This window comes from Kribbella sp. NPDC051718 (genome assembly GCF_040681515.1).
Taxonomy (GTDB): Bacteria; Actinomycetota; Actinomycetes; order Propionibacteriales; family Kribbellaceae; genus Kribbella.
The window spans coordinates 1-112,494 of sequence record NZ_JBFAYZ010000017.1 but is presented as its reverse complement, the minus strand read 5'-3'; the positions used below and the strand labels follow the sequence as shown (position 1 = coordinate 112,494).

The following is a 112,494-nucleotide window of genomic DNA, read 5'->3' as shown; positions in this document are numbered from 1 at the left end:
GACGCTGGCCGAGGAGGGTTCGCGGGCCATCGACATGGCCGAGCGGGCGGGGATCACCCGGCAGTCGATGGGGGAGGTGGTCCGCGAGATGGTCGGCCTCGGGATTCTCGAGATGCGCCCGGATCCGGCCGATCGGCGGGCCAAGCTGGTGACGTACTCCGAGCACGGGCGGGCGGTGGCGGCCGACGGCTACGGCCATCTGGTCGAACTCGAGCAGCGGTTCGTGGCTGAGTTCGGCGCAGCGGAGTATGAGATCGCTCGTGACGTCCTCGGCCGGATCGCGGGCCTGCTGGACGACTGGGCCGCCGTAGAAGCCGGCGCTGCCGCCTCGGGCGAGTAGCTGACTTGACTGGAATGTAGTCAGTGCCTACAGTCGTGAGCAGAACCTGGATATCAAACGTCCAGAATTAGTCGAGAAGAGGATGGCGATGAGGATCTTTCTGGCGGGCGCTTCGGGGCTGATCGGGCAGCGGCTGATCCCGCTGCTGGTCGAGGACGGAAACGTGGTCGGCGGGATGACCCGGTCGGCGGGCAAGACGGAGCTGCTCGAGCGGCTCGGGGCCGAGCCGATCCTGTGCGACGTCTTCGATCGCGAGGCGCTGATCCAGGCGGTGACGGAGTTCAAGCCCGACCTGATCCTGAACGAGCTGACCGACCTGCCGGACAACCTGGCGCAGATCGGCGCGCACGCCGAGCTGAACGCCCGGATCCGTACCGAGGGCAACCAGAACCTGATCGACGCCGCACGGCAGGCCGGCTCGCCGAAGCTGCTGGTGCAGAGCGTCGCGTGGCAGCTACCGGACGGGCCCGACGCGGTTGCCGTCGCGTCGCTCGAGAAGTCGGTCTTGGCCGAGGGTGGCGTGGTCCTGAGCTACGGACAGTTCTACGGCCCGGGCACCTACGACGAGGAGCAGCTCCCCGCTGAGCCGCGGGTGCAGATCGACCGCGCCGCTTCGTTGACGGTCGCCGCGCTGGACGCGCCGTCGGGCATCGTCGTCATCACGGACTGAGGAGTCCTCGTGTCAACATCTCGGATCCGCACTCTGCCCGCGGGAATCGCGCTGGCGGGGGCTGCGATCACGTTCACCAGCATGTACCTGGCGGCGGGCGCTCTGACGCCGTTGCTGGTTGTTTACAAGGAGCGGTTCGACTTCGCTCCGTCGATGCTCACGTTGGCGTTCGCCGTCTACGCGATCGGGTTTCTCGCGGCCGTACTGACGGTGGGGTCGCTGTCGGACTATGTCGGCCGGCGGCCGGTACTGATCGGGGCGCTGGTCGTGCAGATCGCGTCGAATCTGCTCTTTCTCTTCGCCGCCGATGTCGGGTGGGTGATCGGCGGGCGGATCGTCCAGGGCGTGGCGAGTGGTGCGGCGACAAGTGCTTTCACGGCGATGCTCGTCGAGGTCGCGCCGGCTAATCGGAAACGGCTTGGGACGATTCTCGGCAGCGTCGGGCTGACCGGTGGGCTTGGTGGTGGGTCGCTGCTCGCCGGGTTCGCGATCCAGTTCACGCCGTCGGCCAACACGATTATCTTCGTCGTACTGACGGTCGCGACCGTGCTGGGGATTGTCGTGGTGGCGCTCTCGCCGGAGAGTGTCGTCCGGGCTTCGGGGGCGGCGCGGTCGTTGATTCCGCGGATCTCGTTCCCCGCGGCGACTCGGCGGGAGTTTGTGGCCGCTGCTCCGGTGGTGGCCGCGGTCTGGATGCTTGCGGGGTTGTCCGGTGGGTTGGCGCCGAGCATGGTGCGGAGCGTCTTTCATTCCGACAGCAGTCTGCTGGGTGGCTTCGCGGGGTTCGTCGCACCGGCGGTGTCGGCTGTGATCGGGCTTGCCTTTGCCGGGGTTGCGCCGCGGCGGGCGATGACGATCGGGATCTATGCGTCGATCATCGGGGCTGTCGGCATCATCACCGGCGTGGGGTCGTGGCCGGGATCTACCTGGTCTCGTACCTCGCGCTGGGGGTGCCGATCGTGATCGAGGGGCAGTTGGTGGGTCCGCTTGGGGAGGTACCAGCGGTGTTCTGGTACACCGCGTTCACGATTCTGCTGGCCTTGATCAGCCTCATCGCGCAGCGGCGGATTACCCGGACGACGCTTCGTACTCCCGTTCGGATGCCCTTGCGCGCAAAGGTCGGACAGAGCGGTTGACCGGCATTCTGGCGGAGAGGAGAGTGGCAGCAATCATCACCGAAAGTAGCCGGATGATTGCAAATTGGAACACCCTTGGGGAGGGAATTCGATGTCATCGATCGACGATTTGGCAGAACTTCAGGAATTGATCGGGCGGGCGGCGCCGGGACGGGCGGCGGCCGGGACGGATCAGCAGTCGGAGCGCCGGGCGCAGCTCTACGCCCGGCTGCTCGGCGTCACGGTTCCACGCGACCTGGTGGCCGAGATCAACCAGCGGCCGCGCGCCGCGGTGTCGATCGGGAACCTGCCTGCCGCCGTGGACTGGCGCGATGTCGGCGGCCGCAATCACGTGTCGCCGGTCAAGGATCAGGGGGGATGCGGCTCGTGCGTGTCGTTCTGTACCTGCGCGACGATCGAGTCGACGGTGTCGATCGCGACCGGCGACGTCGTCGACCTTAGCGAGGCGGATCTGCACTTCTGCTCGGCCCACGGACCCAGTTGCGGCGGCTGGTGGCCGAGCAGCGCGCTGGACGAGTGCATCCGGCGCGGCGTGCCGCTGGAGGAGATGTTTCCGTACTCCAGTGCCTTCGACGCGAGCGGAAATCCCAGTTGCAAGCTGAATCCGAACCGCGACGCCCGCCTTTACACCCCGACCGGGTATTCCACCCTGGTGTCGACGGCGGAACGCAAACAATGGCTCGCCAGTCGCGGCCCGGTGTGCGCGGTGTTCCAGGTCTACGACGATTTCTTCAACCACACCGGAGTTTACCGGCACAGCACCGGGAACAGCGCCGGATATCACTGCGTCGAGATCATCGGGTACTCCGATGCCGACCGTTGCTGGATCGCGAAGAACTCGTGGAGCGCATCCTGGGGTGACCACGGATTCTTCCGGATCGGGTACGGCGAGTGCGGGATCGACGACACCAGTAACGACCGCGACGGCAGCGGATCGCTGAACCGGTTCCCGATGTACGGCGTCGAGGGCGTCAAGGTGCCGGGCGGCTGGCGTGGCTTCGAGCTGGCCCAGCCGGGGAGCGCGTCGCAAGGCGGTGGGGTGGCGGCGGTGTCCCGGATCCCGAACAGCATGGAGGTCTGGTGGGTCGGCGCTGACGGCTCCTTGCGCGACTCGTACTGGTACGAAGGCAATCCCTGGCAAGGCTTCGAACTGGCCCCGGCGGGAAGTGCGTCGCAAGGCGGTGGGGTGGCGGCGGTGTCCCGGATCCCCAGCAGCATGGAGGTCTGGTGGGTCGGCACCAATGGGTCCGTGCAGGCCGCCTACTGGTATGAGGGCAACAACTGGGGACGGTACGAGCTGGCCCCCGGCGGCAGCGCTTCACTGAACGGCGGGATCGCGGCCGCATCGCGCATCGCCAACAGCATGGAGCTCTGGTGGGTCGGCGGCGACGGTTCCGTGCAGGGGGCCTATTGGTATGAGGGCGGGAACTGGGGACGGTACGAGCTGGCGCCGGCCGGTAGCGCTTCGCTGGATGGTGGGGTGGCGGCGGTGTCGCGGATCCCGAACAGCATGGAGGTCTGGTGGGTCGGCGCGAACGGTTCGCTGCAAGGCGCCTATTGGTATGAGGGCGGCAACTGGGGACGGTACGAGCTGGCGCCGGCCGGTAGCGCTTCGCTGGGCGGTGGGGTGGCGGCGGTGTCGCGGATCCCGAACAGCATGGAGGTCTGGTGGGTCGGCGCGAACGGCTCGCTGCACGATTCGTACTGGTACGACGGCGGTACCTGGCAGGGCTTCGAGTTGGCCCCGGCGGGGAGTGCCTCGCCGACCGCCGGGATCGCGGCGGTGTCGCGGATCCCGAACAGCATGGAGCTGTGGTGGGTCGGCGCGAACGGTTCACTGCGCGACTCGTACTGGTACGACGGGGCCAACTGGCAAACGTTCGAACTGACACCCGGCGGGGGTGTCTCGCCGAACGGTGGCATCGCGGCCGTCTCCCGGATCCCCAACAGCATGGAGGTCTGGTCGATCGGCTCGGCCGGATCCGTGCAGGACAATTACTGGTACCCGTAACCGACGATCGAGACTGGTCAGGCCGATGAAAGAACGATCACTACTCCGGATCGCCGTCGCTGGTGGACCCGTGGAGATCGCGCTGCCGGAGAGCCCGGCGACGGGCTACCGCTGGCATCTCGACCACGACCCGTCCGAAGCGGTCGTTGTGGGCACGACGTACCAGCCTGATCAGCAAGGCCTGGCCGGCGGAGGAGGTACGAGGATCTTCCAGCTGGAAGTCCTCGCCCGGAGCAGCATCACGCTGGACTTCTACCTCCGCCGGTCACCAGCCTCCGCTCCCCTCGAGCACCAACGTGTCGAGCTAGCGTTTTAGTCGCCAGGGCAGTTCGGGCCGTCGATCGGAGTGAACCCGTGCGCCTCGGCAACCGCGGCCGCCTCGGCGAGACCCGTCGCCAGGGCTTCCGGCAGGTGAGCATCGCTGCCGAAAGCGACGCGCTTGCCGGACTCCTCCGCCCACCATCGAAGGATGGTTGGGTGGAGGGGGACACGGGTGTTGATCTCCAGGGCGCGGCCACCGTCGGCCAGTGACCGCAGCGCCTGCCTCAGCTCGTCCTCGAAGTCTTCCGGGGCGAAGGGCTTGGCGCTCTCCGGCCAGGATCGGACGGGGTAGTCGATGTGGGCGAACACCTCGAAGAGGTCCGAGCCGGCGACCATCCGGGGGATCTCGAGGAGGTACTCACGGAAGACCTCGTCGGCGGGGCGGTGGGGGTAGAACTCCCATGGTTCGGCGTACTCGGTGCCGTCTCGTGGGCAGTGCAAGGAGCCGAGCAGCCGGTCGAAGGTGCCTTGGGCAAGCAGTTTCTTCAGCTCGGTTTCGTGCAGGTGGGGTTGGCCGATCTCCATGCCGGTGAGGATCCGCAGCTCCGGATACTTGGCTCGGCAGCGCTCGATCGATTCGAGGTAGCTCTGGGCGTCGAGTGCGGTGGCGTGCAGGATGCCGTCGGTGACCAGGCCGGGGAACTTGTCCTCGAGGAAGCCCGCCCGGAACGGCGTGAAGTCGACGTGCTCGGTGAAAGCGACCGAGGGGAGACCGAGCTCGACGGCTCTTGCGCAGGTCCCGGCCATCGATCCTTGGTTGGCGTCCCAGGAGTATTCGGTGTGGACGTGGCCGTCGCCCGGTAGCTCCATGTCGCCTCAGTCCAGGAGTTTGGTGAGTAGGGCGCCGAGCTTCTTCTGCTCGGCGGGGGACAGTTTGCTGGTGAGCGGGGTCAGCGCATCGCCGATCTCCGCGGTCAGCGTCGGCGCGAGGCGGTGGCCGGCTGGACTGAGGCTGACGCGGACGGCTCGGGCGTCGTCCTCGCTGGCGGTCCGGAGTACCAGATCGCGTTTGACCGCGCGGTCGATCAGGCCGCTCACCGAGGACCGGTCGAGGCCCAGGTAGGCGGCGAGTTCGGCGATCTTCGGCTCGTGGTCGCGCAGGATCGCGAGCACCCGCAGCTGGGTGAGCGACAGGTCGTGCGCAGCCGCGGCCTGACTCAGCACGGCCATCACGGTGAACGAGGTCTGCACCAGGCGATCGAGTGCTTCAGGGTCGGCGTCCATGGCGGAAGTCTAGCTTGCAATAGGTTGGATTGCCATCTACCTTAGATGGTATTACCACCTATTCTTCGGGATTTGTCATGCGCGCTGCGGTCGTCACTTCGTTCGGTACTCCGCCGTCCTGCCAGGAGTTTCCGGCTCCGGTGCCGGGTGGGCCGGAGGAGGTTGTGGTCGAGGTGGTCGCGGCCGGGCTGCATCCGCGGGTGCGGTCGCAGGCGGCGGGGTCGCACTACACGAGCTCCGCCGAGCTTCCGCTGGTGCCGGGGATCGATGGGGTCGGACGCTTTGCGGACGGGACATTGCGGTACTTCGTGCTGCCCGACACGACGCTGGGTGCGATGGCCGAGCGGACGCTGGTCGACGTACGGCGCAGTGTCGTGCTGCCGGAGGGGACGGATCCGGTGGTGATCGCGGCCGCGATGAATCCGGCGATGTCGTCGTGGGTCGCGTTGCGGCGGCGTGTTGATTTTCAAGCGGGGCAAAGCGTTCTGGTGCTCGGCGCGACCGGCAACGCGGGGCGGCTCGCGGTCGAGATCGCCAATCATCTCGGTGCCGGCCAGGTGATTGCGGCCGGACGCCGGGCCGATCGGCTTGCTGCGCTGTCGGGTGCGGACAGGACGACTTCTTTGGCTGATCTGGGGGAGGTGGCGGCGGACGTAGATGTCGTCATCGACTACCTCTGGGGCGAGCCGACTGCCGACGCGATGCGCGCCATCGTGACGAGCCGCCGCGATCGGGACCGGCCGTTGACCTGGATTGAGGTCGGTTCGATCGCGGGGCCGACCGCAGCCATCCCGTCAGCGGCCGTACGTGCTGCGCGACTGAAGATCGTGGGGAGTGGGCAGGGGTCCGTACCGACGCGAGACATCCTGGCAGAGCTGCCCGCGCTCGCCGAGGTGATCACGACCGGCACTTTGCCGATCGATGCCCGGGCGGTGCCGTTGGCTGAGGTCGAGACTGCTTGGAAGGAGACGGACGCGTCGGAGCGGATCGTCATCACGCCCTAACGTTTGGGGTATGCAGCTCACCGATGATCAGCGTTTGCTCCTCGCACGGTTGGCAGATCTGGCGATTCCGCGAGACGGCTACCCCTCAGCCGCTGATGCGGGTGCTGTCGCCTTCATCGAGGGTGTACTTGCCGAAGATCGGCCCGACTGGCGACCCCGGGTCGATCGCGCGCTGAACGCTTTCGCTGCGGCTCCCGTCCTTGGTGCCGATGATGGGTTGGAGCGGGTGCTCGCCGAGCCCGACGTTGCTTGGCTTGTGCGGCTGGTTGCGCAGGGGTATTACTCGGCGCCGGCGAGCTGGTCGATGGTGGGGTGGCGCTCGGATGCGGGCGGTGGTTGGTCAGCGACGGAGACCGAGCTTGCGGCGACGTCGCGGGCTGCGATTGCTGATCGGTATGACTGTGTGGTCATCGGGTCGGGGGCCGGTGGCGGTACGGCTGCGCAGGTGCTGGCCGAGTCGGGGCGGTCGGTGCTGGTGGTGGAGATGGGTGGCTATCCGTCGACCGCTGCGTTGGCTACCGATCATCTTCGGAATCCGCGGTCGGTGGCGGGGCTTCCGGCGCCGACGGATCCTGACGCGGCGGGGCGGCCACGGGTGTCAGTTGTCGATGGGGTGGCGAGGGTGGTGCTGCCGCCTGATGGTGGGTGGGGGAACAACGCGTTCACGGTCGGTGGTGGTACTCGGGTCTATGGGGCGCAGGCTTGGCGGTTTGTGCCGTTGGACTTCGGGATGGCTAGCGCGTACGGCGTACCGGAGGGAAGTGGGTTGGCCGACTGGCCGATCACGTATGCCGAGCTGGAGCCGTACTACAGCCTGGCCGAGCAGCGATTCGGGGTGAGTGGCGGTGGAGTCGACCCATGGCATGATCCGCGCTCGATCCCGTTGCCGATGCCGCCGCTGGCACGGACGGAGCCGGCGCGCTTGCTGGCGGCTGCGGCGGAGCGGTTGGGGTGGGGGACTCTCGACGTACCGCTGCTGATCAACTCGGTGGAGTATCAGGGGCGGGCCGGATGTGCGCGCTGTGGACAATGCGTGGGCTTTGCTTGCCCGGTCGAGGCCAAGTCGGGTACGCACAACACCGCCCTGCCGGCCGCGTTGGCGACCGGCCTGTGCACGCTCGTCACAGAGACGACCGCCTCGCGCCTGGTGACCGACGATCGTGGGCGGGTCGTCGGCGTCGAGTTGGTTGCCTTCGACAACGGGCGTGTCTGGCGGCGTACCATCGACTGTGCCGAGGTCGTCGTCGCGGCCGGCGCGACCGAGACCCCGCGCCTGCTGCTCAACAGCGGAATCGGCAACGAGCACGACCAAGTCGGCCGCTATCTTCAAGCCCATGTCTATGCGGGCGCCATCGGCCTGTACGACGACGAAGTGTCCGACTTGATCGGCCCCGGCGTCTCGATCGCGACCTGCGACTTCCGCCACGGCAACGACGGCATCATCGGCGGCGGCATGCTCGCCAACGAATTCGTCCCCACGCCCGCGGCGACGTACGACTACCTGACCTCCAGCGGCTTCATCCCGCGCGCCGGTATCGAAAGCAAACAAGCAATGCGCCACGAATCCCGCCGGATGATGCGGGTCGTAGGCCCGATCCAGGAAGTCACCTCACCCGACTCCCGAGTCCAACTCGACCCCTCAGTCACCGACCGCTTCGGTCTCCCCGTCGCCCGGATCAGCGGCTCCGTTCACCCCGAAGACCTCCGCACCCAAACCTTCATGAGTGCCAAAGCCCAAGCCTGGCTCCTCGAGGCCGGCGCCACCCGCACCGCCGTCTCCTCCCTGACCACCCTCACCCAAGCCAGCGTCGGCCAACACCAGGCAGGCACCTGCCGAATGGGCACCGACCCCATCCACTCAGTCACCGATCCCAACGGCCGCCTCTGGACCCATGACAACGTCTACCTCGCCGACGCCTCCCTCCACCCCACCAACGGCGGCGTAAATCCAGTCCTGACCATCCTCGCCAACTCCCTCCGAATCGCTACTCACCTCGTTCGCGGCTAGCGCGAGCCTTGGCGCGGCGTATCGAATTTGATACCTCCGAAGGGTGGAGGTTGCTGACTACGAGCGGGCGCAGATCGCGGACGACATGCGGTCGGCGCTGGCCGATGCTGGGCTGACCCAGGAGGCGTTCGCCCGCCTGCTGGGGACCTCGCGGCCTCGACTGTCCGCCTATCTCAGCGGCAGGACGATTCCGTCAGCCGCTCTGTACCAACGTGCGCTGCGCGCCGGCCGGGCGCTCAAGAGCAGCCGCGCCCATGGCTGGATGACGCCGGACCGCACGATCGACGAGATTGATGCGGCTTTGGCTGACGGCGATGACCAGTGGGCTTTCAAGCTGGTCTTGCAGGCGCGCGACCAGCTGGCCTACCAGCTGCGCAATCGTGAAGCGGGCAGTGACGCGTGGCTCCTCCGGAGTCGCGAGATCGCCGATCCGCGCTTCGAGGCGTTGCTTGCCGCGCTGATCGGACACGAGTTCGCGTCCTACGACGAGCGTCGCATTCCGGAATGGTCCCGGGATATCAGGTTGCAGAAACCATGGCTCCAGCCCAACGCCCGCCGCGGCGCCGAGTGGACCAGGAAGAACACCCCGCCATGGCTCGCCGAGCGCGGAATCTACATCTCCGAACACGACCTGAAGACCGCGTAGACCCTGATGACGGACGACTTCACCTCACACGAGATCCGGCGCCTTCTCGACCTGCTCGAGGCAGAGCTCGCCCGGCGAGGCGTGGCGGCGACGATGTATGTCGTGGGTGGCGCGGCCATCGCCTTGAACTACAGCTCAGGTCGCCGGACGAAGGACGTCGACGCGACATTCGTACCTGAGCAGGTGGTCCTGGATGCGGCGCGGGCAGTCGCCGACGCGGAGGGCCTGCCACTCAACTGGCTGAATGCCGACGCTGCGCCGTGGGTACCACCGCGGGCCGCCGAAGTCGTCAGTGCGCCGATTCATGCCGGGCTGCGTGGGGGGTTTAGGCGTTGGTGAGGGCTGTGTGTTTGCCGGTGGTCAGGGATTGGCCTCGGTCGATCATTTGTTCGGCGAGGCGGTCTACTGCGGTGGAGAAGGCGGGGGCGTTGTCGGGATCCCAGTCTTCGAGGCGGGCGAGGATCCAGACTCGGTAGGCGCCTACGAAGCGTTGGAAGAGCTCTAGGCCGGGTTGGGTGAAGCGGTAGTGGCCCAGGGTTTCGGAGAGGTAGCCGTCGGCAACTAGTTGGGCGGCGAGGGGTTCGAAGACGCCCGGTGGGACTTTGAGGTCGCCGGTGATCTCTTGCAGGGTGGCGGAGCCGCTTTCGGCGCCGCCCCGGAAGACTCGCATGATCATCCAGGCTTGGGCGACCGAGAGCGGGATGCCGGACTCGGCCAGGACCTCGGGGCCGGGGTTGCGTTTGTGGTTCTGGACGACCAGGGCGAAGAGTTTCTGCAGCTCGTGCTCTGAGTCGAAGGACGCGGGTGCGGCGAAGCTGTCGCCGACGCCGGAGTTGCCGCCGGCGGCGACTCGGGCGGTGTCGCGAAGTGGGACCTCCTTCAGGAGCAGGGCAACGAGGAGGCCCACCACGGCAACGGGTACCGCCGCCAGGAACACGACGTGCAGCGCGTCGGCGTACGCCGCGGTGATCGGTTCGCGAGCCACCTCGGGCAACTGCCGCAAACCCTCGACCGATGCCGCGGCCCGCGGATCGACGCCCGCCGGGATCGCGCCGGCCAGCTTGTCGGGCAGCGTCGAGGCGTAGAAGGACCCGAAGACGGCAACCCCGAAGGAGCTACCCATCGTCCGCAGGAAGCTCACCCCGGAGGTCGCGACCCCGAGGTCCGCATAGTCGACGGTGCTCTGGACGACGACGGTCGGCACCGGCATACACAGGCCGACCCCGAGCCCCAGTACGACCATGAAGCCCGCCGTGGTCAGGTACGCCGTGTGGTTGGTCATCAACGACAGCAGGTAGAGCCCGCCCGCGATCAGTACCGTCCCGATGATCGGGAAGATCCGGTACCGCCCGGTCTTGCTGATGATCGTGCCGACCGCGATCGACGCGACCAGCAATCCCATCACCAACGGCAGCATCTGCAGCCCGGACTCGGTCGCCGAGGCGCCGTGCACGTACTGCAGGTACGTCGGCAGGAACGTCACCCCACCCAGCATCGCGAACCCGATGATGAAGCTCAGCAGCGCGCAAACCGAGAACACGCGCGACTTGAACAGCCGCATCGGCAGCAACGGCTCCTCGGCACGCAGCTCGACCAGAATGAAGAGCCCGAGCGCGATCAGCGACCCGACCGTCATCGCGATGATCGTCGGCGAGAGCCAGTCGTACTCGTTCCCGCCCCAAGTCGTGACGAGGGTCAGCCCAGTAGCGGCCAACCCGATCAACAGAATGCCCAGGTAGTCGATCGCCGGTTTCACCGCGGCCTTCACCGACGGCAGCGTGATGGCCGCGACGATCAGCACGATGACGCCCAGCGGCAGGTTGACGTAGAACGCCCACCGCCAGCTCAGCTGGTCGACGAACAGCCCACCCAGCAGCGGCCCGGCCACCGTCGAGACACCGAACACCGAACCGATGAAGCCCTGGTACTTTCCGCGCTCGCTCAACGGCACGACGTCCGCGATCACCGCTGTCGCGGTCACCATCAGCCCACCGGCGCCGAGTCCCTGGATCGCTCGCGACCCGACCAGCCAGAGCATGTCGTTCGCCATCCCGCAGAGCGCGGACCCGGCCAGGAACAGCACGACGCTGATCAGGAACATCCGCTTGCGCCCGTACAGGTCGCCGAACTTGCCGACCAGCGCCGTCATGATGGTCTCGGCCAGCAGGTACGCCGTCACCACCCAGGACAGGTGGTTGGCGCCGCCGAGATCGCTGACGATGGTCGGCAGCGCGGTCGCGACGATCGTCTGATCGAGGGCCGCGAGCAGCATTCCGAGCATGATCGCGACCACCACGGCGTTCTGGGTGGCTTTTCCGACGGGCTGGGCCTCGGTCTCCATGAGCTGAATGTAGCGACCCGGTGACGGAGCGCTACCACAGAATCACCGCGATCGGGTCTCAGAATTTCCGGCCCGTACGATGGGCGGGTGCCATCGACACTGCCCGAGGGGGAGGTTGCGCCCCGGGACGGGTCGCTGCCGGAGCCGGCCGTCCACGAGGCTGCGGGCAGGCCGTTCGGGTTCTACCTGCACGTCCCTTTCTGCGCCGCGCGCTGCGGATACTGCGATTTCAACACCTACACCGCCAAGGAACTCGGCGGCGGTGGTTCGCAGGCGTCGTACGCCGAAACCGCGGTCGCCGAGGTCCGGCTGGCGCGCAAAGTGCTCGGTGACCTCGACCGGCCCGTCGACACGGTCTTCTTCGGCGGCGGTACGCCGACCCTGCTGCCGGCCGACGATCTGGGTCGCATGCTGGCCGCCGTGCGGGACGAGTTCGGGCTGGCCCCCGGCGCCGAAGTGACGACCGAGGCGAATCCCGAGTCCGTCGACCCGGCGTACCTGGCCGCGATCCGCGAAGCGGGCTTCAACCGCGTCTCCTTCGGCATGCAGAGCGCCACGCCGCACGTGCTCCAGATCCTCGACCGCTTGCACACCCCCGGCCGCGCGCTCGAAGCGGCCAAAGAGGCGACCGCGGCCGGGTTCGAGCACGTCAATCTCGACCTGATCTACGGCACGCCAGGCGAATCCCTCGAAGACTGGCGCAGGTCGCTGGAGTCCGCGCTGTCCGCCGAGCCCGACCACGTGAGCGCCTATGCGTTGATCGTCGAGGACGGCACCCAATTGGCCCGCCGGGTACGCCGCGGCGAGCTGCCGATGCCCGACGACGACGATCTCGCCGACAAGTACGTGCTCGCCGACGACCTCCTCGCAAATGCGGGCCTCGGCTGGTACGAGGTCTCCAACTGGGCCCGTACGCCGGAAGCCCGCTGCCGCCACAACGAGCTCTACTGGCGTGGCGACACCTGGTGGGGGATCGGCCCCGGCGCCCACAGCCACGTCGGCGGGGTCCGCTGGTGGAACGTCAAGCACCCCACCGCGTACGCCGAGAGGCTCGCGGCCGGCGACAGTCCGGCCTACGCGCGGGAGACCCTGGACGCCGAGACGCGCCGGGTCGAGCGGGTGCTGCTCGAGATCCGGCTGGCCGACGGACTGCCGCTGGACGTCCTCGACGAGGCCGGCCGGAAGGCCGTGAAGGATGCGCTGGGCAACGACCTGCTGACGGAGCGGAACGGCCGGCTGATGCTCACTCGGCGTGGCCGGCTACTGGCCGACGCCGTCGTTCGTGACTTGTTGCCGTAATCCGGAACTGTCAGGAAAAGGCCAGGAAAAACAGCGATCCGTCACCGGCGTGGTTCGCTCAGTGATATTTGCGGCGGGTATGTACTGACCAATGCCTGGTCATGTCTCAGCGTAACGATGTGGTCCTTGACACACTCAGTTGAAACGCTCGAAACTCAATCCACTTTCCCTCACCGAAAGCGCTCTCAACCCGTCCTCTGTAACAGGGAGCATTTCCCATGCGGCCCAGTGCCCGCCAACGCAGCGCCGTAGTGGCCCTCGCCTGCAGCCTCACCCTGCTCGCGTCCGCCTGCGGCGGCAGTGACCAGCAGTCCTCCTCGGATTCCGGATCCGGCGACGACGGCCCGAAGATCGAACTGACCATCGCGACGTTCAACGAGTTCGGGTACGACGACCTGTACGCCGAGTACGAGGCCGAGCACCCGAACATCAAGATCACCCCGCGCAAGGCCAAGACGGTCGACGAGCACATCAAGAACCTCGACACGAACCTGGCCGCCGGTTCCGGGCTGGCCGACATCGAGGCGATGGAGATCGGCTGGATCTACAACTACCTGGCCAAGGCCGACAAGTTCGTCGACCTGCGCGACTTCGGCGCGAACGACCTGGGCAACCGCTGGCTGGACTGGAAGGTCGCGGGCGCGACCACCACCGACGGCAAGATCATCGGCTACGGCACCGACATCGGCCCGGAGGCGATCTGCTACCGCAAGGACCTGTTCGCCAAAGCCGGCCTGCCGACCGACCGGGCCCAGGTCGCCAAGCTGTTCCCGGACTGGAACTCGTACTTCGCGACCGGCCGCAAGTTCAAGGGCAAGCTGCCGAACTCGGCCTGGTACGACTCCTCGGTACTGGCCTGGGAGGCGATGCGCAACCAGCTGATCGAGGCCTACTACTCCAACAACGACCGGTACCTGGGTGACGAGAACCCGCTGCTGAAGCAGACCTGGGACCAGATCGTCGACGGCTACCAGGACGGCCTGTCGGCGAAACTGCCGGCCTGGAGTGACTCGTGGACCAAGGCCTTCCGCAGCGACGCGTTCGCGACGATGGCCTGCCCGGGCTGGCTGCTCGGCGTGATCCAGGACAACGCCGGCACCTTCGGCAAGGGCAAGTGGGACGTCGCGGACGTGTTCCCCGGCGGCGGCGGCAACTGGGGTGGTTCCTACCTGACCATTCCGAAGCAGTCGACCAACCCGGCCGAGGCGGCCAAGCTGGCCGCCTGGCTGACCGCGCCCGAGCAGCAGATCAAGGTCTTCAAGAAGATCGGCTCGTTCCCCTCCACCCTGGACGCCTACGAGGCGCCGCAGGTGAAGAGCCAGGTGAACGCCTACTTCAACAACGCGCCGACCGGCAAGATCTTCATCGACCGGGCCAAGAGCGTGATCCTCAAACAGCACAAGGGGCCGCGCGAGGGCGAGGTCAACACGGTCTTCACCGACGCGCTGGCCAGGATCGACGCAGGCAAGCAGAAACCCGACGACGCCTGGAAGCAGGCGCTGCGCGACGCTGACAAGGCCGCCAACACCCGCAAGGGCGGATAGCCCGGCTGCGAATACCTGCCCCGGCCGGTACGGCGGTGTTTCCGGCGGCGAGCCCCGATTGGTACTACGGTGGCAAGCGTCAGAATCAGCCGGGGAGGTCCGTAGTCGATGCAGGGTGGTCTGGGCAGTGGATCTCCGACGCTGGAGCAGGTGGCTGCGCTGGCAGGAGTCTCCCGCGCGACCGTCTCGCGGGTGGTGAACGGCTCGCCGAAGGTGCTGCCGGAGACGGTGGCCGCGGTCGAGCGTGCGATCGGTGAGCTCGGCTACGTGCCGAACCGGGCGGCCCGCGCGCTGGTGACGCGCCGGACGGACTCGGTCGCGCTGGTCGTGCCCGAGCCGGACAGCCGGGTGTTCTCGGACCCTTTCTTCGCCGGCATCCTGCGCGGGATCAGCATGACGCTCGCGCCGACCTCGTCGCAGCTGGTCCTGCTGATCGAGCCCGCCGAGGGCGACGACCAGCGGTTGCTCCGGTATCTGCGCGGCGGACACGTGGACGGCGCGATCATCGTCAGCCACCACGGCCGCGACAACGTGCTGCAGGAGCTCGCCCAGTTGCCGCTGCCGATCGTGTTCAGCGCGCGGCCGCTCGGCGTCGAAGTACCGGTCGCGAGTGTCGACGTCGACAACGTCGCCGGCGCCCGGACCGCGGTCGAGTATCTGCTGTCGAAGGGGCGCCGCAAGCTCGGTACGGTCGCCGGCCCGCTCGACATGACGGCCGGCCTCGACCGGCTCACCGGCTATCAGGAAGCCATGAAGGAGGCGGGGATCGAGCAGGCCGTTGCCTATGGCGACTTCACCGCCGACGGTGGCGAGCAGGCCACGTTGCGGCTGCTCGACCAGCACCCGGATCTCGACGGGATCTTCGTCGCCAACGACCTGATGGCCACGGCGACTCTGCGGGTGCTCTCACATCTCGGCAAGCGGGTGCCGGAGGATGTCGCGGTGGTCGGGTTCGACGACTCCGTGGTGGCGACGACGACCACGCCAATGCTGACCACAGTGCGCCAGCCGGTGGAGAAGCTGGGCGCGAGGCTGGCCGAGATGCTGCTGGCCAAGCTCGCCGGCGCCGACCTGACCAGCCCCGAGATCTACGACACCGAGCTGATCATCCGCGGCTCTGCCTAAGCCTCACGGTGGGTCGTTCTGGAACTGGAACTGCACCCGGATGGATCCATCGAGCGGTACGACCAAGGTCGTGTTCGATGCATTCCATTGCTGCGGGACCAGGAACAGCCGGTTCTGCCCGACCACGAGCAGCCGCAACCCGCGGTACCGGTAGTTGAACGTTTGCTCGGTGCCCGCGGTCCGGAGCGTGGTCTCTTCGATCCCGGGTGAGCGCAGTTGCAGGCGTTCCTTGGTGTCGAGGATGACGACGGGGAACTGCTTGAGGTTCTGCGCGTCCGACTTCGCCAGGCCGCGTCCGGAGTACTGCGCTGTCGTGGCCGTCGCCCAGAACGCGCAGGTGGTCGTGACGACGGCGAGCAGTCCGAGCAGCACGTACTGCGGGGTGAGGCCGGCCGCTTTGCGGTCGAAGTACGAGAGGTAGGCGAGGGTGGCCGCGGACAGCCCGATCACGGCCGGGACCACCAGGGCGTAGTACGGGATGTGGCCGAGCAGCGGATAGCCGATCAGGCCCACGACGCCGAGGAGCAGGAGGGCGATCGTGACGATCTTGGCACGCCGGATGGTCGTGGCGGTCGGCTGGATCGCGTTGTGCAGCAGGAGTCCGGCCACAGCGAGCAGAGTGAGGCCGAGCAGGGGGACGAGCAGCGGCTGGGGGCTGCGCATCACGTAGTCCTGGGTGCGCAGGCCGATCGTGTCGACGTCGATCCCGAAGTACTCGTACTGCGCGCGAGCGGACACATAGCCGAAGTAGAAGAGCAACCCGCTGATCAGCGTCACCGGCGCGACGATGCGGGTCGCGAAGGTCACCCAGCGCTCGAGCTGGGACTGTTCGTCAGCCACTCGGCGGACCTGGGGTGAAGGAGATCTGGCTGCCCGGCACCTGGCCCTGCAGGGACTCGCAGTCGGCCTCGGTCGCGCACTCGGCCGACGCCGACAGGATCAGCTGGACGGCGTTGCCGTTGCCGACCTGCCGGACGCCGACGAAACACGGCTTGAAGGTGTTCGACTGCCAGACGAGGTCGGTGGTGCACGGCGGCGACTTGTCACCGCAGCCGGTCTGGTCCAGTTCGAAGACGCCGCCCGGTTCGAGATGCGGCGAGCCGACCTGGATCGTCGTACCGTCCGGGATCGGGTTGCGGCCGAGCCAGTTGACCTCGGCGCACTGGTAACCGTCCTGGATGGTCTCGACGTTGCCGCCGATCGGCGCCGAGGCGATCTCGATCGACGGTTTCTGCTGGCTGGGCTGGCTCGTCTCGGGCCCGGTGGGCTCGGTCGGTGGCTCGCTGGCGGCCGGACTGTCCGTGTCGATGGTGATCGGGTCGCCGCTCGAATCGTTGCCACCGCAGCCGATCAGCAGCGGAAGCAGGCAGAACGTCGCGAGCACACGCGCAAGGGTCATCGCGACCACCCCCATAGTCGGCCCTTGTGGATCAGCATGCGCGTTCGGGCAGCGCGCGACAACAGTTCGGCGTTCTCGCTCTGTCGAAGGGTGTCGCGATCGTGGTAGATCTACGAACAGACAAGGGGGGATCCATGTCCGATCATGAGATCCGGATCGCGCTGGTGCTGAACGGTGGCGTCAGCCTGGCGGTCTGGATGGGTGGAGTGACGCACGAGCTGGACCTGATCCGGCGGGCGTCCGGTGCGGCCGGGGCGCCGAAGGCACAGGAGTACGACGAGGAGCTCGCGACTCGGTGGCGCGAGCTCTGCCGTCGCGGTGGTGAACGCCGAAAAGTCGTAGTCGACGTCATCGCCGGTACCAGCGCGGGCGGGCTGAACGGGTCGTTGCTCGCGACAGCCATCTCGCACGGGTCGACGCTCGATCCGCCGGGCGCCGACGGCGAGCGCGGGCCTTGGCTCCGGCAGCGTTGGGTGGGGCTGGGGTCGCTCGAGGTGGGCAAGCTCGTGCCCGCCTTCGGGGTTGCGTCGACGTCGGTGCTGGACGGGAAGTACTTCCTCAAGGAGCTGAAGAGTCTGCTCGATGGGGTCGCGAAGGCCGGCAAGCCGACTGCGGCCGACCCGGTCACCTTGTTCGTCACGGCGTCCGGGCTCGGGGTGCAGCAGTTCGAGGCGAAGGACGCGGCGGGGCAGGCGTTCGTCGTACCGGATCATCGGTACCTGTTCTGCTTCACCAGCGAGAAGGCCGCTGTGTACGACGGGGCCAAGCGGTCGTTCTCGGTGGATCCGAAGAACGGGTTGCGGGACACGGATCTGCTCGCCCGGGCGGCCCGCGCGTCGGCGTCGTTCCCGGCCGCGTTCGGTCCGGTGCTGGAGACGCCGAAGATGGCTGCGGCGCCACCGCGGGTCCAGCCGACCCAGGCGAAGTCGGGGACCTGGCTGGTCGACGGTGGGGTGCTCGACAACGCGCCGTTCGGGCCCGTGCTGGACGTGGTCGCGCGGCGGCCGGTCACCGGACGAGCGAGCCGGTATGTGCTGTACGTCGTACCGTCGGCCGGCATCGGTACCGCGGCCGAGACCCGGCTCGCCGATGCGAGCGAACCGGGCTGGCGGGTCTCGGCGATGTCGGCGGTGAAGTTCCCGCGGGAGGTGGACTTCCGGTCCGACGTGGAGCAGCTCGAACGGTTGCTGCTGGAGGCGGACGCGTCCTGGTCGGACTCGCAGCGCCTCTTCGATCGTTGCATCGAGCAACAAGCCGAGCGGGACCGGTTGCGGCAGGCGGCCGGGTTGCTGCAGCCGGCGTACGCGCGCGGTCGTGCCGCCGGTGGCGTCTGGGAGGCCGTCACGATCGCGACGCACGACCAGTCGACGGTGCTGGATGCGGCGACTGCGTTGTCGGAGGCGGAGATCGACGAAATCCTGGCCACCGATCATCCCTGGGTGCCGGATCCCGACGGGTCGGTCGCGCCGCTGACGAAGGATTTCGCCGGAAACCCTTCCTGGGCTTGGGGAACCGGCGCGGCCGAGCGGGTCGTCCGGTTGGTACTGCGGTCGTTGCGGACCAAGATCGACCAGGCCGCTCGCGATCAGCGGGCGGACCTCGAGCGGCGGCTGAAGGCGACGAGCGACAGCCTGCAGAAGGTACAGGCCGTCCGGGACGCGTTGTCCGACGAGCTCGCCGAGGCGGATCTGGATCTGCAGCCGGCCGGGGGAGCGGAGGCGGTCGCGGTCGCGCTGAACGACATCTTCGAGACATTGCAGGTGCAGCGGGCGCTGGGGGACGAGTTCGCGGCGCTGATCGAGGTGGTCGGCTCGGATGTGGTCGAGACGGCGCTCGAGGTGGAGATCGTCTCGCGGTGCACGTCGGCACGGACGCCGCAGCAACGGAGTGCGCCGTTCCAGTTCCTGCGGCTCGGGCCGGACATCCCGCTCACGCTGCTCGACTCGTTGCCGGCCGGGTCGATCGCGAACGACCTCAAGGAACGCATCCTGTACGGATCTCAGGTCGGCCATTTCGGCGCGTTCGGGGCTTCCGACTGGCGGCGTTGGGACTGGCTGATGGGCCGGCTGCATTGTGTGGCCCATCTGGGCGCGATGCTCGGTGCCGAGCCGGACTGGATCCGCGAGACGCAGCGGCTGGTGCTGGAGGCCGAGGAGTGGGAGCTGGACGACGTCGCTGAGCGGGTGCAGCGACTGGCTCATGATTTCCCGGTGGACGCCGGCCTGGCTGCGCTCACGACGATGCGGAACGAGCTCAACACCAGCAGGGAGGGCATCGAGACGACCAGGGGATTGGCCGACCGGATGGTCGAGGTGTCGGGTGGGCTGGGGCCGGCGGTCGGGCACTGGGTCAAGTCGATGGCGGGACGGAAGTACAAGCCGGATACCTGGATCCTGCAGGTCGCGCGCTGGTTCACGGAGCCGGCCCGGTTCAGCCTGTGGCATCGGCTGGTCAAGAATCCGGACCTGACGCCGGCCCGACGGCCGCTGATCTTTCAGCGCTGGCTGCCGGCCGCCTTGCTCGGGGCTGCGGTCGTCTTGCTGGTTGCGGCGGGCGTGGTCGATCTCGCGGCGGTGCGGATCGTCGCGGGAGTGCTCGCCGGGGTGTTGCTGACCCTCGGGGTGGCGCTGTTCGTGGGGTCGCTGTTCATCCGGCGGGTGCGACGGCGGATCCGGGGCTGGATCGAGGAACGGGTGCCGGCGATCAGTCCTGGGTCACGAAATCGATGAGCTCCTCGACCCGGCCGAGCAGCTCCGGCTCCAGATCGGCGTAGCTGCGGACCTTGGACTGGATGTGCTTCCAGGCCGCGGCGACGTCGGCCTGGTCGGTGGCCGGCCAGCCGAAGCTCTGCAGCACGCCCTTCTTCCAGTCCTGCCCGCGCGGGATCTTCGGCCAGGCCGCGATCCCGACCGACGACGGTTTGATCGCTTCCCAGATGTCGATGTACGGGTGGCCGACGACCAGCACGTCCCGGTTGTTGATCTCGGCGGCGATCTTGGACTCCTTCGAACCCTCGACCAGATGGTCGACCAGGACGCCGAGCCGCCGCCCGGGCCCGGGCCGGAACCGGTTGACGATGGCCGGCAGATCGTCGATGCCTTCCATGTACTCGACGACGACGCTCTCGATCCGCAGGTCGTCACCCCAGACCCGCTCGACCAGCTCGGCGTCGTGCCGGCCCTCGACGTAGATCCGGCTGGCCCGCGCGACCTTGGCCCGCACGTTCGACACGGCCACCGACCCCGAGGCGGTATGCGTCTTCTTGGCCGGCGCAGCCTTCTTGGGTGCCACCAGGTTCACTGGCTTGCCGTCGACCCAGAAGCCGGGTCCGAGCGGATAGGTCTTGATCTTGCCGTGCCGGTCCTCGAGATCGACCACGCCGTGCTCCCAGCGCACCACGGCCCCGACGTACCCCGAGCTAGGCTCCTCGACCACCAGCCCCTTCTCGATCACCAGATCGACGGTCCGCCCGTTCTTGGGCTTGCGCCAATCGCCTGCCAGCACGTCGCGTCCATACCGATCAGCCACCGTCCAAACCTAACTGGTTCAGGCTTTCAGCAGCGGTACGTCGTACTGATGAATCGCCGCGTCCCGGCTGACGAGGGTGAGCCGCTCGGTGATGGCCTGGGCGATCAGCATCCGGTCGAACGGATCGCGGTGCAGAAACGGGAGCTTGCCGGCCAGGTCGGCGTGGGCGGTCCGGATGGGCAGTTCGGCGACCCCGCTGTCTTTGACCACGTCGAGAAAGGTCGACGGCAGCTCCAGCTTGCCCGCCGACGTCTTGATCGAGATCTCCCAGATGGTGGCCGCGCTGACGTAGACGTCGAGCTCGGTGTCGATCCGGTCTTTCAGATCATCGGCCAGCTCAGGACCGTCCATCAGCCACCAGAGCAGTACATGGGTGTCCAACAGCAGTCTGCCGGTGGAGCCAGAGGTCACGACGACAACCCGAAATCGTCGGCGATCTCCTCGTTGGTCTCAGCGGAGTCCCAGTCGGCGGCCAGGGCAGCCCGCTCGGCCAACAGTCCACGCCCTTTCCGGCAGACGACATGTGGCAAGGGGACGACCTTCGCCACCGGCCGGCCGGCGCGGCTGATGATGACCTCTTCGCCGTGCTCGACCCGGTCGATGATGCGCGACAGTTGGGTCTTCGCCTCGTGCATGTTGTATTGGGCCGCGGTCTCGGTCATCGCCTTCCCCGTTCACTTAGTCCGGTTAGCTAACTCTATCCCCGGCCCCGATTCCGAACAAGGGTGATCAGGTCTGCCGAGGCAACGTCAGGTACCAGGCGCGGGTTGGGTGGCGGGCGAGTTTGCCGCTGGAGGTTTTGTGGATGGTGCCTCGGGGGGCCAGGACGACGGCGTGGACGCGGAGGTCGTGGTGGCGTTTGACGGCGGCGCGGATGGTGTCGGTGGGGTCGTCGGGGGTGGTGTGTTCGACGACGACGATGAGGTGTTCGGAGTCGTCGGCGGGGATCGAGAAGGCGGCTACCCGGCCGGGTTTCAGGGCTGGGTGGGTTTGGTGGATGGTGGCTTCGAGGTCCTGGGGGTGGTGGTTGCGGCCGTCGATGATGATCAGGTCTTTGCGGCGGCCGGTGATGTAGAGCTCACCGGCGTACAGGGTGCCTAGGTCGCCGGTGCGGAGCCAGGGGCCGGTGCCGTCGGTGAGGGTGGCGTTGAAGGTTTCTTTTGTCTTGGTGGGGTCCGACCAGTAGCCGAGGGCGACGTTGGGGCCGGCGATGCAGATCTCGCCGATCTGGCCGGGTTCTAGTGGGTTGCCGGTTTGGTCGGCGATCACGACGGTCTGGCCGCGGGGTGGGCCGCAGGAGACGACATCGGTGCGGTCGAAGGTGTTGATGGTGGGCTCGGCGTCGATGGGGGCGCTGGCGACGAAGACGACGGCTTCGGCCAGGCCGTACGCCGGGACGTGGGCGGTGGGGTCGAAGCCGTGGTCGCGGAAGGCCTCGGTGAAGGCGGTGAGGGTTGCCGGGCGGATGGGTTCGGCGCCGTTGAGGAAGGCTTTGTAGCGGGTCAGGTCGAGCTGGGACTTGTCCGCGATCCGCTGGACGCAGTGGTCGTAGGCGAAGTTGGGTGCCGCGGTGTAGACGTCCAGGCCCTCGTCGGCGAGCTGGAACCAGCGGGCGGGACGCATCAGGAACGCGACCGGATCGGTGAACGCCGACCGGTCACCGTGCAGGATCGGTACGCCGAACGCGAGCATCAACCCCATGTCGTGGAACAACGGCAGCCAGCTCACCGTCATCGAGCGACCCGGCCGGAACTCGAACGCCTCGATCAACTGGCCGATGTTGGCGACCAGGTTGGCGTGCGACACCATCACGCCGGCCGGCGCGCCCGTCGACCCCGACGTGTACTGGAGATACGCGAGCTCCTCCGGATCGATCGCCTCCAGCTCCCACTCTGCCGGCTCGAGTTGGTCCATCGCGATCAACCGGAGGCCGAGGCCGTCGCTGGCTTCCAAGGCTGCTCTGGTGGTGAGGCCGCAGACCGGCGAACAATCGGCGAGCACGCCATCGAGGCGCTGTCGGTGTCCGGGGAGATCCGGCGGGAACAGCGGGACCGCGATCGTCCGTGCGTAACAGGAGCCGAGCACGGCTACGAGGTAGTCGAGCCCCTGCGGCGCGAGGATCGCGACCCTGTCGCCTGGATCGGCGTTGTCCCGGATTGCCGCGGCGACAGTGCGGGCGCGCGCGTCGACCTCGCCCAGGTCAGTGTGCTTCGCGAGTCGGCGCGGTAGTCGACGTACGTGTAGGCAGGCTGGTCGGCCTTCTCCTTCGCCCACCGCGCGACCAGGTCGACGATCGTGGTCATGGCCGCGGCCAGGGAGCGACCGGTACGTCGGTGACGCGACCCGGTGGCGGGATGATCGGCAGGCCGAGTACTTCGAGCATCGCGAGCTGGGTGTGGAAGGCGAGCGCGTCGGTCGTCAACTCGATGTACCTCTGGTGCCCGTCGTCGGCCGCGCGGTCGAGCAGGTCATCGAGTGCCGCACCCGGCTTCGTTGCGGCGCTCCAGTACTCCGCGCCGAACGGCGTGGCGTCGGTCGAGGTCGCGGAGTAGAACGGCACACGCACCTCCGCCGGCGCCAGATCGGCAAGCATCGGCCCAAGCTGATCCGGCGTCCGGGCCAGCGCCGCGATCACCCGGGCCCCCTCGGTCGCTGTCAACGCCCCGGCCACGACCGCAGCCGCAACCTCCCCACTCCCCGCAGCCACGATCGCCGCCGGCACCACCCCGTACTCCCGCCACACCAACGCCAACGCCACCTGCACCGCAAACCCCACCACCAACTCATCACCCGCCGCCACCACATCCCCAAGCACCACGTCCTTCAACGACACCCCAGCCGCCCAACCCATCAACGGACCAAGCTCAGCAATCACCTCAACGAACCCGGGCACACTCTCGGCCAGCTCCCTCAATCCAGTAGGTGAGGAATTCTGACTTGGGAACACCCATACCGGTTGAGGTGGTGTGGTCTGCACTTCCGCGGCGAAGTTGCCTGGGTGGTGGTTGCTTTGGGCAAGGGCTGTCAGGGCGGCGGTGAGGTCGGCTCGTTGGCGGCCGGTGACGGCGGCTCGGAGAGGACCGCGGCCGAGGCGGCGGGCGAGGGTGTGGGCTACGTCGGCGGTGCTGTTGGCGGAGTTGGTTCGGAGGTGTTCGGCTAGTTGTCCGGCGTAGGCGCGGATGCCGTCTAGAGAGGTGTCTGAGAGTAGGAGGCGGGTCGGGCCGGTTGAGGGAGTTCGGGCGGCGGGGCGGGCTCGGCGTACGACGGCTTCGGGGCAGGAGATGGCTGCGCCGACCGGCCAGGGGATGAGATCGGGGGTGAGGCCGCGGTCGGCGGTCAGTACTGCTTCGAAGAAGTCGCCGTGCCCGTCGCCCTCAGGGTCGGTGCACAGGGCAAGTACTTGGTCGAGATCGCGTTCGGCGTCGGCCAGGCGCTTGAGGACGACCACCCGGCGGCCCGGGCCGTCCAGCACTGCCACCGCCGACTCCGAAACACCAGTGCGCAGAGAAGACATCGCCTCGGCGAGCGAGGTGCCGTCCACATCGCGTGGCGGGATACCGGCGTGTTCGAGAGCCTCCCACGTGACCTGCCGCAGCGTCTGACCGGTTTCGAGGGACCGACGCGCCATCCCGATCACGGCGATCTCCGACCCGGACAGCACCTCCGGCGGGCTGATCGCGACACCATCCGGCTGGGCCGAGCTGAGCAGGCCGCGGACCAACTGGTTGATGGTCGGGTAGCGCCAGACAGACGACGGCTCCAGCCGGCGACCGAGGACCTCCTCCAGCTCACCCGTGGCCGCGACCGCGTCCCGGGAGGCGATGCCGTACTGCTCCAGCAGCCGGTCCGGGTCGACGTCCCCGGGCGCCAGCTCGCAGGCACGGGCGACCCGGTCCACCAGGAAACGTCTGAGGTCGAGCTCGCTGATAGCCATCTCGCGAACGAAGATAGGTCATCGCTTACGGGACACTGGATGGCTGTGACCTCAGTAGCTTTCGACGGCGTGGGTCGGGGCGGGGTGCCGGATGGGGGAGACGATCGTCAGCAGGAGATAGACGAGGAAGCCGGCGACCAGCCCGACGACCCAGGAGTAGTCGTAGAGCGGTTTCAGGAACGGGATCAGGCCGTCGGCCGGGAAGGGGCCGGCGCCGGGGTTGGAGTACGCGCCGCCGACCGCCAGGAGGGAGCCGACGAGGGTGGCGACGACGGCTCGCCAGTTCCAGCCTGCGGCATACCAGTAGCGGCCGTTCGGGAGGTACAGGTCGGCAAGGAAGAGGTTGGTGCGGTCGACGAACCAGTAGCCCGCGATCAGTACGCCGGCCACCGACGCGAGCAGGCCGCCGTAGAAGGACAGCCAGACGAAGATGTAGATCGACGGGTCAGAGATCAGCCGCCACGGCTGGATCACGATGCCGATCACGCCGGTCAGCAGGCCCGCGGTGCGGAAGTTCAGCCAGCGTGGCAGGGCGTTGGCGAAGTCGTACGACGGGCTGACCACGTTCGCCGCTACGTTGCACGACATCGTCGCCAGGATCGCCATGATCAGGCCGATCGTCACCACCACCGGGTTCTCGAACCGGCGGGTCAGCTCGACCGGATCCCAGATCGCCGAGCCGTAGACGATCACCGTGCCGGAGGTGGTGATGATCGAGACCAGCGCGATGAACGACATCGTCGTCGGCAGCCCGATGATCTGCCCGATCACCTGCTGGCGCTGGCCTTTGCCGAACCGGGTGAAGTCGGGCATGTTCAGCGACAGGGTCGCCCAGAACGCGATCATCCCCATCAGCGACGGCGCGAAGATCTTCCAGAAGTCGGCGTCCCAGCCGAGCTTCGACGGTTGCGACAGGATCGGCCCGAAGCCGCCGGCCTTCACCAGCACGGTGATCATCAGCGCCAGGAAGGCCAGCGTGACCAGCGGCGCGGCCCAGTTCTCGAACCGCCGCAGCGCCTCGATGCCACGCCAGATCAGCACCATCTGCAGCGCCCAGAAAAAGAAGAAGCTCAGCCACATGGTCCACGGATGGCCGCCGATCGACGAAGCGCCGGTCCAGCCGGAACCGGCCAGCTCGCCGACGATCACGTAGATCGCCTGGCCGCCGATCCAGGTCTGGATGCCGAACCAGCCGCACGCGACGAACGCCCGCAGCAGCGCCGGGAAGTTCGCCCCGCGGACCCCGTAGAAGGCCCGCGCGAAGACCGGGAACGGGATCCCGTACTTCGTTCCCGCGTGGCTGTTCAGCAGCAACGGCACCAGCACGATCAGGTTCCCCAGGGTGATCGTCAGGAACGCCTGCAGCCAGTTCATCCCGAGCGCGACCAGCCCGGCCGCGAGCAGGTAGCTGGGGATGTTGTGCGCCATCCCCATCCACAGCGCCGCGTAGTTGTACGTCGTCCAGTGCCGCTCCGGCAATCGGGTCGGCGCCAGCTCGGCATTGCCGTACCGGCTGTGCGCGATGGCGGCCGGGTCGGCCAGTTCGACCCGGCCGTCCGGGTGGGTGATCTGTTCAGGAGAAGCCGGGGCCGCATGCGCCATCGTCGCCACCTCGTCCGCAGTCGTGTTTCGGACCAACGTGCGGGATCGCGGACGCCATGTCAACGCATAACCCCACAGCGTGAGCGCCGATCGGGCCGGTTACTTCACCAAGCGAAGGGCGAAGGGGTACCTGTGCGGCTTGCCGTTGCCGGCCGCCATCGTCGCCATGATCGCGAACACGACCGCGAGGATCCAGATCGCCGGCAGCGTGATGAACCCGATCAGCACGAACATCAAGATGTACGACGCGACGTACCCGATGGTCGCGGTGATCTGGAAGTTCAGCGACTCGACCGCGTGCGCGCGGACGGTCGGCGAGTCGCTGCCCTTGACCAGCAGCACGATCAGCGGCGCGAGGAAGCCGAAGATGATGGTGCCGACGTGCGCGACCAGCGACCAGGTCCGCTCCTCGTCCGGCCGCATCGGCTGACCGGAGTACTGCGGTGGCGGCGGCGGATAGTTTTCAGTCATAGGTGGAACCGTAGAAGCCGGCACGCACCTTGAATGCGCAAACGACTGATCGATGCGCAATAGACAGCCGAGCACTGCGCTTTCAGGCAGTTACTCGTCTTTGGCGAGTCCCAGCAGCGGCAGGGTGGGGCGCCGGGGAGCGCCCAGAGTGGCGTAGCCGCGGCGTACCGCCTGCTCGAGGTGGGCCTGCGGCCAGGGCCAGTCGTCGGTGTGGGCGAGCGCGTCCTCGAGCGAGGTGCCGTTGTGGTGCAGGCCGGAAATCGTGTTCGCGACCGTGCCGATGTCGCCGTTCTGGTCGCGGACGAACTCGGCGTCGACGACCGCGCCGTGCCCCGGCACGACCTTGGCGGTCGCGGAGAGCAGCCCGATCAGCCGGTCGACCGTGTCGGCCCACTCCAGCGGGTACGAGTCCTCGCCGTACGACGGCGGCGCCGACTCCTCGATCAGGTCGCCGGCAAAGAACACGTCGACATCCGGTACGACGACCACCACGTCGCCGTCGGTGTGACCGTTGCCCAGGTGCAGCACCTCGACCCGCCGGTCACCCAGCTCGATCACCTTGGCCACCGCGAAGGTGTTGTCGATGGCAACGGTCTCGGCGACGGCGGCGGCCGTGTTCTCCTGCGCGTAGCTCGTCGCGTCCTTGAAGGCCGGGTTGCCGAAGACGTGGTCGAAGTGCGCGTGCGTGTTGACCACCCAGTGGATCGGCGCGTCGGTGACCTCGCGGATGTGACCCAGCAACTCCTCGCCCTCGGCGGGAGTGCCACGCGTGTCGATCACCAGCGCGCCCTCACTACCGACGACCAGCCCGATGTTCACGTCGTACTCCGCGTACCGCCGGACCCAGGTGTGGTCGGCCAACTCCACCCACGAACTCATGCCGACGACCCTAACCGGACGATCAGCGGGAGATGACGTCGCCTGCCAGTACCTGGCTCCGGTCGATGCCTTCGAGCAGCAGCCCGACGTTCTCACCCGCGCTCGCCGCCGTGAGCTTCTTGCGGAAAGCCTCGACCCCGGTGACCCGGCTCATCGCGACCTGCTGGCCGGCGCGCATGATCAGCACCTGGTCGCCTTCGGTGACCGTGCCCGCCGTGATCCGGCCGGTCACCACCGTGCCCCGCCCGGTGATCGAGAAGACGTCCTCCACCGGCATCGTGAACGGCCCGGTGGGTACCACGTCCTGCGGCCGCACAGTGTCCTGCACCCGCGGCTCCTGCTTCCAGAACTTCCATCCCATGGTGGTCGACCCTAGTGCCTATCCAGCCGCCGGGACGGGGGTTGAAGGCCCTCGATCTGCCGCCTAGGGTCGCAGAGCTGAACCGATTCATCCGATCTCTACACCGATGAAGCAACCGAAGGGCGGCGGCGTGACGACACGACGGGCACTGGTAGTCCGGGGTGGCTGGGAAGGACATGTCCCGGTCGAGGCGACCGAGCTGTTCATCCCCTTCCTGAAGGAGAACGACTTCGAGGTGACGGTCTCGGACACGACCGAGAGCTACCTCGACCTGGACGGCGTCGACCTGGTGCTGCAGTGCATCACCATGAGCGAGATCACCGGCGAGCAGGTGAAGGGCCTGGAGACCGCGGTCCGGGCCGGCACCGGCCTGGCCGGCTGGCACGGCGGCATCATCGACTCGTTCCGCAGCAACACCGACTACAGCTTCATCACCGGCGGCCAGTTCGTCGCGCACCCGGGCGGCGCGGTCGACCACCGGATCGAGATCGTCTCCGACCACCCGATCGTGGAGGGCCTGACGCACTTCGACCTCCGCACCGAGCAGTACTACGTGCACGCCGACCCGACCAACAACGTGCTCGCCACGACCACCTGCCGGGCGCACCCGGACTTCCCGTGGATCGACGGCGCGACGATGCCGGCCGTGTGGACCCGCACCTGGGGCGAGGGCAAGGTCTTCGTCTGTACGCCGGGCCACACCGTCGCCGACCTCGACACGCCAGAGGTCCGCACCATCGTCGAGAGGGGCCTGCTGTGGGCGAGCAAGTGACCAACGTCGGCATCGTCGGCACCGGCGTCATCAGCGGTACCTACCTCGAGCACCTCGCCAAGCTCCCTGGCGTCCAGGTGGTCGCCGTGGCCGATCTCGACCTCTCCAGGGCGCAGACGATCGCCGACCAGAACCCGGGCATCCGGGCCCTGACGTCCGACGACTTGTTCGCCGACCCCGAGGTCGACATCGTCCTCAACCTGACCATCCCGGCCGCGCACGCACCGGTCCACCAGGCGGCGCTGCAGGCCGGTAAGCACGTGTACGGCGAGAAGCCGCTGGCTGTCGACCGTGCCGAGGCCGAGCCGTTGCTCAAGCTCGCGGCGGCCAGCAACCTCCGGATCGGCTGCGCGCCCGACACCGTGCTCGGCACCGGTACGCAGACTGCCCGCGTCGCGCTCGACCGTGGCGACATCGGCGTACCGACCGCAGCGACGGCATCCTTCGTCACGCCCGGGCATGAGCTGTGGCACCCGGCGCCGGAGTTCTACTACCAACCAGGTGGCGGCCCGCTGCTCGACATGGGTCCGTACTACATCACCAGCCTCGTCACGCTGCTTGGGCCGGTGAAGAGAGTCACTGGTCGGGCCGGGCGGTCGCAGCAGCAGCGGAAGGTCCACACCGGGCCGCGAGCCGGGGAGACGTTCCCTGTCGACGTACCGACGCATGTGACCGGCGTACTGGAGCACGAGTCGGGTGCGCTCACCACCGTGCTGATGAGCTTCGATGTGTGGGCCGCACGGCTGCCGCGGATCGAGATCTACGGCACTGAGGGCAGCTTGTCCGTTCCGGACCCGAATGGCTTCGACGGCACGGTGGAGATCGCCACTGCCACCAACCGTGACTGGACGCAACTCCCTGTAGCCGGTGGGTACGCCGGAGCCGGGCGCGGCGTCGGTGTGGCCGACATGGCTCGTGCACTACGCAACAACGAGCCGCACCGGGCGGACGGAGCGCTGGCGTACCACGTGCTCGACGTGATGGAGTCGCTGCTTGAGTCTGCAGCTCAGGACCAGTCGGTGGACGTGGCGAGTACGGTCGAGCGGCCTGCCGCCGTACCTTTGGGAGCGTCTCCAGAATCCGCCTGAGATCCGTCCCACGCCGCTACGCGTCGGTAGGTGTCGTGCGGGCTCGGTAGACTGGCACTCGAAACTCGGGAGTGCCAACCCGAGGGGCCGACGTGAGAGGGGTGGTGCGCGTGCTGGACGAACGCAAACTGGACGTGCTCCGGGCCATCGTCGAGGACTACGTGGCCACCCATGAGCCGGTCGGCTCGAAGACCCTGGTCGACCGGCACAACCTCGGTGTCTCGCCGGCCACGGTCCGCAACGACATGGCCGCGCTGGAGGAGGAGGGGTACATCACCCAGCCGCACACCAGCGCCGGCCGGATCCCGACCGACGCCGGCTACCGGCTGTTCGTGGACAAGCTGAGCACGGTCAAGTCCCTGTCCGCGGCCGAGAAGAAGGCGATCTCGTCCTTCCTGGTCGGCGCGGTCGATCTGGACGACGTCGTACGCCGTACGGTGCGACTGCTCGCGCAGATCACCCGGCAGGTCGCGATCGTCCAGTATCCGACGCTGAGCCGGTCGAGCGTGCGGCACATCGAGGTGGTCACGATGACCCCGCGCAGGCTGCTGCTCGTGCTGATCACCAGCACCGGCCGGGTCGAGCAGCGGATCGTCGAGACGCACGAGGACGTCGACGAGCAGCTGATCGCGGACCTGCGTTCGCGGCTGAACACCGCGCTCACCGGACAGCGGCTGACCGACGCGGCGACCTCGCTCGCGAGCGTCACCGAGACCTTCGCACCGGCCGACCGATCGCTGGTCGCGGCCGTCGTGACGAGCCTGCTGGAGGCCTTCACGGTCGAGGGCGAGCAGCGGATCGCGGTCGGTGGCGCGGCCAACCTGACCCGGTACGGCGACGACTTCGAGCGCAACGTGAAGCCGGTGCTGGAGGCGCTCGAGGAGCACGTGATCCTGCTGAAGCTGCTCGGCGAGGCGACCAACCCGCAGACGCTGACGGTCCGGATCGGCCACGAGAACCCGTACGAAGGACTTGCCACCACCTCGGTCGTCGCCACCGGCTACGGCTCCAAGTCGGAGGCGCTGGCCACCCTCGGCATCGTCGGCCCGACCCACATGGACTATCCGAGCACGATGGGCGCTGTCCGCGCCGTCGCGCGCTACGTCAGCCAGATCCTGGCCGACTCGTGAACCACCCCCGCACACTGCCTACCAAGTGGTCTGGAGTATGAGCACCGATTACTACGCCGTCCTCGGCGTCAGCCGCGACGCCAGCCAGGACGAGATCAAGAAGGCCTACCGCAAGCTGGCCCGCCAGTACCACCCGGACGTGAACGACTCCGAGGACGCGCACCACAAGTTCCAGGAGATCGGCCGCGCGTTCCAGGTGCTGAGCGACCCGCAGAAGAAGCAGGTCCACGATCTCGGCGGTGACCCGTTCGCGAGCGGGCCCGGCGCGGCCGGAGGCGCCGGCTTCGGCCAGGCGTTCACCTTCACCGACATCATGGACGCCTTCTTCGGCCAGACCGGCGGGGCGACCCGCGGGCCACGGCCACGCACCCGGCGGGGCCAGGACGCCCTGATCCCGCTGCGGATCGACCTCGCCGAGGCGGCCTTCGGGACGACCCGCGAGCTGAAGGTCGACACCGCGGTGCTCTGCCCGACCTGTTCCGGCTCCGGCGCCCAGGTCGGCTCCGAGCCGGTCACCTGCGAGATCTGCCACGGCCGGGGCGAGGTCACCCACACCCAGCGCTCGTTCCTCGGCGAGGTCCGGACGATGCGTCCGTGCCCGAACTGCCGCGGCTTCGGGACCACCATCCCGAACCCGTGCGTCGAGTGCGCCGGCGACGGGCGGGTGCGCTCCCGGCGTACCGTCACCGTCAAGATCCCCGGTGGCGTCGACAGCGGCACCCGGGTCCAGCTGACCGGCCAGGGCGAGGTCGGCCCGGGCGGTGGCCCGGCCGGTGACCTGTACGTCGAGATCGAGGTCGAGCCGCACGAGATCTTCACCCGCAGCGGTGACGACCTGCACTGCACGGTGACGCTGCCGATGACGGCGGCGGCGCTCGGTACGACGATCGACCTGCCGACGCTGGAGGGCGAGACGACGCCGCTGGAGATCCGCGCGGGGACGCAGTCGGGGACGGCGATGACGCTGACCGCGCGCGGCGTACCGCGGTTGCGGCACGCGGGTCGTGGCGACCTGATCGTGCAGGTGATCGTCGAGACGCCGACCAAGCTGGACGACGCGCAGAAGGCGTTGCTGCAGCAGATCGCCGCCGCGCGTGGCGAGGAGCGGCCGGTCGGTCATGTCCAGGCGGCGCACAAGGGTGTCTTCGGGCGCCTGCGCGACGCCTTCGGTCAGCATTGAAAACGACTTAGGCTGCCGGGCGATGGGACTCGCGGTCTTCTACCTGCCTGACCTTGGCACTGACACTGACGGCCCCGAGCTGGTACTGGACGGGGCCGAGGGTCGTCATGCGGCCGTCGTACGCCGGATCGGCCCCGGCGAGCGAATCCGGCTGACCGACGGCCGGGGCTCGTTCGCCGAGGGCGCGGTCACGGCTTCGAACAAGACCGGCCTGACCGTCGCGGTCGACCATCGTGGTGAGGTCGACGCGGCGAGCCCGCGGCTGGTCGTCGTACAGGCTCTGCCGAAGGGGGAGCGGGCCGAGCTGGCTGTCGAGATGCTCACCGAGGTGGGCGTCGACCTGATCGTCCCGTGGAACGCGGACCGCAGCCAGTTCCGCGCCAACCCCGAGCGGGTCGCCAAGACCGAGAGCAAATGGCAGTCCTGGGCCTTCGAGTCCAGCAAACAGTCCCGCCGCTCCTGGTTCTGCGAGGTGGCCCCGATCGCCTCCACCTCTGAGGTCACCAAACTCGTCGCCGACGCGGCCCTCTCCGTGATCCTCCACGAAGAAGCCACCACCCCGATGGCCTCGCTGGAACTGCCCACGGATGGTGACATCGTCATCGTCGTCGGCCCCGAAGGCGGCATCACCCCGGCCGAGCTCGAAGCCTTCGCGGCAACCCCGGTCCGCCTCGGCAGCACCGTCCTCCGTACGTCGACAGCGGGCGTGGCCGCCGCATCAGCCCTACTCGCCCGCTCCCGCTGGAGTTGACCCTTGAAGGACTGGCTCGAATGGCACCAGGACTACGACGACGAGTCCTCTGAGCTGAGCGGCCGCCTGCGATCGGTCCAGCAATCGATCCGCGCTCACCTGGACGCGCACCCCGACGGCCCGATCCGCGTCATCAGCGCCTGCGCCGGCCAGGGCCGGGACCTGATCGAAGTACTCGCGACTCACCCAGCACGCGACCGGGTGACCGCCCGCCTGGTCGAGCTGGACCCGCGCCTGGCCGAGACAGCCCGCGCCGCAGCCGCCGCGAACGGCCTCACCGGCATCGAGGTGGTCGAGGCCGACGCCGGAGCGAGTGCGCCCTACGCAGGCGCAGTACCGGCCGACCTGGTCCTCTTCTGCGGCGTCTTCGGCAACATCACCCCCGAGGACACCGAGGCGACCGTCCGCGCCCTACCGGCTTTCTGCACCCCCGGCGCCACTGTCATCTGGACCCGAGGCCGCCACGATCCCGACATCCGCGGCCAGATCCGGGCGTGGTTCACCGAGGCAGGCTTCGAAGAACTGGCCTTCGACGCCCCGACCGGTGTCGCCTGGTCGGTCGGCACCAATCGCTACCTCGGTCCGGAGGCGCCCGCCGCACCCGAGCGCCTCTTCACCTTCACGTCCTACTTGACGTAGATCGTCTTGGAGTCCGTGTCGGTGATGCGGCCGTCCTCGGGGGAGGTCAGATAGACCTCGAGCAGCCATTCGCCGGCCCCGAGCTTGGGGGTGAAGGCGTAGGAGGCGAACTTCTGGCCCTCCGCGGCCATCGTGTAGTTCTTCACGACCACCTTGGTTTTCAGGTTGGTGGCTCGCCAGTCGACCTGGGCTTCGAAGGCCGATGCAATCCCGGTGACCTTGAACGACTGCTTGACCGTCTGGTTGTTCTCCGGGGTCTCGATCCAGACCATGGCCTGGACGTCGGCTTTCTGGGCCTTGTTCAGGGGCTGGTTCGCGTCGACGACGCCGAAGAGGGTCTTGGGGGTGCGACCCTGCTCGGTGACCTGGACCGGCGCGGTCCGCTGGAGCGCGCCCTGGACGGTGTAGACGAGTTGCTGGGCCGCCATGTCGGCGACGTCCGGCTCCAGGGTGGCCGCAGGCAGTTGTTTGAAGTCGACCAGGATCAGGTCGTCGGTGTAGCGCACGGAGTTGACCGCGGCGCCGTCCCAGGGGGAGACGTAGTCCGGGTCGCCCGCGACCTTCGACATCGTCATCAGCCGGACGGCTTCCTCGGCCGGCCGGCCGTTGATCGACTGCCAGGTGCGGTACAGGCGGTAGTCGGGGCCGTTCTTGTTGCCCACGACCTTGCCGAGCCAGTAGATCGGTACGGCCTTCTGCTTGACCTCAGGCTCCTGGAGCGCGCGGGTCTTGTCCGACGGGTCCACGGTGGGCGGCAAGGTGACCGCCTTGGTGGGGTTGGGCTTGGGGGTCGGCGGGAGCGTGGGGGCGGTCGACGGGTCGGCTGACGCAGTGGTGGTCGTGTCCGGGCCGCCGGCGACGCTGGGCTGGTCGGCCGTCTTGGTGTTGTCGTTCAGTACTGCGAACGCGCCGATCGCCGCCGCCGTCCCGAGGACCGCCGCGCCCGTGGTGATCACCCAGGGACGCCGGCTGACCGGGGCGCGCTGGGCCCGGACCCGGGCCTGGATCTCGTGCAGGCCGTCGGCAGGCTCGATCCGGCCGGCCTCCTCGGCCAGACTTCGCCGCATCAGCTCGTCGAAAGGGTCTTCCCCGTGGTCGTTCATGCGCTCTGCTCCAGAACCTGGCGCAGCGATCTGGTCGCTCGCGCGGCGTGACTCTTCACGGATCCCCGGCTGATCCCCATCGTGTCGGCGATCTCCGCCTCGGACAGGTCACCGTAGTACCGCAGCACCATCACAGTGCGTTGCTTTTCGGGCAGGGTTCGCATCGCCTCGATCACCCGGTCGGTCTCCGCGGTCCGCAGTACCGCCTGCTCCGCGCTCGGCTCGTCCGGCAGGGACTTCGGCAGGTGCTTGTCGACCACGACGAGATGCCGTTGCCGGGACCGGCAGCGGTTGACCACCGCGGTCCGCAGGTAGGCCAGGGCCTTGTGCGGGTCGCGGAGCCGGTTCCAGCGGCCGTGCATCGCCACGAAGGCGTCCTGCACGATCTCCTCCGCCGAACCGGTGTCGCGCAGCAGCAAGGCGCCGAGCCGGACCAACGACGTGTAATGCGCCGTGTAGACAGCCGTCAGCGCCTCGTCTGCATCCCACGAGGACTCATGCGTCACGCACTCATCGAACACTACGGCCGGTTGTGCCACACAACGGAGACGCGAAGGTCCGGTTCCAGGTTGACAACCTTCGGCGAATATCGCCCCGGCCGGGCGGATTCGGGGCGGCCCGGGGTTTTATCGGGTGAGGCTGTCGGGCCGGGCCGCTAGCATGGGTGGGTCACACCATCGGGCATTTGGAGGAACAGGCTGTCCAGGCCACGCAGTATCGAGCCGCCGCACCCGGATGCGGCGCGCGCTGACGGCAGCGCAGCAGGTGCCGGTCCCGGTGCCGGTCACAAGGCGTCACACAAGATCGTCGTACCGAACAGTATCGACATGGTGGCGTTGCTCGGGGCCCGCGACGAGTTCCTCCGGATCATCGAGAAGGAGTTCGACGCGGACATCCTGGTCCGCGGCAACGAGATCACGATGACCGGCGAGCCGGCCGAGCTGGCCCTGACCGAGCGGCTGGTCGACGAACTGATCGCGGTCGTCCGGACCGGTCACGGGCTGACCGCGGACTCGGTCGAGCGCAGCATCGCGATGATCAAGGCCGAGACGGCCGAGAGCCCCGCCGACGTGCTGACCCAGAACATCCTGTCCAGCCGCGGCCGGACGATCCGGCCCAAGACGCTGAACCAGAAGCGCTACGTCGACGCGATCGACAAGAACACGATCGTCTTCGGCATCGGCCCGGCCGGTACCGGCAAGACCTACCTGGCGGTCGCCAAGGCGGTCCAGGCGCTGCAGGCCAAGGAGGTCAACCGGATCATCCTGACCCGGCCGGCCGTCGAGGCCGGCGAGCGGCTCGGATTCCTGCCAGGCACCCTGTCGGAGAAGATCGACCCCTACCTGCGGCCGCTGTACGACGCGCTGCACGACATGCTCGACCCGGACTCGATCCCGCGGCTGATGACGGCCGGGACGATCGAGATCGCGCCGCTGGCGTACATGCGCGGCCGGACCCTGAACGACGCCTACATCATCCTGGACGAGGCGCAGAACACCTCGCCGGAGCAGATGAAGATGTTCCTCACCCGGCTCGGCTTCGGCTCCAAGATGGTCGTCACCGGCGACGTCACCCAGGTCGACCTGCCGAGCGGGACGAGTTCGGGCCTGCGGGTCGTGCAGGACATCCTGGAGGGCGTCCAGGATCTGGCGTTCTGCCGGCTGACGTCGCACGACGTGGTCCGGCACAAGCTGGTCGGCCGGATCGTGTCGGCTTACGAGAACTACGAAGGCAGCGCTGACAACCACCGATGAACGTAGAGGTCAACAACGAGTCCGGCGTCGAGATCGACGCACACGGACTGATGCGGCTGAGCCGCTTCGTGATGTCGTCGCTGCGCCTGCACCCGGAGTGTGAGCTGTCGATCAAACTGGTCGACGAGGACACGATGGCGCGGTACCACGTGGAGTTCCTGGACCTGCCGGGCCCGACCGACGTGATGTCGTGGCCGATGGACGAGCTGCGTCCCGGCGGGGACAGCACCGATGACGCCGACCTGCCGCTCGGGCACCTCGGCGACATCGCGCTGTGCCCGACGGTCGCGGCCGCCCAGGGCGCGAAGGCCGGCCACGGCACCTGGGCCGAGCTGGAGCTGCTGACCGTGCACGGCATCCTGCACCTGCTCGGCTACGACCACGCCGAACCCGCCGAGAAGGCGGAGATGTGGGACATCCAGGGCCGGCTACTGGAAGCATGGCGGGCCCCAGGAAACCGGCTCGGACAGGAGTGAAGTTCCAGTGAGTTCCCACGACGGCGTTCTGCTGGTTGTGGCTGCGGTGCTCGTGCTGCTCGCTGGGCTGTTCGCGGGGGCGGAGGCGGCCTTCTCGGCGTACTCGAAGGTGCGGGCGAACGAGCAGGTCGAGCAGGGCAACCTGCGCGCGGTGAAGCTGCGCGACCTGCTCAGCGACGCCCCGCGGTACCTGAACTCCCTGCTGCTGATCCGGCTGATCTGCGAGATCACGGCGATCGTGCTGGTCACCCAGGCCCTGTCGAACATCTTCACCGTGACCTGGGAGCACATCCTGATCACGGCCGTCCTGATGGTGCTGGTCTCCTACGTGATCATCGGCGTCGCGCCGCGCACGCTGGGCCGGCAGCACTCGGACCGGTTCGCGATGGTCTCGGCCGGCCCGATCATGGCACTCACCCGGGTGCTCGGGCCGCTGCCGAAGCTGCTGATCCTGGTCGGCAACGCGCTCACCCCCGGCAAGGGCTTCGCCGAGGGCCCGTTCGCGACCGAGGCCGAGCTGCGCGCGCTGGTCGACCTGGCCGAGAAGTCGTCGGTGATCGAGAAGACCGAGCGGCAGATGATCCACTCGGTCTTCGAGCTCGGCGACACCATCGTCCGCGAGGTGATGGTGCCGCGGACCGACATGGTCTACATCGAGCGGCACAAGAAGCTGCGCCAGCTCACCTCACTCGCGCTGCGCAGCGGCTACTCCCGGATCCCGGTGATCGGCGAGTCGCTGGACGACATCCTCGGCGTCGTCTACCTCAAGGACGTGATGCGCCGGGTCTACGACAACGCCTCGGCCGAGTCGACCGAGCGGGTCGAGTCGGTGATGCGGCCGTGTATGTACATCCCGGACTCCAAGCCGGTCGACCAGCTGCTGCGCGAGATGCAGGCGGCCCGGATGCACGTGGCGATCGTCGTCGACGAGTACGGCGGTACCGCGGGCCTGGTCACCATCGAGGACATCCTCGAGGAGATCGTCGGCGAGATCACCGACGAGTACGACGAGGCGCCGGAAGCCGTCCAGGCGCTGTCGGACGGTGCGTACCGGGTCTCCAGCCGGTACCCGATCGACGAGCTCGGCGACCTGTTCGGCGTACCGCTGGACGACGACGACGTGGACACCGTGGGCGGCCTGATGGCCAAACTGCTCGGCAAGGTGCCGATCCCCGGCGCCCAGGTCGAGATCCTCGGACTGTCGCTCACCGCGGAACGGCCGTCCGGCCGCCGCAACCAGGTCGGTACCGTGCTGGTCCGGCGCGGTCAGCTCGCCGACCAGCCGCAGGACAGCAGCCACCAGACCGCCTGACCCCCTTCGATCACATGGAGCCATCTTTGCCTGCCGACCTCTCGGCCGAGGACGCCAAACTGGTCACCCTGGCGCGCGCCGCCCGGGCCCGTACCCGCGCCGCCGAAGGAGCCGCCGTCCGGGACACCGACGGGCGGACGTACGCCGCCTGCACGGTCCAGCTGGACACCGTGCTGCTGAGCGCATTGCAGCTCGCGGTGGCGATGGCCGTATCGTCAGGGGTCAAAGGCATCGAAGCAGCCGCCGTGGTCACCGATCACGAGCCCGCTGAGGTCGATGTCGAGGTGGTCCGTTACTTCGGCGGCGCCGCCCTTCCGGTAGTCGTTGCCAATGGCAACGGAGAGGTTCGTGATGTCGTCCACACCTGAGAACGTGCAGCCGGAGTTCAAGTCCGGTTTCGCCTGTTTCGTCGGCCGGCCGAACGCCGGCAAGTCGACCCTCACGAACGCCCTGGTCGGGCAGAAGATCGTGATCACCTCGTCGAAGCCGCAGACCACCCGGCACGCCGTCCGGGGGATCGTGCACCGCGCCGACGCGCAGCTGATCCTGGTCGACACCCCCGGCCTGCACAAGCCGCGGACGCTGCTCGGCGAGCGGCTGAACGACATCGTCAAGACCACCTGGGCCGAGGTCGACGTGATCGGCATCTGCCTGCCGGCCAGCGACAAGATCGGCCCGGGCGACCGGTTCCTGGTCGCCGAGGCCGCCAAGGTGGCCAAGACGCCGAAGGTCGCGCTGGCGACCAAGGCCGACCTGGTCTCGCCCGAGCGGATGATCGAGCACCTGTCCGAGATCCAGACGCTGGGCGAGTCGGTCGGGATCGAGTGGGCTTCCGTCGTACCGGTGTCGGCGACCTCGGGGTACCAGGTCGAGACCGTCGCTGACGAGCTGGTGAAGTTCCTGCCGGCCGGTCAGCCGCTCTACCCCGACGGCGACGTGACCGACGAGCCGGAGGAGATCCTGGTCGGCGAGCTGATCCGCGAGGCCGCGCTGGAAGGCGTCCGGGACGAGTTGCCGCACTCGATCGCGGTCACCATCGACGAGATGGGGCTGCGCGAGGGCCGGCCGGACGACAAGCCACTGCTCGACATCTACGCCAACATCTTCCTCGAGCGAGACAGCCAGAAGGGCATCGTGATCGGTCACAAGGGTGCCAGGCTGCGCGACGTCGGCGCCAACGCCCGCCGCCAGATCGAGGCCCTGCTCGGTACGCCGGTCTACCTCGACCTGCACGTGAAGATCGCCAAGAACTGGCAGACCGACGCCAAGCACCTGCGGAAGCTCGGGTTCTGAGGGTGGGGCCGGCTCCCGACGTTCTGAAGAACCCCGCGTACTACGCGCTGAACGGCCCGCACGCCCGGCTCGCGGAGGTCCGCGGCCGGGTCCGCCGCTACCAGCCCGAGGTCGCGCCCTTCCTCGGGCTGCCCGATGAGTCGACCGAGCAGGACTGGGCCGACGCCGCCGAGCTGGTCGGCGTCGGCCATACGGTCGCCTTCAAGGGCCCGGACCGGGAGTTGCCGGACAGCTTCAAGCTGGTCCAGAAGTTCGGCCTGGTGCAGTTCGTCGCACCGGACTCGTTCGGTGTCGAAGATCCGGAGGCTGTGCTGCTCGGCCCGGACGACGTGCCCGCGATGGTTGCCCTGGTCGCGCTGACCGACCCGGGCCCGTTCCGGCCCCGCACGATCGAGTGCGGCCGGTACCTCGGCCTGCGGCGGGACGGCGAGTTGATCGCGATGGCCGGTGAGCGGTACCACCTCCCGGGCTACATCGAGATCAGCGCGGTCTGCACCCACCCGGACCATCGCGGGCAAGGGCTCGGCAGCCGGCTGGTCCGGGCTGTTGCCGCCGGCATCGAGCAGGCGGGCGAGCAGCCGTTCCTGCATACCGGCGCGACCAATGCCACCGCGATCCGGCTCTACGAGAAGCTGGGCTTCAGCGTCAGCAACCGGATGTCGGTCACGATCGTGGAGCCCTCCGGACGATGAGCGCCTCGGCGAGCGGCTTGCGGGCGAGGTCGGGCACCTCGCAGTCGTCGGCGGGGTAGCCGACCGGGAAGATGATGTACGGCCGCTCGGTGCGCGGCCGGTCGAAGACCTGGCTGAGGAACGCCATCGGGTTCGGCGTGTGGGTCAGCGTGGCGAGACCCATCCGGTGCAGCGCGGCGATGAAGAAGCCGCAGGCGATGCCGACGCTCTCCGAGACGTAGTAGTTCTTGCGCAGGCTGCCGTCGGTCCGCGGGGTGTGCTTCTGCGCGAACGCCACCACCAGCCAGGGCGCGACCTCGAGAAACTCCTTGTTCTCATCGGTCTCCAGCCGGGCGAGCGCCTCGTGCCACTCCGGCAATTCCCGCTCGAGGTAGAACTTGCGTTCCTCCTCCTCGGCGGCCAGCCGCACACTGCGCTTGATCTCCGGATCGTCGGTCGCGACGAACGTCCACGGCTGATAGTGCGCCCCACTGGGCGCTGTGTTGGCCGCAGCCACCGCCAACTCGATCGCGTCCAGCGGCACCTTCTCGTCCGAGAACCAGCGCACCGAGCGGCGTCGCTCCAACTCGTCGCGGAAGTCCGCGCCACGATGCAGCCCTTCCTCGATCGGTACCCGCGCGGGCGTGTAGGGGATGAAGGGATGCTGATGGCTGCGGCTCACTCCATCGACGGTAGTCAGCCAGCTCGGCATCAGTCCAGCTTGGGAAACTGTCGTGACCCATATGCTTTCCTTATGTCACTTCCCAACGTCTCGCCTCGCCAGCTGGAGTACCTGGTGGCGATCGCCGAGACGGGCGGGATCACGACGGCCGCCGCGAGGTGCCAGGTCTCGCAGTCCGCCGTGTCGCTGGCGATCGGCGAGTTGGAGCGTGCGCTCGGTGTCACCCTCGTACTCCGAGGCTCACGGCGCGGCACCGGCTTGACCCCGGCCGGACAGCAGGTGGTGACCGACGGTCGCAAGGTGCTGGCCGCCTTGTCGGAGCTGGGAGCAGGGGCACGCAGTCTCGGTCAGGAGATCGACGGACGGCTCACAATCGGGTGCTATGCGCCGATCGCGCCGTTCCATCTGCCGTTGGCGATCGCCGGCTTCCGGGAGACGCAGCCGGGGGTGGAGATCGACTTCGTGGAGGGCACGTTGCCGGATCTGCAGGCCGCGTTGCTCGACGGGCGTTGCGAGCTCGCTTTCCTTTACCAGCAGGACTTGTTGCCAGGGGTCGAGACCGTCGTGCTCCACGACCGGGCGCCGTCGGTGCTGCTTCCCGGCGGGCATCGGCTCGCGCGGCGGCGGTCGATCCGGTTGGCCGAGCTGGCGGGGGAGCCGTTCGTGCTGCTCGACGTACCGCCGAGTGAGCGGTACTTCCAGGCGGTCTTCGACGCCGCCGGGGTGGAGATGGCGCCGGCGCATCGGGCCGGCAGCTTCGAGCTGGCCCGGGCGTTGGTTGCCCGGAGCATCGGATATTCGCTGGCCGTGCAGACGCCGGCGGTCGAGCTGAGTTATGAGGGGTTGCCGGTGGTGACGCGGCCGCTGGCGGACGTCGTACCGACGACTCCTGTGGTGCTGGGGTGGGCGGCCGGGGGACGCCTCACCCGGCGGGGTGAGGCGTTCCTCGGGTACTGCCGGAAGGCGTTCAGATCGTCTTCTGGTAGTCGATCCCGCGGCCCACGATGAAGTAGCCCAGCTGCTCGTTGATGCCGATCATGTGGTTGTTGGACTCGGCGTTCCAGGTGTCGATCTGGGTCAGCGCCGGCTCGGCCTCGCGGAGCCAGAGCAGCATGGCGGTCTTCACGAGGGCGCCCAGGCGGTGGCCGCGGTGGTCACGGGAGACCGCGGTGTCGTTCTGGTGGCCGATGTGCGGGCGCTCGCGCTCGACCGTGACGACCGTGTGACCGGCCGGTTCGCCGGTCGCCCGGTGCCGGGCGATCACCCGGTACATGGTCTCGTCGTGCGCCTCGCGGGCCTTCTCGTAGTTGCGGATCCGCTCGGGGCTGATCGCGTCGTCCTCCATGTCGAGGTCGTCCTTGGGGGCGTCGTTGATCGAGGCGGTGACCGCGACCATGCCCTCCAGCAGTTCCTCGGGGACCGCGCCGACGAACCGCAGTACCTCGTAGTCGGCGGCGGCGAGCACCGCCTCGTCGTACAGCTTCTGCACGGTGGTCCAGTCCAGGTTCGCGATGTCCTGGCGGCGGTTCACCTCGACTGCCTTCTGCTCGAAGCCGTGCCGCTTGATCAGTTCGTCCTTGTCCGGCAGGTCCCAGGACGCGATGCCGAGCGAGTGCCGGTCGAGGTCGAGGGCCAGCTGTTCGCCGTACCGGATCAGCTCGTCCTCGAGGCCCTGACCGCGATGGTCCGGATGGACCTCGACCTCGATCCAGGCCAGGTTCAGGTTGTCGTAGTTCGGTGCGAAGAAGTCGAGCAGTCCGATGACGGACCCGCGCTCGTCGCGGGCCAGGTAGACGCGGCCCGGGTCGCCGTCCCAGCCGTGGGTCAGGTGTGCCTGGTAGCCGAGCGCGGTCGACACGACAGCCGCCGGGCAGTCGACCTTGTGGGTCGCCGTCAGCAGCGCCACTGCCTCGGCACAACCGGCAGCGTCGTCTGGGTCAAGTCTGGTGATGTCCACAAGCCCAGAGTGGGGGCTGGAGGGCGCTCGCCGCGAGTCATTTATCGGCGGTGGAGAATTTCCTCGCTGAGCTTCCACAGCCGGCGAGCGTTGTCGGGGTCGATCGCGTAGGGCAGTACGCCGAAACTGCCCGGCGTCAACGCCAGTACTTCGGTGTCCGGCTGCTCGCCGCTGTGCACCTTCGCGATCTCGACGTCCTCGCAGTAGACGCCGCCGAGGCCGTCGAGCTGCGGGCTGGTCGCACACCAGACCTGGGTCGCAGCACCTTGCTCAGGGGTCTTCAGGCCACGGCCGGGGTCGATGATCGGTTCGTAGTTCTCGTCCAGGAACCCGCCCTGCCGCAGCAGTTCGCGGTCGGTGCCGCCCGCCAGGTTGGTCATGATGCTACCGGGATGGACGGCGAACGCGCGGATGCCGTTCTCCCGCTCGCGGGCGTCGAGCTCGACGACGAACAGGACGTTGGCGGTCTTCGACTGCCCGTACGCCGGGTAGGGGGCGTACTCGCGATGCTCGAAGTTCGGATCCTCGAAGTCGACGGCGCTGTACCTGTGACCGCGCGACGACAGCGCGACGACCCGGGCGCCGTCAGCCTGGCGCAAGGCGGGAAGGAGCCGCGTGGTGAGCTGGAAGTGGCCGAGGTGGTTGGTGGCGAACTGTGACTCGAAGCCACGGGCGTCGCGGCGCAGGGGAGTGGCCATGATCCCGGCGCTGTTCACCAAGAGGTGGAGTGGACGTCCGTCGGCGAGGAATCGATCGGCGAAGGCGTCGATGCTGCCCGGGTCGAGCAGGTCCAGCTCGTCGACGACCACGCCCTCGACGCCGGCCAGTTGCTTGTTTGCGCGAGCCGTATCCCGCGCCGGAACGATCAGCTCGGCGCCGGCGGCCAGGAAGGCCCGGACGGTCTCTTTGCCGAGGCCGGAGTAGCCGCCGGTGACGATCGCGGTCCTGCCGGTGAGGTCGATTCCGTCGATCACCTCGGCCGCGGTGGAGGCTGCGGTGAAACCGGATCCGATGGGTTGTTGTGGTGTGCTCATACCTTGAAGGTAGTTCGGCTCAGCCGTACTCTGAATGCTTGTGAGTCCTGAAAACTTGCGTGAGAGTACGGCTGATCCGCTGGCGCAGACGCTGGCCCTCACTGAGGCGCGGTGTCATGTCTCGCGCGGCTTCGAGGCGTACGGCGACTGGGCGCTGCGCTACCCCGCGTCGCGGCGGCTGAAGTTCAGCGCGATGGTGGAGGGGACCTGCTGGCTCGACTTCGAGGACGGCCGCCCCCGGATCGGGCTGGAGCGCGGTGACGTGGTGCTGTTCGACGGCCGGCGGACCTTTCTGAAGGGCAATGCCGACGTGCCGGTCGAGGACGCCGTCGAGGCCTTCGATGCGTACGACGGGCCGATCGCCCGGTTCGGCAGCGGCGCGGCCGATCGCTCGGGGACCAAGGTGGTGGGCGTCGGCGGGCACGTCAGCGTGAACCGGACCGGTGAGGAGCTGCTGATCCGGGCACTGCCGCCGGTGATGGTGCTGCGGGCCTCCGATGAGCAGGCCCCGGTCTTCCGCTGGTTGCTCGACCGGTTGTTGCATGAAGCAACGACTGTGCTGCCGGGTGCCAGCCTCGCGGCCGACAACGTGGCCCATCTGCTGTTCGTGGAGACGTTGCGCGCCTGCCTGACCGAGGCCGAGTCGCTGCCGGTCGGCTGGTTGCGGGCGATCGCCGACGAGCGGATCGCTCCCTCGCTCCGGCTGATGCACGACCAGCCCGGGCGGGCGTGGCAGTTGGAGGAGCTGGCGCAGGCGTCGGCGATGTCGCGGACCACCTTCGCTGAACGGTTCCGGTCGGTCGCCGGCGTACCGCCGCTCACGTACCTGACGAACTGGCGGATGAGGTTGGCCGAGCGGGCCCTGCGTGACGAGGACACCCCGTTGTCCACGCTCGCGCACTCACTCGGCTACACCTCGGACAGCGCCTTCAGCAACGCCTTCAAACGGGTCAACGGAATCGCCCCGAAGCGCTACCGCGACGCGGCTACATCCCGTACGAGTGCTCGACGGTCATCGTGAACAACAGCCGCCTGTCGGCCACCATCGCCCGCCGGTAATCATCCCAGTCCGGGTGCTCGCCGGAGGCCTCCCGGTAGTAGGTGACTAGTTGCTCGACGGTGTCATCGTGCTCGTCGGTGGCGACCGGGGTGAGCTCGGCCTTGCCCTCCAGGACGATGTACGAGCGACCGCCGGGGCCGTTCACGTAGAGGCTTGCGCGCGGGTCGCGACGGAGGTTCTTGGTCTTCGCGCGGTCGTCGGTGAGCGAGACGCGGATCCGCTCACCGTCGTACAGGTAGGTGACGTTGGACAGCTGGGGACGCCCGTCGCGCTTGATGGTGACAAGCACACCGAGACCGGTCTTGCCGGGGAGCTCTGAGGTCATACTTTGAAGCTTAATTTTTCAAGCAAACTTGAAGTCAACTCGGTGGGGTGAGGAGCCAGTTGCGGGTGTGTTTGAGGACTTCGGTGCGGCTGCGGGGGCCGTGGTCGGCGGCGATGAAGTGGCTGCCGATGTAGACCGAGAAGACGAGCAGGCTCCGCGTCTCGACCTCGGCGGGGTCGGGGCAGAAGGCGGCGAAGAGTTCGCGGAGGTAGGACATTCGGCGGTTGTCTACGCGGCGAAGGCGGTCGGCGACGGCCTCGTCGCGGCGGGCCCAGTCGCGGATCGCGAGGTCGACGGTCACTTCGGTGGGGAGTTGGTCGGCGGAGGCGACGATCGTGATCAGCCGGTGGAGCTTCGTCACGGCGTCGCCGCCCTCGCTCTCGACCCGGTCGATCAGTTCCTCGGTAGTGGCCAGTTCCCAGCTGTCCAGCATCTCGTCGAGCAGTGCGCCGCGGTTCTCGAAGTACCCGTAGAAGCCGCCCTTGGTGACGCCGAGCGCCTGCGCGATCGACTCGATCCGGACCGCCTCCGGACCGCCGGCGGCGAGCGTGCGCAGTCCTTCCTCGATCCAGCGCGCGCGAGGGGTGCGTGCCAGCGCCACGACTGTGTCTCCTCTCACCGGGACCAGATCTATACGCAGCCGTACAGATCTTGCTAGCTTCAATCTATACGGAAGCGTACAGATCCTGGAGGCACCGATGAGACTGCCGCTCGAAGCGCATACGGACCAGCCCTGGCGGATCCATCAGCTGACGCCGGATTTCACCGTCGAAGACGTCTGGGCGCTGCCGACGCCGGGCGGGCCGGGTGAATTGCCGCGGCTGCTCGCCACGTTCGGGCCGGGACAGCCAGGGGGAGATCCGGAGGAAGCCTTCCCGGCGGGTGCGCCGCCGATCGTCCGGTTTCTGTGGGAGGCCCGCTGGAAGCTCGGCCGGGTCTTCGGCTGGGACGACGAGGACGGCGGTCTCGGTGGGCGGGTGCAGACGCTGCGCGATCGCTTCCCGGACGACCTGCGCGAGGCACCGACCGGCCCGGATCTCGGCAAGCTTCCGTTCGACCCGCTCTACCAACTCGACGACGAGTGGGCCGCCGAGATGGCGAACCGAACGGTGCACGGCGTCCTGCACCTCAGCTGGGTGCCCGATGGCGCGGGCGGGTACCGCGGCCAGATGGCGGTGCTGGTGAAGCCCAATGGCCGCCGCGGAGCCGCCTATATGGCAGCGATCAAGCCCTTCCGGTATCTCTTCGTCTACCCGGCTCTCCTGCGCCTGATCGAACGCAAGTGGCAGGCCACTGCCGCCGCCTGACCGTCACTCTCCGTCTCGGTGTGCGAGACCCCGGGTTCGACCTCTGGATGGGGTTGTGCATAGACTCACAGGCATCATGCGGCACCAGCTTCTCCTCCTTCGCTGCCGCGGCGAGGCCTGACGTAGGCCGGTTTCCTCGCCGCGGAGTTTCGTCGTACGCCGGTCGAACCTTGACCTAGCTGTACACACTTCCCGCGAGGAGACCCCGCATCATGGCACCCAAGAATCAGCCCAAGCCTGTTCAGCAGTCGTCCGGTATGCCGATCGGGCGCTACAGCGCGTTCCCGCCGATCGCGCTGCCGGACCGGACCTGGCCGGCCAAGTCGGTCGACGCGACGCCGCGCTGGCTGTCCACCGATCTGCGCGACGGCAACCAGGCGCTGGTCGAGCCGATGTCGCCGGCCCGCAAGCGGCGGATGTTCGACCTGCTGGTGAAGATGGGCTACAAGGAGATCGAGGTCGGTTTCCCGAGCGCCAGCCAGTACGACTTCGACTTCGTCCGCAGCCTGATCGAGGGCGACGCGATCCCCGACGACGTCACCATCTCGGTGCTGACCCAGGCCCGCGACGAGCTGATCGAGCGGACCGTGCAGTCGCTGGAGGGGTCGCCGAAGGCCACCATCCACCTGTACAACGCGACCGCGCCGCTGTTCCGCCGCGTCGTGTTCAACGTCGACAAGGCCGAGTGCCGCAACATCGCGGTACGGGGCACCGAGACGGTGATGAAGTACGCCGACGAGATCCTGGGCGACTGCGAGTTCGGCTACCAGTACAGCCCGGAGATCTTCACCGGCACCGAGCTCGAGTTCGCGCTGGAGGTGTGCGAGGCGGTCAGCGACGTCTGGCAGCCCGCCGAGGGCCGCGAGATCATCCTCAACCTGCCGGCCACCGTCGAGATGTCGACGCCGAACGTGTATGCCGACCAGATCGAGTGGTTCGGCCGCAACCTGACCCGGCGTGAGCACAGCACGATCAGCCTGCACCCGCACAACGACCGCGGTACCGCCGTCGCCGCGACCGAGCTGGCGCTGATGGCCGGCGCCGACCGCGTCGAGGGCTGCCTGTTCGGCCACGGCGAGCGAACCGGCAACGTCGACCTGGTGACGCTGGGGATGAACCTGTTCAGCCAGGGCATCGACCCGCAGATCGACTTCTCCGACATCGACGAGATCCGCCGTACCGTCGAATACTGCACCCAGATGCGCGTACCCGAGCGCCAGCCGTACGCCGGTGACCTGGTCTACACCGCCTTCTCCGGCTCGCACCAGGACGCGATCAAGAAGGGCCTGGAGGCACTGGACAAGCAGGCGGCGGCCGAGGGCATCCCGGTCGGCCAGATCCACTGGGAGGCGCCGTACCTGCCGATCGACCCGAAGGACGTCGGCCGGTCGTACGAGGCGGTCATCCGGGTCAACTCGCAGTCCGGCAAGGGCGGCGTCGCGTACATCATGAAGTCGGAGCACCGGCTCGACCTGCCGCGCCGGCTGCAGATCGAGTTCAGCCGGGTGATCCAGCAGCACACCGACGCCGAGGGCGGTGAGGTCGGTCCCCAGCAGATGTGGGACATCTTCGAGGCCGAGTACCTGGCGCCGGGCAAGCTGTCGCTGCTGACCGTCAACTCGACCTCGGGTGAGGGGCAGAACGACGCGCTCCGGGTGCAGGTCTACTCCAACGGCGTGCCGCACGAGTTGGTTGGCGAGGGCAACGGTCCGGTGTCGGCCTTCGTCGACGCGATCAAGCCGCTGAAGTACGACGTACGGGTGCTGGACTACCACGAGCACGCGCTCTCCGCCGGTGGCGACGCCCTGGCGGCGGCGTACGTCGAGTGCGAGGTCGGCGACGAGGTCTACTGGGGTGTCGGCCGGGACGCCAACATTCTCACTGCCTCGTTGAAGGCGGTCGTCTCGGCGATCAACCGCGCCACCCGTTAATTGCATGGTGTTTCACGCCCGGAGCTGATTGGCTCTGGGCGTGATCACCGTGCGCGAGGTCGACCCACACGACGAGGCGGCCTTCGACGCCTGGTACGACGTACTCCGAGCCGGCGCTGTCGCCGATCGCGAGGTGCCACTCGTCTTCAGCCGGGAGGCGACGGCGAGCTCGATGCGTCACCCGAACAAGCTCAAGTCCCGGCACCCGGTCGCCGCCTACGACGGGGAGCGGATCGTCGGCGCGATGCTCTTCGAGTACCTGCTGACCACCAACCTCGACTCGGTCGCGGTGGAGATCGACGTACCGCCTGCTGAGCGGCGCCGGGGCGTCGGTACGGCGCTCTGGGGCTGGGCGCGAGCGCGCGCCGCAGAGCTCGGCCGGACCGTCTACCAGGCCGAACTCGCCATCCCGGACGGCTTCACGACCGAGACCTGGCCTGGCTGTCTTTTCGTCGCCGGGCTCGGTTTCGTGCTCGAACATGTCGAGGACCACCTGGTCCGGCCGCTGCCGTACCAGCCGCAGTTCGAGCTGGAGCCGCTCGAGGGCTACGAGCTGATCTCGTGGACAGGCGCGTGCCCGGAGGAGCTGCTGCCGCTCTATGCGGAGCTCCGGACCGCGATGAGCGCCGACGTACCGACCGGCGGGATGACTCGTGAGCCGAAGGTCTGGACGGTCCAGGAGCTACGCGAGCAGGAGGAGCGGATCCTCAGGAGCTACCTCCCGCTGCTCGTCCTGGCGCGCACTCTGGACGGCCGCCCGGCCGGTTACACGATGCTGTACCTGCCGCTGACCGACCCGGACAACGCGCTGCAGGAAGACACGCTCGTACTGCGTGACCACCGCGGCCACAACCTCGGCGCCCATCTCAAGGCCGCGAACTTCGAGCAGCTGGCCAAGCACCAGACCACCCACCAGTGGCTGCACACCTGGACCGCCGAGACGAACATCGCCATGCAGAAGGTCAACGCCCGCTTCGGGTTCGTACCGCGCGAGAAGAACGCCGAGTACGAGGTAGAGCTACCGGCGCCGTCTCTCCGGCCGGCGGCGCGAGCTGTCGTGCTGGATCCGGAGGATCGGATCCTGCTGCTGCGTTTCGAGTTCGCCGACGGCCACGCCGTGTGGGCGCCGCCTGGTGGTGGGGTGGAGGCGGGGGAGTCGTTGCCGCAGGCCCTGGCACGCGAGCTGGCTGAGGAGATCGGGATCGAGCCGCCTGCCGACGCGCCGCACTTGTGGCATCAGGTGACGGTCGCCGACGGACATGCTCAAGGGTTCGACGGTGTGACCAACGACTACTTCCTGGTGCGGACGGAGGCGTTCACTCCGGCCGGGTCGATGTCGGTGGAGGAGATGCTGGCGGAGAACGTGCACGGGCATCGGTGGTGGACCTTCGTGGAGATCCAGAACCATCAGGGTCCGGAGTACCTTTCGCCGCGCACGCTGCCGTTGCTGCTCGCGCGGCTTCGCGATGACGGGCCGCCGGTGACGCCGGTCTTCATCGGGCTGTGAGAGGTGTGTTGGGAAGGTATTTGAAGCGTGTGAGGACTCGGACGCGGGGCGGTCGGGCGATCTAGCGTTGGGGTTGTGACTACATCTACTGGTGATCCCGTCCCGTTATTCGTGCCTACCCGTACTGCTGGGGCGCTGGACGTCGCGGCGCTGCAGTGGGGGCGCCGGCCGGACGGCGTACGGGTGGGCATCGCGTTCAGTTCGGCTCGATTGTTGCGGGCGGCAACCGGGCCGCGGCAGGAGTGGGTTCGGTTGCACGAGAGTTCGTTGCGGGAGATGCTCGCGCCGTTCGGGATCAGTGTGATTCAGGTCGACCCGGTGTTGGTCGGGCCTGATGTGGCACAGGTCCGTACGCCGGAGTTGGTGGGCCACCATGGCGGTTGAGCCCTACGACCGGCACCCACGCCGAGAGCGCTTCGATCCCGAGTTCGTCGCGATCGTCCGGATCATCGTCGTGATCGGTGCCCTCGCCGTCCTGCTCTACTGGCTCGGCTGATCCTTACAGCCGGCGTTCCCAGCTGAGGTGTCCCTCGTCCATCAGGGCGTGGCCGTCGGCGCCGGCGGCCACGCTCGGGTCGTGGGTGGCGATGATGACGGCGGCACCGCGGTCGGCCTCGTCCCGCAGGAGTGCGAGAACGCGCTCTCTGTTGGTGCTGTCGAGTTCGCTGGTGGACTCGTCGGCGAGGATCACCTTGCCGCGCTGAGCCAGTCCGCGGGCGACCGCGACGCGCTGTTGCTCGCCGCCGGACAGCTCCTCGACCAGATGATCGCCGCTGTCCTCCAGCCCGACGTCGGAGAGCGCTTTCGCGATGATCTCGTCGATCGACTCCAGCGCCTCGTCGCGGTCCTGGTCGTCCGACGGCAACTTCCGCTCGGCCAGCAGCGGCATCGACAGGTTCTCCCGCGCCGTGAGCACTCGCGCCAACCCGTTGCCCTGCGGAATCAGTACGACGCCGTGGGCCGCCGCCCGTGGCCGATCCACGATCTCCAGCCCGTCGACCTCGACCGAGCCCGACTTCGCCGAGACCGCCCCGGCGATTGCCCAGAGCAACGAACTCTTGCCGGCCCCGGACGGCCCGCTGACCGCCAGCACGTAGCCGGCAGGCACCCGGAGCGAGACGTCAGCCACCGCGACCAGTTCGCCGTACGCGACAGTGAGGTTGTTGACGGTGATCATGCCTCGCCCTCCTGCTCGACCGGCGTCAACCGGACTTCGTCGTCCTCGGTGGTGGTCACGCGCAACAGCGTGCCTGGTGGCAGCAACTCCGCGACATGCGGCGGCAACGGCAACGAGCCGTCGGTCGCGACCACCGCGAACTCCTCACCCGACCGGCCCTCCGACGCGATCCGCCCGTCCTTGATCGTGATCGTCCGCGGCAGTACGGCCGCCACGTCCGGGTCGTGGGTGATCAGCAGCACGGTCATACCGGTCGCCTTGTTGATCGTCGAGATCGCGGCCAGTACTTCGTCGCGCGCCCGGTGATCGAGCTGGCTGGTCGGCTCGTCGGCCAGCAACAACCCGGGGAACGTGGCGATCCCGACCGCGACCGCGCAGAGCTGGATCTGGCCGGGTGTGAGCCGTTCCAGCGGGGTCTGCGCATGGTTGCTCAGGCCAACGAGATCCAGCACTTCCTTCGGTGCGGGTAGCGGTCGGCCTTTTACTGCGGCGCGTTGCGCGTACCGCACGTTGTCCTCAGGGGTGAGGTATGGAATGAGGTTGCGCCCGGCCCCCTGCAGCACGATGCCGACATCGCCGGCCCGCATCCGGTCGAGCTCGGACTCGGTCATCGTGGCGATGTGATGCTCGCCGATCTGCAGCCGCCCGGCGCTCGGCGTCAGCAACCCACCGCACAGCTGCAGCAGCGTGGACTTCCCCGCGCCGGACGGCCCGAGCAACCCGACCAGTTCGCCTGGCCGGACGCTGATCCCGATCCCGGACAGGGCCGCGACGTCGTGCCCCTGGCTGCGGTAGATGTGCACCAGGCCGGTCGTGTTGATCGCGAGGCCGGTCATGACAGCTCCTCCCGGATCCGGGTATAGCCGGCCCGCCGGTTGACGCCGGTGCCGAGCAAGAGGGTCGCCGTGGTCATGATCGCCGTACTGATCAGCGTCAGTACCGACGCGACGGCCCAGTTGGTGGCGAGGTCGAGGGGGATCGGCGACGGTTGGCTGGTCGGGGCGAACAGCGGGATCATCGGCAGCGCGACGTGAGCGCCGAGGATGCCGCAGGCCGATCCGAGCAAGGCGGCCAGCGCGACCGGCCCGGTCTGCTCCCACCTCGCCGCCCGGCCGGTCGTGGCAGCCGGTACGCCGGTGATGCGCAGGCTCGCGTAGTCCTGGGCCCGGGAGCGCCACGAGGTGACGATCATGAGCAGCAGCACGATGATCGCGAGCGCCCAGCCGGCCACACCGATCACCGGTGTGAGCTGGAGAGCCAGCGCGCTCGCGGAGCGGCCGTAGGTGGCGACCTGGTCGGATTTGCGGTCGATGAGGGTCGCCGGGATCCCGGCCTTGCCCAGCTCGTCGATGATCTGTTGCGAGTGGGCCAGGCCGTCCTCATTGAGCCAGAGTTCGAAATCGGTACTCGTGTCGGCGACGCTGCCGCCCAACCGGCGTACCGTCTCCAGATCGACCACCGCGGTGTGCTCGGTGTAGCGCGGGATCGCGGTGCGCAGCCGGTCGAGCTTCTCGACCGTGAACGCGAGACCGTCCAGGCCGGGCACGGTCTGGGACTCGGTGACCGCGTACTCCGGGCTGATCAGCGCCGGCACCGCGACCGGAATCCGGCTGGTCTGGACGCCCAGCTCCCGGCCGATGCTGGTGATGCCGAGGACCAGGCCGCCCGGCGGGCCGTCCGTCGCGCTGATGGTGCCGAGGTTGGCGGCATCGCCTTCGTTCTGGTCGGGCGCGTCCCAGGTGCCCGCCTTGCCGAGCGGGATCGACGGCTGGGTGTCCGTGGCGACCTTGTCGATGGTGATCTCGCCGCGGATGCCGGCCGAGTCACCCAGCTCGCGGGTGACGCCCAGCCGGATCAGGTCGCAGGTCTCGGGGCAGACGATCTGTTTGCTGAGCTGAACCGGTTTCCCGGCGTCCAGCTTCATCGGCGGGAACTCGACGGTGAACCGAGAGCCCGTGTCGTGGCTGAAGAGCGAGGCCTGGAGCACGACGGACTTCGCGGGTGGCCCGACCGGCGCCTCCTCGCCGTCGCCGGTGGGTGGGTAGTAGGGCTGCAGCGCGCCGGGCGTCGCAGTGATGGTCAGCCGCTCGCCCTTCAGCGTGATCGGCGGTGGCTCGGTCGGGGCCTTGAGCTGCCGGAAGCCGTCGGCGTCGGTCAGCTGGTCACCGCGGAAGGCGACCCGCTGATAGCTGTCCGGCTCGATCATCAGCGTGCGCAGGCCGTCCGGGTTCGACGGGGACGACAGCACGACCGGGGTCATCCAGCGCCGGTCGTGGTCGATCTTGTCGATCGCGGTGCTGAAGTCGGAGAAGACCCGGACGTCCATCGACAGCACACCGTCGGCGCCGACCTCGTACCCGGCTCGGTAGTCGCGGTTGCGGTCGGCCACGGAAGAGGCCTGGCCGGCGAAGGAGACCAGTGCGGTCGCCACCGCCACTACGGCGACGATTCGGGTCACTGCCGGGCGGCGGGCAACCTGGAGCGCTCCGAGCGCTAGGCCGAGCTGGCCACGGCGCAGCGCCTGCCTGCTGATCAGGCCCGCTGTCGGGAGGAGGAGGTGAGCGAAGGTCAGGCCTACCGCGAGCGCGAGCAGGCTTGGCGTCAGTACGGGCAACGGACCGCGGCCACCGCCGGTCAGCGCGCCCAGCAGCCCGGCCGAGGCGACCACGATGACGATGACGTCGATCAGGCCGATGGTCCGGCCGCGGCGCCGCGGGACGATCCGGCGGAGCAGGGTCGAGATCGGCTGCCGGATGACGGCCCGGATGGTCCAGGCCACGACTGCGAGTCCGACGAGGGCCGCGAGGGCGGCTGCGGCCGGTACGGTCCAGGGCAGCTCCAGCGGAGCTCCGTCATTCAGCCAGGTACTGCGAACCACCAGCAGCAGGCCGAACCCGCCCAGCCCGCCCAGCACTGTGCCGACCACGACCGGCACGGCAAGCTCGGTTGCCAACAACCGGCCGGTACGCCGTGAGCTGGCGCCGCGCAACCGGGACACGGCCAGCTCCGGTCTGCGCTGGTCGACGACAGCGGCCAGCGCGAGGGCGAGCACCACGACGCCGAACAGCGCCACCTGGACCATCACCAGCGGGATGATCGTGGCGGCCTGCTTGCGCTCAGCGGTGATCCCGTCGATGACGCCGACGAGTCCGGAGGTGTTCTGCGCCTCGAAGGCCGCCGCAGCGACAGGTGATTCGTCGGTGACCTGGCGGACCCGATCCAGATCGCCGACCCGGACCTTGCCGGGCAGCGGGTGGGTCTCGACTGTTGAGTGGGCTCCCCAGACGCCTTTCGCCAGCGTGTCCCGGACGGTGAACATGTAGTCGGAAGAGGCTGGCCGACTCTCGCTGGCGGCGACGGAGTGGCCGGTCGGCCCGAGCCCGTACCAGTAGGGGTCACGGTCGTCGGCTTGGTAGATGCCGACGACGCGGAGTACTCCACCGCCGGCGTACCGGCTGGGCAGGGCGCTCAGGGTGGCGCCGAGAACGGTGCCGAAGTTCTTCACGTCGGTGGTGGAGACGGCCACCTCGTTCGGCGCGGCCGGACAGCGGCCTGAGGTGAGTACGAGTTTCTCGCAGTAGCCGTCGCGCCACACCAGCTTGCCGGTCGGGCCCGGCTTCTGCTTGCCGAGGCCCCAGCCGATGTCGACCGTCATGCCGTACCTCGGTGGGCTGAACAGCGGCCGCAGGTCGTTGGGCAGGACGGTGGCGAGCTCCTCGGGTTTGACCGACGCGCTGGGGCCGTTGACCCCTAGCGGCGGAGTCGACTCGAGCTGCCAGCTGGCCGGCAGCCACTGGCTGGTCAGAGTCTCGGTGGTGACCGTCTGCTCGACCGCGCGCGAGAACCACGGCGCGAACGTCGCGCACGCGCCGATCAGCACGCTCACCCCCGCGAGCACCAGCATCTGGGACCAGCGGTACCGCAGCGCCTGCTTCAGAAACATCAGTGGCCCACCCCTAAGCCGTTCCGCCCGATTCACTACCCGGCCGAAGATACGGAAATCCGGGGTCGGGCAGCTCGTCGGAGGTCAAATGACACAGAGTCGTTACTGCGGTATAGGTTTCTTGGCATGCGTGAATCCCACCTCGGAGAACTGACCGTTTCGGCCCTCGGCCTCGGCTGCATGGGGATGTCCCAGTCGTACGGCGTGCAGAGCGACGACGCCGAGTCGATCGCCACCGTGCACGCCGCGATCGACGCCGGTTGCACCTTCATCGACACCGCCGACGTGTACGGCGACGGCGCGAACGAGGAGCTCGTCGGGCGGGCGCTGGCCGGCCGCCGGTCGGAGGTGGTGCTGGCGACGAAGTTCGGCTTCCAGCGCGTCGGCTCGGACATGCCGACCGTGGTGAACGGGCGGCCGGAGTACGCGGCCTCGGCTCTCGACGCGTCGCTGCGACGGCTCGGGGTCGACTACGTGGATCTTTGGTACCTGCACCGGCGCGACCCGGAGGTGCCGATCGAGGAGACGGTCGGGGCGATGGCTCTGGCGGTGGAGGCGGGCAAGGTCCGGTATCTGGGGTTGTCGGAGGTGTCGGGTGAGACGGTGCGGGCGGCCCATGCGGTGCACCCGATCAGCGCAGTACAGAGTGAGTGGTCGCTGTGGACGCGCGATCCGGAGACCGGGGTGCTGCCGACGCTGCGCGAGCTGGGGATCGGGTTCGTGCCGTTCAGCCCGCTCGGGCGTGGGTTCCTGACCGGGCAGATCACCTCGCCGGACGACTTCGAGCCGGACGACATGCGGCGCGGCCTGCCTCGCTTCAGTGGGGAGAACTTCCAGCGCAATCTTGATCTGGTGGCGCGCGTTCGCTCTCTTGCCGAGGAGAAGGGTGTGCTGCCGAGTCAGCTGGCGCTGGCTTGGTTGCTTGCGCAGGGCAATGATGTGGTGCCGATTCCGGGGACGAAGCGGCGGAAGTACCTGGCTGAGAACCTTGGTGCTGTTGACGTTTCGCTGACTGCTGAGGAGCTCGCGGAATTGGATGCTGCCTTCCCGCCGGATGCGGTGGCCGGGGATCGGTACGCGCCGAGTGGGATGAAGCAGGTGGGTAAGTGATCGGTGTGACCGGGTCGACCGGTCAGCTGGGGTCGCGGATCGCGCGGTTGCTCGCGGCGGAAGGGGTGGCGCAGCGGTTGATCGTGCGGGATCCGGGGCGGGCGCCGTCGTTGGCCGGGGCGGAGGTGGCGCAGGCGGCGTACGGGGAGAATTCCGCGTTGCTGAACGCGCTGGACGGGGTCACGACTTTGATGTTGCTGAGTGCGACGGAGTCGGCGGATCGGGTTTCGTTGCATAAGGCAACTGTTGATGCTGCGGTGGCGGCTGGGGTGCAGCGGATCGTTTACACGTCGTTCGTCGGTGCTTCGCCGTCGGCGACCTTCACGTTTGCTCGGGATCACTGGCACACCGAGGAGCATGTTCGGTCTACCGGCGTGGACTTCACGTTTTTGCGGGACAACCTGTATCTGGATTTCTTGTCCGGGTTCGTCGGCGCTGACGGTGTGATGCGCGGGCCGGCGGGGGACGGGCGGGTGGCGGCGGTCGCGCGTGATGACGTCGCCGAGGTGGCGGCTCGGGTGCTGGTGTCGTCGAAGCACTCCGGGATGACGTATGACCTCACTGGGCCGACGGCGTTCACGCTGACCGAGGCGGCTGCGTTGATGAGCTCGGCGTGGGGGCGGTCGGTGCGGTACGAGCCGGAGACGCTGGATGAGGCGTACCGGTCTCGCGAGGGCTTCGGCGCTGCTCCGTGGGAGGTGGCCGGCTGGGTTACGTCGTACGCGGCGATCTGCAGCGGCGAACTGAGCGGTGTCAGTAGTGCGGTCGAAGACATCACCGGGCATTCACCCGTCAGCCTTGCCGACTACCTGGCCAAGGCCTGACCTCGCTGGGGTTGTCGACGCGACCTGAGACAATGGTCAGATGCCGCTCTATCGTGACGAGGCGATCGTGCTCCGGGTCCAGAAACTGGGCGAAGCCGATCGGATCGCCACGCTCCTGACCCGCAACCACGGCAAGATCCGCGCCGTCGCCAAGGGGGTCCGCCGCACCTCATCCCGCTTCGGTGCCCGGCTGGAACCCTTCAGCCATGTCGACCTCCAACTGGCGACCGGCCGGACCCTCGACGTGGTCACCCAGGCGGTCTCCATCGCCGCCTACGGCGAAGGCATAGTCAGCGACTACGCCCGCTACACCACCGGCACGGTCATCCTCGAGACCGCCGACCGCCTGGTGGTAGAAGAAAAAGAGCCCGCCACCCAGCACCACCTCCTGCTGGCCGGCGCCCTCCGAGTCCTCTCCTCCGGCGAACGCACCCCCGGCCTGGTCCTCGACTCCTTCTTCCTCCGCTCCCTGGCGATCTCCGGCTACGCCCCGTCCTTCGACGACTGCGCCAAATGCGGCGAACCAGGCCCCCACCGAGCCTTCAACCCCGCCGCCGGCGGCATGGTCTGCAGCACCTGCCGCCCACCCGCCTCCACCATGCCGTCCCCCACCACAGTCACCCTCCTGGCCGCCCTCCTAACCGGCGACTGGCCCACCGCAGAACGCACAGACCCCAAAACCCGCCGAGAAGCCACCACCCTCGTCTCCGCCTTCACCACCTACCACCTAGACCGCCTCCGCTCCCTCCGCCACCTAGACCTAACCCCCACCACCCCCACCCAACTAAACCTGGGCTAAACCCCCACCCGCTCAGTCGCCGCACCGACGTGGCCACCAACAGCGACGCTCAAGCCCACCACGGAGAGCTCAGCACCCCACGTGCCTCCAACCCGACTCGGCAGCGCGGAACAGGACCGTATCCGCCAGGAGGACCTCGGTAGCCTGCCGGCCGGGCTTGGGGAGGATCTTCTGAAGACTTGGGTAGGCAAATGTACCGATTCGGGGCTAAAACCCACCCCAAACCTTTATCCCAACGGGATTTACCTGCTCAGCAGAGCATCGCGAGCCGGTAAAGCGATGACCCGTACGCCGATGGGCGGGGGTGCGCTCCACCATGCGTCAGCAGCCGCCGACCGCCGGAGCCGACGATGGCGCTCCACCCGGATCGACCAGGACAGGTACCGCCTCTCCGATGCGTAGCTGGGTGGTGGCTTGCTGGGTCATGTCGATCTGGCCGGTGTCGCCGAGGGTGCTTTGCCAGCTGATGGTCCACTCGGCGGTCGCGCTGACCGGGTACTGACAGTTCGGCTGCTCATGCGACGTCTTCCGATACCGATGCCCACAGTCCGGCGAATCGGCAATCCCCTTCGCCTTGCTGTACGGCGTACCAGCACCCTCACACCGAACCGTCTTCCCGTCACCCATCTTCCAGTTGATGGCTTTCACCACCCCCGTCGCAGTCACCCGCAACCCAGGCACCTCAGCAAACCGCTCAATCGGCCCGTAGGTGTTCTCCGACCTCTCCACCCACAACCACACGGGCATATTCACCAGCCCGATCTCCCCAGCCCCCGGCGCAGACCGCACCTGAGGCGGCTGCAGATTCATCTTCGCGATCGCCTCATACGCCAACGTCACAGGATCGGTCACCACGGTGTCAGGAGGTCCAGGAAGCCAGACCCACTTGGTGACGAGGTGCCGGCCCTCGTCATAGCCTTTCTCCACCACGCAGGCCCAGATCTTGCCGTCCGTATGACCCTTCCAAGCGGGATCTGTCATGGGTGGTTGCACATCGAGGGACTGCAGGTAGCACTGCTCGCTGTTGGACCAGTTCCCAAGCTCTGATGTGCAGGCCTGCGCGGCTCCACCGGCTTCGCAGACGCGATTCTTGCGTTTTCCGCCCTTGTCGCCAGTCTCAGGCTTTGTGCTCGGAGTGCCGACCGTGCTCTTCAAGGTCCACATGCAGAGGCCAATACGCTGGATGCAGACCCAGACATAGTCCGGCCCTGGTTTCGGAGGCCGATCGTCGCGCATGGCCCCGGCAGCGAATGATGTGGCCCCGATGGTCAAGATCAGTAGGGCGAGGGCGCCAGCGCTCAGCCTGCGCGGCTTCAGCATGCGCCGCCCACCTTGTCGGCTATCAGGAACCACATCTGCTGACCCCCGCTCGCGGGCTTCGCGAAGACGAGTTGTGACGAGAACTGGTGCCGCTTGCCGTTGTCCGGGCCTACCGGTACGGGCTTGTTGTCCTTCACAAAGCGGGTGACGACGCCGGACGAGTCGATGCAGTTCGTGAGGCGTACTTCGGGCTGTTCGAGGCCGAGATTCACTGACACCACCGTCGTACCGGAGATCTTGGTCTTGCCGGTCTGGTACCAGCCGTACTCCTTCAACTGCTTCGCGCCCCCGCTGAGTTCGACGAGCCATTGGCCGCTGTTGCCTGCCTTCGCCAGCGCGTTTCGATCGAACTTGGCTGGAGTCTCGAAGGCCCGATCCGTGGCAGCCCGAGCGGCTATGTACTGCGCGGTGGCGGCGGTGATGGCTGCTTGTTCTTCCGGGGTGTAGGCCGGGGTTGACGGAGCCGTTGGGGTGGGGGTCGGGGTTGTTGAGGTGGTGGGGGCTGTGTTGGGGTGACCGGCTTCGGGGGAGTTGTTGCAGGAGGCCAGGGTGAGGGTGGCGCAGATGGCAACGGTGGTGGATAGAAGCGGTCGGGCGAGCATGTGGGAGGGCTCCGATCGTGGGTTGCAGGCGGTACTAGGTTCGCATACGGAGGGTGGTCGGCGGGGTGGGTTGTCCACAGGGGTGCAGGAAGTTGCAAGGGGGCGGGTTGGGGTGAGGGAGGGGGCGGGGAGAGTGGGTGGGGGCCGGGGCAGCGGTGGGGTTTGGGAGGATTGGGGTATGTCGCCTATTGGTCGTCGTCGGGGTCGGGTCGAGGTTGTCGGGCGGGGGGAGGTTGTTGCTCCGGACGTGCATCCGTCGGGGGCTCGGCCGCCGGTGATTCCCAAGGAGTTGGTGCCTCGGCATGTGGCGATCGTGATGGATGGGAACGGGCGGTGGGCCAAGGCGCGGAATCTGCCTCGGACGGAGGGGCACAAGGCGGGGGAGGCTCCGCTGCTGGATGTGATCAAGGGTGGGATCGAGATCGGGGTGAAGTACCTGTCGGCGTACGCGTTCTCGACGGAGAACTGGGTTCGGTCGCCTGATGAGGTGCGGTTCCTGATGGGGTTCAATCGCGATGTGATTCACCGGCGGCGCGACGAGCTGGACGCGATGGGCGTGCGGGTCGTCTGGTCGGGGCGGCGGCCGCGGTTGTGGAAGAGCGTGATCGACGAGCTCGAGGACGCGCAGGAGCGGACCAAGAACAACGACACGATCACGCTGCAGTTCTGTGTGAACTACGGCGGTCAGGCGGAGATCGCGGACGCGATGCGGTCGATCGGCGCGGAGGTTGCCGCGGGCAAGCTCAACCCGGACCGGATCACCGAGAAGACGATCGCGAAGCATCTGTACCACCCGGAGGTCCCCGAGGTCGACCTGTTCGTCCGGTCGTCGGGGGAGAAGCGGACCTCCAACTTCCTGGTGTGGCAGCTCGCGTACGCGGAGATGGTCTTCCTCGACACGCTCTGGCCGGACTTCGACCGTCGCGATCTGTGGCGCGCGATCGAGATCTACGCCCAGCGCGACCGGCGCTACGGCGGCGCGATCCCCAATCAGGTCGAGCAGGCCTGACAACACCAGCCGGTACTACGTAACGCCACGTGAGCCCGTCGAGGGTTTAGTGTCCCGTAAGCGACACTAGGCTCGCCAATCGACCGATGGATGTCGTCCAGGAGGAGTTGCCGACCGTGCAAGAGCAGCCGACGGGTGAGACGCCGGAGCAGGCACTGACGCGGGAGTTGCGGGCCGCCCAGGCGGAGATCCGCAGCGTCGGCTCCGTACTGGACGATGCCCTCGCCGAAGACGACCGCCTGGCGGCACTCGCCGCCACCCCGCTGGACGAGGGTGGTCGGCGATGACGGTGGCGGAGGATCGGCAGCGTGCTGCGAATCTGACCGATCAGACGGCGTCGGCGCTGGTCGCGGCGCGGTCGGCGATGCTGTCGGCCAGGGAGGCGACGGCTGACTTCGATCGGTTGCTCGAGGCAAGGTTGGAGGAGGCGGGGAGTCTCGGCGTACCGGCGCAGCACGCTCGGGAAGGCGAGTACGCCGGCCGGCAGGCCGACAGCCCGGGGGCTCGTGACAACGCCACCGACGACATCCGCAGAGCGCTCTACAGTGCCGGGTTGACCAGCGACCAGCTCAACGGCCGGCTGCAGCGGGACATCGGGCAGCTCGAGCAGATCGGGGACGACCTCGATCGGAGTTCGCGGGCGCTCACGCATGGGAAGAGCTTCCTCGACGAACTGGAGCAGTTGCCCGTCGAGCGGGATGAGCAGACCGGCGAGCCGACCCCGGAGGCGGCCGAGCAGCTCAAGCAGACGGCGATCCTGCGGCAGCGGGTCAGCACGATGGAGAACTCGATCGGCACGGCCAGTACCGGAGTCAGGAACGCCGAGACGCAGCTGAAGTCAGCTCGCGAGACCGCGCGTCGCCTGGTCCAGTCGCCGCCGAGCGTCGGCACCGACGGCCGGATCTCCAACGCGATCGACCAGACCCGTGAGGAGCTCGGCAGCAATCTCCGGTCCGCTCGCCAACGGCTGGACGGTGCGAACCAGGATCTCACCGCCGGCCGCCCAGCAGCCGAAGAAGCCGCCCAGCGCAGCGTCGACCTGGCCAACGCGACCAGAGCCGGCCTCAACCCGACCCCACCCTCGAACGACCGCCCGCCAGCAGGCCCCTCCGAGTCAGACCTGAGCCGCCGCCTCAACGGCCCCACCCAAAACCCAACCCTGGAACGCTAACGAGTCAGCGGCGGGGGGAGGGGAGTAGTCCTCGTTCGATGGCTACTGTGACGGCTCGGGTGCGGTCGTCTACGTCCAGTTTGGTGAAGAGGCGTTGTAGGTGGGTTTTGACGGTTGCCTCGCCGATGAAGAGTTCTCGGCCGATCTCGGCGTTGCTCAGGCCTCGGGCTACGGCGGCCAGGACCTCTAGTTCGCGGGGCGAGGGCTGGACTGCGGCGGGGGTCGCCGGGGTGCGGAGGCGGGACATCAGGCGTGCAGCGACGGGTGGCGCGAGGACTGTTTCGCCGCGGGAAGCCGCTCGGATTCCGTCCAGGAGTTCGGCGTGGGGTGTGTCCTTGAGGAGATAGCCGGCGGCACCGGCCTCGACGGCGTGCAGGATGTCGGTGTCCGTGTCGTACGTCGTCAGCACCAGCACCTTCGTCGCGGGATAGCCGGAGACGATCGCGCCCGTAGCCGAAACCCCGTCGCGATGCGGCATCCGCAGGTCCATCAGTACGACGTCCGGCCGCGTCGAATCCACCAGTGCGAGGGCCTCCTCGCCGTCACCCGCCTCGCCGACCACCTCGATGTCGTCGGTCACCGCGAGCATGCCGATCAGCCCCGACCGGACCACCGGATGGTCGTCCACCACCAGCACCCGTACCGTCATCAATCCTCCTGACCCGTCGCCGGGATGAGTACCTGCACCCGCGTACCACGCCCCGGCGCACTGTCGACCGACACAGTGCCCCCGGAATCCTCGACCCGCCCGCGCATCGCCGCCAACCCATAACCGCCGGACGTCGCGGACGGCGTAAAGCCAGCCCCGTCGTCACTGATCTCGATCGCCACCCCATCAGCCGACATCCCGAGCAGGATCCGCACCCGGGTGGCTCCAGCGTGCTTCCGTACGTTCGCCAGCGACTCCTGAGCCGCCCGCAACAAAACCACCTGCTGCCCCTGAGGCAACGCAGCCACCTCGTCGTCAGCCATATCCAACGACACCTGTACGTCGACCCCGGTCTCAGCAGCGAACCGCTCACCCTGCCGCTGCAGTACTTCGGCCAGCGTCGCCCCACTCAACGCCACCGGCGTAAACGCGGCAACCAACGCCCGGGCCTCAGCCAAATTCTCACGAGCCGTGTCCTCGATCGCCGCCAACCGCCCAGCCGCCGGCTCGACCGCCCCGCGCGACAACTCGACCGCAGCCGTCTGCGAAAGCATCACGATGCTCGTCATCCCCTGCGCGAGCGTGTCGTGGATCTCGCGAGCCATCCGCTCCCGCTCAGCCATCACCCCCGCGGTGTGGTGCGCTTCCGCAAGCTCGTCCCGCGCGGCCTCCAACTGCTCGATCAGCTCGGCCCGCTGCTGGCTCTGGGTGATCACCTTGTCGATCCAGATCCCGAGCAGCAGGCTGACGACCAGGCTGATCACCATCCACGGCAAGATGTCCCAGAAGGCGTCCATCGTCCAGCCGGCCGCCCAGAGCTGGGCCGTGCCGACCGTGAACAGCAGCAGGAAGCTGAGCGGTACCGCGTCGAGCATCCGGTCGCTCAGCAACCAGATCTGCGGCGAGACGATGAACAGGATGAACACCGACGGCGGGAAGAGCGCCACGGCTCCGCTGACACAGGCGATCATCACCGCGCGGTACAGGTGGGCCTGCCACCGGTTGCGCGAGACCATCGCCGGCATGGCCAGCAGCCGGTAGGACAGGGCAAGGACCGCGACCAGAGCCAGGTAGACGATCCGTCGTGCAGTGGTCAGCTCGGAAGAGATCAGAGCGGCGATCGCGGTGACGCCGAGCAGGCCGTAGAAGACGATGTGCCAACCGATCAGGGTGCGCACCCAGACGGGCTGATCCGCCTTGCTGCCGGAGAGCTCCATGCGCACTATCTTCCTCCAGACCCACCGGAGGTCGCTCAAGGCGCCTCCGGTGGTCGCAGAGAGAGGGGTGCCGAACATCAGCCGGCGTCTCGCCGGGTCCAGCGGAACACCCGCTGGGCGACGATCAGCCCGACGACGAGCCAGACGGCCAGTACGATCGCGCCGATGCCGAGGTGCCAGGATTGGCCGGGCTCGGTCTGGACGAAGTCGTCGGGCAGGAACACCGACCGCATCCCCGACGCCAGCCACTTCAGCGGGAAGACCGAGGCGACGCCGCGCATCCAGGCCGGCAGGCTGCTGTAGACGAAGTACACACCGGACATGAACTGGAGCAGCAGGACCACCGGCGTGACGACTGCGGAGGCCGCCTTGCCGGACTTCGGTACGACGCTGAACGCGATCCCGAGTACCGACCCCGACGCGGTACCGAGCACGAAGATCCAGGCGAAGTTGACCCAGTCGGACGGGTCGGTCGGCAGGTCGACGCCGAGCAGCAGCCCGGAGATGGCCAGCAGCAGGGCGATCTGCGCGATCGAAGTGATCAGGACCTGGCCGATCTTGCCGATAAAGTAGGACTGCGGCGGCATCGGCGTACCGCGCAGCCGCTTGAGCAGACCTTCGTCACGCTCCAGCGCGATGCTGATCGCGAGCGACTGGAAGCTGCTCAGGAAGATGCCGGAGGCGATCATCCCGGGCGTGAAGTAGGTGGCCGCGTTGACGCCCTGGCCGAAGTCGGTGTCGCCGAAGACGGCGGAGAAGATGGCCAGGAAGATGATCGGGAAGAAGAAGGTGAAGATCAGCGCCTCCCGCTCCCGGAAGAACTCGCGGACCTCGAGCTTGGTCCGGGCCACGCCGACGGCCATGGTCGAGGGCAACGGCTTGTTGCTGACGTTGTGTGAGGTCGCCATCAGAGTGCTCCAACTTCAATAGCTTCAGCGGCGGCGGTGGCCGAGGCCTTGCCGATCAGGTCCAGATAGATGTCTTCCAGGCTCGGACGCCGTACTTCGAGCTCCGGTACTTCGCCGCCGAAGCGGGCCATCAGAGCCGCGACCTCCGCCGTCGGCTGGTCGGTGCGCAGCTCGTGCGGGCCGTCCGCGTCGGACCAGGAGACCCTTGCGGTCCGGGCGCCACGGCCGCCGAGCGTTTCCGGCGTACCGACCTCGATCATCCGGCCGTCCGCGATCACGCCGACCCGGTCGGCCAGGTGCTCGGCCTCGTCCAGGTAGTGGGTGGTGAGCAGGATCGTCGTACCCCCGGTGCGGAGGTTCTCGATCAGAGTCCAGAACTGGCGACGTGCCTCGGGGTCGAACCCGGTGGTCGGCTCGTCCAGGAACAGCAGCTCCGGATTGCCGATCACGCCGAGCGCCACGTCGAGCCGGCGGCGCTGACCGCCGGACAGCTTGCGCGGGCGGGTCTTGCGCTTGTCCTCGAGCCCGACCGCGGCGATGACCTCGTCGGGATCGCGCGGGTTGGGGTAGTAGGAGGCGTAGTGCCGGACCAGCTCGGAGACGGACGACTCGGCCTCGTCGCGCGAGGTCTGCAGCACGATCCCGATCCGGCTCCGCCACAAGCGGTCGGCGTGGGCCGGGTCCGTGCCCAGCACGCTGATCTCACCCTCGTCCGCACGGCGGTACCCCTCCAGTACCTCCGTGGTCGTGGTCTTGCCGGCGCCGTTGGGGCCGAGGAGCGCGAACACCTCGCCGCGGTGGATGTCGAGGTCGACGCCACCGACGGCGACCTTGTCCGGGTAACGCTTCACGAGCCCGCGGACCCGTACTGCGAAGTCTGTCTCTGTCATGGCTCAACCTTCCCGTCCCGAGGGGGTCCGGCAAGAGCATCGGACGACGGACCGGCTGTCCCCCGACCGGTGGACAGACACCCGTAGTACGGGATGCCTACGGGACTTTTTCGGGTTAGCGTCTGGGCATGAGTCAGACCGTGCGTGGAGTCGTCGCCCTGAGCAAGGGCGCACCAGTGACCATCGAAGAGATCACCATCCCCGACCCCGGCCCGGGCGAGGCCGTCGTGAAGGTTCAGGCGTGCGGCGTCTGCCATACCGACCTGCACTATCGCGAGGGCGGCATCAACGACGAATTTCCTTTTCTTTTAGGTCATGAGGCGGCCGGCATCGTCGAGTCGGTCGGCGAGGGGGTGACGGACGTCGAGCCTGGTGACTTCGTCGTCCTGAACTGGCGAGCCGTCTGCGGCAACTGTCGCGCCTGCCTGCGCGGGCGCCCGTGGTACTGCTTCAACACGCACAACGCCAAGCAGAAGATGACGCTGGCCGACGGGACGGAGCTGTCGCCCGCACTGGGCATCGGCGCATTCGCGGAGAAGACCCTGGTCGCGGCGGGGCAGTGCACGAAGGTCGACCCAGCTGTGAAGCCTGAGGTGGCCGGTCTGCTCGGCTGTGGCGTGATGGCCGGCCTCGGTGCTGCGGTGAACACCGGCAACGTCGGTCGCGGCGACACTGTTGCGGTGATCGGCTGCGGCGGCGTCGGTACTGCCGCAGTCGTCGGCGCCCGGCTGGCCGGAGCTGCCCGGGTGATCGCGCTGGACATCGACCAGCGCAAGCTCGACGTCGCGGTGGAGCTCGGTGCGACGCATGCGGTGAACTCGAAGGACCTGGACCACGACGGGGTCGTCGAGGCGGTGCAGGAGTTGACCGGTGGATTCGGTGCGGACGTGGTGATCGACGCGGTCGGTCGCCCGGAGACGTGGAAGCAGGCTTTCTACGCCCGCGATCTCGCCGGGACCGTGGTGCTGGTTGGCGTACCGACGCCTGAGATGACGCTCGACATGCCGTTGCTGGACTTCTTCGGGCGGGGTGGTTCGCTCAAGTCGAGTTGGTACGGCGACTGCCTGCCGTCGCGCGACTTCCCCTTGCTGATCGACCTGCATCTGCAGGGGCGGCTGCCGCTGGACCGGTTCGTGTCCGAGACGATCGCGCTGGACGAGGTCGAGGCGGCGTTCGAGAAGATGCACCACGGCGACGTACTGCGATCGGTGGTGCTGTTCTGATGCCGGCCCGGATCGAACGCGTCATCACGTCCGGCACGTTCAGCCTCGACGGTGGCACCTGGGACGTCGACAACAACATCTGGCTGGTGGGCGACGACGAGGAGGTACTCGTCATCGACGCCGCCCACTCAGCTTCCGCGATCGTCGAGGCGGTCGGTGATCGCCGGGTGGTCGCGCTGGTCTGCACCCATGGCCACAACGACCACATCAACGCGGCGGTCGACCTCCGCGACGTTTCCAAGGCGCCGATCTGGCTCAACCCGGCCGACCGGATGCTGTGGGACACCCTGTACGACGTCTCACCGGACCACGACCTGACCGACGGCACCACCTTCGAGATAGCCGGTACTACGCTCCGCGCGATCCACACCCCCGGCCACAGCCCCGGAAGCACCTGCCTCTACGCGGAAGACCTCAACGCCGTCTTCACCGGCGACACCCTCTTCCACGGCGGCCCCGGCGCCACCGGCCGCTCCTACTCCGACAAACCCACCATCCTCGACTCCATCGCCACCAAGCTCCTCACCCTCCCACCAGCCACAGTCGTCCACACCGGCCACGGCGACACCACCACGATCGCCGCCGAAAGCGGCAACATCAGCTGACGGCGGACCGCCAGCCCATCAATGGGCGCAGTTGGAGAGGCGATACCGCGGGAGAGCTCGGTCTGGCGGGGCGATTGATGGCGTGGCGGTGCGGGACGACCGGCCGCCGCGGGCCCCGGCGAGGCCGGCGGTCCGCCCCGTCACGCCGCCGGGGTCGTCCCCGCGACCCACTCCATGTCCGGGTAGCGGGTGCCCACCGGCTGGAGCTTGGAGAGGGAGGCGACGTCTTCGGGGGAGAGGTCGACTGCGAGGGCGCCGGCGTTCTCCTCCAGGTACGTGCGGCGTTTGGTGCCGGGGATCGGGGCGATGTCGTTGCCCTGGGCAAGGAGCCAGGCGAGAGCTACCTGGCCGGGGGTCGCCTGGTGCCGGGCCGCTACCGCGCGGATCTCCTCGACGAGAGCGAGGTTGGCGTCGAGGTTGTCGGCGTCGAAGCGGGGGAGGGTCTTGCGGAAGTCGTTGTCCGCAAGGTCTTGCTGGCCGGCGATCTTGCCGGTCAGCATGCCGCGGCCGAGCGGGCTGTACGGCACGACGCCGATCCCGAGTTCGCGGCAGACCGGCAGTACCTCGTCCTCGATGTCGCGGCTGAAGAGCGACCACTCGGACTGCACCGCCGCAATCGGGTGCACCGCATGCGCCCGGCGAATGGTGTCCGCGGACGGTTCGGACAGACCGAGGTGCTTCACCTTGCCCGCCTCCACCAGCTCGGCCATCGCGCCGACGGTCTCCTCGATCGGTACCGACGGATCGGCGCGGTGCTGGTAGTACAGATCGAGGTGATCCACGCCGAGCCGACTCAGCGTCGCGTCGATCGCCGACCGGACGTACGCCGGTGAGCTGTCGAGCCGGATGAGCTGGTAGGTCGCCGGGTCCATCACGATGCCGAACTTGCTGGCCAGCACGACCTCGTCGCGCCGGCCTGCGATGGCCTTGCCGACGAGCTCCTCGTTGGCGCCGGCGGCGTACATGTCGGCGGTGTCGAGGAAGGTGATGCCGAGGTCGAGCGCGCGGTGCAGAGTGGCGATCGACTCGGTGTCGTCGCCGGGGCCGTAGCCGAAGCTCATCCCCATGCAGCCGAGTCCGAGCCGGCTGACGTCTGGTCCGTTGGTACCGAGTTTCACAGTTTTCTCCTGTCAGAAGGCATGGCTCCGCCCACCGACATCCACAGGGATGCCAGCCAGGCATAGCGCGGGGTTAGGGAGTGCAGTCGCCGCCGTACGTGGCGATCTTGTAGTCGGTGACCGCGAGGGCCGCCTGCAGTTCACGCAGCCGGCGCTGGATCGTGGCCCGGTGCTCCTGCATCAGCGCGAGCCGCTGCGGAGCGGTCGACTCGCCTTGGTACACCAGCTCCATGTAGTGGCTGATCGTGCTGATCGGCATGTCCGACAGCCGCAGCCGGGTGATGAACACGACCCGGGCGAGAGCCTCCCGGTCGTACTGCCGGTAGCCCGCCTCGTCTCGCCCGGCCGCGATCAGCCCAGCGCGCTCGTAGTACCGGAGGGTGTGAGCGGTCAGCCCGGTCGCCGCAGCCGCCTCGGCGATCGTCAGCACGTCGGGGAGATCGTCCGGAAGCTCCAGTAGCTGCAGCAGCTCGCAATCCATCGGCGGCGGCTGCGGGGTCTCGTAGCGCTCCGCTAGCGCTTGGCGGCGATCGGAGGAGCTGAGGACACCCGTTGTGTTCATGACTACGACGCTACGGGTTAGAGCGCGCTCTAACGCAAGCCCGCAGTCAGGCGGGCTTCTGGCAGTCGGAGCAGGTGCCGAAGATTTCCAGGGTGTGGCTGACATCGGCGTAGCCGTGTTCGGCGGCGACCTTGTCGGCCCAGCGCTCGACGGCGGGGCCCTCGACCTCGACGGTGCGGCCGCAGTTGCGGCAGACCAGGTGGTGGTGGTGACCCTTCGAGCAGCGCCGGTACGCCGTTTCGCCGTCGGCGGTGCGCAGTACGTCGACCTCACGCGAGTCGGCGAGGGCCTGCAGGGTCCGGTAGACCGTGGTCAGGCCGACGGCCTCACCCGCGCCCCGGAGCTCCTGGTGGATCTCCTGGGCCGTCCGGAAGTCGTCGAGATTGTCGAGCGCGGAAGCGACCGCCGCGCGCTGACGGGTCGAGCGTGTTCCGATGGCCACCATTCCTCCTGTCATCCCCAACACCACGATTTCCGCGGTAACCCGCCAATTCTCTCAGAAGTCAACAACTAAGTCGCCCAGGGCGCGGATCGCTCGGCGCTTGCGGCGCCCAGGCACGCACCTCACGGCACTCGAGCGATCCGCGCCCTGGGCGACTAGTGCTCATCCCAGTGATCTCCGTGTGCCGCATGGAGGTGACCGTCGTGGACGTAGTCGACGTGATCGCCGTGCTCGATCTTCGGGTGACCGCATTTCGGGTCGTGGGCGTGCTGGTGGGCGGTGCTCACCACGTGGGGCTCGGGGGCAGGCAGGCCGATCTCCGGCTCCTCGTCCGCCAGGGGAGCGAGGACGCCACGACGGCGGCGTACCAGCGTGCCGGCGATCGCGGCGACGACGAAGCCGCCCAGGGCCAGTACGACGATCGTGGCGCCGGGAGCGACGTTGGCGTTGTACGACGTGATGATGCCGGCCAGACAGGCAGCGACGCCGATCGCACAAGCGGTGACGAAGGTACTCCGGAACGACCGGGTGAACTGCTGAGCGGTAGCAACCGGCACCACCATCAGCGCACTGACCAGCAGCAGCCCCACCGTTCGCATGGCGACAGTGACGGTCACAGCGGCCATCACTGCGATCAGCAGGTTGAGCAGCTGCACCCGGAGACCGGTGACGCGAGCGAACTCCTCGTCCTGGCACACCGCGAACAGTTGCGGGCCAAGGCCGATCGCTACGACCAGTACCGTCACCGCTAGGCCCACTACGACGTACAGGTCGGAGGGGGAGACTGTGGTCAACGAGCCGAACAGGTAGGTGTTCAGAGTCGCTGCACCCTGTCCTGCCAGGCCTATGAGCAGTACGCCGCCCGCTATGCCGCCGTAGAACATCAGGGCGAGCGCCACATCCCCACTGGCCTTGCCGCGCGCCCGCACGAGCTCAATCGCAGTAGCGCCAGCTATAGCGACCAGTACTGCGGTAAGCACCGGCGCAGTCCCGGTCAAGAGCCCCAGCGCGACACCGGTGATCGCGATATGTCCGATCCCATCGCCCATGAGTGACAGCCGCCGCTGGACCAGGTACGTGCCGATTGCCGGTGCGGATAGCCCAGTGAGCAGCCCGGCGATCAGTGCCCGCTGCATGAACTCAAGCTCGAACAACGTCATGACAGCCACCCCGGCTCGTCGTCGATGGACCCGTGCGGGTGGACATGAGCATGCGTCTGCGAGGCGTGCGGGGGACCGTCGTACACGATCCGGCCGCGGCGCAGCACGATCGAGCGGTCGATCAGCGCGTCCATCGGGCCGAGGTCGTGGCTGACCATCACCACCGTCGTACCGCCTGCGACCCGCTCCCGGATCGCATCAGCGAAGATCGCCTGACTGGCCAGATCGACACCGGCCGTCGGCTCGTCGAGGATCAGGAGGTCGGGATCGGAGACCAGCGCGCGGGCGATCAGCACCCGCTGCTGCTGGCCGCCCGAGAGCTCGGCAACACCGTCCTTGCGCCGGTCGGCCATGTCGACGATCTCCAGCGCCTCGTCGACGGCAGCCCGGTCAGCCGCCTTCAACGGGCGGAACAGCCGACGCTTCGAGAGCAGCCCGGACGAGACGACCTCGGCGACAGTCGCCGGTACGCCGCCTGCCGCGGTGATCCGCTGCGGGACGTAGCCGATCCGATTCCAGTTGCGGAAGCGCGGTACCGGAGTACCGAAGAGGCGGACCTCGCCGCGAGCCGCGGGCAGCAGGCCGACGACCGTCTTGATCAGCGTGGACTTGCCAGAGCCGTTCGTGCCGAGCACCGCGACGACCTCGCCGGCCCGGATCTGCAGGTCGATGCCACGCAGGACGAGACGACCGCCCAGGTCGACCGAGAGATCGGCGACCTGGACGGCGTCAGCGCTAGTTGGGGTTGATGTCACGCGCAGCTGTTCGCCTTCCGGAGCTCCTGCAGATTCTCGCGCATCAGCGAGAGGTAGGTCTCCTGGGAGTTCGCGTCCGACAGGCCCTCGATCGGGCTCAGGACCGCGGTCTTGACGTGGACGTCGCGGGCGATCGACTCGGCCACCTTCGGGCTGACGAGCTCCTCGTAGAAGATCGTGGTGACCTGCTGCTTCTGCACGATCTCCTGGACCTCCTTGATCCGCGTCGGGGTGGGCTCGGCGTCGGGGGTGAACCCGGCGATGCCGACCATCGTCAGACCGTACCGCTTCGCCATGTACGCGAACGCCTCATGGCTCGTCACGAAGGTTTTCAGTTTGCAGTCGGCCAGGCCGGCCTTGTACTCCGTGTCGAGCTTGCCCACCTCGCCAAGCAGCGTCGCTGCGCGCTGCTTGTAGCCGTCCGCGTGGTCCGGGTCCGTCGCGACCAGCTTGTCCGTCACGGCCTGTACTACGGCCTCGTACCGGACCGGATCGAGCCAGAAGTGCGGGTCGAGCCCCTCCGACGTGTACGAAGCAGGCTTCACGGTGCTGCTGGGGGTGCCGGCCGCCTCGCCCTCGGGGTGCTCCTCGAAGTCGGCGCCGGTGGCCTCGAGCTGGGCGGCGGGCGCGACGTCGAAGCCGGCGCTCTTCGCGTTCTGCGCGACGGCCTCGTCGACGGCCGGCTGCAGGCCGCCTTCGTAGACGACCAGTTTGGCGCCGGCGATCGTACCGACCTGCTTCGGTGTCAGCTCGAGGTCGTGCGGCTCGACGCCGGGAGCGGTCAGGGTGGTCACGTTCACCGCGTCGCCCCCCACCGAGCGGGCGATGAACTCCAGCGGGTAGAACGAAGCGACCACGTCGAGCTTGCCGTCGGATCCGCCCGCGGCGTCGTCGCCGCAGCCTGCCAGAGTTACCACTGCCAGGGCGGCGAGCCCGGCGACGACAGCACGCGTACTAGATCTCATGACAATCATTTTCATTTAAGTGGGGATGGTTGTCAAAACAGGGAGTTGACGAATGGCCAAGCGGACCGTAGGACGGCGGCGCGCCGACACCAAGCCGAACCGCGGGCGCCGGCTCGAAATTCCGCGTGGTCACGGCCATGGGCACGGTCACGGACACGGCTCCGAGGTGATCGATACGTCGGTCGTCGACTCGGATGCAGTGGTGGCCCGACGTGTCCGGATAGTGGTCGCAGGGGTGCTGATCCCGCTGATCGCGGCCGCTGTGATCGCCATGATCGTGCTCTGGCCGGGTGGCGATCTGAAGATCGCGGCGGCCGAGCAGACCGGGGCGAGCGGCACCGTCGTGTCGCTCAAGGCCTGTCCCGAGACGCCCGCCGACTGTGACGAGGCGACGGTCAAACTGCGCTCCGCGCCCGGCTCGGACAAGGGGCTGGAGGTGCCGGTCGAGGTCCCCAAGGGCAAGAACGCGGCCGTCGAGATCAAGGCCGGCGACCGGATCATCCTCGGGGTCCAGAAGGGTGCGGCGATCGCCGATCGGTACCAGTACGTCGACCACGACCGGTCGATCCCGTTGATCTGGCTGGCGGTCATCTTCGCGATCGCGGTGATCGCGCTGTCGCGCTGGCGGGGCGTCGCTGCACTGGGGGCGTTGGGCATCACCGCGCTGACGCTGACCCAGTTCATCCTGCCGGCCATCCTGAAGGGCTCGAATCCACTGCTGGTGGCGGTGGTCGGCGGCTCGGTGATCATGGTGATCGCCCTCTATCTGACGCACGGGATCAACGCCCAGTCGTCGGTGGCGCTGGCGGGGACGATCGCGTCGCTCGGGCTGACCGCCTTCCTGGGGTGGGGCTTCGTCAAGCTGAGCGCGTTCTCCGGGCTGGCCAGCGATGGGGCGTCGGCGGTCAAGGCGTACGTGCCCGGGCTCGATCTCACCGGCCTGCTGGTCGCGGGCATCGTGATCGGCTCGCTTGGCGTGCTCGACGACGTGACGGTTACCCAGGCGAGCGCTGTCTGGGAGCTGTCGGCGGCCAACCCGGCAGCCAGTCGAGCGTCCCTGATCGGGGCAGGGCTGCGGATCGGCCGGGCGCACGTCGCGTCGGTGGTGAACACGCTGGTACTCGCGTACGCGGGCGCTGCGCTGCCTATCCTGATGGTGTTCGCGATCGGCGGGGTATCCACCGGGTACCTCCTCAGTACCGAGATCGTCGCCGTGGAAGTCGTCCGAGGACTGGTCGGCAGCCTCGGGATCATCGCGGCCGTCCCGTTGACCACGGCACTGGCCGCAATGGCTGTCGCCGATCGGTCCCGCGACCTGGTCGGCGTGCCCGAGTCCGTTGCCGGGGCAGGAGAATCTGCGGTATCCGGGTAATTCCGGGACTTTGGCGGTTGACCCAACAAAGTCCCCGGCAAGCTCTTCCCAACCGGTCCTGAGGCGATCTAGAGTTCCGATCTGTCACGGACCGGCCGACCCAGTTCACTGTCCGTGGCAGGACTCGTGAGGAGCCGCGGATGACTCGACGCGTTGGTGTCTGGCTGTTCGGAGCAAGAGGATCGGTCGCAACCACGACCATCGCCGGTGCGGCAGCACTCCACCACGGAATCCCACCCGCCGGAGTGGTCACCGAACTCCCGGCTTTCGCCGGAACCGGCCTGATCCCCCTGGACGCCCTCGTCTTCGGCGGCCACGACGTAGTAGAAACCCCCCTCGCCAAACAGGTCGAACGCCTGACGTCCGGCGGCGTCCTCCCACCCGGCCTCGACCGCCTGATAACCGCCGACCTAGCCGAAGCCGAACGCAACATCGTCGTACTACCGGCCGGCGGCCCACAGAACGAATTGATCGGCCGGATGGCTGAAGACATCCGTGCCTTCCGGTTGCGCAACGACCTCAGCCAGGTGGTGGCCATCAACGTCGCCTCGACCGAGGCGCCGTACGACGTGCCGGTTACTTCGGCTGCGGAGCTTCGGGAAGCGCTGGCACTTCCAGACGTCCTGCCGGCCAGTTCGGTCGGTGCGTTGGCGGCGTTCGAGGCGGGCGCGGCGTACGTCGACTTCACTCCGTCGACCTCGATCCGGCCGGCGGCGGTGCGGGAGTGGGCGGTGGAGAAGGGACTGCCCTACGGCGGGCAGGATGCGAAGACGGGGGAGACGCTGGTGAAGAGCGTGCTCGCGCCGATGTTCGCGGCTCGCGCGCTCCCCGTGCACGCCTGGTCCGGTACCAACCTGCTCGGCGGCGGCGACGGCGCCACCCTCGCCGACCCGCGCGCCGCTGAGTCCAAGAGCATCTCCAAGGAACGCGGGCTGGCCGAGATGCTCGGTGAGGTCGCCGGTGACGTTCATATCGACTACGTCGACCCGATGGGCGACTGGAAGACCGCCTGGGACCACGTGCTCTTCTCCGGCTTCCTCGGCGTGCGGATGACGCTGCAGTTCACCTGGCAAGGCTGCGACTCCGCCCTGGCCGCTCCGCTCGTACTCGATCTGGCCCGCCTCTCAGCCCTCGCTCTGGACCGCGGTCACGTCGGCGCAATGCCCTTCCTCGGCTTCTACTTCAAAGACCCGATCGAGTCGACCGAGCACGCACTGCCCCGCCAGTACGACGAACTGCTCCGCTGGACCCGCTCATGCTGAGGCGCACCACCAAGCGCCCCCGCCTGGCCGACCTCGCCGAGCTAGTCCGAGCCCCAGCCGCCTTGACCGTCCCGGGCGATGTACTAGCCGGTGCTGTAGCCGCCGGCAACCTCCGCCCCACCCGCCTAGCCGGCCTGGCAGCCTCCTCCATCGCCATCTACTGGGCCGGCATGGCCCTCAACGACTGGTCCGACCGAGACCTAGACGCCGTCGAACGCCCAGAACGCCCCATCCCCTCCGGCCGAGTAACACCCGGTACTGCGTTCTCCCTAGCCTCATCCCTCACCGCCGCCGGCCTAGCCCTCTCAGCCTGGGCAGGCGACCGCCACACCTTCCGTACGTCGGCAGTCCTCGCCGCCACCGCCTGGACCTACGACCTGAAAGCCAAGAACACCCCACTAGGCCCAGCAGTCATGGCAGCAGCCCGCTCCCTGGACGTACTGGTCGGCGCCGGCAACAACCGCCGAGCCGCCCTCCCCGCAGCCGCCGCCATCGGCACCCACATCCTCACCACCACCTACATCTCCCAAGGCGAAGTCCACGGCAGCACCCCCACCTCCTCCCGAGCCGCCCTAGCCACCACCACCGCAATCACAGCCGCCACCGCCCGCCCCACTTACACCCGCCCCGGCCTGGCCCGGCCCACCTCCGGCCCAGCCTTGGCCTTCCGCGCCCGCCTGTCCTCCGCCCCGCCCGGCGGCCTCGGCCCCTCCACCGCGCGCGGCGCGCCGCCGAGCACCGCCGGCGCGTTGCTCTCGGCGATATTCGCCGGCCTCTTCGCCCGGTCGGTCGGGTCGGCCCAGTTGGTCGCTGCGGGTGAGCCGTCAGCGGCGAATCTTCGTAAAGCTGTCGGGGCGGGGATCCATGGGCTGGTGCCGTTGCAGGCTGCTTGGTGTGCTCGGGGAGGGCAACCGGTGGTTGGCGCGGGGCTGATGGCCGCGCTTCCGTTGGCGAAGGCGCTGGCTAGGAAGGTGTCGCCGACATGAGGTTCGGTTACGGGACCAACGGGTTCGCCAACCATCGGTTGCCTGAGGCATTGAAGGTGATCGGGGAGCTTGGGTACGACGGGGTCGCGCTGACCCTCGACCACAACCATCTCGACCCGTTCGGCCCGGACCTTCGGCAGCGCACCGCCGAGGTTGGCAAACTACTTGCCGACAACAACTTGGCCGTCGTCATCGAGACCGGTGGCCGCTACGTGCTCGACCCCTACCGCAAGCACGAGCCCACCCTCCTTCACACCGACGGCGCCGAGTGGCGGATAGCTCTTCTCGAACGCGCCATCGAGGTCGCCGCAGACCTGGGCGCCGAAGCGGTCTCGTTCTGGTCCGGCACCCTCCCGCCGGACGTGTCGCCCGAGCTCGGCTGGCAGCGCCTCATCGCCAGCTGCAACCAGTTGGTTGCCTATGCCTCCGACCGCGGCGTCCAACTCGGCCTCGAACCAGAACCAGGCATGCTCATCGACGACCTCGCCGGCTACCTCAAACTCCAGGCGGAGGTCGGCAGCGAGACGCTCGGCCTCACCCTCGACATCGGCCACCTGGTCTGCAACGAGCCCCAGTCCCCACCCGCCTGCATCACCGCCGCAGCCCAATACCTGGTCAACGTCCAGATAGACGACATGCGCCGAGGCGTCCACGAACACCTGGAGTTCGGCACCGGCGAGGTCGACTTCCCACCAGTCCTCCATGCCCTGAAGAACATCCAGTACGAAGGCCTCGTAGCAGTAGAACTCCCACGCCACTCCCACGCCGCCCCCACCATCGCCAGAGACTCCCTCGCCTTCCTACGGAAGGCGGAAGCATGATCGCCGAAGGCGATCCGCCCGCAGCCCAGCTGCCGGGGAAGGCGGAACCGCCGGGCGCTGGAGCGCCGGCCGAGCGCGGAGCGCCGGTCCAAGGCGGGGCGCCGGTCGAGCGCGGAGCGCCTGTCCAGGGCGGAGCGCAGCCCCAAGGCGGAGCGCAGGTCGGTGGCACATCGGCTGGTGAGCTGGAGGTGCTGTTGCCGGCGGCGGCTCGGGTGTGGCTCGCGGGTGCAAGGCAGGAGCCGCTGGCGACTAGCTTTCCGGCTGTTGGGAGGAAGGTTGGGCATGGGCGGTTGAGTCCGGCTTGGACTGCCGATCAGGCGGTGCGGGCGTTGCTGCTGGTTGGGAAGGCGGCGGACGAAGTACTGGCGGTCTATCGGTATGGCGACGCCGCGGAGAAGCTTGCTGTTCTTCATGCGTTGTCCGTGGCCGACGTCGCGGATGCTCTTCAGGAGCAGGCGGTGCCGATCGTCGAGGATGCGTTGCGGACCAACGATCAGCGGCTGGTGGCCGCGGCGTTGGGGCCGTACGCGACGCAGCATCTAAACCAACACGCCTTCCGGCATGCGGTGCTGAAGTGTGTGTTCGCGAACATCCCGCTGGCCGTGGTCGACGGCCTGCCGAAGCGGGTGGATCCGGAGCTGATCCGGATGATGACCGATTTCGCCGCCGAACGGAGCGCAGCCGGCCGGGCCATCCCGACCGACTTGGAGGCGTACCTCAACAGCCCGCCCTAAGAGGTGTTGCTATGCGCATCTTCGATCCGCACATCCACATGACGTCGCGGACGACCGACGACTACGCCGCGATGGCGGCCCACGGAGTGCAGGCACTGGTGGAGCCTGCGTTCTGGCTGGGGCAGCCGCGGACCAGCGTCGGCTCGTTCGTCGACTATTTCGATGCGCTGATCGGCTGGGAGCCGTTCCGCGCGTCGCAGTACGGGATCAAGCATCACTGCACGATCGCGCTCAACCCCAAGGAGGCGAACGACCCGCGCTGCCGCGAAGTACTCGAGGTTCTACCCCGGTACCTGGCCAAGGACGGCGTCGTCGCGGTCGGCGAGGTCGGCTACGACTCGATGACCCCGGAAGAGGACGAGGTCTTCAGCCACCAACTCCAGCTGGCCAAACAGTTCGAGCTACCAGTACTCGTCCACACTCCGCATCGCGACAAAGCAGCCGGTACGACCCGCACGCTCGACGTCGTCAAGGAATCCGGACTCGCACCGGAGTGGGTCGTCGTCGACCACCTCAACGAGATGACCGTCAAAGAGGTCGCCGACTCGGGCTGCTGGATGGGCTTCTCCATCTACCCCGACACCAAGATGGATCCCGATCGGATGGTCGCGATCCTGCAGCAGTTCGGCACCGAGCACATCCTCGTCAACTCGGCGGCCGACTGGGGCAAGTCCGACCCGCTGCGCACCTACGCGACCGCCCAGGCGATGCTCGCCGCCGGCTTCACCGAGCACGACGTCGACCAGGTGCTCTGGCGCAACCCCGTCGCCTTCTACGGCCAGTCCCAACGCCTCGACCTGGGAGACGTACAGGCAGCGGACTCCTTCGAGGGCAACTCGATCCTGCGAGGAGCCAGACCATGAGGTTCCGGCACGCCGACGGCTCGATCGTCCACCTCGCCTACTGCACCAACGTCCACCCCGCCGAGGATCTCGAAGGCGTCATCGCCCAGCTCGACGGCTGCTCCGCCCTGGTCCGCAAGGAGCTCGGCGTCCCCGTACTCGGCGTCGGCCTCTGGCTCGCGAACACCCTCGCCGACCGCCTCGCCAACTCCTCGGTCGCGCTCAATCGCCTTCGAAAAGCCCTCGACCGCAACAACCTCGAGGTCGTCACCCTCAACGGTTTCCCGTACGCCGGATTCCACGACCGCGTCGTCGGCAAGAAGGTCTACTCGCCCGACTGGACCGAGCCCGCGCGTCTCCAGTACACGCTCGACCTGGTCGACGTACTTGCCGAACTGCTGCCGCCCGACGCGTCGTACGGATCGATCTCGACTCTGCCGCTGGCCTGGCGTACGCCGTGGGACCGGACCCGCGACGCCGCCGCCCGCGACGCCTTCAACCGCCTGGAGCTCCGGCTCGCCAAAACGCACGAGACCACCGGCCGCCGGATCCGCGTCGCAATCGAACCCGAACCCGGCTGCATCCTCGAAATGGTCCCGCAGGCGGCCGACTGGCTCACCCCGTACGCCGCTCAGTCGCTGGTCGGCCTCTGCCTCGACACCTGTCATCTCGCGGTGCAGTTCGAGCAGCCGGCCGAAGCATTCAGCACGCTGCAAAGAGCCGGCGTCGAGGTCGTCAAGAGCCAGGTGTCGGCCGCTCTGCACATCCCCGACCCGGAGGATCCGGCGGCTCGCGAGCTGCTCAACGAGTTCGCCGAACCCAAGTTCCTGCACCAGACCCGCGAGTACGGCGGCCCCGGCATCGACGACCTCGACATGCTCGACCAGCTGTCCGGCCACGCGTCCTGGCGGGTGCACTTCCACGTGCCCGTGCATGCCGCTCCAAGACCGCCGCTGACCAGCACGACGGACGTACTCGACGAAAGCCTCGAGCACCTCGTCGGCGGCGCGCATCCGCTGACCCATCACCTGGAGTCCGAGACCTACACCTGGTCCGTACTTCCCAACGCCCCCCAAAACCAGCAGGAACTCGCCGAGGGCATCGCCGGAGAGCTCGCCTGGCTCCGCGACCGCCTGGTCGGCCTCGGCCTGGAGGAGATCAAGTGAGCAAGCAAGTCATCGTCATCGATGTGGTCGGACTGACTCCGAGGCTGCTGCGCAAGATGCCCCGGTTGCGCCAGTTGCCGCTCAATCGCGAGCTGGGGACCGTGTTGCCGGCTGTCACGTGTTCGGCCCAGGCGACCTTCCTCACCGGCGAGCTGCCGACCGAACACGGCATCGTCGGCAACGGCTGGTACTTCCGTGAGCTGGGTGAGGTGTTCCTCTGGCGGCAGCACAACCGGCTCGTCCAGGGGGAGAAGGTGTGGGACGTCGCCCGGCGCGAGAACCCGCAGTACAAGGTGGCCAATGTCTGTTGGTGGTACGCGATGGGGGCGGAGACGGATCTGCTCGTCACGCCGCGGCCGATCTACTACGCGGACGGGCGCAAGGCGCCGGACTGCTACACGCGGCCGGTCGAGTTGCACGATCGGTTGACCGGCAAGCTGGGTGCCTTTCCGCTCTTCCACTATTGGGGGCCGACGGCATCGATCAAGTCGAGCAAGTGGATCGTCGCGGCGTCCCGGCAGATCCTTGCGCAGGACGATCCGGATCTGCTGCTCACGTACATCCCACATCTCGACTACGACCTGCAGCGGTACGGCGCTTCGTCGGTCGAGGCGACGCGGGCGGCGATTGCGTTGGACGCGGTCCTCGCGCCGCTGCTCGACGATGCGGAGGCGAAGGGCGCGACGGTGATCGTGCTGTCGGAGTACGGGATCACGGACGTCTCGCGGCCCGTCGACATCAACCGCTTGCTGCGGAGTGAAGGTTTGCTGGAGGTGTACACGCAGGACGGGATGGAGTATCTCGACCCGTGGGCGTCACGGGCCTTCGCGGTCGCGGATCACCAACTCGCCCACGTGTACGTCAAGGATCCAGCCGACATCGACGCCGTCAGCAAGCTGCTCAGTGGGCTGCCGGGCGTCGCCGAAGTACTCGATGCCGAAGGCAAGCGTTCCCAAGGACTCGACCACGAGCGCGCCGGCGAGCTGGTCGCCGTCGCTGAACCAGACTCGTGGTTCACCTACTACTACTGGCTCGACGACGCCCGAGCCCCCGACTTCGCCAAGGGCGTCGAGATCCACCGCAAACCCGGCTACGACCCGGCCGAACTCTTCTTCGACCCCTCCGACCGCTTCGTCAAACCCCGCGCCGCGTCCTACCTACTCCGCAAAAAGGTAGGCCTCCGCTACGCCATGCAGGTAGTCCCGCTAGACCCGTCGATCGTCAAGGGCTCCCACGGCCGCCTACCGGACTCACCGGAAGACGGCCCGGTCTTCCTCAGCACCGACCCAACACTGGCCCCCGAGGGAAAGATCGAGGCGACCGCGGTCCGCGACCTGATCCTCAAAGCAGCCGCCCTCGCCTAACCCCATCAAGCCCACCACTGGTGGGCTTGAACACCCAGCGGCGACCTTGAACACGTTATTACCTGTTCAAGGTCGCCGTTTGGTGTTCAAGGTGCCAAGTTGTTGCTGGGCAGTGGGCGAGGTTCATGCTGATTCGCGGAGGATCAGTTCGGTGGGGAGGATGACTGAGTCGGCGGAGCCGTTGGTCAGGAGGTCTAGCAGCAGGCGGACTGTGCTTGCTGCTTGCTCTCCCATGGGGCTGCGGACTGTTGTGAGTGGGGGAGCGGTGTAGAGGGCGGCTTCTATGTCGTCGAAGCCGACTACTGCTACGTCGTCGGGGACTCGGCGGCCTGCCTCGCGCAAGGTGCGGAGGGCGCCGATTGCCATCAAGTCGTTGGCGGCGAAGACCGCGTCCAGTTGCGGGTCGTCCTGGAGGAGTTGGCGCATGGCGTCGGCGCCGGAGATTCGGGTGAAGTCGCCCAGGGCGACGATCGAGCGGCGGTCGGAGTCCTGTAGGGACTGGCGATAGGCGTTCAGGCGTTCCTGGGCGGCTTGCATGTCCAACGGTCCGGAGATGGTGGCGATTCGCTGGCGGCCTTGGTCGAGGAGGTGTTGGACGGCTTTGGTTGCGCCGCCGACGTTGTCGTTGTCGACGTACGGCATCAGGCCGGGCGTCGCGAGCCGACCATGTGAGACGACCGGCAGACCAGTGCGAGCCAGTACTGCGGGCAGCGGGTCCGCCCCGTCCATCGACACCAGCATCGCGCCGTCCACATGACCCGCTGCCAGATACTGCTCGACCCGCAGCCGGCTCTCGGCCGACCCGGCGAGGACCAGCGACACCTGCTTGCCCGCCGCCTCCAACGCACGCGACGCCGCCCGGACGACCATCGCGAACATCGGGTCGTCCGACACCAGCCCGGCCGGCGGATCGGAGACGATGATCGCGATCGTGTTCGTCTTCTGGGTGACCAGGTTGCGCGCCGCACCGTTCGGCACATAGCCGAGCTCGGTCACCGCCGCCATCACGATCTGCCGGATCTCCGGCGCGACCGTGGGCTCGCCGTTGATCACCCGCGAAACGCTCGACTTCGACACGCCCGCTCGCGCCGCGACGGCATGCAGAGTCGGTCGTCGCACGCGATACCCCCTCAGGTCTGGGGGAGCGCTCCCCCAGACTGAGCATCCCGGCGGTTCCGGAACCTTGTCAAGGCGTACCTCCGTGTTACGCCAAGGTTGCGCCCAGGTGACCGCGAAGTCTTGACACCGTTCCCTCAGCACGGTTTTCTCAGACTCAGGGAACGTTCCCCCGCCCATTCTGACTGCGCAGTTCATCGTCCCGCCCCAGGAGATGCCATGCCGTCCCTTTCCCCACCCCTGCCCAGAACCAGAGCGCGCCTCAAAATCACAGCGCTCATCGCTATCGCCGTCAGCTTCGTCATCGCGCTGATCGTCAGCCCACCCGCCGGCGCCGCCGACACGTTGCTGTCCCAAGGCAAGACCGCCACCGCCTCGTCCACCGAGAACGCCGTCTTCACGGCCGCGTCCGCCGTCGACGGCGACGCCGGCACCCGCTGGTCGAGCGCCCACGCCGTCGACCCGCAGTGGATCCAGATCGACCTCGGCCAGACCGCCACCGTCAACCAGATAGTCCTCAACTGGGAGACCGCAGCCGCGAAGGCCTTCCAGCTGCAGGTCTCCGCCGACGGCACCAACTGGAACAACATCTACACGACCACCACGAGCACCGGTGGCAACCAGACACTGACCGTCTCCGGCTCCGGCCGGTACGTCCGGATGCTCGGCACCCAACGCACCACCCAGTGGGGCTACTCACTGTGGGAGTTCAAGGTCTTCGGTATGACCTCAGGCACCGGCCCGGGCAGCAAGCTGCTCTCGTACGGGAAGACCGGAGCCGCCTCGTCGCAGCAGAGCGACGGCAACTGCTGGGAGTGCACCCCGGCTCGCGCCTTCGACCTCGACCCAGCGAGCCGGTGGGCGACCACGACCGACAGCGGCTGGGTAGACCCGGGCTGGATCTCCGTCGACCTCGGCGCCACCGCTCAGATCGACAAGGTGATCCTGCAATGGGATCCGGCGTCGGCGAAGTCGTACCAGATCCAGGTCTCCAACGACAACGTCAACTGGAACCCGATCTACACCACCACGAACGGCCCCGGCTTCAAGGAGACGCTCAACATCACCGGCACCGGCCGGTACGTCCGGATGTACGGCACGCAGCGCAACACACCGTACGGGTACTCGCTGTGGGAGTTCCAGGTCTACGGCACCGGCGGCGCACCGACCACTCCGCCGACCCCGCCGGCCGACCCGGCGAACCCGCCGCAGCTGGTCTGGTCCGACGAGTTCAACGGCGCCAACGGCACCAAGCCCGACGTCAACAAGTGGCGCGCTGACCCGGGCAACGGGCAGAACGGCGAGCTGCAGGTCTACACCAACCACAACAACACGCAGATGGACGGCGCCGGCCACCTCGTCCTCGAGGCTCGTCGCGAGGTCACGCCGGGCTCGGCCTGCCCGATCGACCCGGTCACCGGTAGCGGCACCTGCCAGTACACGTCCGCCCGGATGAACACCGGCACCAAGTTCGACACGACGTACGGCAAGATCGAGGCGCGGATCCAGGTGCCCAAGGGCAATGGCCTGTGGCCGGCCTTCTGGATGATGGGTTCGGACTTCCTGACCGGCCGTCCGTGGCCGTACAACGGCGAGATCGACATCATGGAGATCCTCGGCCGCGAGACCACCAAGGGCTACTCGACGCTGCACGCCCCGGCGTACAACGGCGCCGGCGGGTACGGCGGGACGTACGGCCTGCCGGGTGGCGCCGACTTCTCGGCCGGCTTCCACACCTGGACGATGCTGTGGAACAGCACGAGCATCACCTATCAGGTCGACGGCACCACGGTGTTCGTCGTCGACAAGGCCCAGCTCGAGGCGACCCGGGGGCCGTGGATCTACGACCACCCGTTCTACCTGATCCTCAACCTGGCCGTCGGCGGCGACTTCCCCGGCCCGCCCAACGCGGCGACGCCGTTCCCGGCCCGCATGCTCGTCGACTACGTGCGGGTGTACCGATGAAGCGGGCACGGTTGGGCACCCTGTTCGTAGGGTTGCTGGCGTTGTTCGGTGCCTACCTGGTGACTACCGGACAGCCTGCGCAGGCGGCCGAAACGCTCTTGTCCCAAGGGCGTCCCACGCTGGCTTCCTCAGTGGAGAGCGCAGCCTTCCCAGCCGCTGCCGCTGTCGATGGTGACAACGGCACGCGGTGGGCCAGCAGCTTCGCCGACAACCAGTGGCTCCGGATCGACCTGGGCTCGTCCCAGCCGATCAACCGAGTGCTGCTGCGGTGGGAGGCCGCGTACGCACGCGGTTTCCAGCTCCAGACCTCCGACAACGGCAACGACTGGACCACGATCCAGACCACCACGAACGGCACCGGCGGCGAGCAGAGTCTCGTTGTCAACGGCAACGGCCGGTACGTGCGGATCCTGGTCACCCAGCGCGCCACCCAGTGGGGTGCCTCGCTGTTCGAGTTCCAGGTGTACGGCGGTACGCCGGGTGGCGGCCCGATCGTCCGGGTCGCCGAGTTCCTGGCCGACTGCGCCTTCACGCACCGGCTGCCCGAGGACCCGATCGTGTTCCCGAACATGCCGGGCGCCTCGCACATGCACAGCTTCTTCGGTGCGACCGTGACGAACGCGAACACCACCGTGAACGACCTGGTCAACTCGCCGACCTCGTGCAACCCGGCCGAGGACAAGTCGTCGTACTGGGTGCCCACGCTGTATGTGAACAACCAGCCGGTCGAGCCGACCGGGACGACGTTCTACTACCTCGGGGAAGGCGTCCGGGACGACGTCATCGCGCGGACCCAGCCGCTGCCGTTCGGGCTGCGGATCGTGGCCGGCAACGCGAAGGCGACCGGGCCGAACGACAACACCATCTCCCGCTGGTCCTGCCTGCACGCCGGTGACGCCGGTTCGGGGCACGACTTCATCAACTGTCCGGCCGGCACGATGCTGGAGTCCTACCTGGACTTCCCGCAGTGCTGGAACGGGCGCGACCTCGACTCGCCCGACCACAAGAGCCACATGGCGTACCCGGTCAACGGCGAGTGTCCGGCTACCCACCCGGTGCCGGTACCGAAGCTTCGCCAGGTACTCCGGTACCCGGTGAACGGCCCGACGGCCGGCTTCCGGCTCGCTTCGGGCGGTGGCTTCACCATGCACGGTGACTTCTTCAACGCCTGGCCAGTGGCCGAGATGGAGCGCCGCGTCAACGACTGCATCCGTCCGATCATCAAGTGCGGGGCCAACGGGCACCCGTAACCACCCCGATCGCCGGGCGGGTTCTCGTCCCAGGACCCGCCCGGCTGCTGTTCGTAGTACCGATCTCTGCTTTGCTGGTGGGGAGCTCTCCACCGCCCCCGTATTTCGAGGAGTTCACCTCATGAAGGCCTTTGCTTGCGCAGTTCTGCTCGTCGCCTTGACCGGCTGTGGCTCCTCAGCCGCCAGTACGCCGCCCGCGGCCGCGCCGCCACCGCCGACGGTCAGCAAGTTCGCGGTGAATCCGTCGTTCAACGCGACCGACCTGGCCTGGATCGAGCTGATGATCCCGATGGACGACCAGCTCATCCGCGTTCTCGGGATGGCGCAGAAGCAGGCCGCCGACCCCGCGGTACGGACGTTGGCGACCCAGGTGAGCGCCGGGCACAAGACCGAGGTCGCCCAGTTCGTTGCCCTGCGCACCCGCGCCAACTGGCCGGCGAAGAACCCGCACGAAGGCCACGACATGCCCGGCATGATGACCGAGCCCGAGATCGTCACCCTGGGCAAGACCAAGGGCGCCGCCTTCGACCAGCTCTTCGAGAAGAACCTCAAGGAGCACCTGGACCAGTCGATCGTGCTGGCCCGCAGCATCACCACCGACGGCAAGGACGCCGAGACGAAGAAGCTGGCCGCGGCGATCATGACGAGTCGCGCCGCCCAGCTGAAGCAGCTTGCGGGGCTCTGACTAAAGTACTGAGGTGAAGATCGTCGACGCCTCAGTCATCGTCACCAGCCCGGGCCGCAACTTCGTCACCTTGCGGATCACCACCGACGACGGCGTGACCGGGCTGGGGGATGCCACCCTCAACGGCCGCGAGCTCGCGGTGGTCGGCTACCTGCGCGACCACGTCGCGCCGCTGCTCATCGGGCTCGATCCGCACAAGATCGAGGACACCTGGCAGTCGCTCTACCGCGGCGCGTACTGGCGGCGCGGGCCGGTCACGATGGCGGCGATCGCCGCGGTCGACGTCGCGTTGTGGGACATCAAGGCGAAGGTCGCGAACCTGCCGCTGTACCAGCTTCTCGGTGGCGCGAGTCGCGATCGGGTACGGACGTACGGGCATGCCAGCGGGCGCGACGTACCGGAGCTGTTCGACTCGGTTCGGGCGCGGCTCGAGCAGGGGTACAAGTCGATCCGGATCCAGACCGGAATCCCTGGCCTGCAACGGGTCTACGGCGTCGGCGGCGAGCCGGACGTCACTCCGGACGGACGGGTGCGACCGCTGGTCGAGGACTGGGACACGGCTGCCTATCTGCGGCACATGCCGACGGTGTTCGAGGCGGTCCGCAACGAGTTCGGTCCGGAGTTGCCGTTGCTGCACGACGCCCATCACCGGCTCACGCCGCAGCAGGCCGCCCGATTCGGCAAGGACTTGGAGCCGTACGACCTCTTCTGGCTCGAGGACTGCACGCCGGCCGAGAACCAGGAGGGGCTGCGGCTGGTCCGCAGCCACACCACGACGCCATTGGCCATCGGCGAGGTCTTCAACACCGTCTTCGACTTCCGGACGCTGGTGAACGAGCAGCTCATCGACTACGTGCGCGCCGCGGTCACCCACTTCGGCGGCGTCTCGCCGATCAAGAAGCTCTTCGACTTCGCCGCCCAGCAGCAGATCAAGAGCGCCATCCACGGACCGGAGGACATCTCCCCGGTCGGGATGGCCGCCGCGATCCACCTCGACCTGGCGATCCACAACTTCGGCATCCAGGAGTACGCCGGTTACACTGCGGCCACCGAGGAGGTGTTCCGGCACGCCTACACCTTCACCGAGGGCCATCTCCACCCCGGCGAGGCTCCGGGCCTGGGCGTAGAGCTCGACGACGACCTGGCCGCAGCCCATCCCTACGCCCCGGCGTACCTCCCCGTGAACCGCCTGGCCGACGGCACGGTCCACGACTGGTGACGGTCAGGCCCTGACGAGATCGGCGTAGTCGGGCAGGTCAAGCGACCCGAGCGCCTTGCCGATCCCGTTCTGGGCCCAGATGCGGCGCTGCACGAAGGTCGGCAGGTGCGGCAGTACTGCGAACGCCAGCGGTACCGCCCGCATCGCGAACTGGTTGCCGGGGATGAGCGTCTTCATCACCTTCGGCGCGAGCGCCCGGCTCGCGTCGACGGACTGCCGGACCAGTCGCTCGTAGTTGCGCAGCCCCGACGGCAGGTCGCTGCGAGCCGCGGCCAGCTCACCCGCCAGCACGTACGCCGTGATCACAGCGAGGCTGGTACCACCGCCGACCGCCGGCCCTGGGCAGTAGCCCGCGTCGCCTACCAGCCCGATCCGGCCCTTCTGCCAGGTGTCGAGAGTGATCTGCGCGATCGAGTCGAAGTAGAAGTCGTCAGCCGCGTCCAAGTGCTTCAGCATGCGCGGTACTTCCCAGCCGTAATCGCGGAACTCGTCGGCGAGCACCTGCTTCTGCCGGTCTTTGTCGCGGTAGTCGTAGTGCAGCTCCGACGCGCGATGGAACATGAAGGCGGCCCGGGCCTGGCCGGTCTGGTGCACTCCGTAGAGGCCGACGAGCCGGCCGACCTTCAGGTGCGTGAGCATCCGGTTGCCCAGCTGGAGCTCGTCAGGCATCGAGTACACGGCGAGGTAACCGCCGAGCGGTCGCTGCATCGACTCCTCGGGCCCGAACGCGAGCCGGCGGACCGTGGAGTGCATCCCGTCCGCGCCGATGACGAGGTCGAACCGACGCGGTTCCCCGCGCTCGAAGGTGACGTCGACGCCGGTGCCGTCGTCGGCCAGGGCGGCGATCGAGTCGCCGAAGATGTACTCGACGCGGTCGCGGGTGGCGTCGTACAGGAGTCTGGTGAGTTCGCCGCGGAGGATCTCGACGTGCCGGTCGGAGATGCCTGCGTTGAGCCGGTCCAGATCGACGGTGATCGGGCGTTTGCCGTCGCGGTGCAGGGTCAGCTGCTGGATCTGGGTGCGGGCCTCGCGGACGGCGTCACCGAGGCCCATCCGCTCGGCCACCTCGACGGCGTTGCTGAACAGGTCGACCGCGTGACCGCCGAGCCCGTGCCGCAGTTCCGGCGTCCGCTCGACCACCGTCGGCTCGAACCCGTACCGCTCCAGCCAGTAGGCGAGGACCGGCCCCGCCACACTTGCCCCTGAGATCAGTACCTTCATCACGACCGCCTCCCGCCCGAAAATTTGTTTACTTGACGGAAGGTAAGCTAACGTCATGCCAAGAGCAAGGAGTGGCGACACCAAAGCCCGGATCCAGGCCGCCGCGCTGGAACTGTTTGCCGAGAAGGGCACGCAGCAGACCAGCCTGCGCGACATCGCGGACCGGCTCGGCGTCACCAAGCCGGCGCTCTACTACCACTTCGCCTCGCGCGACGAGCTGGTCCGCAGCCTGGTCCAGCCGATGAAGGAGGCCTTCGAGGCGTACGTCGACGCGCAGGAGGCAGCCGCCCCGGTCGAGCCGCGCGAGCTGTTGTCGTCGTACTTCGACCTCGCCTACGAGCACCGGCGGCTGATCCAGCTGGCGATCAACGACCTGACCGTGCTGCAGGAGACCGGCCTGGCGCTGACGTTCGTGAACTGGCGGACCCGGCTGATCGCCCTGATCATCGGCGACGACCCGCCGCTGAGCGAGCAGGTCCGGGGGATGGTCGCGTTCGGAGGGCTGTCCGACTGCGCGGTGATGTTCGACCACGTCGACCGGGAGGAACTCAGGAAAGCCTCGGTCGACGCGGCCTACGACACGTTGAAGCCTTAGCTGTTCGCGATCCTCGACACCGCGAACAGCAGGATGACGAGGACGGAGAAGATGCGCATGCCGCGGGCTCCGGTGCTGACCACCGGCCAGGAGAGGAAGCCGAGCCAGGCGAGCAGGACGGCCAGCAGGATCAGGGCGGGGATGCCGACGCCGATCGGGGCGAAGACGCCGATCAGGGCGAGTACCAGGGTGATGCCCGGCAGGGTCAGCTTCGGCATGGCGTGCAGCCGGGCCACGATCGGGTAGCTGGCCTTGGTGATCCGTGCCCGGAGCGGGCTGACCGGCTGACTGCTGGGTGTGCTGCTCATTCGGCCATTGTTCCAGGTCGGCAGAGCAAGGCCGTTCGAGTAGGGCCAGCGGACGGTGACCGGGCGTGACGCCGTACGCTGTCGCGGGTGTTCGTGGTGATCAGGTTCCGGGTCGAACAGACCGCGCAGCCGGAGTTCATTGGTCGGCTGGAGACCGCCGTCGAGGTGCTGTCGCGGCAGAAGGGTTTCGTCGCGGCCAGGACCGGGCGGAACGCCGACGAGCCCGAGCTGCTCGCGCTGAGCATGGAGTGGGTGAACATCGGCAGCTACCGCCGCGCGCTCTCGCCGTACGAGGTGAAGCTGGCGGCCGTACCGCTGCTGTCGCAGGCAATCGACGAACCCACGGCGTACGACGATCTGAGCGAATTCTCTCCGCTCCGCTGACCCGATAGCCTTGACCTTTGCCGTACCACCAATCTGGAGTCGAAAAGTGCCCGTGGATACCGTCGATGCCGTCGTCAGCCTCAGTAAGCGGAGAGGCTTCGTGTACCCGTGCGGCGAGATCTACGGCGGTACCAAGTCGGCGTGGGACTACGGTCCGCTCGGCGTCGAACTGAAGAACAACGTCCGGACCCAGTGGTGGCGGTCGATGGTGACGAGCCGCGACGACATCGTCGGGCTGGACTCGTCCGTCATCCTGCCGACCCGGGTCTGGGAGGCGTCGGGCCACCTGCAGGAGTTCGTCGACCCGCTGACCGAGTGCCAGTCGTGCCACAAGCGGTTCCGTGACGACCACCTGCGCGAGGACTTCGCCCGGCGGAAGAACAAGGACGCCGACGACGTCAAGCTCGACGAGATCGCCTGCCCGAACTGCGGCAACAAGGGCACCTTCACCGAGCCGCGGATGTTCAACGGCCTGCTGAAGACGTACCTCGGCCCGGTCGAGTCCGAGGAAGGCCTGCACTACCTGCGGCCGGAGACGGCGCAGGGCATCTTCATCAACTTCGCCAACGTGATGGGCACGGCGCGGAAGAAGCCGCCGTTCGGCATCGCGCAGGTCGGCAAGAGCTTCCGCAACGAGATCACCCCGGGCAACTTCATCTTCCGGACCCGTGAGTTCGAGCAGATGGAGATGGAGTTCTTCGTCGCGCCCGGGTCGGACGAGGAATGGCACGAGTACTGGCTGAAGGCGCGCTGGGACTGGTACACCGGTCTCGGGCTGAACCCCGACAACATGCGGCTGTACGAGCACCCGAAGGAGAAGCTGAGCCACTACTCGAAGCGCACCGTCGACATCGAGTACAAGTTCCACTTCGGTGGCAAGGAGTTCGACGAGCTCGAGGGCATCGCGAACCGGACCGACTTCGACCTGTCCACGCACTCCAAACACTCCGGCGTCGACCTGTCCTACTTCGACCAGGAGAAGGGCGAGCGCTGGACGCCGTACGTGATCGAGCCGGCCGCCGGGCTGACCCGTAACGTGCTGGCCTTCCTGCTCGACGCCTACACCGAGGACGAGGCGCCGAACGCCAAGGGCGGTGTCGACAAGCGGACGGTACTGCGCTTCGACCCGCGCCTCGCCCCGGTCAAGGCGGCCGTGCTGCCGCTGTCCCGCAATGCCGACCTGTCCCCGAAGGCGAAAGACCTGGCCGGCGAGCTGCGGAAGAACTGGAACGTCGACTTCGACGACGCCGGCGCGATCGGCCGCCGCTACCGCCGCCAGGACGAGATCGGTACTCCGTACTGCATCACCGTCGACTTCGACACCCTCGAGGACCAGGCGGTGACGATCCGCGAGCGTGACTCGATGAAACAGGAGCGGGTCGCCCTGACCGAGGTGACCGGCTACCTGGCGCAGCGTCTGGTGGGCTGCTGACGATGCCTGCTCTGTCGCTGCGGGGGATCATGACGCCCGGCCGGACCAAGTTCGGCGTGGCCGTCTTCGGGCTGAGCGCGTTGCTGGTCTTCCTGGTGGCAGGCTGCTCGGACAGCGCGCCGGATGCCGGCGGCAAGCCTTCCGCCAACCCGACTTCGGCAGGCTCTTCGGGGCCGAGCGCACCGAGCATTCCGACCACTTCGAAGCCGACGCTGACTCCGCTGCCGGTGCCCTCGAAGCCGTGGCCCACGCCGTCGGTGAAGGGTGAGCCCGCTTCGGACGCGCCCCTGGCCCAGCGGATTCGGTTCGCGATCTCGAAGCAGGCTCAGATCACGGCTGGGCGCGCGGCCACGACGTCGGTGAACTGCCCGGGGATCGACAAGGCCGAGACGGCCGGCAAGCACACGCTGACCTGCACGGTGACGTACGCGGGCAAGGCGTACACGGGTCAGCTCACGGTCGACGCGAAGCAGTACTCGGCGTCGTACAAGTTCACCTCCGACTCGGTCGCGATCGTTCGGGCGAAGGTGGTCGACGCTGTCCTGCGCACGGTGCCTGGCGCTGCGAAGGTCACTTGCACGATGGATGACGTCGCGGTCGTGAAGCACACTGCCGAAGGCATCGCGTGTGACGTGACGACTACCGCTAACGCAGTACAGCCTTATAAGGCGCAGGTTTCCGGTAACGGCCAGGTCCTGGTGGCGAAGGCCTGACATGTTGAAGCTCGGTGACCTGACGATCGATACGCCGGTGGTGCTCGCGCCGATGGCCGGCATCACCAATGCGGCGTACCGGCGGTTGTGTGCCGAGCAGGGCGCCGGGCTGTACGTGTGCGAGATGATCACGTCCCGCGGGATCGTCGAGGGCGACCAGAAGAGTCTGGACATGCTCACCTTCGACGAGCGCGAGACGGTTCGGTCGGTGCAGCTGTACGGCGTCGATCCGGTGTACGTCGGGCGCGCGGTGGAGCTGCTGTGTTCGGAGTACGGGGTGGCGCACGTCGACCTCAACTTCGGCTGCCCGGTGCCGAAGGTGACGCGCAAGGGTGGTGGCGGAGCCCTTCCCTGGAAGCGGAATCTGCTCGGCGCGATCCTCGAGGCGGCGGTGCGGGCCGCGACGCCGTACGGGATCCCGGTCACGATGAAGACCCGGATCGGCATCGACTCCGCCCATCAGACCTACCTCGACGCGGGCAAGATCGCCGAGGAGTCGGGTGCGGCGGCGATCGGGCTGCACGGCCGGACCGTGGCGCAGGCGTACTCCGGCCAGGCCGACTGGACCAAGATCGCCGAACTCGTCGAGCACGTGAACATCCCGGTCCTCGGCAACGGCGACATCTGGGAGGCGTCCGACGCGCTCCGGATGGTCGCCGAGACCGGTTGCGCCGGCGTCATCGTCGGCCGCGGCTGCCTCGGCCGCCCCTGGCTGTTCCGCGACCTGGCCGTGGCCTTCGCCGGCGGCGAGGCGCTCAACCTGCCGACCCTCGGCGAGGTCGCCACCGTCATGCGCCGCCACGGCGAACTCCTGGCCGGCCTGATGGGCGAACAACGCGGCCTCCGCGACTTCCGCAAACACGTCCCCTGGTACCTGAAGGGCTTCCCGGCAGGTGGCGAACTCCGCGCCGCCCTGGGCATGGTCGACTCCCTGACCCACCTCGACGAACTGCTCTCCCAACTCGACCCCACCGCCCCCTTCCCAGTCCAGGAACTAGGCTCCCCCCGAGGCCGCCAAGGCTCCCCCCGAGACCACGTAGTCCTCCCACACGGCTGGCTGGACGACACAGACGGCCTGAACACCGACCTCGCAGACGCCGAAATAGGCGTCTCCGGGGGCTGACTGATCGCCGATGGCCTGCGGTTACGGCACGTGTGGCCATGGTGACTGCGAGGCGATCCCTTGGCGGGGCAGGGTTCTGGTGCTCGCGCGGAGGGCGTAGGAAATGGTAAGACGGCGGGATGCAATTGCCTTCAGCACCCTTTCTCTCGGCTTTCGCGGAGCCGCTTTATCGGGCGGCGGTGGTGGGTGGGCGGATGAGTTTGGAGGCGCTGGCTGAGCGGGCTGGTGTCGAGCGGGGCGTGGCTGCGGACGAGGTGAAAGCGCTGGCTGCGATTGGGTTGCTTGAAGTGAGTGACGGGGGGATCGAGGCGGTTGCGCCGCGGATTCCGTTGGAGCAGGTGGCGGCTGAGCATGCGCGGGCTGCTGATGCCACTCGGCAGATCGCGTCGGTGTTTGCCGGCATCTGGAGCGAGGCGGGTGACCGGTCGAGCTTCGTCGAGGTGATTGCGGACGAGGCGCGGTGTACGGCTGTCGAGACCAAGCTGATGGATGACACCGCCTCGACCGTCGACGGTTTGTGCATCGGCCCGGTTTCGCCGCGGCGGGTGCAGAGCGGGATGCAGATCCCGCGGCCCGGTGTGGCGGTCGGATTCCTTGCGGCGATGGAGCGCGGCGTGCGAGCACGCGGGCTGTACGGCGTATCGGTGCTCGAGGACTTCGAAGGACTGGCCGCGGTTCAGCAGTGCATCGCGGTCGGTGAGCAGGCGCGGGTCTTCGCCCAGGTGCCGGTCAACCTCATGCTGTACGACGGCAAGCGCGCGATGTTGTCGGTGCCGGGCCAGAAAGGGGCGCGGCGGTCGCTCATCGTCGTCCACGAGTCCGGCCTGCTCGACTCCTTGATCAGTCTCTTCGAAGTCTTCTGGCAGATGGGGGTGCCGCTGTCGGCGGAGTCCCAGGTGGTCGACGCGTTGGATGGCCCGGGTTCGGACGAGCAGCAGCTGCTGTCCTACCTGGCAGCCGGTCTCACCGATGAGGCGATCGCCCGCGACCTGGGCGTGAGCGCTCGAACGGTCGGCCGGCGGATCGCTCGGCTCGAAGAGGTGCTCGGCGCCCACAGCCGGTTCCAGCTGGCCACGCAGGCGAGCCGTCGCGGCTGGATCTGAGCTGGCACAGCAGCACCTCCCCGAGGCCGAAGCGCTCGAAGAGGTGCCGCTGCTGCAAAACCGATCAGGCCGAGGTCACTCCGCCACGGTGGCCGTGAACGCGCCCGATCCGGAGTCGGACTTCACCACGAGGCGGTAGGTGCCCGCCGTGTTGTTGTAGGTGAACGACTCGTCCGGGTTCGGGGTGATGCCTTGGGCAACCGTCACGTAGGAGAATCCGGACAGCTTCTGCAGGTAGACGTCGAAGTCCGCGCCGGTCGGCCCGTCGAGGCAGACCTTGAGCTGGCCCGCGTCGGAGTCACTGAAGGCAGGGAACGTCTTGCTGCCGCCTGCGGTGAGGCTGCCGTTGTAGGTGAGGGCGCCGGTGCACGTCCCCCCGCCACCGCCGCCGGAGACGACCCACGAGAACGACACGCTGGACGTCTTGCCCCCGGCGTCGGTGACCTTCGCGGTGACGGTGGAGGTGGCCGCGGTGGTCGGGGTACCGGAGATCAGACCCGTCGAGGCGTTGACCGTGAGACCCGCGGGAAGACCCGTCGCCGACCACGAGTACGGCGTGGTGCCACCCGTCGCTGCGAGCTGCAGCGTGTCAGCCGTCCCTACCGTGCTCGTCTGGGAACCGGGGTTGGTGACCGCCGGGGAGCCGGGGTCCGGGTTGCCCGTGCCACACGTCTCGGTCGTCGCCGCGACGGCGATGGCCGTGAACGCCTTCTCGACGGCTTGGCACTCGGCCGAGCCCTGGCCGTAGAGGTCCTTGGCGGACTTGATCGCGCCGGTCCGGGCGTTGGAGTACTTGCTCGACGACGTGAGGTAGGTCGCCAGCGTGCGGTACCAGATCTTCTCGGCCTTCGCGTGACCGATGCCGGTCACGGCCGCGGCGCCGCTGCAGGTGGGGGAGTTGTAGCTGACGCCGTTGACGGTCTTGGCGCCCGAGCCCTCGGAGAGCATGTAGTACCAGTGGTTCAGCGGGCCCGAGGAGTAGTGCGGGTCGAGGGAGCCGAGCGTCGACGACCAGCAGTCCTTCGACGCCCCGTCCTTGCTCGGCTTGTCCATGTAGCGCAACGGCGCGCCGTCGCCACGGATGTTGATCAGCTCGCCGATGTAGTAGTCCGGTACGTCGTTGGGGCTGTTCACGTAGAACTCGACGGCCGTACCGAAGATGTCGGAGTTCGCCTCGTTGAGACCGCCGGCCTCACCGGTGTACACGAGTCCCGCGGTGTTCTCGGTGACGCCGTGGCTCATCTCGTGCGCGGCGACGTCCAGTTCGGTGAGCGGGGCGGCGTTGTTCGCGCCGTCGCCGTACGACATCTGGGTGCCGTCCCAGAACGCGTTGACCATCGCGTTGGCGAAGTGAACGCGCGAGCGGGCACCGCGGCCGTCGTTCCAGATGCCGTTCCGGCCGAGCTGGGTCTTGTAGTAGTCGAACGTCTTCTGCGCGCCGTAGAGCGCGTCGACAGCGGCGGACGCGCGGTCGGAGTTCGTCCCGGTGCCCCACTTGTCGTCGGCGTCGGTGAAGATGTCCCCGTCGGGGCCCTCACCGGTGTTGGGGTCGCCCTGGTTGTGGACGTCGGTGGCGGTGTTGCCGCTCGCGTCCCTCATCTCGAACCCGCCGCCCGACTTGGCGGTGGTGGTGATGGAGACGTTGTGGGCGAAGATGCCGTCGCCGGTACCGGTCTTGATCTCGTCGTCGGTCAGCAGCACGGCGCCGGTGCCGGCGTCGACGTACGTGTGCAGCCGGGTCGGGACCTGGTTGGCGCGAAGGCCGGTGGTCAGTACGTCGTACGCCAGCTTCGGACCCTGGTCGGTCACCAGAACGACCAGCTCGTTCGCAGCGGTCTTCTCGTCCTTGGTGGCCTGGGCCGTGGCGAGTCCCTTGGCCTGCGCGGCCGCCTTGGAGATCTTGGCGGTCCGCGACGCGGGCGCGACGCTCTTGCGGCCGAGGTTGTACGTGACGTCCTCGATGGCGCCCTTCGCGTCCTTGTGGGTGACCAGGTCGCCACCGATCACGCGCAGCCCGTCGAGCGTGCGCTGGTACCGCACGTGCGTGCCGCCGTCCGCATCCTCGATGACCGACTTGACGGTCAGCTTCTCGCCCGATGCCAGGCCCAGCGCGGAGGCGCTCGCCGGGGCGTGCGCCTGCTCGTCGGCAGCCAGCGAGCTCGGCTCGCGACCGACGGCGCCGGCAGGAGCCTGGTCGGCGTGGGCGGCGAAGAAGGGCGTCATCACCAGCCCACCGGCGAGGAGACCGCTGACCGCGGCCAACCTGGTCTTGTTTCGTTTCACAACTGCTCCTTGGGGCGGGGGTCGACGGTCGGTCGACCTGTACTGCGCCGGTCGCGTCCGACATGTCTCGGGCACGTCGGCGTTTGGGTGCTCTGAGTTTGAGCAAGCCCTTGTACCAGCGGAAGGCATCTCGCTGACGGAGATCGGCACCGCCGATTTACGACATCACCCGGAGCGGAACGACCTCGTTGAACTCGGTCAGCGCTTAGGCTCCTGTCATGGCGAGCAAGCCGGACGAGACGCGTGACGGAGTACCGCTGACCAACCTGGATCAGCCGCTGTTCGATGGGGCCGAGGCGACCAAGCGGGACCTGGTGGACTACCTCGACGCGGTGCATGGGCAGATGCTGGTGGGGTTGCAGGAGCGGGCGTTGTCGGTGGTTCGGATCCGGCCGGGGCAGCCGTCGTTCATGCAGAAGAACGTGCCGAAGTACACGCCGGAGTGGGTGCGGACGGTGCAGGTGTGGGCGGAGGCGTCCAAGCGGGAGGTGTCGTACGCCGTCTGCGACGACCGCCGGACGCTGCTGTGGTTCGCCAATCAGCGGGCGGTCGAGTACCACCCGGCGCTGATGCGGCTCGATCGGCCGGATCGGGTCACGCAGCTGGTACTGGACCTGGACCCGCCGGAAGGCGACGACACGTTCGCGCTGGCGGTACAGGCGGCTCTGCTGGTCAAGCAGGCACTCGCCAACCTCGGGCTGGATGGAGCGGTGAAGACGAGCGGCGCCAAGGGCGTGCACGTCTATGTACCGATCGATGACTCAGTCACCATCGAGGACGCGGCCGCTGCGACGCGGGCGATCGCCGCGCGGGCCGCCCGGATCGACCCGGTGCTCGCGACCACGGCGTACGTCAAAGAAGAACGCCACGGCAAGGTTTTCGTCGACTCCACCCGAGCCGGCGGCGCCACCGTCGTAGCCGCCTACAGCCCCCGCATCCGCCCCGGCACGACGGTCTCCTTCCCGGTCGGCTGGGCCGACGTCGAGCAGATCACCCCCAGAGACTTCACCGTCAAAACGGCACCGGCCCTGCTCAAAACCTCATGGGCAGACCAACTCCCCGCGCCCCAAGCCCTCCCCGCCGACCTGATCGCCGAGGGCCACGAGATCCCGATCGCCCGAGTAGTGGCCATGCACGAAGGCAAACGCCGCAAAGCCGCCGCCCGCAAAGCCGCCGAGGACGACTAACCCGCTAGTACTCGCTGGCAGTTGTCAGGTCCAAGGCGGCGTAGCGGACATCCGGCGTGGGGTGGTTGCGGAGGTCGGCCAGTAAGGCGCGCCAGGCAGGGGACCAGGCGGAGTTGTCGGAGGCGGCTGCCACCATCGCCAGTGCTAGATGGCCGTCCACCGCGCGGCCGGTGCGGGCCAGTTCGGTTGCTGGGGCGAGGGTCTTGGTGGCGGTTCGGTGGGATGGGCTGTGTAGGCGGTAGCGGAGTTGCTGGGCAGCTGCGGCGATCACCAGAGGACGGTCGGCCATCAGGTCTGCGACCTCGGTGAGGCCGGTCATCGGTTCGGTCCAGTCGAGTGCCCAGATCATCGGCTGAACGCGAAGCGCCAGGTACTCAGGTGCCACCAGTTCGGCGGCCGCGTCGAGCAGCGGTTGCTTGCTGGTCCAGTCCACCGCGCCGCCGACCTTCGCCATCAGCAGCGTCAGGCGCTGACGGGCGGGGTGGTCGCGGTCGGCTTCGGCGTTCGGTACGTCCGGCTTGCTCTCCAAGCGGACCAGCAGCCTGACGGCGGAGATCAGCTCATCGCGGCCGTGCCCGGCGGCGATCATGCCCGAGAGCGCGTTGGCTGCGTCGCTCCAGTTATTGCTGCGGTTGGTGAGGTCGGTGATGAAGGCGGCGCAAACCGGTGCCACTGCCGGATTGTAGGGAGCCCAACCCGCTAGCGACCGCAGAGCAGCTCCTACGGTCGGGGACTCCGGCCGGTTGGTCACTGCGATCAGCAGGTCGGCATACCGCGACCTGTACTGCGCGGCGATGCTCAACGGCGCCCGCTGCACCAGCGCCTCCGCAGTCGCCGGCGAATCGTGCACGGCCTCCTGCAGCAACGCCCACGCCTCCGGCTCGTGCAGTAGATGTTGCGAAGCGGCACTGGTGATCGCGGCCCGCACATCCCGATGGGCACCAGCCCATGCCTCAGCCAGTACTTCGCTAGCGCCCTCGGCACGCAGTACTCCGAGCAGCCGCGCAGCCTCCTTGCGCGACGTCACCTTCATACCCTCACCCAGCAGCACCGGCCGGAACGTCTCCGCCAGGGTGCTCGGCTTGGCGAATCGTGCAGCCCGACTGGCCGCATACAGAGCCACCCGCGCCCGGTCGTCACCCGCATAGCTGAGCAGCACGGGTAGAGCCGTCTCCGGCTGGTCGATCCAGGCCAGTGCTCCAAGGGCCGCTTCCTGCAGCACCACCAGCTCGCTACCGAGGAACGGCTCGACAGCGGCTCGTCCGACGCCCGGCAACCGGCCCAGCGTCGAGACGGCCCGTGAGCGCGCCCACTCGGGCATGCGGGTGTCGTTGGCGGCGGCTGCCACCAGTTCGGCGTACCGGCTGTGCTGGCGGGGGAGCCAGCGCTGCAGGGCGACCGGCGAGACGTGCCAGGCAGGGTGGTTGCGGGTGAAGCGGCGGATCCGGTCGGGCGCGGCCAGTACCGGGTCGAGGAGATCCGTGCGGACCTCGGTGACGGCTGCCCAGATGGAGTCCCAACGGGCCATTCCGACTTCACGGTCGATGATCCGGCCGACGCGTTCCGCCCGGGTCGCCGGGGGAGCGAGCCAGAGCCGGGCGGCGTGGTCGACCGTGTACTCCTTGTTCGACCAGACGGCCTGTTCGAGCACCAGGTGCAGGTCGTCGATGGGCCAGCCCCGGCGGCCGAATGCTTCGGCGATCGCGAAGGCGAGTCCGAACTCCTGACGCTTCGCCGCCGCTTCGACGTACGGCCGCAACGCGTGATAGACGAGGTGCTCACGGCCGCGCGGCAGACCGTCGACGAGTCCGGACAGGTTGACCGTGCCGGTGCTGTCGGCGAGTCGCGCCTGGGCCCGGAGACCCCAGTCCAGCAAGGCGAAATGGTTGCCTAAGGCACCTTGCTTGATCGCGGTCTCGGCGAGCTGGTTGAGTGAGGCGCGGGAGCTCCAGGAGAGATCGCGAGCTTCGAGCGCATCGGTCAGCAGCGTCTGCAGCGCGTCGACGTGGAGGTCCGTCAGCTGCGACGGCGGCAACGAAGTGGCTTCGTCCAGTACCGCGTCCCGGACCGGGTCCTGGTCGTTGCGGACCTTGGTCGCCCAGCTCAGCGCCTTCTCGATCGACTCCGGTTCGCGCGAGTGCCCGGCGCTCGCGATGACGGAACGGTAGACGACGGCGCGTGCCCCCGCCTCGGGCTGGTTGACCTCCGGCCCGAGCCGGGCGAACGCCTCGTCGAAGGGCAGGTAGCCGCTGTAGAACCACTGCCGTTCTGGATCGCGGTCCTGGAAGACCTCGATCAGCCGGCGGGCTTGCTCGTGCCGGAGTCGCCGCGGGAGGACGGTCAGCAGCTCATCGGGCAGCTCCGTGCGGCCGAGCTCGATGGTGGCGGCCACGCCTTCGAAGATCGTCGATCGGCGGGCCGGCGGGAGGTCGGCCAGCAGGTTGGCGACCTGAGGCCAGAGCAGGCGACCGAGGGCGATCAGCTCGCCGTCGGCGAACCGGTACAACCTTCGCCGGAGCGCAGGAGTGAGAGCACGATGCAGCGCCCTCGCCCGGTCGGGTGCCAGCAGCAGCTCGAGCAGGCCGGCTGGGTCGAGGTCGGCGAGCCGGCCGATGATGCTGATGACGGGCCACGGAAGGTCGTACCGCGGCATCGCTGTCCGGATCAGCTCGAACACGCGCTCCGGATGGCTGTCGATCGCCGCGACCACGCCGTGGGCGACGCTGTTCCACCACTCGGTCCGGTAGATGGTCTCCTCGGGCAGCGTTCGGGAGGCGTGGTCCAGAACGGCTTCCGGGTGGCGAGTGGCCAGTCGGGCCCAATCGCCTGACGAGAGTGTGTACGCCAGGTCAGGCAGGAGGCGTTCGACGGTTGCCGAGTCGGTGCTGCTGAGCAGGCCGGCCGCGGCGCGGTCGCCCCAGCGTTCGCGCTGCTCGTCGATCAGGCGCGCGGCCAGGGCTTCCCGCCGGGTCCGGCGGATGACGCCCAGGATGCGGGTGCGGAGGGCCGCGGGCGCATCGGCGTACAGGCTCTGCAGGGCCTCGTCGGACACCGGTACTCCGCGCCCTGCGGCGGCGAGCGCGCGCCATTGGAACAGCGGGTCGCTGAGGAGCGTGGTGATGTGCTCGACGTCGCCGCCGATCTGGGCGAGCTGGAGGCCGATCGTCCGGGCGAAGGTGTCGCCGGTGTCGAGCTCGGCGATCAGCGTGGGCAGGTCGGGGGAGCCGCGGCGGGCCTCGCGGGCGACTAGTTGGACGCGTTCGCCGTACGGGAGTTTGTCGAGGGCGGTCAGCAATTCGGTCGCTCGCATCCTCACATCCTGCTCGATGGTGGAGTCAGGACGGGAGATTGGCCGCCATCAGGAGTTCGGCGGCTTCGCGGGCGCGGGTCGCCGGGGCTGCGGACTCAGTGAAGACGGAGGTGGTGATCGCGCCTTCGCTGAGCAGGATCAGGTAGTCGGCCAGGCGCTGCGGATCCTTTGCGCCGGCCGCTTCGGACAGCTCGGCCAGCGCGTCGCGGAAGCCGGCCTTGTGCTTGCGGGCCAGCTCCGCGACGGCGGGGGAGACCGTGCCGAGCTCGCCGAACGAGTTGATGAAGGCGCAGCCGCGGAAGCTCTTCTCCTGGAACCAGTCGTCGAGGAAGTCGAAGACCGCGAGGATGCGCTCGCGCGGATCGGTCTCCGCGTCGACGTGCTCGGCCAGCATGGACTTCCACTGCAGGTCGCGCTTGTGCAGATAGGCCTCGATCAGGTGGTCCTTGGACGGGAACAGCTGGTAGAGCCGCTTGAGCGAGACGCCGGACGCGGTCCGGATCGCGTCCATGCCGACCGCCTGGACGCCGCGTTCGTAGAAGAGCGCGTCCGCCGCGTCGAGCACCTGCTGCTGCGCGGTCGCTGTGTCGATCGTCATATCGCCTTCCTCTGCCGTGCCGCTTGCGCGGAGAACCAACGTTCTCCTAGAGTACTGGACATCGGCGGAGAACGCTCGTTCTCCGCCCTCGGAACTCAATGGAGGAGTACTTCGATGACCGTTCTGGAGCCTGCTGCCCAAGCTTTCGCCGACGCGACCAGCGTCCCGCCGTTCCTGTTCCAGTTGCCGCCGGACGAAGGCCGCAAGGCGGTCGACGACGTGCAGACCACCGACTACCCGAAGCTTCCGGTCGACGAGGAATGGCTGACCGTCCCGGCTGGTGACGGTGCAGTGAGGGTTCGGGTGATCCGGCCGGCGGGGAGTACCGGTCCGCTGCCGGTGATCCTCTACATTCATGGCGCCGGCTGGGTCTTCGGTGGCTCGCACACGCATGACCGGCTGGTGCGGGAGCTGGCGGTCGGGGCGGGGGCGGCGCTGGTCTTTCCGGAGTACGACCTGTCGCCGGAGGCGCAGTATCCGGTCGCGCTGGAGCAGAACTACGCGGTGGCCCGGTGGATCGTTGCTTCTGGCAAGGACCACGAGCTGGACGCGAGCCGGCTGGCGATCGTGGGCGACTCCGTCGGCGGCAACATGACCGCGGCGGTGACGTTGCTGGCGAAGGAGCGGGGCGACGTGCGGTTCGCGCAGCAGGTGCTGTTCTACCCGGTCACCGACGCGTCCTTCGACACGGAGTCGTACAAGGAGTTCGCCGTGGGGTACTTCCTGCAGCGCGACGGGATGAAGTGGTTCTGGGATCAGTACACGACCGACGAGGCGCAGCGGAACGAGATCACCGCGTCACCGCTGCGGGCGACCCTCGAACAGCTCCGCGGCCTGCCCCAGGCGCTGGTGATCACCGGCGAGGCCGACGTACTGCGGGACGAGGGCGAGGCGTACGCCGCCAAGCTCCGCGAAGCCGGCGTCGAGGTCACGGCCGTCCGGCTGGCCGGCATCATCCACGACTTCGTGATGGTCGACGCGATGCGCGACACCCACGCGGCCGAAACCGCGATCAACCTCGCGATCACCACCTTGCGCAAGGCCCTGGCCTGAAAGCCCTCAGCCGCCGTCTGCGCTGACCTTCTCCAGCTCAGCGTAGGCGGCCGCAAGCTTGGGCAGCGTGTAATGCGCATTCAGCCCACTCGGATTGGGCAGGATCCAAACCCGGGTCTCCCCGATCCGCTTGGCTTGCTCGCCCATCACCGCCTTGCGCTCGTTGAACGCATCCCGGTATGCCGTAACCCCCACCACCGCCAACCACCGAGGCTGATACTCGAGCACCTTCTTGACCAAGTTCTCGCCCCCGGCAACCAACTCGGCCCTCGTCAACTCATCAGCCCGAGCCGACGGCTTGTCCACCACATTCGTAATCCCCAGCCCCAGCTCAAGCAGCTCCCGCTGCTCATCCGGCCGAAACTGCCGCGGCGTAAACCCAGCCAAATGCAACGCCGGCCAGAACCTGTTCCCCGGCCTAGCGAAGTGATGCCCGGTCTCCGCCGACACCAATCCCGGGTTGATCCCACAAAAAAGCACCCGCAAACCCGCCCCGATCACATCACCCAGTGGCTGCACCCCCGCACCCTAGCCCCGAGCCGGCAATAGCTGCGTAGTACTCGGGTGAGGGCGCTGTGGTTGCGGGGTGCTGAGCTAAGGGGACTGTGGTTCGCGGGCTCCCGCTGCGGGATTGTGCTAGTCGAGTCAGTGCGCGTCAAGAGCGCTTCGCGTCCCTTCGGGATCGAACAAGTTCGACTCTTGACCCACACTGCCTCGACCAGGGAAGGACGCAGCTGTCGGGATCCCGCGGAGGGGTCTGGGCCCAGGGATGTTTGGGCAAGGTGGGTCGGGTTGCGGGGTGCTGATCGCAAGGTGGGTCGTGGTGGGGGGACGTCCGCAAGGCAGTCGGGTTGTGGGGTGGCGAGGCAGGTTGGCCGGTTGGCGGGGTGCTGATGGCGAGGCGAGTCGCGTTGTGGGGTGACGGCGGCCGGGCTGGCCGGTTTTTGGTGACTTTGTGCTCGACGTGAGCGGATCTGGCGGCGGGGAATGCTCAGGTGGAGCACAAGGTGCCTCAGGCAACTGATTTGCGAGGTCGGCTGACGGGTTGTTTGGCCGCTGGCGAGCTGCAGGGCGGTAGGGGGCCAAGAACCTGCCAGTGGCCCGCACCTGGGGATCGGCTGTGCTCAGCCCGGGGCGGAAGGGGGGTGCGCCGGGCCTTGCGGGAACCTCGAATTCGCAGCACCGTCGCGCACGGCGCCGCCCGCCGCCCCCTCCGCTCCGGCGCTGCCCGCCGCCCCCTCCGCTCCGGCGCTGCCCACCGCCCCCTCCGCTCCGGCGCCGCCCACCGCCCCCTCCGCTCCGGCGCCGCCCACCGGCCCCGGAGCGGAGGGGGCGGTGAGCGGCTGGGGGGAGTTAGTCGTTGTCGTTGTTGAGGTTGGTGGGGAGTTGGGAGTTGATGCAGGAGCGGGCGACGAAGAGCCAGATGGTTTCGCCGGTGGCGTCGTCTACCCGGATCATCGATGCGCCGTTGTCGGCGGTGGTGTAGCGGTAGCCGCCGGTGGTGGGGAGGGGGAAGCCGGCCGGGTCGCGGAGGGAGCCGGTGGCGTAGGTGCTGTCGGTGAAGTAGTTGTAGTAGCCGGTGCACGCCGACGGGTTGATGCGTACGACGATCGCGCCGTTGCCCGTGTGCGGGGCGACGTCGAAGTCTCGGCCGAAGGTGCGGCGGTGGACCAGGCGGTCGCTGGTCGCGCTGCTGCAGCTGTCGGCGACAGGCGTCGAGTGCGAGGTGTCGAGGGCACCGGGGACCAGGTAGGCGCAGAAGCTCGTACCGTCACCAGCTCGCCAACGTCCGAAGTGGAAGTTGTTCGCCGTCGTCGTGCTCACGTCGAAGCGGGTACCGGCGATCGCCGTCCCCATCACGTAGCCGCACGACTTGTTGGCCAGCCAGCCGCCGGCCGGCATCACCCCGTGGTTGTTGCAGGCGGCGGCAGGCTTCGGCACGTTGCCGATCGTCACGTACTGATTGATCGCCTGAGCAGGCTGGCTCAACCCGACGGCGGCCAGCGCTCCGGCCGCCAGTGCGACGAGCGCGCGCTTCGCGACGGACATCAGCAGAACCAGCCGTCCTGGACCCAGCCGTTGTGGTTGATCGTCCCGTAGGCGAACCCGTGCACCCAGCCCGGAATGATCTGGTCGATCTTGAAGGTTTCGCCGTAGTGCAGGGTGCCGGCCCGGGCGCCACCCGGCTCGGTGCGGAACTGCAGGTCGGTGGCGCACACGGTCTCCCGTACGCCGAGATGCCCATCGGCTGCCTGCGCCTGGGTGGTGTTGAGGGCCAGCCCGACGACGACCAGTGCGGCACCGGCGGCGGCAGTACGAAGTACTCGATTCATTGCGGTTTCTCCTCTAAAACGGGGCGGAATTTCAGAGAGCGTGCGGAGATCACCAGCTGTCGTAGCCGCCGATGCACTCCTCGCGGATGAAGCCCCAGTCGTTCGGGCCGAAGTCCTGGATCGAGGCCCAGCCGTTGTAGACCGGGTGCTTGCCCGGCGTGTGCCCGATCTTGTCGCCGTAGCCGAGCGTGCGGATGTAGGTGACCGGGCCGGGGATCGAGAAGTTGTAGTTCTCGTACATGGTCGCGCTCTGGCAGATGTTGATCGCGTGCCGCGGAACCTCGACCGCGTTGGCGGCCGGCGTACCGGTGCCGAGGGCGAGTCCAACCGCGGCCAGCGCGGCGACGGCGAGCGCGACAGGAGCCTTGCGTGTCATCTCAACCTCCAAGAGTTTGTAAGCTGAGATGACGGTAAGGCGTGTCGCCAGAGATGGCAATAGGTGTACTCAGTGGATACGCTGGCCCGGTGAACAGCACACGTCCGCTGCCCGTCGAGGAGGCTGACCCGTATCGCGAGCGCTTCTACGGGATCGCCGAGATCGCCGAGGCGCTCGGCCTGAACCGGCAACTGGTGACCGCCTGGCGCCGGCGCCGCAGCCATGGCATCCCCGAGCCCGACGCCGAGCTGTCCTCCGGGCCGATCTGGCGCGGCGAGACCGTCGAGCCGTGGATCGACCAGCTCCGCGACCGGCGCGAGACGCAGCCGCTCACCGGCGAGGTCGCGCTGAAGGCTGCCCGGCGGATGCTCCGGATCTCCGCCCTGCTGCTCGAGCAGCCGATCCGGCTCCGCCTGCTCAGCCAGGCGCTGGCCGAGGCGCGAGAGCTGATCCCGATCGTGGACGAGGCCGACGACGACCCCCTCGGGCAGGGCGTCAAACAACTGCTCTCACCGCTGCGCAGAGTTGGTGACGAACCCAAGGATCTGAAGGCGTTCCGCCAGCTCGTGCTCGCCGAGCTGGCACAGCTGGAACCACTGATCGGGATGGCAGCAGAATCCCTTCCGGATCCGGAGAGTGGGGGTTAGTGTGCGAGCCGTGATCGTCGAAGTACCTGGCTACCGCCTGGCGGAGCCGCTGGGTGCGGGTGCGACAGGGGTGGTGTACGAAGCGAGCCGACTGGCCGATGGGGCGGCCGTCGCGGTCAAACTGGTGCATCCCGAGCTGGTCGACCCGCAGTACCGTGACCGGCTTCGCCGGGAGGCTCGACTGGCCGGTGCCGTCGTCCACCCCGGCGTGGTCCGGGTTCACGAGGTGGGCGGGGAGGGCGATCAGGCCTGGCTGGTGATGGACAGGCTGAGCGGCCCGGATCTCCAACGCCTGCTGGAAGATCAGGGCCCGCTGACTCCTGAGCGCACGGTCGAGCTGATGACTCAGGTCGCCGAGGCGGTCGACGTACTGCACCACGCGGGCGTGATCCATCGCGACCTCAAGCCGGCCAACATCATCCTCGACGGCGACCGCCCGATGGTCGCCGACTTCGGTGTCGCCCGGCAGCTAGTCAGCCTCGAGTCGAGTACCGGAGTGGACCTCAGTGGCGGCGCCGGCTGGCTGCAGAGCGGCTCACCCTCAGGTCCTTCGCTCGGCGCGGTCGCCGGGACCGTCGCCTACATGGCGCCCGAGCAGTGGCGTGGCGATCCGGTCTCGGCCGCCACCGATGTCTACGCGCTCGGTGGCACCCTCTTCACTCTGTTGACCGGCGAGCGGCCCTTCAATCGCAGGACTTTGCCGGAGCTCGCGTACGCCGTCGCGATCCTCCCGCCGCCGACGCCGAGCCTGTACGGCGTACCGGCTGGCTTCGATGAGGTGGTCCGTCGAGCGATGGCCAAGGAGCCGGGGGAGCGGTATGCGAGCGCGGCCGCCTTCGCCGCCGCTGTCGAGGCTGCAGCCAATGGCGCTGTGGTTGAAGCACCGGTACGCCGTCGGCGCATGGTGTGGTGGGCCGCCGTCGCGGTGCCGGTCGTTTTGGTCGGTGGCGTCGCGGCGACCGTGCTGGCGCAGGGGCATGAGACCCCGGCGACCAAGCTGACCGTCTGCGCGCAGGATGCGACCGTACGGGACGCGCCACGCAGCAAGACGGTGGTCGCCAAGGTTTTCCGCGGCGACCAGGTGACCCCGATCGCCGAACGCGACGGCGCCTCCTGGGTGCACGTCCAGCTCGCGGACGGCCGAACCGGCTGGGCGCTGACCGAATTCGTTCGGCACCAGTGCTGAGTCGTCAACCCATGGTTGACTTCGCCTGAAAGTCAACCTAGCGTTGACGACATGACTCCTGGGCCCGACCTTCAGCAACTCATCGACACGATCCGCGAGGACGCCGCCTCCGACGACGTCCTCGACCAGCTCGGCACTGCCGCCGGCACGATCAGCGAGCTGACCAATACCAGCGATGCCGCCCTCGGATACTTCGTCGATCGCGCTCGCGGCGCCGGCAAGTCCTGGGTCGAGATCAGCGCGGTGCTCGGCGTGAGCAAGCAGGCCGCGCACAAACGCTTCGCCGACTCCTGGACGGCCCAGCCGGCCCTCGATCGGTACACCCCGCGCACCAAGGCCGTGCTGACCGGCGCGAAGGAGGTTGCCCGTGGCATGAACCACCCGTTCATCGGCACCGAGCACCTGCTGCTCGCCTTGTACGGCCAGCCTGAGTCGCTCGCGACCCGTGTTCTGCTGGCGCGCGGCATCACCGAGGAAGCGGTCGCCGCGGCCGTCGCCGAGCAGAGTCCGGCCAAGGCGGCCGGTACGCCGAGGGACGTCGAGGCCGCGCTGAACGCCGACAATCCGCCGTACACGCGCAAGGCTGCGCACGTCCTCCAAGGCGCGGTGGCCGAAGCGCTCGTACTCGGCCACAACTACGTCGGCACCGAGCATGTCCTGCTCGCCTTCTACCGTGACTCGGCCAGTGTCGCCACCGAGACGCTGACGGCGCTCGGGCTGGACGAATCGGCCGCCTGGGCGGCGATCCGGGCCATTCTCGAAGAGGTGACGAACGGCAAGTAGGTTGGCTGCATGCCTGACTGGAGTTCCCGCCTGGAAGAGTTGGCCGCCGGGGCCGCGGTACCGGGCGCGGTGCTCGGGATCTGGGCCGACGGTGAGCAGAGCATCACGCCGTACGGCGTCCTGAACCGCGCGACCGGTGTCGGGGTCACGGCCGGCTCGCTCTTCCAGGTCGGGTCGATCACCAAGACCTGGACCGCGACCCTGATCGCCCAATTGGTTGCTAAGGGCAAGCTCTCGCTGGACGACGCCGTCGTGAAGGTGTTGCCCGAGGCGCCGATCGACAGCCGGATCACCGTCCGGCACCTGCTCACGCACCAGAGCGGCATCGACGGCGACTTGTTCACCGACACCGGCCGCGGCGACGACTGCCTGGAGCGGTACGTGGCCTTGCTGGCCGACGTGGACCAACTCTTCGAACCCGGTACTGCGTACTCCTACTGCAACTCCGGCTTCGTCCTGCTCGGTCGCCTCATCGAGATCCTCGACAACCGCACCTGGGACGAATCGCTCGCAGCCCGGTTGATCGAGCCACTCGGCCTGACCCAGACCACGACCCTCCCCGAGCAAGCCATCCTGCACCGCAATGCCCTCGGCCACACCGCGGACGGCGTACCGGTGAAAACCTGGAACCTGCCGCGCAGCATCGGCCCAGCCGGCCTGATCGCCCAGAGTGCGGCCGACCTGCTGCAGTTCGCCCGACTGCATCTTGATGGTTATGCCGAAATGCGCGAGCCGCAGGTCGCCGTCCCTGGCGCGACCGGAGGGTTCGAAGCAGTCGGTCAAGCTTGGCGGCTCTACGACTGGTCAGGCCGCAAACTCTTCGGCCATGACGGTATGACGGTCGGCCAACTCGCCTTCCTCCGCATCGATCCGGAGGCCCGGCTGGCCGTCTGCCTGCTGACCAACTCGGCCAACGCCCCGGCCCTCTTCGACCAGCTCGCCTCGGAGATCTTCACGCACCATGTGGGCGCCGCCGTGCCGCTCCCGCCGGAGCCGATCGAGGGCATTCCCGCAGGTCACGAGCATGTCGGCGTCTACGAGCGAGCAAGCGTCCGGATGGAGGTCACCCACCGCGCCGACCGTCTGGTCCTCACCTCTCAGGCCACCGGCGATCGCCTTGCCTTCGCAGAGGAGCCCGTCGTCGAGTACGACCTCTACCCAACCGCCCCCGCCGACGGCAACCACTTCGTCGCCCGCAACGCCCCGGACCAACCCTGGACCACGGTCACCTTCACTCCGACCTACTTGTTCAACTCCGGCCGGGTCACTCCATGGACAAGTTGAGATTTCACGGGCGTGCGCTGGAAGAGCGAGCTAACGTCGTCTGGGTGACCAGTGCACCTGTTGATCTTCCCCGTAAGGCCGGCGAGCTGCGCGCCGCCGGATTCGTCCCCCGTTCGATCAAGGCCGAGATCCGCGACAACCTGCTGACGGAGTTGCGTGCGGGTCGCGACCCTTGGCCCGGCATCGTCGGCTTCTCCCGCACCGTGATTCCCCAGCTCGAGCGCGCCCTGATCGCAGGGCACGATGTAGTACTCCTCGGCGAACGAGGACAAGGCAAGACCCGCCTGCTCCGCACCCTGATCGGCCTGCTCGACGAGTGGACCCCGGTGATCGAGGGTGCCGAGCTGCCCGAGCACCCGCTCGACCCGATCACGCCCGCGTCCAAGCGCCGCGCCGCCGAGCTCGGTGACGACCTGCCGGTCGCCTGGCTGCACCGCAGCCTCCGGTACGCCGAGAAGCTCGCGACCCCCGACACGTCGGTGGGCGACCTGATCGGCGACGTCGACCCGGTCAAGGTCGCCGAGGGTCGCAGCCTCGGTGACCCCGAGACGATCCACTTCGGACTCGTACCGCGCGCGCACCGCGGCATCGTCGCGATCAACGAGCTGCCGGACCTGGCCGAGCGAATCCAGGTGGCGCTGCTCAACGTGATGGAGGAGCGCGACATCCAGGTCCGCGGGTACACGCTGCGGCTGCCGCTCGACGTGTTGCTGGTGGCAACGGCCAACCCCGAGGACTACACCAACCGCGGCCGGATCATCACCCCGCTGAAGGACCGGTTCGGCGCCGAGGTGCGGACGCACTACCCGCTCGACATCGACGCCGAGGTGGATGTCGTACGGCAGGAATCGCATCTCACGGCGGAGGTGGGAGAGCCGCTGCTCGAAGTACTGGCCCGGTTCGTCCGGCACCTGCGCGAGTCGACCGCGATCGACCAGCGCTCGGGTGTGTCCGCGCGCTTTGCCGTCGCCGCTGCCGAGACGGTTGCGGCCGCTGCGCTTCGGCGTTCCGCGATCACCGGTGAGGAGCCGGCCGTCGCGAGGCCGGTCGACCTCGAGGCTGTTCCCGCCGTACTGCGGGGGAAGCTGGAGTTCGAGCCGGGTGAGGAAGGGCGCGAGACGGAGCTGCTCGAGTACCTCCTGCGCCGGTCCGTTGCTGACACCGCTCGTGAGCGGTTCGCCGGACTTGACCTGACGCCGTTGGCAGATGCCGTTGCCCAAGGCCACATGGTGACGACGGGTGAGCGGATTCCGGGTCGCGACGTACTGTCTGCGCTGCCCGAGCTGCCGGTACTGCACGACGTGGCGGCGCGTGCCGGGGTCTCGCCCGACGACTCACCCGGCCGGATCGCGGCGGCGGTCGAGTTGGCGCTGGAAGCGCTCTACCTGTCCAAGCGATTGGCGAAGGACGCCGACGACGACACGACCGTCTACGGGGCCTGAGATGTCGCAACTACCGGAAGGTTGGTCGTACGGACCGTGGCACGACGGTCCTGACCCGCTCGCCCCGCCGGTGGATCTGCGGGACGCGCTGGACGAGCTCGGCCGCGACGTGATGGGCGGCTCGTCACCGAGATCCGCGCTGGAGGAGTTGCTCCGGCGCGGTACTCGCAACACCCAAGGGCTCGACGATCTGACGCGTCGCTTGTGGGAGCGGCGCCGGGAGATCCAGCGGCGCCACAATCTGGACGGCACCCTGCGCGACGTACAGCGATTGCTGGACGAAGCGCTCGAGGCCGAGCGACATGACCTGTTCCCGAATCCGTCGGACGATGCGCGGTTCCGGGAGATGCAGTTGGACGCGCTGCCGTCCGGCACAGCTGCGGCTGTGCGGGAGTTGGCCGACTACGACTGGCAGTCGAGCGAGGCGCGGCAGAAGTACGAGGAGATTCGCGAGCTGCTCGGGCGTGAGTTGCTGGGGTCGCGGTTCGAGGGGATGAAGGAGGCCCTGCAGAACACGACGCCTGAGGACATCGAGCGGATCAACGAGATGCTGGCCGATCTCAATGCGCTGCTTGCTGCGCATGCGCAGGGGCATCCGCAGATCGATGAGCTCTTTGGCGAGTTCATGGCCAAGCATGGCGAGTTCTTCCCGGAGAATCCGCGCAATGTCGATGAGCTGATCGACGTACTGGCTGCGCGGGCGGCGGCTGCGCAGCGGATGCTCAACTCGATGACGCCGGAGCAACGAGCCGAGCTGGCTCAGCTTTCGCAGCAGGCATTCGGGAATCCGCAACTGTCGCAGCAGTTGGCGAATCTCGATGCTCAGCTGCAGGCGTTGCGGCCGGGAGAGGACTGGTCGGGGTCTGAGCGGATGAGTGGTGACGATCCGCTGGGGTTGGCCGAGGGCGCTCGGGCGATGTCGGATCTGGCGGAGCTGGATGCATTGGCTGAGCAGTTGGCGCAGTCGTATCCGGGGGCTCGGCTGGAGGATATCGACCTCGATGCGCTGACCCGGCAGCTCGGTGACGAGGCGACGGTCGACGCTCGGAGGTTGTCGGAGCTCGAGCGGGAGTTGCGCAATCAGGGGCTGTTGGAGCGTGCGCCTGACGGCACGTTGCAGTTGTCCCCGAAGGCGTTGCGGCAACTCGGGCAGACGGCGCTTTCCGACGTACTGCGAACTGCGCGTGGCCAGTCCGGCGAGCGGGATGCGGCTTCGGCTGGAGCGGCCGGCGAGCTGAGTGGGTCAACGCGCCCGTGGCAGTTCGGCGACACCCAGCCGTGGGATGTACCTCGCACGGTGCGCAACGCGGTACTGCGAACCGCCGGCGCTGCTCATGACGGCTCGGTGCGGCTGGATGTAGCCGATGTCGAGATCGCCGAAACAGAACACAGGGCCCGAGCCGCGGTCGCGCTGCTGGTCGACACCTCCTGGTCGATGGTCCAGGAAGGCCGCTGGCTACCGATGAAGCGCACGGCCCTAGCCCTGCACCAACTCATCTCCACGCGCTACCGCAACGACGCCCTCCAACTGATCACCTTCGGCCGGTATGCCGGGGTGGTGGAGTTACCGCAGCTGATCGGCATGGAAGGCACCTGGGAACAAGGCACCAACGCCCACCACGCCCTCCTGCTGGCCGGCCGCCACCTACGCCGCCACCCCGACGCCCAACCGGTAGTCCTGATGGTCACCGACGGAGAACCAACAGCCCACCTGGAACCGGACGGCACCGCGGAGTTCGACTACCCACCCCGCCCGGCCACCCTCCGCAAAACAATCTTCGAGGTAGACCGCCTAGCCAAACTAGGCGCCACCGTCTCCATCTTCCGCCTGGGTGACGACCCCCGCCTCAACCAATTCGTAGACCTACTAGCCCGCCGAAGCGGCGGCCGAGTCCTAGCCCCCGACCCAGACGGCCTAGGCGCAGCAGTAGTAGGCGACTACCTACGAACCCGCCGCCGCCTCTGACTCTGAGCCCGATCCCGGCCTGAAGCCAGCACCTTGAACACCGAACGGCGACCTTGAACAAGTAATTACTTGTTCAAGGTCGCCGTTCGGTGTTCAAGGTCGCACTTGCCTGTCCAAGGTC

112 protein-coding genes (1 of these 112 only partly in view) are annotated in these 112,494 nt (G+C 68.0%); 66 read left to right on the top strand and 46 right to left on the bottom strand.

What is annotated here, in order from left to right; genetic code table 11:
* The 5 genes from AB0M15_RS39980 to AB0M15_RS39960 form a co-directional block, all read left to right on the top strand.
* Window positions 1–340, top strand: partial view of a MarR family winged helix-turn-helix transcriptional regulator gene (locus AB0M15_RS39980; protein ID WP_363831838.1) — the 3' portion only. It extends 149 nt beyond the left edge of the window; only the last 340 of its 489 coding nucleotides appear in the window; its start codon lies off the left edge, out of view; it ends in the stop codon at window positions 338–340.
* An 88-nt stretch (window positions 341–428) separates the two neighbouring features.
* A complete protein-coding gene (locus tag AB0M15_RS39975; protein ID WP_363831835.1) occupies window positions 429–1,010 on the top strand; it encodes an NAD-dependent epimerase/dehydratase family protein in 582 nt (193 codons plus the stop codon).
* Window positions 1,011–1,019: 9 nt separating this feature from the next.
* Window positions 1,020–1,973 (top strand): MFS transporter, encoded by a 954-nt coding sequence (locus AB0M15_RS39970; protein WP_363831832.1) that lies wholly within the window; start codon window positions 1,020–1,022, stop codon window positions 1,971–1,973.
* Window positions 1,974–2,237: 264 nt separating this feature from the next.
* Complete coding sequence (locus AB0M15_RS39965) at window positions 2,238–4,157, top strand: C1 family peptidase (RefSeq protein WP_363831829.1); 1,920 nt, start codon at window positions 2,238–2,240, stop codon at window positions 4,155–4,157.
* A gap of 25 nt (window positions 4,158–4,182) precedes the next feature.
* Window positions 4,183–4,473, top strand: a complete 291-nt coding sequence (locus AB0M15_RS39960) for a protease inhibitor I42 family protein (protein WP_363831825.1) — start codon at window positions 4,183–4,185, stop codon at window positions 4,471–4,473.
* On the opposite strand, the gene AB0M15_RS39955 is transcribed toward AB0M15_RS39960, so the two are convergent.
* Together AB0M15_RS39955 and AB0M15_RS39950 are read right to left on the bottom strand one after the other, a co-directional pair.
* Window positions 4,470–5,288 (bottom strand): PHP domain-containing protein, encoded by an 819-nt coding sequence (locus AB0M15_RS39955; RefSeq protein WP_363831821.1) that lies wholly within the window; start codon window positions 5,286–5,288, stop codon window positions 4,470–4,472. The two genes, AB0M15_RS39960 and AB0M15_RS39955, sit on opposite strands and share 4 nt — an antisense overlap.
* A gap of 6 nt (window positions 5,289–5,294) precedes the next feature.
* Entirely contained in the window at window positions 5,295–5,702 is a 408-nt protein-coding gene (locus AB0M15_RS39950; RefSeq protein WP_363831817.1) for a MarR family transcriptional regulator, read from the bottom strand.
* A gap of 77 nt (window positions 5,703–5,779) precedes the next feature.
* Here AB0M15_RS39950 and AB0M15_RS39945 point away from each other — a divergent pair, with 77 nt between their 5' ends.
* From AB0M15_RS39945 to AB0M15_RS39930, 4 genes are read left to right on the top strand one after another with little or no spacing between them, the layout of a single operon-like run.
* Complete coding sequence (locus AB0M15_RS39945; RefSeq protein ID WP_363831815.1) at window positions 5,780–6,706, top strand: zinc-binding alcohol dehydrogenase family protein; 927 nt, start codon at window positions 5,780–5,782, stop codon at window positions 6,704–6,706.
* Window positions 6,707–6,716: 10 nt separating this feature from the next.
* Window positions 6,717–8,714 carry a GMC family oxidoreductase N-terminal domain-containing protein gene (locus AB0M15_RS39940; RefSeq protein WP_363831813.1) on the top strand — a complete coding sequence of 666 codons (1,998 nt, stop codon included), beginning with the start codon at window positions 6,717–6,719 and terminating at the stop codon, window positions 8,712–8,714.
* Between the two features lie 43 nt (window positions 8,715–8,757).
* A complete protein-coding gene (locus AB0M15_RS39935) occupies window positions 8,758–9,360 on the top strand; it encodes a helix-turn-helix transcriptional regulator (protein ID WP_363831810.1) in 603 nt (200 codons plus the stop codon).
* A gap of 6 nt (window positions 9,361–9,366) precedes the next feature.
* Entirely contained in the window at window positions 9,367–9,699 is a 333-nt protein-coding gene (locus AB0M15_RS39930; RefSeq protein WP_363831807.1) for a hypothetical protein, read from the top strand.
* Here AB0M15_RS39930 and AB0M15_RS39925 read toward each other — a convergent pair.
* A complete protein-coding gene (locus AB0M15_RS39925) occupies window positions 9,686–11,701 on the bottom strand; it encodes an MDR family MFS transporter (RefSeq protein WP_363831804.1) in 2,016 nt (671 codons plus the stop codon). The genes AB0M15_RS39930 and AB0M15_RS39925 overlap by 14 nt on opposite strands.
* Before the next feature lie 87 nt (window positions 11,702–11,788).
* On the opposite strand from AB0M15_RS39925, the gene hemW reads away from it, so the two are divergent.
* From hemW to AB0M15_RS39910, 3 genes are all read left to right on the top strand, one after another.
* A complete protein-coding gene (hemW, locus tag AB0M15_RS39920; protein ID WP_363831800.1) occupies window positions 11,789–13,000 on the top strand; it encodes a radical SAM family heme chaperone HemW in 1,212 nt (403 codons plus the stop codon).
* A gap of 218 nt (window positions 13,001–13,218) precedes the next feature.
* Window positions 13,219–14,544, top strand: a complete 1,326-nt coding sequence (locus AB0M15_RS39915) for an extracellular solute-binding protein (RefSeq protein ID WP_363831797.1) — start codon at window positions 13,219–13,221, stop codon at window positions 14,542–14,544.
* Between the two features lie 108 nt (window positions 14,545–14,652).
* On the top strand, window positions 14,653–15,669 hold the full coding sequence (locus AB0M15_RS39910; protein WP_343984044.1) for a LacI family DNA-binding transcriptional regulator: 1,017 nt from the start codon (window positions 14,653–14,655) through the stop codon (window positions 15,667–15,669).
* A 3-nt stretch (window positions 15,670–15,672) separates the two neighbouring features.
* Here the strand turns inward: AB0M15_RS39910 and AB0M15_RS39905 are convergent, their stop codons facing one another.
* Together AB0M15_RS39905 and AB0M15_RS39900 are read right to left on the bottom strand one after the other, a co-directional pair.
* Window positions 15,673–16,509, bottom strand: a complete 837-nt coding sequence (locus tag AB0M15_RS39905) for a hypothetical protein (protein ID WP_363831792.1) — start codon at window positions 16,507–16,509, stop codon at window positions 15,673–15,675.
* Window positions 16,502–17,068, bottom strand: coding sequence for a hypothetical protein (locus AB0M15_RS39900; protein WP_363831789.1), 567 nt, complete (start codon window positions 17,066–17,068; stop codon window positions 16,502–16,504). Before AB0M15_RS39900 ends, AB0M15_RS39905 begins: the two co-directional genes overlap by 8 nt.
* 134 nt (window positions 17,069–17,202) lie before the next feature.
* Here AB0M15_RS39900 and AB0M15_RS39895 point away from each other — a divergent pair, with 134 nt between their 5' ends.
* On the top strand, window positions 17,203–19,797 hold the full coding sequence (locus AB0M15_RS39895; protein WP_363831786.1) for a DUF3376 domain-containing protein: 2,595 nt from the start codon (window positions 17,203–17,205) through the stop codon (window positions 19,795–19,797).
* On the opposite strand, the gene AB0M15_RS39890 is transcribed toward AB0M15_RS39895, so the two are convergent.
* The 9 genes from AB0M15_RS39890 to AB0M15_RS39850 all read right to left on the bottom strand — a co-directional run bounded on the left by AB0M15_RS39890 (window position 19,772) and on the right by AB0M15_RS39850 (window position 27,843).
* Window positions 19,772–20,596 (bottom strand): DUF3097 domain-containing protein, encoded by an 825-nt coding sequence (locus AB0M15_RS39890; protein ID WP_363831783.1) that lies wholly within the window; start codon window positions 20,594–20,596, stop codon window positions 19,772–19,774. The genes AB0M15_RS39895 and AB0M15_RS39890 overlap by 26 nt on opposite strands.
* Window positions 20,597–20,614: 18 nt before the next feature.
* The gene (locus AB0M15_RS39885) at window positions 20,615–21,007 is read right to left on the bottom strand and encodes a type II toxin-antitoxin system VapC family toxin (RefSeq protein ID WP_363831780.1); all 393 of its coding nucleotides are present in this window, start codon (window positions 21,005–21,007) and stop codon (window positions 20,615–20,617) included.
* A complete protein-coding gene (locus AB0M15_RS39880) occupies window positions 21,004–21,258 on the bottom strand; it encodes a type II toxin-antitoxin system prevent-host-death family antitoxin (protein ID WP_363831777.1) in 255 nt (84 codons plus the stop codon). Before AB0M15_RS39880 ends, AB0M15_RS39885 begins: the two co-directional genes overlap by 4 nt.
* 67 nt (window positions 21,259–21,325) lie before the next feature.
* Entirely contained in the window at window positions 21,326–22,870 is a 1,545-nt protein-coding gene (locus AB0M15_RS39875; protein WP_363831774.1) for a fatty acyl-AMP ligase, read from the bottom strand.
* A 25-nt stretch (window positions 22,871–22,895) separates the two neighbouring features.
* Window positions 22,896–24,530, bottom strand: a complete 1,635-nt coding sequence (locus AB0M15_RS39870; protein WP_363831771.1) for an acyltransferase domain-containing protein — start codon at window positions 24,528–24,530, stop codon at window positions 22,896–22,898.
* A gap of 51 nt (window positions 24,531–24,581) precedes the next feature.
* Window positions 24,582–26,132 (bottom strand): NCS1 family nucleobase:cation symporter-1, encoded by a 1,551-nt coding sequence (locus AB0M15_RS39865; RefSeq protein WP_363831767.1) that lies wholly within the window; start codon window positions 26,130–26,132, stop codon window positions 24,582–24,584.
* A 99-nt stretch (window positions 26,133–26,231) separates the two neighbouring features.
* Window positions 26,232–26,603, bottom strand: coding sequence for a DUF4870 domain-containing protein (locus AB0M15_RS39860; protein ID WP_363831764.1), 372 nt, complete (start codon window positions 26,601–26,603; stop codon window positions 26,232–26,234).
* Between the two features lie 90 nt (window positions 26,604–26,693).
* Window positions 26,694–27,482: an MBL fold metallo-hydrolase gene (locus AB0M15_RS39855; RefSeq protein WP_363831761.1), complete on the bottom strand. Its 789-nt coding sequence runs from the start codon at window positions 27,480–27,482 to the stop codon at window positions 26,694–26,696.
* A 22-nt stretch (window positions 27,483–27,504) separates the two neighbouring features.
* Window positions 27,505–27,843, bottom strand: a complete 339-nt coding sequence (locus tag AB0M15_RS39850; protein WP_363831758.1) for an EF-Tu/IF-2/RF-3 family GTPase — start codon at window positions 27,841–27,843, stop codon at window positions 27,505–27,507.
* Between the two features lie 106 nt (window positions 27,844–27,949).
* Between AB0M15_RS39850 and AB0M15_RS39845 the strand changes: the two genes are divergently transcribed.
* The 6 genes from AB0M15_RS39845 to AB0M15_RS39820 all read left to right on the top strand — a co-directional run bounded on the left by AB0M15_RS39845 (window position 27,950) and on the right by AB0M15_RS39820 (window position 33,403).
* Entirely contained in the window at window positions 27,950–28,615 is a 666-nt protein-coding gene (locus tag AB0M15_RS39845; protein ID WP_363831755.1) for a ThuA domain-containing protein, read from the top strand.
* Window positions 28,600–29,703, top strand: coding sequence for a Gfo/Idh/MocA family oxidoreductase (locus tag AB0M15_RS39840; protein ID WP_363831752.1), 1,104 nt, complete (start codon window positions 28,600–28,602; stop codon window positions 29,701–29,703). The genes AB0M15_RS39845 and AB0M15_RS39840 overlap by 16 nt, the downstream gene beginning before the upstream one ends.
* A gap of 110 nt (window positions 29,704–29,813) precedes the next feature.
* Window positions 29,814–30,833, top strand: coding sequence for a heat-inducible transcriptional repressor HrcA (gene hrcA, locus AB0M15_RS39835; RefSeq protein WP_363831933.1), 1,020 nt, complete (start codon window positions 29,814–29,816; stop codon window positions 30,831–30,833).
* 37 nt (window positions 30,834–30,870) lie between these two features.
* Entirely contained in the window at window positions 30,871–32,013 is a 1,143-nt protein-coding gene (gene dnaJ / locus AB0M15_RS39830; RefSeq protein ID WP_363831748.1) for a molecular chaperone DnaJ, read from the top strand.
* Between the two features lie 22 nt (window positions 32,014–32,035).
* On the top strand, window positions 32,036–32,764 hold the full coding sequence (locus AB0M15_RS39825) for a 16S rRNA (uracil(1498)-N(3))-methyltransferase (RefSeq protein ID WP_363831745.1): 729 nt from the start codon (window positions 32,036–32,038) through the stop codon (window positions 32,762–32,764).
* A gap of 3 nt (window positions 32,765–32,767) precedes the next feature.
* Window positions 32,768–33,403: a class I SAM-dependent methyltransferase gene (locus tag AB0M15_RS39820; protein ID WP_363831742.1), complete on the top strand. Its 636-nt coding sequence runs from the start codon at window positions 32,768–32,770 to the stop codon at window positions 33,401–33,403.
* Here AB0M15_RS39820 and AB0M15_RS39815 read toward each other — a convergent pair.
* Together AB0M15_RS39815 and AB0M15_RS39810 are read right to left on the bottom strand one after the other, a co-directional pair.
* A complete protein-coding gene (locus AB0M15_RS39815) occupies window positions 33,391–34,506 on the bottom strand; it encodes a Gmad2 immunoglobulin-like domain-containing protein (protein WP_363831739.1) in 1,116 nt (371 codons plus the stop codon). The genes AB0M15_RS39820 and AB0M15_RS39815 overlap by 13 nt on opposite strands.
* Window positions 34,503–35,012 carry a SigE family RNA polymerase sigma factor gene (locus AB0M15_RS39810; protein WP_363831736.1) on the bottom strand — a complete coding sequence of 170 codons (510 nt, stop codon included), beginning with the start codon at window positions 35,010–35,012 and terminating at the stop codon, window positions 34,503–34,505. The genes AB0M15_RS39815 and AB0M15_RS39810 overlap by 4 nt, the downstream gene beginning before the upstream one ends.
* Window positions 35,013–35,333: 321 nt before the next feature.
* Here AB0M15_RS39810 and AB0M15_RS39805 point away from each other — a divergent pair, with 321 nt between their 5' ends.
* Genes AB0M15_RS39805 through AB0M15_RS39780 form a run of 6 tightly spaced genes read left to right on the top strand, consistent with a single transcriptional unit; the run spans window position 35,334 to window position 40,033 of the window.
* Entirely contained in the window at window positions 35,334–36,260 is a 927-nt protein-coding gene (locus tag AB0M15_RS39805) for a PhoH family protein (protein WP_343984006.1), read from the top strand.
* Window positions 36,257–36,736, top strand: a complete 480-nt coding sequence (gene ybeY, locus AB0M15_RS39800; protein ID WP_343984004.1) for an rRNA maturation RNase YbeY — start codon at window positions 36,257–36,259, stop codon at window positions 36,734–36,736. The genes AB0M15_RS39805 and ybeY overlap by 4 nt, the downstream gene beginning before the upstream one ends.
* A 7-nt stretch (window positions 36,737–36,743) precedes the next feature.
* Entirely contained in the window at window positions 36,744–38,048 is a 1,305-nt protein-coding gene (locus AB0M15_RS39795; protein WP_363831731.1) for a hemolysin family protein, read from the top strand.
* Window positions 38,049–38,074: 26 nt separating this feature from the next.
* Window positions 38,075–38,416, top strand: coding sequence for a cytidine deaminase (locus tag AB0M15_RS39790; protein WP_363831729.1), 342 nt, complete (start codon window positions 38,075–38,077; stop codon window positions 38,414–38,416).
* Window positions 38,400–39,341, top strand: a complete 942-nt coding sequence (gene era / locus AB0M15_RS39785; protein WP_363831726.1) for a GTPase Era — start codon at window positions 38,400–38,402, stop codon at window positions 39,339–39,341. The genes AB0M15_RS39790 and era overlap by 17 nt, the downstream gene beginning before the upstream one ends.
* A 2-nt stretch (window positions 39,342–39,343) precedes the next feature.
* Window positions 39,344–40,033 carry a GNAT family N-acetyltransferase gene (locus AB0M15_RS39780; protein WP_363831723.1) on the top strand — a complete coding sequence of 230 codons (690 nt, stop codon included), beginning with the start codon at window positions 39,344–39,346 and terminating at the stop codon, window positions 40,031–40,033.
* Here AB0M15_RS39780 and AB0M15_RS39775 read toward each other — a convergent pair.
* On the bottom strand, window positions 40,005–40,694 hold the full coding sequence (locus tag AB0M15_RS39775) for a nitroreductase family protein (RefSeq protein WP_363831719.1): 690 nt from the start codon (window positions 40,692–40,694) through the stop codon (window positions 40,005–40,007). The two genes, AB0M15_RS39780 and AB0M15_RS39775, sit on opposite strands and share 29 nt — an antisense overlap.
* Before the next feature lie 72 nt (window positions 40,695–40,766).
* Here AB0M15_RS39775 and AB0M15_RS39770 point away from each other — a divergent pair, with 72 nt between their 5' ends.
* Complete coding sequence (locus AB0M15_RS39770) at window positions 40,767–41,702, top strand: LysR family transcriptional regulator (RefSeq protein ID WP_363831716.1); 936 nt, start codon at window positions 40,767–40,769, stop codon at window positions 41,700–41,702.
* Here AB0M15_RS39770 and AB0M15_RS39765 read toward each other — a convergent pair.
* Both AB0M15_RS39765 and AB0M15_RS39760 read right to left on the bottom strand, forming a co-directional pair.
* Window positions 41,662–42,651 (bottom strand): GNAT family N-acetyltransferase, encoded by a 990-nt coding sequence (locus tag AB0M15_RS39765; protein WP_363831713.1) that lies wholly within the window; start codon window positions 42,649–42,651, stop codon window positions 41,662–41,664. The two genes, AB0M15_RS39770 and AB0M15_RS39765, sit on opposite strands and share 41 nt — an antisense overlap.
* Before the next feature lie 41 nt (window positions 42,652–42,692).
* The gene (locus AB0M15_RS39760; RefSeq protein WP_363831711.1) at window positions 42,693–43,685 is read right to left on the bottom strand and encodes an oxidoreductase; all 993 of its coding nucleotides are present in this window, start codon (window positions 43,683–43,685) and stop codon (window positions 42,693–42,695) included.
* 40 nt (window positions 43,686–43,725) lie between these two features.
* Here AB0M15_RS39760 and AB0M15_RS39755 point away from each other — a divergent pair, with 40 nt between their 5' ends.
* Window positions 43,726–44,706: an AraC family transcriptional regulator gene (locus AB0M15_RS39755; RefSeq protein ID WP_363831708.1), complete on the top strand. Its 981-nt coding sequence runs from the start codon at window positions 43,726–43,728 to the stop codon at window positions 44,704–44,706.
* Here the strand turns inward: AB0M15_RS39755 and AB0M15_RS39750 are convergent.
* Window positions 44,672–45,070: a PPOX class F420-dependent oxidoreductase gene (locus AB0M15_RS39750; RefSeq protein ID WP_363831705.1), complete on the bottom strand. Its 399-nt coding sequence runs from the start codon at window positions 45,068–45,070 to the stop codon at window positions 44,672–44,674. The genes AB0M15_RS39755 and AB0M15_RS39750 overlap by 35 nt on opposite strands.
* A 34-nt stretch (window positions 45,071–45,104) precedes the next feature.
* Entirely contained in the window at window positions 45,105–45,671 is a 567-nt protein-coding gene (locus AB0M15_RS39745) for a TetR/AcrR family transcriptional regulator (RefSeq protein ID WP_363831702.1), read from the bottom strand.
* Window positions 45,672–45,768: 97 nt separating this feature from the next.
* Here AB0M15_RS39745 and AB0M15_RS39740 point away from each other — a divergent pair, with 97 nt between their 5' ends.
* The 5 genes from AB0M15_RS39740 to AB0M15_RS39720 all read left to right on the top strand — a co-directional run bounded on the left by AB0M15_RS39740 (window position 45,769) and on the right by AB0M15_RS39720 (window position 50,311).
* Window positions 45,769–46,377, top strand: a complete 609-nt coding sequence (locus tag AB0M15_RS39740; protein WP_363831699.1) for a DUF2867 domain-containing protein — start codon at window positions 45,769–45,771, stop codon at window positions 46,375–46,377.
* 212 nt (window positions 46,378–46,589) lie between these two features.
* Window positions 46,590–48,308, top strand: coding sequence for a 2-isopropylmalate synthase (leuA, locus tag AB0M15_RS39735; RefSeq protein WP_363831696.1), 1,719 nt, complete (start codon window positions 46,590–46,592; stop codon window positions 48,306–48,308).
* Window positions 48,309–48,348: 40 nt separating this feature from the next.
* Window positions 48,349–49,815: a GNAT family N-acetyltransferase gene (locus AB0M15_RS39730; protein ID WP_363831692.1), complete on the top strand. Its 1,467-nt coding sequence runs from the start codon at window positions 48,349–48,351 to the stop codon at window positions 49,813–49,815.
* A 75-nt stretch (window positions 49,816–49,890) separates the two neighbouring features.
* Complete coding sequence (locus AB0M15_RS39725) at window positions 49,891–50,199, top strand: SAV_915 family protein (protein ID WP_363831689.1); 309 nt, start codon at window positions 49,891–49,893, stop codon at window positions 50,197–50,199.
* Entirely contained in the window at window positions 50,189–50,311 is a 123-nt protein-coding gene (locus tag AB0M15_RS39720; protein ID WP_363831686.1) for a hypothetical protein, read from the top strand. Before AB0M15_RS39725 ends, AB0M15_RS39720 begins: the two co-directional genes overlap by 11 nt.
* A 3-nt stretch (window positions 50,312–50,314) precedes the next feature.
* On the opposite strand, the gene AB0M15_RS39715 is transcribed toward AB0M15_RS39720, so the two are convergent.
* The 3 genes from AB0M15_RS39715 to AB0M15_RS39705 are packed head-to-tail and all read right to left on the bottom strand — an operon-like array spanning window position 50,315 to window position 54,935.
* A complete protein-coding gene (locus tag AB0M15_RS39715; RefSeq protein ID WP_363831683.1) occupies window positions 50,315–50,992 on the bottom strand; it encodes an ATP-binding cassette domain-containing protein in 678 nt (225 codons plus the stop codon).
* Window positions 50,989–51,828 (bottom strand): ATP-binding cassette domain-containing protein, encoded by an 840-nt coding sequence (locus AB0M15_RS39710; protein ID WP_363831680.1) that lies wholly within the window; start codon window positions 51,826–51,828, stop codon window positions 50,989–50,991. Before AB0M15_RS39710 ends, AB0M15_RS39715 begins: the two co-directional genes overlap by 4 nt.
* A complete protein-coding gene (locus tag AB0M15_RS39705) occupies window positions 51,825–54,935 on the bottom strand; it encodes an FtsX-like permease family protein (RefSeq protein ID WP_363831676.1) in 3,111 nt (1,036 codons plus the stop codon). Before AB0M15_RS39705 ends, AB0M15_RS39710 begins: the two co-directional genes overlap by 4 nt.
* 126 nt (window positions 54,936–55,061) lie before the next feature.
* Here AB0M15_RS39705 and AB0M15_RS39700 point away from each other — a divergent pair, with 126 nt between their 5' ends.
* From AB0M15_RS39700 to recO, 3 genes are read left to right on the top strand one after another with little or no spacing between them, the layout of a single operon-like run.
* Window positions 55,062–56,045, top strand: coding sequence for an aldo/keto reductase (locus AB0M15_RS39700; protein ID WP_363831674.1), 984 nt, complete (start codon window positions 55,062–55,064; stop codon window positions 56,043–56,045).
* Window positions 56,042–56,869, top strand: a complete 828-nt coding sequence (locus tag AB0M15_RS39695) for an SDR family oxidoreductase (RefSeq protein WP_363831670.1) — start codon at window positions 56,042–56,044, stop codon at window positions 56,867–56,869. The genes AB0M15_RS39700 and AB0M15_RS39695 overlap by 4 nt, the downstream gene beginning before the upstream one ends.
* 40 nt (window positions 56,870–56,909) lie before the next feature.
* Entirely contained in the window at window positions 56,910–57,668 is a 759-nt protein-coding gene (recO, locus tag AB0M15_RS39690; RefSeq protein ID WP_363831666.1) for a DNA repair protein RecO, read from the top strand.
* A gap of 321 nt (window positions 57,669–57,989) precedes the next feature.
* Here recO and AB0M15_RS39685 read toward each other — a convergent pair whose 3' ends face one another.
* Both AB0M15_RS39685 and AB0M15_RS39680 read right to left on the bottom strand, forming a co-directional pair.
* The gene (locus AB0M15_RS39685) at window positions 57,990–58,649 is read right to left on the bottom strand and encodes a hypothetical protein (RefSeq protein ID WP_363831663.1); all 660 of its coding nucleotides are present in this window, start codon (window positions 58,647–58,649) and stop codon (window positions 57,990–57,992) included.
* Between the two features lie 332 nt (window positions 58,650–58,981).
* Window positions 58,982–59,590: a hypothetical protein gene (locus tag AB0M15_RS39680; protein ID WP_363831660.1), complete on the bottom strand. Its 609-nt coding sequence runs from the start codon at window positions 59,588–59,590 to the stop codon at window positions 58,982–58,984.
* Between the two features lie 178 nt (window positions 59,591–59,768).
* On the opposite strand from AB0M15_RS39680, the gene AB0M15_RS39675 reads away from it, so the two are divergent.
* The 3 genes from AB0M15_RS39675 (at window position 59,769) to AB0M15_RS39665 (ending at window position 61,770) form a co-directional block, all read left to right on the top strand.
* Complete coding sequence (locus AB0M15_RS39675) at window positions 59,769–60,599, top strand: isoprenyl transferase (protein WP_363831657.1); 831 nt, start codon at window positions 59,769–59,771, stop codon at window positions 60,597–60,599.
* 86 nt (window positions 60,600–60,685) lie between these two features.
* Window positions 60,686–60,886: a hypothetical protein gene (locus AB0M15_RS39670; RefSeq protein ID WP_363831652.1), complete on the top strand. Its 201-nt coding sequence runs from the start codon at window positions 60,686–60,688 to the stop codon at window positions 60,884–60,886.
* On the top strand, window positions 60,883–61,770 hold the full coding sequence (locus AB0M15_RS39665; RefSeq protein WP_363831650.1) for a hypothetical protein: 888 nt from the start codon (window positions 60,883–60,885) through the stop codon (window positions 61,768–61,770). The genes AB0M15_RS39670 and AB0M15_RS39665 overlap by 4 nt, the downstream gene beginning before the upstream one ends.
* Before the next feature lie 4 nt (window positions 61,771–61,774).
* On the opposite strand, the gene AB0M15_RS39660 is transcribed toward AB0M15_RS39665, so the two are convergent.
* From AB0M15_RS39660 to AB0M15_RS39645, 4 genes are all read right to left on the bottom strand, one after another.
* Window positions 61,775–62,419 (bottom strand): response regulator transcription factor, encoded by a 645-nt coding sequence (locus AB0M15_RS39660; protein WP_363831647.1) that lies wholly within the window; start codon window positions 62,417–62,419, stop codon window positions 61,775–61,777.
* The gene (locus tag AB0M15_RS39655; RefSeq protein WP_363831643.1) at window positions 62,419–63,636 is read right to left on the bottom strand and encodes a sensor histidine kinase; all 1,218 of its coding nucleotides are present in this window, start codon (window positions 63,634–63,636) and stop codon (window positions 62,419–62,421) included. The genes AB0M15_RS39660 and AB0M15_RS39655 overlap by 1 nt, the downstream gene beginning before the upstream one ends.
* 77 nt (window positions 63,637–63,713) lie before the next feature.
* Window positions 63,714–64,544 (bottom strand): ABC transporter permease, encoded by an 831-nt coding sequence (locus AB0M15_RS39650; RefSeq protein WP_363831640.1) that lies wholly within the window; start codon window positions 64,542–64,544, stop codon window positions 63,714–63,716.
* Window positions 64,544–65,434 carry an ABC transporter ATP-binding protein gene (locus AB0M15_RS39645; protein ID WP_363831637.1) on the bottom strand — a complete coding sequence of 297 codons (891 nt, stop codon included), beginning with the start codon at window positions 65,432–65,434 and terminating at the stop codon, window positions 64,544–64,546. Before AB0M15_RS39645 ends, AB0M15_RS39650 begins: the two co-directional genes overlap by 1 nt.
* Before the next feature lie 128 nt (window positions 65,435–65,562).
* Between AB0M15_RS39645 and AB0M15_RS39640 the strand changes: the two genes are divergently transcribed.
* Both AB0M15_RS39640 and AB0M15_RS39635 read left to right on the top strand, forming a co-directional pair.
* Window positions 65,563–66,657, top strand: a complete 1,095-nt coding sequence (locus tag AB0M15_RS39640) for an S-(hydroxymethyl)mycothiol dehydrogenase (RefSeq protein WP_363831634.1) — start codon at window positions 65,563–65,565, stop codon at window positions 66,655–66,657.
* Window positions 66,657–67,262, top strand: coding sequence for an MBL fold metallo-hydrolase (locus AB0M15_RS39635; protein ID WP_363831631.1), 606 nt, complete (start codon window positions 66,657–66,659; stop codon window positions 67,260–67,262). The genes AB0M15_RS39640 and AB0M15_RS39635 overlap by 1 nt, the downstream gene beginning before the upstream one ends.
* Window positions 67,263–67,402: 140 nt before the next feature.
* Here the strand turns inward: AB0M15_RS39635 and AB0M15_RS39630 are convergent, their stop codons facing one another.
* The 6 genes from AB0M15_RS39630 to AB0M15_RS39605 form a co-directional block, all read right to left on the bottom strand.
* Window positions 67,403–68,380, bottom strand: coding sequence for an aldo/keto reductase (locus AB0M15_RS39630; protein ID WP_363831628.1), 978 nt, complete (start codon window positions 68,378–68,380; stop codon window positions 67,403–67,405).
* A gap of 73 nt (window positions 68,381–68,453) precedes the next feature.
* Window positions 68,454–68,942 carry a MerR family transcriptional regulator gene (locus AB0M15_RS39625; RefSeq protein ID WP_363831625.1) on the bottom strand — a complete coding sequence of 163 codons (489 nt, stop codon included), beginning with the start codon at window positions 68,940–68,942 and terminating at the stop codon, window positions 68,454–68,456.
* Between the two features lie 46 nt (window positions 68,943–68,988).
* On the bottom strand, window positions 68,989–69,387 hold the full coding sequence (locus tag AB0M15_RS39620; protein ID WP_363831930.1) for a Fur family transcriptional regulator: 399 nt from the start codon (window positions 69,385–69,387) through the stop codon (window positions 68,989–68,991).
* A gap of 152 nt (window positions 69,388–69,539) precedes the next feature.
* On the bottom strand, window positions 69,540–70,544 hold the full coding sequence (locus tag AB0M15_RS39615) for a metal ABC transporter permease (protein WP_363831622.1): 1,005 nt from the start codon (window positions 70,542–70,544) through the stop codon (window positions 69,540–69,542).
* A complete protein-coding gene (locus AB0M15_RS39610) occupies window positions 70,541–71,299 on the bottom strand; it encodes a metal ABC transporter ATP-binding protein (protein ID WP_363831619.1) in 759 nt (252 codons plus the stop codon). The genes AB0M15_RS39615 and AB0M15_RS39610 overlap by 4 nt, the downstream gene beginning before the upstream one ends.
* A complete protein-coding gene (locus AB0M15_RS39605) occupies window positions 71,296–72,264 on the bottom strand; it encodes a metal ABC transporter substrate-binding protein (RefSeq protein ID WP_363831616.1) in 969 nt (322 codons plus the stop codon). The genes AB0M15_RS39610 and AB0M15_RS39605 overlap by 4 nt, the downstream gene beginning before the upstream one ends.
* 52 nt (window positions 72,265–72,316) lie before the next feature.
* Between AB0M15_RS39605 and AB0M15_RS39600 the strand changes: the two genes are divergently transcribed.
* From AB0M15_RS39600 to AB0M15_RS39565, 8 genes are all read left to right on the top strand, one after another.
* Entirely contained in the window at window positions 72,317–73,636 is a 1,320-nt protein-coding gene (locus AB0M15_RS39600) for a YibE/F family protein (RefSeq protein WP_363831613.1), read from the top strand.
* Between the two features lie 140 nt (window positions 73,637–73,776).
* Window positions 73,777–74,898 carry an inositol-3-phosphate synthase gene (locus AB0M15_RS39595; protein ID WP_363831609.1) on the top strand — a complete coding sequence of 374 codons (1,122 nt, stop codon included), beginning with the start codon at window positions 73,777–73,779 and terminating at the stop codon, window positions 74,896–74,898.
* Window positions 74,892–75,884, top strand: coding sequence for an SCO3242 family prenyltransferase (locus AB0M15_RS39590; RefSeq protein WP_363831606.1), 993 nt, complete (start codon window positions 74,892–74,894; stop codon window positions 75,882–75,884). The genes AB0M15_RS39595 and AB0M15_RS39590 overlap by 7 nt, the downstream gene beginning before the upstream one ends.
* The gene (locus AB0M15_RS39585; protein ID WP_363831603.1) at window positions 75,881–76,705 is read left to right on the top strand and encodes a sugar phosphate isomerase/epimerase family protein; all 825 of its coding nucleotides are present in this window, start codon (window positions 75,881–75,883) and stop codon (window positions 76,703–76,705) included. Before AB0M15_RS39590 ends, AB0M15_RS39585 begins: the two co-directional genes overlap by 4 nt.
* Window positions 76,702–77,439: an EboA domain-containing protein gene (locus AB0M15_RS39580; protein ID WP_363831600.1), complete on the top strand. Its 738-nt coding sequence runs from the start codon at window positions 76,702–76,704 to the stop codon at window positions 77,437–77,439. Before AB0M15_RS39585 ends, AB0M15_RS39580 begins: the two co-directional genes overlap by 4 nt.
* Window positions 77,440–77,450: 11 nt before the next feature.
* Window positions 77,451–78,302 (top strand): TatD family hydrolase, encoded by an 852-nt coding sequence (locus AB0M15_RS39575; protein ID WP_363831597.1) that lies wholly within the window; start codon window positions 77,451–77,453, stop codon window positions 78,300–78,302.
* Window positions 78,299–79,447 (top strand): metabolite traffic protein EboE, encoded by a 1,149-nt coding sequence (gene eboE / locus AB0M15_RS39570; RefSeq protein WP_363831594.1) that lies wholly within the window; start codon window positions 78,299–78,301, stop codon window positions 79,445–79,447. Before AB0M15_RS39575 ends, eboE begins: the two co-directional genes overlap by 4 nt.
* Window positions 79,444–80,811, top strand: a complete 1,368-nt coding sequence (locus AB0M15_RS39565; protein WP_363831590.1) for a nucleotide pyrophosphatase/phosphodiesterase family protein — start codon at window positions 79,444–79,446, stop codon at window positions 80,809–80,811. Before eboE ends, AB0M15_RS39565 begins: the two co-directional genes overlap by 4 nt.
* Before the next feature lie 123 nt (window positions 80,812–80,934).
* Here the strand turns inward: AB0M15_RS39565 and AB0M15_RS39560 are convergent, their stop codons facing one another.
* The gene (locus AB0M15_RS39560; protein ID WP_363831587.1) at window positions 80,935–81,930 is read right to left on the bottom strand and encodes a LacI family DNA-binding transcriptional regulator; all 996 of its coding nucleotides are present in this window, start codon (window positions 81,928–81,930) and stop codon (window positions 80,935–80,937) included.
* A 216-nt stretch (window positions 81,931–82,146) separates the two neighbouring features.
* Between AB0M15_RS39560 and AB0M15_RS39555 the strand changes: the two genes are divergently transcribed.
* The 4 genes from AB0M15_RS39555 to manD all read left to right on the top strand — a co-directional run bounded on the left by AB0M15_RS39555 (window position 82,147) and on the right by manD (window position 87,046).
* Window positions 82,147–83,892, top strand: a complete 1,746-nt coding sequence (locus AB0M15_RS39555) for a discoidin domain-containing protein (protein WP_363831584.1) — start codon at window positions 82,147–82,149, stop codon at window positions 83,890–83,892.
* Window positions 83,889–85,142 carry a DUF1996 domain-containing protein gene (locus AB0M15_RS39550; protein WP_363831580.1) on the top strand — a complete coding sequence of 418 codons (1,254 nt, stop codon included), beginning with the start codon at window positions 83,889–83,891 and terminating at the stop codon, window positions 85,140–85,142. Before AB0M15_RS39555 ends, AB0M15_RS39550 begins: the two co-directional genes overlap by 4 nt.
* Window positions 85,143–85,263: 121 nt before the next feature.
* Window positions 85,264–85,827 carry a DUF305 domain-containing protein gene (locus AB0M15_RS39545; RefSeq protein WP_363831577.1) on the top strand — a complete coding sequence of 188 codons (564 nt, stop codon included), beginning with the start codon at window positions 85,264–85,266 and terminating at the stop codon, window positions 85,825–85,827.
* 13 nt (window positions 85,828–85,840) lie between these two features.
* Window positions 85,841–87,046: a D-mannonate dehydratase ManD gene (gene manD, locus AB0M15_RS39540; protein ID WP_363831574.1), complete on the top strand. Its 1,206-nt coding sequence runs from the start codon at window positions 85,841–85,843 to the stop codon at window positions 87,044–87,046.
* A 3-nt stretch (window positions 87,047–87,049) separates the two neighbouring features.
* Here manD and AB0M15_RS39535 read toward each other — a convergent pair whose 3' ends face one another.
* Window positions 87,050–88,267, bottom strand: a complete 1,218-nt coding sequence (locus AB0M15_RS39535) for an FAD-dependent monooxygenase (protein ID WP_363831571.1) — start codon at window positions 88,265–88,267, stop codon at window positions 87,050–87,052.
* Between the two features lie 55 nt (window positions 88,268–88,322).
* On the opposite strand from AB0M15_RS39535, the gene AB0M15_RS39530 reads away from it, so the two are divergent.
* Complete coding sequence (locus AB0M15_RS39530; RefSeq protein ID WP_363831568.1) at window positions 88,323–88,862, top strand: TetR/AcrR family transcriptional regulator; 540 nt, start codon at window positions 88,323–88,325, stop codon at window positions 88,860–88,862.
* Here AB0M15_RS39530 and AB0M15_RS39525 read toward each other — a convergent pair.
* The gene (locus AB0M15_RS39525; RefSeq protein ID WP_363831565.1) at window positions 88,859–89,170 is read right to left on the bottom strand and encodes a DUF6703 family protein; all 312 of its coding nucleotides are present in this window, start codon (window positions 89,168–89,170) and stop codon (window positions 88,859–88,861) included. The genes AB0M15_RS39530 and AB0M15_RS39525 overlap by 4 nt on opposite strands.
* Before the next feature lie 87 nt (window positions 89,171–89,257).
* On the opposite strand from AB0M15_RS39525, the gene AB0M15_RS39520 reads away from it, so the two are divergent.
* From AB0M15_RS39520 to AB0M15_RS39500, 5 genes are all read left to right on the top strand, one after another.
* Window positions 89,258–89,554, top strand: a complete 297-nt coding sequence (locus tag AB0M15_RS39520; protein WP_363831562.1) for an antibiotic biosynthesis monooxygenase — start codon at window positions 89,258–89,260, stop codon at window positions 89,552–89,554.
* 46 nt (window positions 89,555–89,600) lie between these two features.
* The gene (locus AB0M15_RS39515; protein WP_363831559.1) at window positions 89,601–90,986 is read left to right on the top strand and encodes a glycine--tRNA ligase; all 1,386 of its coding nucleotides are present in this window, start codon (window positions 89,601–89,603) and stop codon (window positions 90,984–90,986) included.
* A gap of 2 nt (window positions 90,987–90,988) precedes the next feature.
* Entirely contained in the window at window positions 90,989–91,699 is a 711-nt protein-coding gene (locus AB0M15_RS39510) for a hypothetical protein (RefSeq protein WP_363831556.1), read from the top strand.
* A 1-nt stretch (window position 91,700) separates the two neighbouring features.
* Complete coding sequence (gene dusB, locus AB0M15_RS39505; protein ID WP_363831553.1) at window positions 91,701–92,822, top strand: tRNA dihydrouridine synthase DusB; 1,122 nt, start codon at window positions 91,701–91,703, stop codon at window positions 92,820–92,822.
* A gap of 194 nt (window positions 92,823–93,016) precedes the next feature.
* On the top strand, window positions 93,017–93,925 hold the full coding sequence (locus tag AB0M15_RS39500; protein ID WP_363831550.1) for a helix-turn-helix transcriptional regulator: 909 nt from the start codon (window positions 93,017–93,019) through the stop codon (window positions 93,923–93,925).
* Between the two features lie 75 nt (window positions 93,926–94,000).
* Here AB0M15_RS39500 and AB0M15_RS39495 read toward each other — a convergent pair whose 3' ends face one another.
* Window positions 94,001–96,208 (bottom strand): M4 family metallopeptidase, encoded by a 2,208-nt coding sequence (locus tag AB0M15_RS39495; RefSeq protein ID WP_363831547.1) that lies wholly within the window; start codon window positions 96,206–96,208, stop codon window positions 94,001–94,003.
* Between the two features lie 218 nt (window positions 96,209–96,426).
* On the opposite strand from AB0M15_RS39495, the gene ligD reads away from it, so the two are divergent.
* Window positions 96,427–97,395 (top strand): non-homologous end-joining DNA ligase, encoded by a 969-nt coding sequence (gene ligD, locus AB0M15_RS39490; protein ID WP_363831544.1) that lies wholly within the window; start codon window positions 96,427–96,429, stop codon window positions 97,393–97,395.
* A 4-nt stretch (window positions 97,396–97,399) separates the two neighbouring features.
* Here ligD and AB0M15_RS39485 read toward each other — a convergent pair whose 3' ends face one another.
* Together AB0M15_RS39485 and AB0M15_RS39480 are read right to left on the bottom strand one after the other, a co-directional pair.
* Window positions 97,400–100,705 (bottom strand): hypothetical protein, encoded by a 3,306-nt coding sequence (locus AB0M15_RS39485; protein WP_363831541.1) that lies wholly within the window; start codon window positions 100,703–100,705, stop codon window positions 97,400–97,402.
* Between the two features lie 25 nt (window positions 100,706–100,730).
* A complete protein-coding gene (locus AB0M15_RS39480) occupies window positions 100,731–101,303 on the bottom strand; it encodes a TetR/AcrR family transcriptional regulator (RefSeq protein WP_363831538.1) in 573 nt (190 codons plus the stop codon).
* A 114-nt stretch (window positions 101,304–101,417) separates the two neighbouring features.
* Here AB0M15_RS39480 and AB0M15_RS39475 point away from each other — a divergent pair, with 114 nt between their 5' ends.
* A complete protein-coding gene (locus AB0M15_RS39475; RefSeq protein ID WP_363831534.1) occupies window positions 101,418–102,356 on the top strand; it encodes an alpha/beta hydrolase in 939 nt (312 codons plus the stop codon).
* Window positions 102,357–102,362: 6 nt separating this feature from the next.
* Here AB0M15_RS39475 and mug read toward each other — a convergent pair whose 3' ends face one another.
* The 4 genes from mug to AB0M15_RS39455 all read right to left on the bottom strand — a co-directional run bounded on the left by mug (window position 102,363) and on the right by AB0M15_RS39455 (window position 105,065).
* Window positions 102,363–102,875, bottom strand: coding sequence for a G/U mismatch-specific DNA glycosylase (gene mug / locus AB0M15_RS39470; protein WP_363831531.1), 513 nt, complete (start codon window positions 102,873–102,875; stop codon window positions 102,363–102,365).
* Window positions 102,876–103,709: 834 nt separating this feature from the next.
* Complete coding sequence (locus tag AB0M15_RS39465; protein WP_363831527.1) at window positions 103,710–104,405, bottom strand: hypothetical protein; 696 nt, start codon at window positions 104,403–104,405, stop codon at window positions 103,710–103,712.
* Window positions 104,405–104,689 (bottom strand): hypothetical protein, encoded by a 285-nt coding sequence (locus tag AB0M15_RS39460; RefSeq protein ID WP_363831523.1) that lies wholly within the window; start codon window positions 104,687–104,689, stop codon window positions 104,405–104,407. The genes AB0M15_RS39465 and AB0M15_RS39460 overlap by 1 nt, the downstream gene beginning before the upstream one ends.
* A 49-nt stretch (window positions 104,690–104,738) precedes the next feature.
* Entirely contained in the window at window positions 104,739–105,065 is a 327-nt protein-coding gene (locus AB0M15_RS39455) for a hypothetical protein (protein WP_363831520.1), read from the bottom strand.
* An 89-nt stretch (window positions 105,066–105,154) separates the two neighbouring features.
* Here AB0M15_RS39455 and AB0M15_RS39450 point away from each other — a divergent pair, with 89 nt between their 5' ends.
* The 6 genes from AB0M15_RS39450 to AB0M15_RS39425 are packed head-to-tail and all read left to right on the top strand — an operon-like array spanning window position 105,155 to window position 112,373.
* Entirely contained in the window at window positions 105,155–105,712 is a 558-nt protein-coding gene (locus AB0M15_RS39450; RefSeq protein WP_363831517.1) for a hypothetical protein, read from the top strand.
* A 10-nt stretch (window positions 105,713–105,722) separates the two neighbouring features.
* A complete protein-coding gene (locus AB0M15_RS39445; RefSeq protein ID WP_363831514.1) occupies window positions 105,723–106,898 on the top strand; it encodes a serine/threonine protein kinase in 1,176 nt (391 codons plus the stop codon).
* A gap of 51 nt (window positions 106,899–106,949) precedes the next feature.
* Window positions 106,950–107,681, top strand: coding sequence for a Clp protease N-terminal domain-containing protein (locus AB0M15_RS39440; protein WP_363831511.1), 732 nt, complete (start codon window positions 106,950–106,952; stop codon window positions 107,679–107,681).
* 9 nt (window positions 107,682–107,690) lie between these two features.
* A complete protein-coding gene (locus AB0M15_RS39435; protein WP_363831508.1) occupies window positions 107,691–108,965 on the top strand; it encodes a serine hydrolase domain-containing protein in 1,275 nt (424 codons plus the stop codon).
* A 44-nt stretch (window positions 108,966–109,009) separates the two neighbouring features.
* Window positions 109,010–110,407 carry an ATP-binding protein gene (locus AB0M15_RS39430; RefSeq protein WP_363831505.1) on the top strand — a complete coding sequence of 466 codons (1,398 nt, stop codon included), beginning with the start codon at window positions 109,010–109,012 and terminating at the stop codon, window positions 110,405–110,407.
* A gap of 1 nt (window position 110,408) precedes the next feature.
* Complete coding sequence (locus AB0M15_RS39425; protein ID WP_363831502.1) at window positions 110,409–112,373, top strand: VWA domain-containing protein; 1,965 nt, start codon at window positions 110,409–110,411, stop codon at window positions 112,371–112,373.
* Window positions 112,374–112,494 lie beyond the last annotated feature (121 nt).

Coding starts and splice junctions, on each gene's coding strand:
- AB0M15_RS39750 (WP_363831705.1), bottom strand. CDS start 45,070: ATGACCTCAGAGCTCCCCGGCAAGACCGGTCTCGGTGTGCTTGTCACC.
- AB0M15_RS39585 (WP_363831603.1), top strand. CDS start 75,881: ATGAGGTTCGGTTACGGGACCAACGGGTTCGCCAACCATCGGTTGCCT.
- AB0M15_RS39680 (WP_363831660.1), bottom strand. CDS start 59,590: ATGCTCGCCCGACCGCTTCTATCCACCACCGTTGCCATCTGCGCCACC.
- AB0M15_RS39670 (WP_363831652.1), top strand. CDS start 60,686: ATGGATGTCGTCCAGGAGGAGTTGCCGACCGTGCAAGAGCAGCCGACG.
- AB0M15_RS39900 (WP_363831789.1), bottom strand. CDS start 17,068: ATGACCCTTGCGCGTGTGCTCGCGACGTTCTGCCTGCTTCCGCTGCTG.
- AB0M15_RS39940 (WP_363831813.1), top strand. CDS start 6,717: ATGCAGCTCACCGATGATCAGCGTTTGCTCCTCGCACGGTTGGCAGAT.
- AB0M15_RS39605 (WP_363831616.1), bottom strand. CDS start 72,264: ATGAGATCTAGTACGCGTGCTGTCGTCGCCGGGCTCGCCGCCCTGGCA.
- AB0M15_RS39700 (WP_363831674.1), top strand. CDS start 55,062: ATGCGTGAATCCCACCTCGGAGAACTGACCGTTTCGGCCCTCGGCCTC.
- AB0M15_RS39455 (WP_363831520.1), bottom strand. CDS start 105,065: ATGACACGCAAGGCTCCTGTCGCGCTCGCCGTCGCCGCGCTGGCCGCG.
- AB0M15_RS39815 (WP_363831739.1), bottom strand. CDS start 34,506: ATGAACGACCACGGGGAAGACCCTTTCGACGAGCTGATGCGGCGAAGT.
- ybeY (WP_343984004.1), top strand. CDS start 36,257: ATGAACGTAGAGGTCAACAACGAGTCCGGCGTCGAGATCGACGCACAC.
- AB0M15_RS39955 (WP_363831821.1), bottom strand. CDS start 5,288: ATGGAGCTACCGGGCGACGGCCACGTCCACACCGAATACTCCTGGGAC.
- AB0M15_RS39685 (WP_363831663.1), bottom strand. CDS start 58,649: ATGACAGATCCCGCTTGGAAGGGTCATACGGACGGCAAGATCTGGGCC.
- AB0M15_RS39965 (WP_363831829.1), top strand. CDS start 2,238: ATGTCATCGATCGACGATTTGGCAGAACTTCAGGAATTGATCGGGCGG.
- recO (WP_363831666.1), top strand. CDS start 56,910: ATGCCGCTCTATCGTGACGAGGCGATCGTGCTCCGGGTCCAGAAACTG.
- AB0M15_RS39545 (WP_363831577.1), top strand. CDS start 85,264: ATGAAGGCCTTTGCTTGCGCAGTTCTGCTCGTCGCCTTGACCGGCTGT.
- AB0M15_RS39655 (WP_363831643.1), bottom strand. CDS start 63,636: ATGGAGCTCTCCGGCAGCAAGGCGGATCAGCCCGTCTGGGTGCGCACC.
- ligD (WP_363831544.1), top strand. CDS start 96,427: ATGGCGAGCAAGCCGGACGAGACGCGTGACGGAGTACCGCTGACCAAC.
- AB0M15_RS39930 (WP_363831807.1), top strand. CDS start 9,367: ATGACGGACGACTTCACCTCACACGAGATCCGGCGCCTTCTCGACCTG.
- AB0M15_RS39850 (WP_363831758.1), bottom strand. CDS start 27,843: ATGGGATGGAAGTTCTGGAAGCAGGAGCCGCGGGTGCAGGACACTGTG.
- AB0M15_RS39555 (WP_363831584.1), top strand. CDS start 82,147: ATGCCGTCCCTTTCCCCACCCCTGCCCAGAACCAGAGCGCGCCTCAAA.
- AB0M15_RS39650 (WP_363831640.1), bottom strand. CDS start 64,544: ATGGCGACCTCACACAACGTCAGCAACAAGCCGTTGCCCTCGACCATG.
- AB0M15_RS39720 (WP_363831686.1), top strand. CDS start 50,189: ATGGCGGTTGAGCCCTACGACCGGCACCCACGCCGAGAGCGCTTCGAT.
- AB0M15_RS39635 (WP_363831631.1), top strand. CDS start 66,657: ATGCCGGCCCGGATCGAACGCGTCATCACGTCCGGCACGTTCAGCCTC.
- AB0M15_RS39760 (WP_363831711.1), bottom strand. CDS start 43,685: ATGAGCACACCACAACAACCCATCGGATCCGGTTTCACCGCAGCCTCC.
- AB0M15_RS39825 (WP_363831745.1), top strand. CDS start 32,036: ATGGGACTCGCGGTCTTCTACCTGCCTGACCTTGGCACTGACACTGAC.
- AB0M15_RS39575 (WP_363831597.1), top strand. CDS start 77,451: ATGCGCATCTTCGATCCGCACATCCACATGACGTCGCGGACGACCGAC.
- AB0M15_RS39480 (WP_363831538.1), bottom strand. CDS start 101,303: ATGACGATCGACACAGCGACCGCGCAGCAGCAGGTGCTCGACGCGGCG.
- AB0M15_RS39880 (WP_363831777.1), bottom strand. CDS start 21,258: ATGACCGAGACCGCGGCCCAATACAACATGCACGAGGCGAAGACCCAA.
- AB0M15_RS39925 (WP_363831804.1), bottom strand. CDS start 11,701: ATGGAGACCGAGGCCCAGCCCGTCGGAAAAGCCACCCAGAACGCCGTG.
- AB0M15_RS39960 (WP_363831825.1), top strand. CDS start 4,183: ATGAAAGAACGATCACTACTCCGGATCGCCGTCGCTGGTGGACCCGTG.
- AB0M15_RS39435 (WP_363831508.1), top strand. CDS start 107,691: ATGCCTGACTGGAGTTCCCGCCTGGAAGAGTTGGCCGCCGGGGCCGCG.
- AB0M15_RS39460 (WP_363831523.1), bottom strand. CDS start 104,689: ATGAATCGAGTACTTCGTACTGCCGCCGCCGGTGCCGCACTGGTCGTC.
- dnaJ (WP_363831748.1), top strand. CDS start 30,871: ATGAGCACCGATTACTACGCCGTCCTCGGCGTCAGCCGCGACGCCAGC.
- AB0M15_RS39640 (WP_363831634.1), top strand. CDS start 65,563: ATGAGTCAGACCGTGCGTGGAGTCGTCGCCCTGAGCAAGGGCGCACCA.
- AB0M15_RS39865 (WP_363831767.1), bottom strand. CDS start 26,132: ATGGCGCATGCGGCCCCGGCTTCTCCTGAACAGATCACCCACCCGGAC.
- AB0M15_RS39740 (WP_363831699.1), top strand. CDS start 45,769: ATGAGACTGCCGCTCGAAGCGCATACGGACCAGCCCTGGCGGATCCAT.
- AB0M15_RS39910 (WP_343984044.1), top strand. CDS start 14,653: ATGCAGGGTGGTCTGGGCAGTGGATCTCCGACGCTGGAGCAGGTGGCT.
- AB0M15_RS39465 (WP_363831527.1), bottom strand. CDS start 104,405: ATGTCCGTCGCGAAGCGCGCGCTCGTCGCACTGGCGGCCGGAGCGCTG.
- AB0M15_RS39595 (WP_363831609.1), top strand. CDS start 73,777: ATGACTCGACGCGTTGGTGTCTGGCTGTTCGGAGCAAGAGGATCGGTC.
- AB0M15_RS39675 (WP_363831657.1), top strand. CDS start 59,769: ATGTCGCCTATTGGTCGTCGTCGGGGTCGGGTCGAGGTTGTCGGGCGG.
- AB0M15_RS39440 (WP_363831511.1), top strand. CDS start 106,950: ATGACTCCTGGGCCCGACCTTCAGCAACTCATCGACACGATCCGCGAG.
- AB0M15_RS39805 (WP_343984006.1), top strand. CDS start 35,334: ATGGTGGCGTTGCTCGGGGCCCGCGACGAGTTCCTCCGGATCATCGAG.
- AB0M15_RS39590 (WP_363831606.1), top strand. CDS start 74,892: ATGCTGAGGCGCACCACCAAGCGCCCCCGCCTGGCCGACCTCGCCGAG.
- AB0M15_RS39710 (WP_363831680.1), bottom strand. CDS start 51,828: ATGACCGGCCTCGCGATCAACACGACCGGCCTGGTGCACATCTACCGC.
- AB0M15_RS39500 (WP_363831550.1), top strand. CDS start 93,017: ATGAGTTTGGAGGCGCTGGCTGAGCGGGCTGGTGTCGAGCGGGGCGTG.
- AB0M15_RS39425 (WP_363831502.1), top strand. CDS start 110,409: ATGTCGCAACTACCGGAAGGTTGGTCGTACGGACCGTGGCACGACGGT.
- AB0M15_RS39855 (WP_363831761.1), bottom strand. CDS start 27,482: ATGAGTTCGTGGGTGGAGTTGGCCGACCACACCTGGGTCCGGCGGTAC.
- AB0M15_RS39945 (WP_363831815.1), top strand. CDS start 5,780: ATGCGCGCTGCGGTCGTCACTTCGTTCGGTACTCCGCCGTCCTGCCAG.
- era (WP_363831726.1), top strand. CDS start 38,400: ATGTCGTCCACACCTGAGAACGTGCAGCCGGAGTTCAAGTCCGGTTTC.
- leuA (WP_363831696.1), top strand. CDS start 46,590: ATGGCACCCAAGAATCAGCCCAAGCCTGTTCAGCAGTCGTCCGGTATG.
- AB0M15_RS39620 (WP_363831930.1), bottom strand. CDS start 69,387: ATGGTGGCCATCGGAACACGCTCGACCCGTCAGCGCGCGGCGGTCGCT.
- AB0M15_RS39715 (WP_363831683.1), bottom strand. CDS start 50,992: ATGATCACCGTCAACAACCTCACTGTCGCGTACGGCGAACTGGTCGCG.
- AB0M15_RS39705 (WP_363831676.1), bottom strand. CDS start 54,935: ATGTTTCTGAAGCAGGCGCTGCGGTACCGCTGGTCCCAGATGCTGGTG.
- AB0M15_RS39550 (WP_363831580.1), top strand. CDS start 83,889: ATGAAGCGGGCACGGTTGGGCACCCTGTTCGTAGGGTTGCTGGCGTTG.
- AB0M15_RS39915 (WP_363831797.1), top strand. CDS start 13,219: ATGCGGCCCAGTGCCCGCCAACGCAGCGCCGTAGTGGCCCTCGCCTGC.
- AB0M15_RS39770 (WP_363831716.1), top strand. CDS start 40,767: ATGTCACTTCCCAACGTCTCGCCTCGCCAGCTGGAGTACCTGGTGGCG.
- AB0M15_RS39870 (WP_363831771.1), bottom strand. CDS start 24,530: ATGGCTATCAGCGAGCTCGACCTCAGACGTTTCCTGGTGGACCGGGTC.
- eboE (WP_363831594.1), top strand. CDS start 78,299: ATGAGGTTCCGGCACGCCGACGGCTCGATCGTCCACCTCGCCTACTGC.
- AB0M15_RS39665 (WP_363831650.1), top strand. CDS start 60,883: ATGACGGTGGCGGAGGATCGGCAGCGTGCTGCGAATCTGACCGATCAG.
- AB0M15_RS39660 (WP_363831647.1), bottom strand. CDS start 62,419: ATGACGGTACGGGTGCTGGTGGTGGACGACCATCCGGTGGTCCGGTCG.
- AB0M15_RS39975 (WP_363831835.1), top strand. CDS start 429: ATGAGGATCTTTCTGGCGGGCGCTTCGGGGCTGATCGGGCAGCGGCTG.
- AB0M15_RS39535 (WP_363831571.1), bottom strand. CDS start 88,267: ATGAAGGTACTGATCTCAGGGGCAAGTGTGGCGGGGCCGGTCCTCGCC.
- AB0M15_RS39475 (WP_363831534.1), top strand. CDS start 101,418: ATGACCGTTCTGGAGCCTGCTGCCCAAGCTTTCGCCGACGCGACCAGC.
- AB0M15_RS39895 (WP_363831786.1), top strand. CDS start 17,203: ATGTCCGATCATGAGATCCGGATCGCGCTGGTGCTGAACGGTGGCGTC.
- AB0M15_RS39530 (WP_363831568.1), top strand. CDS start 88,323: ATGCCAAGAGCAAGGAGTGGCGACACCAAAGCCCGGATCCAGGCCGCC.
- AB0M15_RS39615 (WP_363831622.1), bottom strand. CDS start 70,544: ATGACGTTGTTCGAGCTTGAGTTCATGCAGCGGGCACTGATCGCCGGG.
- AB0M15_RS39525 (WP_363831565.1), bottom strand. CDS start 89,170: ATGAGCAGCACACCCAGCAGTCAGCCGGTCAGCCCGCTCCGGGCACGG.
- AB0M15_RS39860 (WP_363831764.1), bottom strand. CDS start 26,603: ATGACTGAAAACTATCCGCCGCCGCCACCGCAGTACTCCGGTCAGCCG.
- AB0M15_RS39510 (WP_363831556.1), top strand. CDS start 90,989: ATGCCTGCTCTGTCGCTGCGGGGGATCATGACGCCCGGCCGGACCAAG.
- dusB (WP_363831553.1), top strand. CDS start 91,701: ATGTTGAAGCTCGGTGACCTGACGATCGATACGCCGGTGGTGCTCGCG.
- AB0M15_RS39485 (WP_363831541.1), bottom strand. CDS start 100,705: ATGCGAGCGACCGAATTGCTGACCGCCCTCGACAAACTCCCGTACGGC.
- AB0M15_RS39600 (WP_363831613.1), top strand. CDS start 72,317: ATGGCCAAGCGGACCGTAGGACGGCGGCGCGCCGACACCAAGCCGAAC.
- AB0M15_RS39645 (WP_363831637.1), bottom strand. CDS start 65,434: ATGACAGAGACAGACTTCGCAGTACGGGTCCGCGGGCTCGTGAAGCGT.
- AB0M15_RS39845 (WP_363831755.1), top strand. CDS start 27,950: ATGAAGCAACCGAAGGGCGGCGGCGTGACGACACGACGGGCACTGGTA.
- AB0M15_RS39580 (WP_363831600.1), top strand. CDS start 76,702: ATGATCGCCGAAGGCGATCCGCCCGCAGCCCAGCTGCCGGGGAAGGCG.
- AB0M15_RS39950 (WP_363831817.1), bottom strand. CDS start 5,702: ATGGACGCCGACCCTGAAGCACTCGATCGCCTGGTGCAGACCTCGTTC.
- AB0M15_RS39625 (WP_363831625.1), bottom strand. CDS start 68,942: ATGAACACAACGGGTGTCCTCAGCTCCTCCGATCGCCGCCAAGCGCTA.